Genomic DNA, 110,326 nt, shown 5'->3' with positions numbered 1-110,326 from the left:
CGCCGGCACCACGGTGGGTCTGCGCGAAGTGTCGAACTATCCCTGGAGCGGGGATATCGCCATCCATGTCGACCCGGCAGCGCCCACCGCCTTTGACGTCAAGCTGCGCATTCCTGGCTGGTGCCAGGGTGCCAGCGTGACGGTCAATGGCCAGGCTGTGGCGCTCGACGCCGTAGCCAATGGCTATCTCACCATCCACCGCACCTGGCAGGCGGGCGATGTTATCGCCCTCACCTTGCCCATGCCGCCGGTGCGCCTCTATGCGCATCCGGGCGTGATCATGGATTCCGGTCGCATTGCGCTGAAGCGTGGCCCGCTGGTGTATTGCGTGGAAGAGATCGACAATCCGGGCGGTCGCGTGCAGCGGCTCAAGCTGCCGCGCAATGCCGAGCTCAAGGCCGAGACCCGCGCCGACCTCTTCGATGGCGTGGTGACGCTCAAGGCGCAGGCCCTGTCGATCAATGAAGGCGACTGGACCTCGCTCTATCGCACCGCCCCGCCGGCAGACGATGTGGCGACGCTGACCGCGGTGCCCTATTACCTGTGGGCCAATCGCGGCCAGGGCTCGATGATGGTCTGGGTGCCCGAGGTGCAGTAAGCACCGGCCCGTTGATCAACAGCATCATCTGAAGACGTCGAGGGCGCAGCAACTATGCTGTGCCCTCGGATTTTCTTTGACGATCCCATTGCATGTCTCGCACTTGGTCGCGGCGACAACGCCGCCCCCACTGGCGTCCGCAGTTCATCCCAGTTGAAAACGAGCCTGAGCGCGCCAATCACTGTCGCCATGATCTGCTTACTCAGCATTCATCCCTGCCAAGTCTTTTCCGCCTTGGCCGTTTTATGGCCACTACTGCGGCCCAGTATGGCAATACAGGAAAACCGAGGAGGTCTGATCATGGCAACTGCACCCGACAAGCCGGGCCGTACCGAAGCCAGCGTTGATGCGCTCATCGACGAGAATGGCTCGCGCATTGAAGTCCCACCCCAGTCCGAGCTCAAGGTGGCCGGTGAACATGAAGCGAGTGTCGGCGCCACCGGCCCGACCAATTGGTGGCTCTATGGGGTCATTGCCCTGGCGATCATCATCGCCATCCTGCTGTTGATGCAGCTGCTCTAGCCGTCTTCACACCGGCTGTGAGCGCGCAACCAGGCTGCAAAGAAAAACGCGGCCCGATGGGCCGCGTTCTGTTGCTCGTCACGCGCGATACGATCAGCCGCGGCTGATCGGGGCGATCTGGATCTCCACGCGGCGGTTCTGGGCGCGGCCGTCTTCGGTGGCATTGGAGGCGATGGGGGACGTCTCGCCCTTGCCTTCGATGTAGAAGCGGCGCTGATCGATGCCCTGGTTGGCCAGGGTGGTGGCCACGGACACGGCGCGGCGCTGGCTGAGCGCCAGATTGTAGGCGTCGTCGCCCTGGCTGTCGGTGTGGCCATAGACGTCGATGATCGACTTGTCGAACTTCTTGAGCACCAGGGCAACCGACACCAGGGTCGAGTTGAACTGCGGCTGCACCGTCGACTGGTCGGTGGCGAAGGTGATGTTGGAGGGCATGTTGAGGATAATGTTCTGGCCCACGCGGGTCACGGACACGCCGGTGCCCTGCAGCTGCGCGCGCAGCTCGGCTTCCTGCTGGTCCATATAGGCGCCGATGCCGGCGCCGGTCAGGCCGCCAACGCCCGCGCCCACCAGGGCGCCCACGCGCGGATCGCCACCGACAGCCGCACCCACCAGCGCGCCGGCAATGGCGCCGCCGCCCGTACCGATCAGTGCGCCGCCAGCGGTGTTGGAGAGGCGGCTTTCACCGGTATAGGGATCGGTGGTGGTGCACGCGGACAGTGCGAGCGTTGCCGCGAGCGCGACCAAGATCTTCGACTTCATAATCTATCCCCCTGAAGGATTCGGTTGGTGGCCTTGTAGTTGACTACTGAATACGGCAGGACCGTGATCAGGGAAAGGGCCTGAACGCCCGATGAACGGCGCCTGGATGTCCGATCCGGCGATCAGCCGTGCGCCCAGCCGGCATCGACCAGGAAATGCTGGCCGGTGATTTTGGCGCTGTCTTCGGCCGCCAGGAACAGCGCCATGCGCGCGACATCATCGGGATAGACATGCTGGGGCAGCGCCTGGTTGGCGAGGATGCCGCGCATGGATTCCTCGTCCAGCCACAGCTTGAGCTGTCGCTCGGTGATGACCGCGCCGGGGATCAGCGAATTGACACGGATGCCCGAGCTGCCCAGCTCGCCCGCCATGGCGCGCGTCAGGCCATGCACGGCGGCCTTGGCCGTCTCATAGACCGGCAGGGAGGGCGTGCGGATCATCCAGCTGATCGAGCCGGTGTTGATGATGGCGCCACGCCTGGCCTTGATCATGCCCGGAGCAACCGCCTGGATGGCAAAGAAGGCATGCTTGAGGTTGACCGCCATGCGGTCGTCCCAATCCTGGGGCGTCACCTTGGCCCAGTCGTGGCGCTGGTCATGGGCGGCGTTGTTGACCAGCACCAAGGCGTCGCCATGCACCGCCGCCAGATCGGCAATCGCCGCCTGATAGGCGGTGGTATCGGTCAGGTCGCAGGCGATGAAGTGTACCCGATGACCCGCAGCACCGAGATCGCTGGCCAGCGCCGTGCCGGCGGGTGCATCGATATCGACGAAGCCAACCCGCGCGCCCTGTTCGGCAAAATTGCGCACCAGCGCCGCGCCAATGCCCGACGCGCCGCCGGAGATGACTACCGGCACATCATTCAGGCTCGGGTAGCGCGCGTAGTGGCTCATGAAGGTCTCCTGCTGGGGTCGGGATGGGCGGTCAAAAGGACGGGCGGGCAAAGGTGTAGCGCTTCGCCGCTGCGTCCAGCAAGGGCCACCGGCGTCATCGGCAGTTCACGCGCGGACGCTATGGCGAGCGCCGCCCGCCCCTTCCCCGCACTGGAATCGCCATGTCCTTCGACGCTGTCAAACCCGCCCAGCCCACGCTGCTCATTGCCCCCTCGCTCGAGGACCGCGAGGCCCTGCGCGCGCTCGAGCGCACCGAGGCCAATCATCTGGCGGCCATGGCTGGGCTCGCCTGCATGCAGCGCGTCGAAGCGCCGCCGATGGCGCCGCGTGCGCCGCTGGCGTTTCCGCTGACCATTGCGGCCTGGAACCTTGAGCGCTGCTATGCGGTGAGCCCGTCGGCAGCGCTGCTGGCCAGCCAGGGTGTGGATGTGGTGCTGCTTTCGGAAGTGGACAACGGCATGGCGCGCACCGGTCAGCGCCACACCTCGGCCGAGATCGCCACCCAATTGGACATGGGCCATGCCTATGGCGTCGAATTCCTCGAGCTCGACCTGGGCGCGCCCACTGAGCTCGAGTACTGCATCGACGATTTCAACGCCCTGGGCTTTCACGGCAATGCGCTGCTGAGCCGCAGCAATCTGTTCACCCCGGTGCTGATCCGCCTGCCGGACCAGTTGTTCTGGTTCAACACTGAAGTGCAGACCGCCCGGGTCGGCACGCGCTGCGCCATTGCCGCCACGCTGATGACCGAACAGGGTCCGCTGTTCGCCGTCTCGGTGCATCTGGAAAGCCGTGGCGATGGCGCCCATCGCGGTCGGCAGATGGCCATGCTGTTCGATTGCGTCGCGCAGTTGGCCGGCGATATGCCGGTGGTGATCGGCGGCGATCTCAATACGGGTCTCGCTGATGGCGGCAATTTCGACGCCGAGCCGCTGTTTGCCGATGCCGCGCAGCGCGGGTACCGCCGCCACAGCGGGCCGATCGAACAGATGACCACCCGGCCCAGCCGGCTGAGTCGGGGGGCCAAGGGCGCCTATAAGCTCGACTGGCTGCTGACGCGCGGGCTGGAGGTGACCGAAAGCCGCATCGTGGCGGCATTGGCACCCGATGGCGAAGTGTTGTCTGACCATGAGATGGTGGTGGCGCAGATCGCCGGATTTACGGCGCTCTGAAGCAACACAAACGCCGCCCAGGCGCGCGCCTCTCACGCATTTGCGATGGCGCAAAGCGGGTCAGGTGCGCGTTTGCCGCATTGTCTGGTTAACCGCTGCAGTTTAGAATGCCTCTTAACTTGAAGGCCTTGATTGGGGCCGCATTTGGGGTCTGGCGCGGATTGGACGCGGCACGTTGACCTAGGTCAAAGCGCTGCGCTCGGCATTGGGCGAGGCTGGTGTCGAGGGCAGTGTTTTCTGTCCCGGGGACAGACAGAAGGACAGGTCGATGGACTATCGTGGCATTTTCGAAGATGCGGTCGACACGCTGCGTGCCGAGAAGCGCTATCGGGTCTTTGCCGACCTTGAGCGGGTCGCCGGGCAGTTTCCCCGGGCCATCTATCGCGATGACGCCGATAATCAGCGCGAAATCACCATCTGGTGTTCCAATGACTATCTGGGCATGGGCCAGCACCCCAAGGTGATCGGCGCCATGCAGGAGACCGCGGGCAAGCTGGGCGTCGGCTCGGGCGGCACGCGCAATATCTCGGGCACCAACCGTCCGCTGGTGGAGCTCGAACGCTCGTTGGCCGATCTGCACCGCAAGGAAGCGGCGCTGGTGTTTACCTCGGGCTTTGTGTCCAACGAAGCGGCCATTGCCACCATTGCCCGTCTGCTGCCGAACTGCATGATCTTTTCGGACCAGCTCAACCATGCCTCGATGATCCAGGGCGTGCGCCAGTCGGGCATGGAAAAGAAGATCTTCCGTCACAATGACGTGGCGCATCTGCGCGAGCTGCTCGCCCAAGTCGATCGCAAGCGCCCCAAGCTGATCTGCTTTGAGTCGGTCTATTCGATGGATGGCGACGTCGCCCCCATTGCCGAGATCGTGGCCCTCGCCGAGGAATTCGGCGCCCTGACCTATATCGATGAAGTCCATGCCGTGGGCATGTATGGTCCGCGCGGCGGCGGCATTGCCGAGCGCGACGGGCTGATGGACCGCATCGACATCATCGAAGGCACGCTGGCCAAGGGCTTTGGCGTGATGGGCGGCTATATCGCGGCCAACCGCGCCATTGTCGACGCCGTGCGCTCCTATGCCCCCGAGTTCATCTTCACCACCTCTCTGCCGCCGGCGCTGTGCGCTGCCGCCCGGGCCTCGATCGAGCACCTCAAGGGCAATGGCCATGAGCGCATGATGCACCAGCGTCAGGCCCGGCTGACCAAGGCGATCCTGGCCGATGCCGGCCTGCCGGTGATGGAGACCTCGACCCATATCGTGCCGCTGATCGTGGGCGATGCCCGGGCCGTCAAGGCCGCCAGCGACATGCTGCTGGACAAGCACAATATCTATATCCAGCCCATCAACTACCCCACCGTGCCCAAGGGCACCGAGCGGCTGCGCATTACACCGACGCCGCTGCACACCGACGAGATGATCTTTGCCCTGCGCCATGCGCTGGTGAGCGTGTGGACCAGCCTGGAGCTGCCGCGCGAAGCGGCCGAGGCCGCCATCACCGCCAGCAAGCTCACCTCGGGCGATCTGACCCTCCCCAGCCTGGGCGGTTGATCGACATCAAGGCGGACCCGCCCCGGCGGGTCCATGCTCTTCCTGCCAACACAGGAGGGCATCATGTCAGTCTTGATCGTGCACGACAGCATCTATGGCAACACGGCCAGCATCGCCAAGGCCATGGCCGAGGCTCTGCGGCCGGACCATGATGTGCGGCTTGAGGCCGTCAACCCAGGACACATTCCCGACCTTGCCGGCGTTGAGCTGCTGATCGTTGGTTCGCCGACGCGCGGCTTCCGCCCCACCCCGGCCATTCAGGAAATGCTGGAAGCGCTGCCTGACGCCCCCCTGGCGGGCCTGCGCGCGGCCGCCTTTGACACACGGCTTGATCTCGACACCATTCACCCGGCACCGCTGCGCTGGGTGGTGGAAGTGGGCGGCTATGCCGGCCAGACCATCGAGCGCAGGCTGGTGGACCGCGGCTGCACTATCGCCGGTGCCGCAACGGGCTTTCTGGTACTGGGCACCGAAGGGCCGCTCAAGGCCGGCGAGCAGGAACGAGCCGCGGCTTGGGCACAGGGCCTGGTTGCGACGCAAGACGCTATCAAAGGAGCAGCATGATGAACCCGGACGGCAAGCGCAGTTTCACCGAAGAGATCGAGATCGCCGGCCACCAATTGGTGGAGCAGATCAAGTCCCTGATGGCCGAGGGCAATGTGCGCAAATTGCGCATCCATGTGGGCACGGGCGACACGGTGCTGGAAATTCCGCTGACCGCAGGCGCCATTGCTGGCGGCGTGGTGGCTCTCACCGCGCCCTGGCTGGCCGCCATTGCGGCGCTGGCCGCCTTGGCCACCAAGGTGCGCCTCGAAGTCGTGCGCGATGACGACACGCCGGACGATCCGTCCAAGTAAGGCGAGCGACCAGCTTCGTCCCACTGCGCCTGTGCTGACACACAGGCGCTGTTGCTAGACCGATCCAATCACCGCCTGCAGCAGCGCCACCGTATCGGCGGCGCGCGCCTGCGGATCACCATAGGTGCTGGCACCTGCCCCGGTGCCGCGCAGGCGAAGGGCTTCGGCAATGATCGCGCCATGCGCGGGAAACGCCGTCTGACCATAGATGCCGCCTGCGCTTTTGGAGGGCACATGGCCCGTAGTCATGGTGGCATGCACCCGCAGGGCGCCGAGCACGCTCCAATGGATGGCCTCATCGAGCTGACCTTGGTCCAGTTGCGCCTGCTCAAAGCGCAGCAGCCAATTGTGCCAATAGCTCAGGAGGTTCTGGCGGCTATGGGCCATGGCCGCAGTGCGGTCGGCCGCCACCCGTGTGTGGTCCGGCGCCGGCCCGCGCAGCGCGATGCCGCTATCGGCAAGCAGCAGCCAGCTTACCGGATGGCGCTCATCGCCTGATGCCAGCGTAACCCGTCCGTCCCGCGCTGCCGGCCCTGTGCCGCCGGGTGGTTGCGCCAATTCGCCGGGGCGGAGATAGATGCCGTCACAATCGATATGGGGGAAGCGCGCGGCCAGATCGGCGTGCACGCCCATAAGCGCAGCGCTGTCGGCCGCGTCAGAGAGCACGGCAATGAAATCGAGGTCGCTCTGGCCGATGCGATAGTCGCCCAGCGCCACCGAGCCGGTGACATAGAAGGCCTCAAGCTGCCCCGGCAAGGCCTGGTCCAGCGCCGCCATCAGGCTCTGGCAGAGGCTCGCAACCGGATCTGGCAGGCTTTGCATGATCTTGTCCCTCGATCTGCGGCCAAATCGCCCGCCCATCATGGCCTTTGCATGGCCGGCGCCGGCTCAGCCGGTCAGCACGATGCGCATGAGGTCGGCGGTGTTACGCGCCCCCAGCTTTTCCATCACCCGGGCGCGGTGCACCTCGACGGTGCGCGGCGAGATGCCCAGGGCGCGGCCGGCCTCCTTATTGGACTGGCCATTGGTGATCAGCTGCAGCACTTCGCGTTCGCGCGGGGTGAGCTGGGCAAAGCCATAGACCTCGACGCCGCGCCTAGGCGCACCGGTAAAATAGGTCAGCGGATCGGCGCGCAGCGCTTCGAAGATGCCGGCGAGGAAGCTCTCGGTGTCGATGGGCTTGCTGACTACGTCGCTCGCCCCCAGCTTGATGGCCATCACGGCCGCCTCGACCTGCGGATAATCGGCCAGCATGAACACCGGCATGGTGTTGCGCATGGCCTTGATGCGCCGCAGCAGCGCCAGGCCGCTTTCCGCCCCCACCCGCAGGTTGAGCACAATCACATCGGGACGCCGCTGTTCGAGCGCCGCAAGAAACTGTCCGGCATCGAGCGAATAGGCTGTCTGGAAGCCCTCGAGCCGGAACAGGATGCTCAGCGCCTCGCAGGTGGCCAGATCCCCATCCACCACATGGATGCGCCGGTCCCGCAGCAGACTGGATTGGTGGTACATCTCATCGCTCATTTTGCCCCCTGCCCTGGCAATTGCGGTAAATGCTTGCGGCTGAACCAATCTGGAGCAGCCCCGGTAGTTTGCACTAAGTGTTCCTGCCCGCCGATACGGACACTACGTAGGTGTTCACCCCAGCATGGTCGGGTATATTTACTTATTGTGCGCCGTTTATCGGCTTTTATTCCTAGCACATAGGAAAAGAAAAGACCAGCCTGTTGGGCTGGCCTTTCCCTGGATCAGTTGCGGGCCCGCAGGGCGTCACGGATTTCAGTGAGCAGCACCTCTTCCTTGCTCGGCGCCGGCGTGGCGGCCACCGGCTCGGCGGCGGCCTGGCGCTTCATGGAATTGATGCCCTTGACCACCATGAACAGCACGAAGGCGATGATCAGGAACTTGACCACGGCATTGATGAACAGGCCGATGTTGAGCGTGGCGATACCGGCATCCTTGGCGGCGGCCAGCGAGGCCACCGGCAGGTTGTCCGGGTTGGACAGCACGATGAACAGGTTGGAAAAGTCGATGCCGCCGATGATCAGGCCGATGATGGGCATGAAGATGTCGTCCACCACGGACGAGACAATGGCGCCGAAGGCCGCGCCGATGATCACACCGATGGCGAGATCAATCATATTGCCCTTGATGGCGAAGTCCCGGAATTCTTTGAACATTTTTGCCCCTTCTTGGTTGTCTCCGCCTGTGGCGGCTCCACATGCTTCCCAGTGGAAGTTAATCATCGACCAGGGTTCGAGCGAAATCAATGGCCGAATGGCTGACTTGCTTCGCCCTGGCGGCAGGCCGATATTGAGGCGGCCAGCCCGAAAAGGTGCCTCTCCGCCCATGCCGCCGCAACCATCCCATAGCGATGACCTGACCAGCCTGCGCCAGGCGCTGGACCATATTCCGCAAGGCATTGCCGTGTTCGATGCGGGCTTGCGCCTGGTCACTGCCAACCAGCGCTATGCCAGCCTGCTCGAACTGCCGGAGGGCATGGGTGCGCCGGGCACGCCGCTGTTTGACATTGCGCTGCATCTCGGCCAGCGCGGCGATCTGGGTGCTGGCGACCCTGCGCGGCTGGCGCTGGAGCGAATCAGTCAGCTGACCGGTGCCCCGCTGACGGTGACCCAACGCCCACGCCATGGCGGGCAGACACTGGAGTTCCATTCAAGCCGCCTGCCCGATGGCGGGCTGGTGGTGAGCCTTAGCGACGTCACTGCACGGGTAGAGGCGGAACGGGCGCTGGAGCTGGCCAACCATTCGCTCGAAGGCCGGGTGGCGCAGCGCACGGCCGACCTCACCCGGGTCAATACCGAGCTCGAAAGCGCGCGCGCCAAGGCCGATGCAGCCAACCATGACAAGACGCGGTTCCTCGCCGCAGCCAGCCACGATCTGTTGCAGCCGCTCAACGCGGCGCGGCTCTACACGTCCACGCTCATCGAGCGGGCCAAGCTCACGGGCCTTGCGGACCTCGCCAATTCCATCGAGGCCTCGCTCACCGCCGTTGAGGACATCATGAGCGCCCTGCTCGACATCTCGCGCATCGACAGCGGGGCCCTCAAGGCGGCGCCGGCCCCGGTCGCGGCGCGGGACTTGCTCAAGAAAATCGAGGTGGAGTTCGGCCCACTGGCGCGCGAACGCAATATCTCGCTGCGCATTGTGGCCACCAAGGCGACCGTGCAGGTCGATCGGAGCCTGGTCGGTCGCATCGTGCAGAACCTGGTCTCCAATGCGATCAAATACACCACTCCGGGCGGCAAGGTGCTGGTCGGGCTACGGCGGCGCGGCAACCGCATGCGGCTCGACGTCATCGACACGGGCATTGGCTTCAACAAGGATCAGCATCGCCTGCTGTTCGCTGAATTCTCTCGCCTCGAGCGCGGGGCGCGCATGGCCCAGGGCCTGGGCCTGGGCCTCTCGATCGTGCAGCGTCTCGTCACCGCGCTGGGCCTGACGCTGGAGCTGGACAGTATGGAAGGCCGCGGATCGCGGTTTTCGCTGTTCCTGCCCGCCACGCGAACATTGGCCGCGCCCAGCGCCGGCATTGCCCCGGTGGACGTCAATTTCGGCACCATGGGCCTCAAGATCTTGTGCGTCGACAATGAGCGCAGCATCACCGAAGCCATGGAGGGCCTGTTGACCCATTGGGGATGCGACGTGCGCAGCGCCCTTTCCCTCAAGCAGATCGACCGCGAGCGCCTATTGGAGGGCTGGTATCCCGATCTGGTGCTGATGGATTATCACCTCGACCAGACCTCGGGGCTGGATGCCATCGAGTGGCTGCGGCACAATCTGGGCGGGCATCTGCCGGCGGCGCTGGTGACGGCCGACCGCAGCCCCGCCGTCCGCGCGCTGGCTGAAGAGCGCGGCATTGCTGTGGTGACCAAGCCGGTGAAGCCCGCGGCCCTGCGCGCTGCGATCAGTGGCCTCGCCAATCAGGGCCGCAGCCCCATCAAGCGCGTGGTCTAGTCCGCGGGATTTTTTCGTCACCGCGTTTGGAATAGTCGAATCCGCTCCGCGTCGTTCGACCAGTTGCGCAATCCCTGCACCTGGAAGGACCCAAGCCATGAGATTTCTCTGCCTCGTCTGTTTTGACGGCGCCATCATCGACACGCTGCCGCCCGGCGAATGGGCGCAACTGGGCAGGGATTCCGCCGCCTATGACGTTGAGCTGCAACGCCGGGGCAATTATATCGCCGCCGAGGCGCTGTTGTCGACCGACACCGCCCGCACCGTGCAGATGCGCAATGGGGTGGTGAGCGTGGCCGACGGCCCCGTCGCCGCGCTCAGCGAACCCATTGCCGGCTTCATCCTGATCGAAGCGGCCGACATGGCCGAAGCGCTTGAGATCGGCGCGCATATTCCGCTGGCCCGGATCGGCAGCGTCGAGGTGCGGCCGGTGATGACCTTCTAGACGCCGGCTTGCGCCGGGGCCGGGCCGAACAGCCCGGCCTTGCGCCGCTCCAGCGCCCAGAAATAGATGCCGCCTCGGGCGATGAACCAGCTGTGCATGGCCAGCCACAGGCCCCAATTGCCCAGGAGCGGCTGCAGTGCCAGGGCCACCGCCAGGAACACCAGCAGCGAGGCCACCATGCCATTGCGCATGGTGGTGTTGAGCGTGGTGCCGATCAGAATGCCGTCATAGATAAAGGCCGGCATGAAGGTGACCGTGCAGAGCGCGGCGACCGGGAGATAGGTCAGCGCATAGGCCTGCACCTCGGCATTGGTGGTCAAGAGCCCGATCAGCAGCGGGCCACTCAGATACCAGGCGAGGCCCAGCGAGAGGGTGAGGATCAGCCCCCAGACAAAACTCAACCGATAGGCCTGATCGAAAGCCGGCCGCCAATTGGCCCCCACCGCCTTGCCGGTGAGTTGTTCGGCCGCCTGGGCAATGCCATCGAGAAAGAAGGCCACCAGCATGAGCAGGTTGAGCAGCACGGCATTGGCCGAGAGGGCCACTTCGCCCATGCGCGCGCCCTGGGCGGCAAACCAGGCATAAGCGCCCATCAGCGCCATGGAGCGGATCATCAGATCGCGGCTGAGGCCGAACATGCGCTTGAGCGCCAGCGGATCGGCCAGTTCGCCCGGCGCGATGCGGCGGACAATGGCGCCGACCCCGCCATAGTGGCGCGCCAGCAGCGCGAGACCCGCCGTTGCCGCAATGATCTGCCCGAGCACGGTGCCCGCTGCGGCGCCGGCAACGCCCCAGCCCAGGCCATAGACGAAGCCAATGCTGGCCACGATGTTGACGCCATGCAGCAGCAGTTGCAGCAGCATGCCGGTGCGGGCAGAGGCGCGGCCATAGAACCAGCCGAGCAGCGCATAATTGATCAGCGAAAACGGCGCGGCCCAGATGCGCATGTGGAAGTAATCGGCCAACGCCGCGCCGGCGCCGCCCTGTGGCGCCAGCAGCAGTGTCGCCAGCGCCAGCATGGGGCCGCCCAGCGCAATCATGACGAGGCCAATGGCCACGCCCAGCACAATGGCGCGCGCCACATGCAGCAGGCCATCGCGCGGGTCACGGGCGCCCACGGATTGCGCCACCAGCCCCGCCGTGCCGATGCGCAGGAAATAGGCCATGGAAAAGATGATGTCGAAGACCAGCGCGCCCAGCACCAGCCCGCCGAGCAGGCCGGCATCGCCCAGGCGCCCGACCACGGTGATATCGACCATGCCCACCATGGGCTCGGTGATGAAAGCGACCGAGGCGGGCAGCGCTATTTTCCACACATCGGCATGGCGCACGTCAAAGGGGTGCTGGGGACGCGCGGGAGATGTCATGGATCGGCCTGGGTGGGAATCAGTGGTCAGTGATGAGCGAGATCACCACATCTGCACGATCCTGTGACAGGCAGACCAGATCATAATTGGGCAGGTCATTGCGCGCGACATGGGCGCGGTTACGTTCCTCGGTGAAGAGGCCCTCTTCGGCGTGCCGCTTGAGCAGGCGCTGTTCCACCAGATCGCGCGGCACATCGAGGAACACGGCATAGTCGAGCAGCGGGCGCACGCCGGCCCAGGGGCCCTCGGTCAGCAGCAGGTAATTGCCCTCGACCACCAGCACGCGCACATCGGCGGGCACGGTAAAGGCATTGTCGACGACGTCCTCGATCTTGCGCGAGTAGCCCGGGCCGCTCACCGCCGTGGTGGCAGTCTTGAGGTGATGGAGGAAGTTGACGAATTCGGCGCCCTCAAAAGTATGCGGCGCGCCTTTGTAGTCCACCTGCCCCATGGCCTCGAGCTTGGCGTGGCGGATGTGAAAGCCATCCATGGGCACCAGTTGCGCACTGCCCGGATGGGTGGCGTTGAGCAGGGTCACCAGTTCGGCGGCAAGGGTGGATTTGCCCGTGCCGGGGCCACCGGCGAGGCCGATGACGATGCGGCCATTGCCCACCTCATGTCCCCGCCCTGCGGCATGGGCCTGGCTTTCCATCTCGAGGATATGCGGCACCAGCCGCGACAGGGCCTGTTGCGGCGTGAGCCGAAGATGCAGGGGCGGCGACAGCGGAGGGCGCTGCGCGGCCGACAGCGGAAGACGCTGCGGCGACATTATCGGGCCTTCGCCAGTCGGATGACCAGCCAGATGGGCACCACCAGCACGGCGCCGGTGACGATATAGGCGCCCAGGCTGCGGAACACGCCGAAGCCATCGCGCATGGCGTCGCGCACCAGATCGACCGCGCCACGGATAATGTCCTGCGGATCAACGCCAAACAGGCTCATCAGAAAGCCCACCACCAGCGAGAGCAGCACCAGGCGGACGACAACGCCCCCGGGGCTGCCGCCAAAGAAGCGCTCCAGCGCCGAGCGGCGCGGCGGGGTCTGACTGGGATAGGGATCGCTCATGGATATGGTCCGCCGCCCTGTTGTGAGGTGTGACCATCATATAGAGTCAAATGTGATTTCATGAAGGTGTGTGTTGGCAAGTTTGTGGACGTTCCCCCACTCCCGTCCGGCCGCCCCCGCAAAGGGGAAGCGGTGACGCCGTGACCACGACCCTGCCTCCCGTCATCACCGACTGGTTTGCGCGCAAGGGCTGGTTCCCGCGGCAGCATCAGCTTGATGTGCTGGCCAGTTGGCAGGCGGGCGCCTCGGCGCTGCTGATCGCCCCCACCGGTGCCGGCAAGACGCTGGCGGGGTTCCTGCCCACGCTGGTCGATTTGGCCGACGGCAGCCATGAAGGGCTGCACACGCTCTATATTTCCCCGCTCAAGGCGCTGGCGGTGGACGTGCAGCGCAATCTCAATACGCCCATCCTGGAGATGGGCCTCAAGATCAGTGCCGAGACGCGCACCGGCGATACGCCGGCCAGCAAGCGCGCCCGGCAGCGTGCCAAGCCGCCGCATATTCTGCTGACCACGCCGGAACAGTTGTGCCTGCTGATCAGCCATCCGCATGCCGAGCTGTTCTTTGGTTCGCTCAAGCGCATCGTGCTGGACGAGTTGCATGCGCTGGTCACCTCCAAGCGCGGCGAGCTGCTGTCGCTGGCCATTGCGCGCATTGCCCGGCTGGCGCCCAATCTGCAGATCACGGCGCTCAGCGCCACGGTGGCTCGGCCGGACCTGTTGGCTGAGTGGATCGCTGCGCCTTTGCCGCAGCGCGCAACGCAGCTTCTGACCGCTTCGGGCGGCGCGCCGCCGGTGCTGAGCATTCTTGACAGCAGCGAGCGCGTGCCCTGGGCCGGCCATTCGGCCAATTATGCGCATCGTGACCTCTACGAGGCCATCAAGCAGCACCGCACGACGCTGCTGTTCGTCAACACGCGCAGCCAGGCCGAAATGCTGTTCCAGGGCCTGTGGTCCATCAATGACGACATGCTGCCCATCGCGCTGCACCACGGTTCGCTCTCGGTCGAGCAGCGCCGCAAGGTGGAGAGCGCCATGGTGGCGGGCGCGCTCAAGGCCGTGGTCTGTACCTCGACGCTCGACCTGGGCATCGACTGGGGCGATGTGGACCTCGTGGTGCAGGTCGGCGCGCCCAAGGGCAGTTCGCGCATGCTGCAACGCATCGGCCGTGCCAATCACCGGCTCGATGAACCCTCGAAAGCCATGCTGGTGCCCTCCAACCGTTTCGAGGTGCTCGAATGCGAGGCGGCGCTGGAGGCCGTCGCCGAGAACCATCAGGACAGCGAAGATCCGGTCAGCGGCGGCTATGACGTTTTGGCCCAGCATGTGCTCGGCATGGCCTGTGCTGCGCCCTTTGCTGCCGACGATCTCTATGACGAAATCCGCCATGCCTGGCCCTATCGCGATCTGCCGCGCAGCCAGTTCGACCGCGTGCTTGAGTTCGTCGCCACCGGCGGCTATGCCCTTAAGGCCTATGAGCGCTATGCCAAGCTCAAGCGCACCGAGGACGGGCTGTGGCGGGTGACCAATCCGCAGGTGGTGCAACAATACCGGCTCAACATCGGCACCATTATCGAAGAGCCCATGGTCCGCGTGCGGCTGATCCGCCCGCGCGGGCTCAACAAGGGCCAGTCGCAAAGCCCGGTCGGCGCCGGTGGTCGCGTGCTGGGCGAAATGGAGGAATATTTCTTCGGCACGCTCTTGCTGGGCGACACCTTCATGTTCGGCGGCGAGATCGTCGCCTTCGAGGGCATGCGCGACAACGAGGCCTTCGTGAGCCGCGCGCAGTCCAACAATCCCAAGATCCCCAGCTACATGGGCGGCAAGTTCCCGCTCTCGACCTATCTGGCCGAGCGGGTGCGCCGCATCATGGACACGCCCGAGGACTGGCATAAGCTGCCCGATCAGGTCAGCGACTGGCTGCGGCTGCAAGCCGAGGTGTCGCTGGTGCCGCAGCGCGAAAGCCTCCTCGTCGAGACCTTTCCGCGCGGCACGCTGAATTATCTGGTCTGCTATCCCTTTGAGGGCCGGCTGGCGCATCAGACCCTGGGCATGCTGCTCACCCGCAGGCTGGAGCGCGCCCGCGCCCGGCCGCTGGGCTTTGTCGCCACCGAATATGCCCTGGCCATCTGGGGGCTGGGCGATCTCTCGGCGCTGATCAAGACCGGCCGGCTGTCGCTCGACGAGCTGTTTTCCCAGGACATGCTGGGCGATGACCTCGAAGCCTGGCTCGATGAATCGGCGCTGATGAAGCGCACCTTCCGCAACTGCGCCATCATTGCGGGCCTGATCGAACGTCGCCATCCCGGCAGGGAGAAATCGGGCCGCCAGATCACCATGAGCAGCGACCTCATCTATGACGTGCTCTACCAGCACGAGCCCGACCACATCCTGATCCAGGCGACGCGCCGCGACGCCGCACGCGGGTTGCTCGACATCGCCCGGCTCGGCGACATGCTGGCGCGCATCCGCAACCACATCGTGCACCGGCCCCTGGCCCGCATCTCGCCGCTCGCGGTGCCGCTGATGCTCGACATCGGCAAGGTGCCCATTTTCGGCGAAGCCCGCGAATCGGCTATGGCTGAGGCAGCAGACGAGATGATGCGGGAAGCTTTGGGCGGGTGAGCCAGGTTCAGGTACAGGCCAGCGAGACGGAGACGCCGATCGTGCGCTTTGCCGGACAGATCTTTGAGCCGCTGCCCTCGGGCGGGCTCTATTGGCATGCGCAGGACACGCTGCTGGTCGCCGATCTGCATTTCGAGAAAATGGCCAGCTTTGCCCGGCGCGGCCAGATGCTGCCGCCCTATGATACCGCCATGACGCTGTCGCGGCTGGAGGGCGATCTGCGCCGCACCGGGGCGCGCCGCCTGATTGCGCTGGGCGACAGTTTCCACCGCGCCGATTCCAGCCGGCTGGTCACCCCAGCCGACCGCGCGCGGCTCGATACCATTACCGCGATGGTCGACTGCGTCTGGCTCACCGGCAATCACGATCCGGCGCCGCATGACATGGGCGGCACCAGCCAGCCCGAGCTCACGATCGGCGATATCACCCTGACTCACGAGCCGCGCCGCGGCGCCAAGGGGCTGATCTGCGGGCATCTGCACCCGGCCGCCCATATCGAGATGGATGGCCGCTCGGTGCGCCGGCCGTGCTTTGTGCATGACAATCGGCTGATGATCCTGCCGGCCTATGGCGCCTCAACCGGTTCAATCAACATCCTGTCGCCGGCCTTCGCCGGGCTGTTGCACCTGCCGTCGCTGGAAGTGACCATGCTGGGCAAGGACCGCACCTATCCGGTCAGCCCCCGGCGGCTTGTGCTGTCGTAAAGGTCGCCCCTAGCGGCGGAAGACCACGCCGCCCAGCCAGCCGGTAAACAGCGCCAGCAGCACGCAGACCAGGCCATAGAGCAGCGGCTGCTGCACGGCCGAGAGCGCCAGAAAGCGCTCAAAGCCGATCTTGCGCACCGAGAAGCCCTCGGACTTGCGGGCAATGATGGCACCATCCTTGAAGACATAGGTCTGGGCCAGATAGGCGCCCGGCGGAGCGTTGCTGGGCAGGGTCAGCCGCGCGGAGTAGAAATTGTCCGAGAGGAAATTGACGCCGTTTTCCTGCACGCCGAACAGGCCTTCCTCGGTCATCAGGCGCACCAATTCGCGGCCGAACACGGCAGACTTCCACAAGTCGACCGTATTGGCGGCCAGGGTATGGGCCTCGGGCAGGATGGCATTGGTGGTGAGCGTGGTAATGTCGCTGATGTCGGTCAGCCGGGCGCTCGAGAGTACATGGAAGTAGCTCGGGAAATTCTGGAACTGCACCTGATCGGTGTTGAGCCAGACGCCGAAATTATGGGTCTTCTCACGCGCCACGCGGACCTGGGTCGGGCCGATGATGGTGATCACCACCTGGAAAGGGCCGGTGACGAATTTCTCGGTAGCGCCAGCGTCGGGGGCGATGGAGCCGAAAAAGGTCATGCGCTCGCCGTCAAAGCTCGAGGTGATTTCCACCGAGTCATTGGACAGCTGCGACACGAGCCGTTCGGCCTGGGCGGGCAGTACCAGGGCCAGGAGAGCCAGCGCAAGGACCCAGAGCCGCATCATTGCCGGATCCCCTGCACCGCCATGGAGAACACGTCCGATGGCGTGATAATCAGCGAGAGGCCGAAGCGGATGGCGACGGCCAGCACCAGCAGGGCCAATAGGCCGCGCAGCTGTTCGCCGCGCAGATATTTGCCAGCCGAGGCCCCGAACTGGGCGCCGACGGTGCCTCCCACCATCAGACAGAAGGCAAGCAGAATGTCCACGCTCTGACTCTGCACGGCATGCAGCATTGTGGTCACCGCCATCATGGCCACGACCTGGGCCAGCGAGGTACCGATGACCATGCTGCCGGGCACGCGCAGCAGATAGACCAGCGCCGGCACCATGATGAAACCACCACCGATGCCCAGGAGCGACCCGACAAAGCCGATGAACAGACCGATGACCAGGACGGGCAGCACGCTGATATAGAGGCGCGATTTCTTGAAACGCACCCGCATCGGCAGGCCGTGGATCCAGTTGTGCTGGTTGGGCAGGCGCTCGCGCACCACCACGCCCTTGCGGGCCTTGAGCATGGCCCGCGAGGATTCGATGAGCATCAAGACGCCCACCGAGCCGAGCAGCACCAAAAAGCCCACGGAAATGACGAGATCGAGCTGGCCGGCCTCGCGCAGCACGGCAAAGACCGCAACGCCGGCGACCGCTCCCAGAATGCCCGAGAGCACCAGATACATGGCCAGATGCAGATCCACGCCGCCGCGTCGATAGTGACTGAGCGCGCCGGAGGTCGAGGCGGCCACGACCTGGCCGGTGACCGAAGCAACGGCCACGGAAGCCGGCACGCCAGAAAAGATCAGCAGGGGAGTCAGCAGAAAGCCGCCGCCGACGCCGAACAGGCCCGACAGGAATCCGACTGCCCCTCCGATTCCCACGAGAAAGAAGAGGTTCACGGAAAGCTCGGCGATCGGCAGATAGATCTGCAAGACCAGAAATCCGTTCGAAACTAAGACGACGGCCAGCCTACAGGAGTGACCGTCAACAAGAGGTCAAAGGCCCCCACCTTTTCAGGCAGGGACCAGAGTTTAGTCTGGGATTAGGCATGCGCCCTGTGGGTGTCAAACCAAGATTGTGTGTCAAACCGATCTGACGTTGGTCAGACTGATCTGACGGCGGTCAGACGGGCTGGCTGCCCAGCACAGCCAGCAGGCGCGGATTGATCTTGCCCGTCTCGCTCATGCCCGTGCCGCGCTCGAAGGCCTTGACGGCCTCGGTGGTCTTGGGGCCGGCTACGCCATCGGGCGTGCCGACATCAAAGCCGAGCTTGGACAGCGCCTGCTGCACCTTGGCGATGGTCTCGCGCTGGGTGATCGGCGCGCCGGGGGAGAAATCAGCAGACCAGGTGCCGATGGGGGCGAAATTGGCAGCCAGATCGATCGGCTCAGCCTTCCAGGCGGCGACTTCGGCGCCCATCTTGCTGACGGCATCGGCACTAAGCGACTTAGCAATGTCGTCGCGCGCCTTGCCAGCATCAACGTCGCCACCGCGAGCGGCCAGGGCAAACCATTTGTAGGACTGCTCGAAATCCTGATCGACGCCCAGGCCGCGGGCATAGAGCATGCCCAGGTTGAACTGGCTGTCGGTCATGCCGCGGGCCGCGGCGCGATTGAACCATTCGGCAGCCGTCTCAAAGGCCTGTTCGCCCAACTGGCCACCGGCATAGAGCGCGGCCAGATTGTGCATGGCCATGCGATTGCCGGCGTCGGCCGCGCGCTGGTACCAGAGCTTGGCGACTTCGATGTCCCTTTCGACGCCGGTGCCGGTCTCATAGAGATTGCCGAGGCGGTATTGCGCCGGCACGAAGCCCTGCGCTGCAGACCGCTCGTACCACACGGCGGCCTGGGCATAATCCTGCGCGATGGCCTGGCCTTCGGCATAGATGGCGGCCACTTCGAACTGGGCGCGCGAGTCGCCATCGGCGGCGGCCTGACGCAGCGGCTCGGGGCCAATGGCCTCGGGGGGCAGATCGAAGGTCGTGGGCGTTGCCGCCACGGTGTCGGGAATGCTGCCGGTGGTTTCCGGCGCAATCACAGGCGCGCTGCCATTGGACCGGGTCATGGCCAGGTTGGGCGCCGTATCGGCCAGCAGCGAGGGCGGCATGGCCGTGGTTTCAATATTGGCGCGCGAGAAGCTCGATGCATTCGGGTTGATCGAGGCGGTGGCGGTATCGTCGATCATGTCGATGACGCGCGGCTGCGGCCGCACGAGCGAGACATCATCGGTGGCCGTGGGCTCGCCGGAAGACAGCGGCGGCGCTGTGTTTTCAGTCGGCACCGGGGCCGGCGCTGCGGGTGCGTCGGTCGACATGCGCTGCATGACGAGGTTGAGCGCGAGCATGGACACCGCAACCAGCGCGGCGGCCAGCAGCAGCGGGCGGCGATAGCGGGTGAGGAAGCTGGGTTCGTTGCCCGACAGTTCCAGCGGACCGCTGCCGATGCTCGGCGCCGCTACGGCCGGCGCGGGCTTGGCCGCCCTGGCGGGCTTGGCCGGCTTTTCGGCGCGCGGTGCCTTGGCGGGCTTTGCCGGCTTCGCCGGGGCTTCGGGCATGGCGTCGGGATCGCTGGGGGCGGCGCTCTTGTCCGGCATGAAGCGCGACAGGGCGCGACTGATGGCCGAACCGCCGGTCACGGCCTCGCTGACGGTCTCGGTGCGGGCGCGCTGGGCGCGACGGGCCGCCGCGACAAAGGTGCTGGTGCTGTTCTGGGCCACAGGTGCCTCGGGCGCGGCAACAGGTGCTGGTTGCGGCGCCGCAAAGCTGGCAGCGGGTTCGGCAAAGCTCGACTGCGGGCGTGGCGGCCGCTGCACGGCAGCCGGGTCGAAGCTGGGCCGGGCCGGCGCGGCCTCGGGCTCGCTTGCAACGGGTGCCATGATGCCGGTCTTGGCAGCCAGGGCCGAGCGGACCGGACCGTCTTCCTTGAAGCCGGGATCGATCAGCGGCGCATCATCGGCCGGGTTCTTGGGCATGGCGTCGCTGTGCGCGTCGTCCTTGGGCCGCGACAGGGCGGCCAGCATGGCATCCAGACGGTCGGAGCGATTGCCCGACGGCGTCGCGGCCGAGGCCGGCTTGGACGGCGCAGCTGCGGCAGGCGCCACAGCTTCCACCGGTGCCTTGGGGGCGACAGGTTCAGGCCGGGCCGCCAATGCGGTGGGCAGCGTATCACTGCGGCTGGTGAGGGCGGCCTCAAGGCGCGCGAGCCGCTCGGCGGTGTCGCGGCCCGCCGTGTTGAGCAGGGCCGTCACGCGTTCTTCAAACGCATCCATGTCCTGGCCGGACCGCTCGGCTGGGGCGGCGGGCAGCGCCGACTTGGCCACGGCCCGCGACGTGCGCTCGGCGACAAGGTCTGCCAGCGTCTCATAGTCGGGCGTCTTGCCGGCCGTCTTGATCAGGCCGGTCAGGCGATCTTCAATGCTCTTGAGGCTATCGGGGCCGAACATGGCCACCGGCGCCGGGGCCTTGCGGGTCAGCGCGTCGCTGGTGCGTTCGGCGACCAGGGTCGCCATGGCTTCGAGGTCGGCGCTGTCACCGGACTTGGAATAGAGCTTGGCCAGGCCGTTGAGCTGGGCGCTGGTCTCGTCCATGCGAGCCATCAGCTGCTTGAGCTGGCTCTCGACCTGGACACTGTCGCCGGCCGGGACCATGCGCTCGGACAGGGCGTCAATCTGGGTCTCGATGCGGTTGAAGCGCGGCTCCATGCCGGACATGACGGCGTCGCGCAGGTCTTCGATGTCCTGCTTGAGGCCGGCGACATGGCCATTGGCCGCCTCAAAGCCGCCGATGCGATCGGCCAGCGCTTCGACCTTGTAGATCAGGCCTTCGGGCGCCGTCTGCCCATTCTTCATGGCCTGGGTGAAGGCGGCCATCTCGCTGGTCAGGCGTTCGAAATCGCTGGAGGACAGCGCCACATTCCGCTCGATGGAATCGATACGGTCATAGACGTTGCGCACGCTGTGCTCGATGGCCTCCATGGCCGGCAGCAGAGGGGCGGCGGCGTCGTTCCGCGGCTGGGCGGCAATGCGCTCCTCGCGGATGATCTCGCGCTCCATCTGCTGGGCTTGCAGTTCGGCCAGCTTGCTGACGGTGGTAGAGACATCGTCCAGTCGCCGGTTGATGGTGGTGAGGTCGACCTTGGGCCCCTGCTCGATCAGGGCGGCAAGGGCGCCGATCTGGGCTTCCAGGCGCTTGACCTGGCCAGTCTCGCCCACCGCGCCGGCCAAAAGCTCCACCACATGGGTCAACTGTTCGACCTGGCTGGCCACTTCCTGCACGCTGCTGCTGCCGGTGCGCTGGTGCTTGAGCTCGCCTTCGAGCCGTTCGAGGCGCCCGGAGAGCCCCCCCACCAGCGCGTTGAGCTCGCGGAACTCGGGCATGTCGGTGGCGCGGCGCCCGAGCGCTGCTGCCGAGCTCGACATCTGACGACCGCGGATTTCGGCAATGGCGCTGGTCAGCGCGTCGGGTTCATCGTCATGGCGGGCCAGTTCGTCGCGGTCGCTGAAGCGATCGACGGCGCGCTTGACGGTCCTCAGGGCCTCGCGGCGGCGGATGGACGGCTCGGGACCAACGACCTGATCGCGCAGGTTGCGGACCCGTGCACTCAGCCCGGAAAGCGCCGGATCGGGCTCTTCCACGCGCGCATATCGTCCCTCGACCTGATCGAGCAGCGCAACAAGTTCGCCACGCAGGGCCTGCCAATCGCCCGGCAAGGGATCGCTGACATGCTCGGACGGATCCTGAACTGAATAGGCGCGGGCCATGGAGTCTACCTGTCATCAAGAGACGGTCCCCCCGCGAGTCAACACGAAGGTCTAAAGGTTACTCTTGGGAAAACATGGTAAACATCCCGTTAAGCATTGCCCCATTATGCAAGGGGAGAGGTCCTGGAATTCCGCTTTTCCAGGTGCTTATGGCGGTATGGTGACATCAGTTGATCCGCCGCCCGACTGGAAGGCCTGACGCAAACATGACCCGTCGTCGCATCATTATCGTGGATGATCACCCGTTGTTCCGCGCCGCGCTGCGGCAGACCCTGTCCGGGGGAGACGCAACCATCAGTGTCGAGGAAGCCGGGGACCTGACGGGCCTCAGCAGTGCGCTGGATGCTGATCGCGACTGTGATCTGGTGCTGCTCGATCTCAACATGCCCGGCGTGCGCGGCTTTTCGGGCCTGTTGCTGCTACGCGCGCAATATCCCGACATTCCGGTGATGATCATTTCGGCCGTCGAAGACAGCACGGTGGTGCGGCGCGCCTTCGAGCTGGGCGCCGCCGGCTATCTGCACAAATCTGTCGGCCCCACCGAGATCCGCCGCGCCATCGAAACGGTGCTCAATGGCGATGTCTTTGTGCCCGAGGGGACGACGCTGAGCGGGGAAGACGCCCATAGCGCGCTGATGCGGCGGCTGTCGACGCTAACGCCGCAGCAGGTGCGCGTGCTCATGATGCTCAGCGACGGGCTGATGAACAAGCAGATCGCCTATGAGCTCTCGATCTCGGAGGCCACCGTCAAGGCGCATGTCTCGGCGATCCTGCAGAAGCTGGACGTCGATAGCCGCACCCAGGCGGTGATCGCCGCCGCGCGCATCGAGGACGGGCAGTTCGAGGCGCTGTTCTCGACCGGGGCCGAAAAGGCCTAGGCGGAGGCCCGGCCTTCGGCCCAATCGGTGGTCTTGCTGCCGACAAGCGCCACGATATTGGTCTGGCCCTGGGCGCGCACGCCGGCCACCAGGCCGCGCTTGATGGTGTCGAGCAGGTCGAAGCCGCCAAACACCATGGCCGAATAGAGCTGGATGGCATTGGCGCCGGCCTCAAACTTGGCCAGGGCCGAGGCCGCCGAATGAATGCCACCAACGCCGATGATGGGCAGGTCGCCGACGCGCTGGCGCATCTGGGCCAGTTTGCGGGTCGACAGGTCAAACAGCGGCTTGCCGGAGAGGCCGCCGGTTTCCTCGGCATTCTCAAGACCCGCCACGGTGTCGCGACTGACGGTGGTGTTGGAGACGATCAGGCCATCGAGATCGGTGGCCAGCACGACGCGGGCGATGGCATCGAGCGCCGCTTCATCGAGATCGGGCGCAATCTTGAGGAACACCGGCACGCGGGTGCGCGCCTTGGCGCGGGCGGCGAGCACTTCACCCAACAGGCGCTTGAGCGCCTCGTCGGCCTGCAGATTGCGCAGGCCGGGCGTATTGGGCGAGGAAATATTGGCGGTGAGATAATCAGCGATGTCGGCAAAGGTGTTCACCCCGGCGACATAGTCGGCGACGAAATCCTCGCTGTCCTTGTTGGCGCCGATGTTGACGCCAAGCGCCGCGGGCACGCGCAGGCCCTTGAGCCGTTCGAAGGCAGCGGCATGGCCCTCATTGTTGAAGCCCATGCGGTTGACGACGCCTTGGGCCTCGGTAATCCGGAACAGGCGCGGCTTGGCATTGCCCATCTGCGGACGCGGGGTCACCGTGCCGATTTCAACCATGCCAAAGCCGAGGCGCGCCAGCTGGCGCGGCACTTCGGCATTCTTGTCGAAGCCTGCGGCCATGCCGACCGGATTGGACAATTCGAGACCGCACAGCGTGGTCCTGAGTTCGGCCGCGTCCGGTTGCTGCGCCTCGGGCGACAGGCCCATGCGCAGCGCGGCAATTGTCGCCGCATGCGCCGTCTCGGTATCCATCTTGAGCAGGCTCTGCTGGGCGAGACCGGAAACGGCGGGCAGGCGGAGCAAGTGCGAAAGAGCAGACAGGATCATCGAACGGCCTCGGGCAAAGCACAGGACCCATCGCTGGCGACGCTGATGGCGCTTTCCCAGGCAATGGCAGCGGTGGGCAAGGGACCACCGTAGAAATGCGGGAACAGCGCGCCACCGCGCGAGGCTTCCCACACCAGGCCAGCGCCCAGATCGGCGCTGCGCACCGCCAGCAGCACCAGGTCGGACTGGCCGGCAAAATGCAGGCGCAGCGTCTCGGCCAATTGCTCGGCGCTGGAGAAATGGATGTAGCCATCGTTGGCATCGATCGGCATGCCGGCAAAGGCCGCTGTGTCACGGGCAGGCGCCCAGGCAGCCAGGGTGGCGATCTTGTAGACGAATTCAGGGGTGCTCATGGTGGCGAACCTAATGGCGGGCTGGCCCGGCGGCAAGCGCCTCCCCCCACTCTTTACACCGCCTCCGCCCCCTGCTAGAACCTAGGACTTAATTCCACACCTAAGACACAGTTCCTGCAAACGGGCCTCACGCATGCTGTCACACCGCGCCATATGGGATGGGATCGACGCGCTGGCGCGGCGCCATGGTCATTCCGTATCGGCGCTGGCCAAGCTGGCGGGGCTTGATGCCACCGCCTTCAATGTATCCAAGCGCGTCAGCAAGGACGGGCGGGAGCGCTGGCCGTCCACCGAGAGCATTTCCAAGATCCTGGACGCCACCGGGGAGAGTTTTGACACCTTCCTCTCCGGCACGGGCGCCTTTCTGCAGTTCGGCGGCGCGGCGGCCAATACGCCCACCGTCCCCCTGCTCGGCCTGGCCCAGGCGGGCAGTGGCGGCTTTTTCGACAGCGCCGGCTTTCCCGCCGGCCAGGGCTGGGATGAGGTCGCCCTGCCCTCGCCGGGCGACAATGGCATCTATGCCCTCGAAGTCACCGGCGATTCCATGGAACCGCTCTATCGGGAGGGCGACCGCATCGTCGTTTCGCCCACCGAGCAGGTGCGGCGCGGCGATCGTGTCGTGGTCAAGACCCGCGATGGCGAGGTGATGGCCAAGATCCTGGCGCGCCAGTCGGCCCGGCAGATCGAGCTGCATTCGCTCAACCCGGCCTATGAGCCGCGCATCCTTGATCTCGGCCAGGTCGAGTGGATCGCCCGCATCATCTGGGCCAGCCAATGATCGTCACGCTGGCGACTCAGGCCGACATCGCCGACTGGCTCGCCCTGCGCGAGGCGCTCTGGCCCAAGCATGGGACAGACGCGCATCTGTCCGACATCGCCGGCTTGCTCGCATCGGCGGACGAGACGGCCAATTTCATCGCGCGCTCCGACACCGGCGCGGCCATTGGCCTGGCGGAAGCCGCCCTGCGGCATGACTTTGTCAATGGCTGCAAGACGTCGCCAGCGGCGTTTCTGGAAGGCATCTATGTTGACCCGGCGCATCGCCGCCACGGCGTGGCGCGCCAGCTGGTCGCCGCCGTCGAAGGCTGGGCCGTGGCGCGGGGCATCAGCGAGTTCGCGTCTGATGCTGCGCTCGATAATCTGGACAGCCACAGCATGCACACCGCGCTCGGTTTCCAAGAGACCCAGCGCGTGGTGTACTTCCGCAAGCTGTTGCAGCCATGACCGACGCCATCGACCCCAAAAAGATCGACCGGGTGGCGCGGTGCTTTGACGCCAGTGGGCGCTTGCTGCGCTGGCCGAGCAAGCGGGCTGACCAATTGCTGGCGCTCTGGGTGGTGTGGTCCTATCTGCCGGAAGACCGGCAGATGAGCGAGCCGGAAGTCAGCGCCATGCTGCGCGACTGGCACGAGTATGACGACTATGCGCTGCTGCGCCGCGAGCTGGTCGACCTCGACCTGCTGCGGCGGACACCCAATGGGCGGGTGTACCGTCGCATCAGCCATGACATGCCGCCCGAAGCGCGTGCCCTGTTGGCGCGGGTGTCGCCCAGCGGCAGCTAGAGCCACCGCCAGGCAACGCCTTTGCGCGAATGGACCCGCCTCAGTGGCACCCTGCCCGCTTGAACAGATCAGCGACGACAATGGGCGTGGCCGGTGTTTCGGCCCAACCCGCCTGATCGGGCACAGCGGCGGTCAGCGCGCTGGCCACAACGGTTTCATCGAGGTTGAAGCTCTTGCTGCAGGACATGGGCGTGGCGCCACGCTGCTGGGCTTCCGACAGCAGGATCCCCGCCGTCTCGCCGACGCCGGCGAGATAGGCGATCACGGTCATGCGGGCGGCAGGATCGGACTTGGCGAGATCCACCATTTCGAGCACCTGGGCCACCGAGATCTGGCCCTTGCTGGTGGTGGGGGTGGCATGGCCCGCAGTGGCCCCAAGCAGCACGAGGGACAGAGCCAGCGCGGGGCCGGCGAAAACAGAACGACGCATATCAACTCCTTATTGCAAAACAATGCGTCCATATTCTTTTGCAGCATTTTCTTATTGTCAAACGATAATTTCTGGACTAGAGAAGGCCTATCAAGGAGACCCAGTGATGATCGACATCAAAGCCACGCCCCTGCATGCCAGCACCTATCCTGGCTTCAGCGTTCCTATTGCCGCGCGCACGGCGCTGCTGTTCAACACCGCCGGCACAGGCGCAGCTGCCCTTGCGGCGCTGTTGCCGCTGGGTGTCGCGCTCTATTGGGGCCTCGCCGATCAGGACGATATCCTGCGCCAGGTGACCCTGGCGCCCGAACTGCTGGGGGAGTTTGGCCCGATGCAGCGCCTGATCGCCGCTGTGGTAACCCTATTGGCCGTGCTGCCGCTGTCCTGGGGGCTGATCCGGCTTGGGGTCTGCTTTCGTGCGTTCGCCAAGGGCCATCCCTTCGCCCCCCGGGGCATCGCGGGTCTGCGCGACTTCGCCCTTGGTATGGGCGTGGCGGCCCTGGCCAAGCCGGTCGGCTATACGCTGATGGTGCTGTTGCTGACCTGGAACGCCGGGCCGGGCAAGCGCCAGCTGGCTATTGCCCTTAACAGCGACATGCTGCTGATGGCGCTGTTTGCCGCCACCATTGCTGCCTTGGCCTGGGCCATGGAAAAGGCCGCCATCGTCGCTGAAGAAAACAGTCAGTTCGTGTGACCGGCATGGCCATCAGGATCAATCTGGCCGTCGTGCTGGCGCAAACCGGCGTCAAGTCCAAGGACCTGGCCGAATATATCGGCATCACCGAAGCCAATCTGAGCCTGCTCAAGGGTGGCAAGGTCAAGGGCATCCGCTTCGACACCCTCGACGCCATCTGCCGCTATCTGGCGTGCCAGCCGGGCGACATTCTCGAGCATATCGCCGACACAGCGGCGGAGTAATTACCGGCCGCGACAGCGGCGGGTAGACTGGCGTGGTGCATGTTTCCGTAGTCCATGCGCCACGCCCGTTTTTACTGGGCCAGCATCTTGCCTGCGAGGGCGTCGGCGATCAACCGGCGGCTGTTGTCGATGCCGTAGAGCGCCGCGAAAGAGCCGAAGCGGGGGCCGCGCTCCTGCCCGATCAGCACCTGATAGAGCATCTGGAAGAACTCGCCGGACACGCCCGGACCGCCATTGGGGCCGGTGCGGGAGTGATCCTGATAGCGCTCGATGCCGCGCGCCACGTCGAGCGCCGCATTCTGGATGGCTTCGCTGTCCGCATCGGCCGGCAGTGTACCGAAGGCAGCCGACAGGGCCTCGAGGGCAACGCGCTCGACATCGTCGGGGGCGCGATAGGACTTCTGCACAAAGTCGCGGAAATAGCGCATGGCGTAGCCGACGAGCGCATCGAGATGTGGATGGGTCTGCGGCGTCACGCCCGGCGCATAGGCCGAGATATAGCCCCACATGACTTCGGGCGTTTCCGGGTTCGAGGCCGTGGCCAGGTTCAGCAGCAGCGCAAAGGTAACCGGCATATGCGTGGTCGGGACGGCACCGTAGTGCACATGGAACACCGGGTTCTCCAGGCGCGTGGCGATATCCTGCTTCTGGTAGCCATCGATGAAGCTGTAATACTCGTCCACGGCGCGCGGGATGACGTCGAAATGCAGCCGCTTGGCCGTGCGCGGCTTCTGGAACATGTAGAGCCCCAGGCTTTCGTTGCTGGCATAGGTCAGCCACTCGTCAATGGTCAGGCCATTGCCCTTGGACTTGGAGATCTTCTGACCTTCCGAATCCAGGAACAGCTCATAGACATAGTGCTCGGGGGCCTTGCCACCGAGGATTTCGCAGATCTTGTCATAGATCGGCGCATTGGTCTGATGGTCCTTGCCGAACATCTCGAAATCGACGCCCAGCGCGGCCCAGCGCATGCCGAAGTCGGGCTTCCACTGCATCTTCACATGGCCGCCGGTCACCGGCACGGTGGTGTCGCGGCCGTCTTCGTCGGTGAAGGTCACCATGCCGTTCTTGGCGTCGACGTCCTTCATAGGGACATAGAGCACCCGGCCCGAGATCGGCGAGATGGGCAGGAAGGGGCTATAGGTGGCCTGGCGCTCGGCGCCCAGGGTGGGCAGCATCACCTTCATGATGTCATCATAGCGCTCGGCAGCGCGCATCAGCACGGCGTCAAACTTGCCAGACTTGTAGTAGTCGGTGGCGCTGGCGAATTCGTAGTCGAAGCCGAAGGTGTCCAGGAACCGGCGCAGCATGGCGTTGTTGTGCTCGCCAAAGCTAGGATATTCATTGGTCCACGGGTCGGGCACTGCGGTCAGCGGCTTTTGCAGATGCGGCTCCATCGCCTCCTTGGAGGGGACGGTGTCGGGAATCTTGCGCATGCCATCCATGTCGTCGGAAAAGCACAGCAGGCGCGTCGGCACCTGGTCGCGGGTCAGCAGGCGGAAGGCCGTGCGCACCATGGTGGTGCGGGCCACTTCGCCGAAGGTGCCGATATGGGGCAGGCCTGAGGGGCCATAGCCGGTCTCGAACAGGGCTTCGCCCTTGCCGGACTTTTCCAGCCGCTTGACCAGTTTGCGCGCTTCCTCGAACGGCCAGGCGCGGGCAGTCTGGGCGGCGTCAAAGAACGCGGGATCGAGAGCGGGCAAAACAGCGGGCGACAAAGGGCGAGCCTTTCAAGATGAGGAAACGCCGCGTTGTGTTGCATCCCCAACCCGGCGCGTCAACGTTTTCGCGCCGTCCTGTGCTTGCCAAGCGGGGCGCGGACGCCTAGCTATCGCAATCAGAAGTCAAATGCGGAAGTTTTCATGCCCAATCGCGCGCACGACGCCCTGATCCACCTGATGATTGTCGCGGCGTCTTCGGACAGCCAGATGACCCATGAAGAGCTGGCACGCATCCAGGCGCTGATCGGTCGCCTGCCGGTCTTTGAGGGCTTTGACACGACCCGCCTGGCTCAGGTGGCCAATGCCTGCGCCGATACGCTCAATGGCCCCGGCGGGCTCGACCAGGTGATCGACGACGCCATCGAGGCCCTGCCCTTCAAACTACAGGACACGGCCTATGCGCTGGCTGTGGAAGTGACGGCGGTCGATCTGCATCTTGAGCAGGAAGAGCTGCGCTTCCTCGAAATGCTGCGCGACAAGCTCGAGCTGGATCGCCTCACCACCGCCGCCATCGAAGTGGCCGCACGCGCCCGCCACCGCCGCCTGCCCAGCTAGGCCTTCAGCTCCAGCTTGTCGAGCAGCGACAGCAGCGCTGGCAGGTTCCTGCTGAACTCTTCCCGCGCATATTTGTTGGCGAGCGCCAGGCAGGCATAGCCATGGATAAGCGACCACACCTGGAACTGGGTGGTCTGCGCGGCCTGCCCGTCCTGCACAAAGGGCGCGCAGGCCTGCGCCAGCACACCATAGGCCGCGTCACTGGCCTGCATCAGCTCAGCATCATCCAGGGTCACGGGTTCCGCACACATCTGCCTGAACATCAGATCGAACAGGGCTGGATGCTCAAAGGCAAAGCGGTAGTAGCCGGTGCAGATAGCGTAGAGCCGCGCGCGCGGAGTGTCGGGCGCTGCTGCTGCATCTTCCAGCATGGTCTGGGCGAAGATGCGAAAACCGCGCGTGGCGATGGCGGTCAACAGGCCCGGCAGCCCGGCAAAATGATGCGCCGGCGCAGCATGTGAAACGCCGGCCAGCGCCGCACATTTCCGCAGGGTCAAGCCAGACGTGCCCTCGCTGGCCAGCAAGGTCAGCCCGGCGTCAATGAGCGCCTCCCGCAGATTGGGGTGACTATGGGCCGGTTTCGGGCTGGCGGGGCGTGCGGGCATGCCGTACCTCAATACGTCAGCTTGACAGTGTCAAGCCAAGCTGCTTTACAGTGTCAAGCTGCAATCAGATCGGGTGAACTCTCGTGTTGGTATCGAGCTTGGGCGCTGTGCGCAATGTGGTGTTCTGGGTGCTGTGCATGGGCGTCGCCCTGGTGTCGTGGCGTTTTCTCATCGCCGGCGTGGAGCTGACCATGCCCACGGTGGCCTATCACGCCACTTTGCGCCCATTGGCCTTTTTCACCCATGTGGGCCTCGCCCCGGTGGCGCTTGCCCTGGTGCCGTTTCAGCTCTGGCGCGGCCTGCGCGACAGGCATCGCGCCATCCATCGCCTGCTGGGGCGGGTCTATGGCGTGGCGGTGCTGCTGAGCGGCTTGGGCGGGCTCTGGCTTGCTCTGACCACCACTGCTGGCCCGGTTGCCGCAGCCGGCTTTGCCCTTCTGGCCGTGCTCTGGGTGGCCACCACCGCCGCCGGCATCCGCTCGGCCATGGCCGGCAATCTTGCCGGACATCGCGTGTGGATGATCCGCTCGATTGCCCTGACGCTGGCCGCGGTGACGCTGCGGCTCTACCTGCCAGTGTCGATGGTCGCCGGTCTGGAGTTCGCCGGGGCCTATTCGGCCATCGCCTGGCTGTGCTGGGTGCCCAATCTGCTCATCGCAGAATTTCTGATCGGCCGGCGATCACGGCTGGCTGCGGTTCAGTAGAAGCCCACCGGGAACCAGCGCAGATAGAGCTCGTCGAGCACGCCATTGTCTTTGAGGCGCACCAGCGCCCAGTCGATGACATGGCGCATGGCCTCGCTGCCGGCGGGCACGGCGATCGACAGGCCCTCGCCGAACTGGCGCGGCCGGAAATAGGCGTCGCCGGCAAAGCTGCAGCAATCAAGATGCTCATTGAGCCAGAACGAGGCGCGCATGGCATCGCCGAAGAAGGCATCGGCCTGATTGGTCTCGACAGCGGCCAGGGCATCGAGTTCGGTGTCAAAATTCGCCAGCTTCACATCCGGCAGATAGCGCGCCATGAAAGCGGCATGGGCGGTGCCGCGCCGCACGGCCACCGTCTTGCCGGCGAGCTTGTCGGCACTGAAATTTGTGGCATCAGCCAGCCGCGTCACAAAGCGCCCCGGCAAGGCGATATAGACCGCCGAAAAATCAAACAGCGCACCATTGGCCGGTGACATGTCGAGCCCAGCGATCAGCGCATCGCCCTGATTGTCTGACAGTGCGTCGGCAACCATTTCCCAGGGCCAGGCCTGGATGGTGCAGGCCGCCTTGGCCTCTTCGCAGATGGCCTTGGCCAGATCGATGTTGAAGCCGATCAGCGCGCCGGTCGCATCGCGGAAGTTGAACGGCGGAAAGTCTGCGGTGGTCAGAAAGCGAATGGCGGGCACGGCAGATGCCGATGGCACGATATCGCGGGCGGAAGGGTCGGCGTGATAGGGCAGCGCCTGGCCCAGGGCCGGCGCCGCGGCGAGGCCTGCGACCAGCGCCAATCCCGATAGCCAAACCGTCAGCCGCAAGCGCGTCTCCTCCTAGATCTGGTCCAGACCATAGAGCAGATCCGCTACCAGATCGTCACTGGCCTCGAGCCCCACCGACAGGCGCAGCAGGCCCGAGGTCACCCCGACCTCGAGGCGCGCCGCCTCGGTCAGGCGCGCATGGGTGGTGGTGGCCGGATGGGTGATGAGCGATTTGGCGTCGCCCAGATTGTTGGAGATCAGGATCACGGCCAGGGAATCCGACAGGGCGAACGCTGCCTCCTGCCCGCCCTTGATTTCCATGGCCACCAGGGTCGAGCCGGCGGTCATCTGACGCTTGGCCAGGTCATATTGCGGATGGCTGGGGTGATGCGGATAGATCACCCGCTCCACCTTGGGGTGGCCGGCCAAGGCTTCGGCCACCGCGGTGGCGCTGGCCGTCATCTGCCGCACGCGCAGCGGCAGGGTTTCCAGCCCCTTGAGCAGCACCCAGGCATTGAAAGGGCTCAGTGACGCACCGGTCTGGCGCAGGAAGGTATGCAGATCACCCTCGATGAGCTTTTTGGAGCCCAGTACGATGCCGCCCAGCACGCGGCCCTGGCCGTCAATATGCTTGGTGGCCGAATAGGTGACCAGGTCCGCGCCCAGCGCGAGGGGCTTCTGGTAGAGCGCGGTGGCAAAGACATTGTCGACGATCAGCACGGCGCCATGGGCATGGGCGATATCGGCCACGGCCCGGATATCGACCAGTTCCAGCGTCGGATTGGTCGGCGTCTCGATGAAGACAACCTTGGTATTGGGCTGCATGGCGGCGGCAAAATTGGCGGGGTCGCGCCCGTCGACCAGTGTCGAGCTGACGCCATAGCGGGGCATGAAGTCCTCGACCACGAAGCGACAGCCGCCAAACAGCGCCCGGCTGGCCACAATGTGATCGCCGGCGCGCACCTGGCTCATCACCGCATTGGTGACAGCGGCCATGCCGGTGGCAAAACCGCGCGCCGCCTCGGCGCCTTCGAGCAGGGCCATGCGGTTCTGGAAAATGTCGACAGTGGGATTGGCAAAGCGCGAGTAGTTATGCGCGCCCGGGATCTCGCCCTTGAACAGCCGCTCGGCATGATCGGAGCTGGGATAGCTATAGCCGGAGTTGAGAAACAGCGCTTCGCTGGTTTCGTTGAAAGCGGTGCGGGTCGCGCCGTCATGGACCAACTGCGTATCGGGCGCCCGGCGGGCAGGATCGTTCAAAGGGTTGTTGGCCTTGGACATGATCGCACTTTCATAACAAAAAACCGGCGCGCAACAGGCGGCCGGTTCCCAAACGGTCTTTAGCAATTTGTTTAAAGTGGCTGCAAGCGACCGGCCAAATCACCACTGGCTGTGATCTAAGGCCAATTGCCGGTTGGCGTCAATTGCAGGGATTGATAGGAACACACAAGGCATCGGGAAACGCGTGAGCATGGACAAGCAAGAGAGCTGGCCGCAGGGCGTCTTCACCGCCCGGCTGATCGAGCTGCTGCACAAGCGGGGCGCCATCGCGGCTGCCCGCCCCTTTGATGCCGATCAGGTGCAACCGGCCAGTCTCGACCTGCGCCTGGGCGACGTGGCCTACCGCGTGCGGTCGAGCTTCCTGCCCGGCCCCAGCCATTCGGTGGCCGAGCGCATCGAGGCCCTCAAGCTACATGAGATCGATCTGACGCGCGGCGCGGTGCTTGAACGCGGCTGCGTCTATCTCGTCCCCCTGCAGGAAGCGCTCAACCTGCCCGACGAGGTCAGCGCCTCGGCCAATCCCAAGAGCTCGACCGGGCGGCTGGACGTGTTCACCCGCGTCATCGGCGACCGCGCCCGTGGTTTTGACCAGATGCCGGCCGGCTATAGCGGTCCGCTTTACCTCGAAGTCAGCCCGCGTACCTTCCCCGTTCTGGTGCGCACCGGCTCGCGGCTGAGCCAGATGCGCTTCCGGCGCGGCGACAACCGGCTGACCGTGGCCGAACACATCGCGCTGCATGCCAGCGATACGCTGGTCTATGACAATGCGGTGCCGGTGGGCGAGGGCGTCGCCCTCTCGATCGATCTCAAGGGCGCCGGCCGCAAGGGCCTCGTCGGCTTCCGCTCCAAGCGCCACACGGCCGTAGTGGATGTCGACAAGAAGAACGCGCTCGATGTGCATGAGTTCTGGGAGCCGCTGTTCAACCGCGGGCGCGAGGAGTTGATCCTCGACCCCGACGAATTCTACATTCTGGTGAGCGATGAGGCGGTGCATGTGCCGCCAACTCATGCGGCTGAAATGCTGCCGTTTGATCCGCTGGTGGGCGAGTTCCGCGTGCATTACGCGGGCTTTTTTGACCCCGGCTTTGGCCATTCCTCGGCCGGCGGCACGGGCAGCCGCGCGGTGCTCGAAGTGCGCAGCCGCGAAGTGCCGTTCCTGCTCGGCCACGGCCAGACCATTGGCCGGCTGATCTATGAACGGCTCGCCGAAGCGCCCGACCGGCTCTATGGCTCGGCCCTGGGCTCAAACTACCAGGCGCAGACGCTCAAGCTCTCCAAGCATTTCCGGCCCTATGTCGAATAGGCCGGCCTAGCCCGCTTTGCCGACCCTGTGCTGATCGGCGCGCGAGAGCCTTGACGCCCTGCCCGATTTCCAGCATCTATCGGCGCGTTGCGGGTGTATCTCAATGGTAGAGAAGCAGCTTCCCAAGCTGATGACGAGGGTTCGATTCCCTTCACCCGCTCCATTTTCAACGTCACCCAAACGACTGAAAACGCTGGTTTTTTTGCGCCAGCGGCTAGCATCCGGCTCTATTTTCGTCGAATCTGTGCTACAAAATGCGCCACAAACCGTGATACGCATGACGACGGTTCGCGAGAACCGATGGGCGAATTCGACCACCTGGATCGGGACCTGAAGCGTCGTGGCCATAGCTGGGTTTACTACCGGCGCATTCCAACTTCCCTAGTCTCGCTTGACCTGCGGGCACCATTTGTTCGCGACGCCCTTGGAACGCGTGACCTTGCTGTTGCTCGTCGTGCCCGCGATCTTCTTGCAGCAGCCGATGGCGAACTCTGGGTATCACTGACAATTGACGAGAACGTTGATCGATCAAGGAGCCGGTATGCGACTGTCTCAAATCCAGGGGCGCGTATAGTTGCAAGTTGGTGGCGCTCGTCGTGCTCTGCCAGTCCCGCGTTCCAGCCCACCGCGATTGTCGGTATGGATGGCCTTCCCGCAGGCGGCAGCGCTGGCAGGCTCGTCCCGTCGACCAGGCGCAGGCCCAGGGCCGGCAGCGCGATTGCACCCAGCAGCGGCTCGCGTCCATCCATCAATCCGATGGAAACGCCCCAGATCGGCAGGCCGTTGAGAAAATTGGAGGTGCCGTCGATGGGGTCGATCACCCAGGTCAGACCAGCAATTTCTCCACCCAGCTCCTCGCCCAGGACGGCATCGCCGGGAAACCATTGGTCAATGCTGGCGCGGATCAGCCGCTAGACGGAGTGGTCCGCCTCAGTGGCGAATTGCCGTCCCGGCTTTTCGTCCACCGTCAGGCTGGCCCGGCGCGCAAACCAATGCAACGCCGGGGAGGCAGCCTCGTCGAGGATCGTGCCAATGCGGACGGCCCGCGTCACGTGTTGGCCGTCATGACGTCGATGCGGTCAGTCATAATCCCGTGTATGCCGCGCGCCAGCAGCCTGGCGGCCAGGTCGGCGTCATTGACGGTGGCTACAGCGACCTGCGCGCCGGTTGCCAGTAGGCGATCTACCCCCTGGTCGAGGGCGAACTGATAGTTGAGGTGAAAGGCGGAGACACCCAGCATGTCGATATAGTCGCGCGGGTTGGCGACCACCACGTCGGCTGCAAGCGCCAGCGACGCCCAGGGAGTAACCCGCCGGAAGGACAGCAGACAGGAGGCTGAAAAGCTCGACACGACGAGCTTGTCATTGTCGCGCGGCCACATAGCCTCGACGATGGCGGCGACGGCGCGGCCGTGCTCGATATCGCTGCCCCAGATCGGCTTGATCTCCAGCACCAGCCCCAGGTCGCGATCGAGCACGCAGGCAATGGTCTCTTCGAGGGTCGGTATCTGCTGGCGTGCCTGGCCGGGCAGAACACGTGCGGCATCAAGGTCGCGCAGCGCGGCAAGATCGAGTGCGCAGACATGACCGTGGCCGTCGGTAGTACGGTCGACGGTGGGGTCGTGCATCATCACCGCCCTGCCGTCGCTGCTGAGCTGGGTATCGACCTCGATCCATCCGAAGCCGGCATCAGCAGCGAGATGGTAGGCGGCAAGGGTGTTTTCGGGGGCGTGGGCGGAAGCGCCGCGATGGGCAATGAAGGCCCCGGGGGCTTTGGTGGGCAGGATAAGCGCCATTATTTTTCAGACCTATGGAGGGAGGCGCCTGGAGGCAAACTTGCCTCCAGGCCTGTGATGGGCGACGTGATCAGTCCTGCACGACGTTCTCGATGAAGGCAGGCACCACGTCGTTGCTGTTGATGGGCATGGTCCAGAGGCGCGTATTGGCGCGCTCAGCGGCCGAGACCAGGGCCTTGCTGCTGTCGGCATTGCTATTGGCCGGGGCGGTGCCAAAGCGCTGGTTGAAGGCAGTCTGGGTATCGGCCGAAGTCAGCCAGGAGACGAAGAGCAGCGCGGCGGCCTTGTTGGGCGCATTGGCCGGAATGGCAACGATATTGCCGCCACCGTTCATACCCCAATCGGGGACGTAGAGCTTGATCTGGCTGCCCACTTCATTCTTGGTTTGGAGCGAGAACAGCATGTCCTCCCAAGCCGGGACCATGAGGAACTCGCCGCTGTTGAGGCGCGTCAGGCTGTCGGCATTGGAACCGGTGATGACGAACTTGTCTTCCCGCGCATTGAACCAGTCCCAGACCGGGGCCAAGTCAGGGACGGCGTCGATCACGGCGTCGGGGGCAATGCCCAAGATATTGCGGGCAATATTGTGGATGAAGGACGGACCCGAGCCACCCTTTTCATAGTTGAAGCCGAGCTGGCCAGGATTGGCATCGATCCAGGCGGCCAGTTCATCAAGGGTCTGGGGCAGGGTCGCGACATCGACACGGTTGCTGTCATAGGCCATGCCGGTCTGGTTGCCCCAATAGGCGACCGCGTAGCCCTGGCCGTCGCCGCCATTGATCTTGTCGGTGAGCGCACCTGCCTCTGGCAATACGGGCAGGATCGGACCGTAGAAGACCTTGGTCACGTCGATCGTATTGGCGGCGTCACCGCCAAGCGCGATGACGTCAATATCGCCCACCTCGCGGCCAGCCTCGGCCAGCAGCTTGTTCTTGACATCGTCGCCACTGGTGACGTCGGGCACATTGACCTTGATGCCATAGAGGTCTTCGAAGACCCTGACCTGTTCGCGGAACTCGGGCTGGAAATACCAGACATACCAGTTGAGTTCGCCCTCCTGCTTGGCTTGGGCGATGACGTCGTCCCAGCTGGCGGTGAGCAGGTCGTCGGCGGCCATGACGGGGCCGATCGAAAGCAGCGCGGTGGTCGCCGCGAGCATGATTTTGCGTAGCATGACGTCTCTCCTTGAGATGGGGTGTCAGCCTTTTCCAGATACCGAGGCCGGATTGGCCGATTGCAGCAATCGTTCCAGCCCGAGCATCAGCAGGACATTGGGAACGACCAGGATCAGGGCCACAACTGCCGCATTGGGGCGGATGAAGTTGTAGCCAAGATAGGAATAGAGAATGGTCGGGATGGTGGTGAAATCGGGCGAGCCGACCACGAAGGCCAAAGCAAATTCCTCGAGCGAGAGAATGAACACCACGAGGAAGGCGGCAAAAATGCCCGGTCGCAGCACCGGCAGGTAGGCAACGCGAAACACCTGCCAGGGCGATGCACCCAGATCGCGCGCGGCATTGACCACGTCGGTGCGCACCTGGCCGAACGAGACGCTGAGGATGCGCACCGCATAGGGCAGGTAAAGGATGACATGGCCGAACAGGATGGCCGGGTAGCGCGCGAAAAAGCCCATCTGCAGCAGGATGGAGGCAAAGAAAATCGCCACCACGAAGCCGGGCATGACCAGCGGCACGAGGATCAGGATCTGCGCCAACCCCTTGCCGGGAAAATCGAGCCGCCCGAAGGCAAAGGCAGTCGGCGCCGCCAGCAGGGCGGTGAGGAGGGCGGCGATCGGCGCCAGGGAATAGGAATTGAGGATGGCGGTGGGCAGCGACGTGGTCTGCCACATGATCCACCAGCGCTCAAAGGACAGCTTGGGTGGCAGCAGATCGGGATAGGTCCAGGCCGTCGATGGATCGACCATCGACCACAGGATGGCCATGGCAAAGGGCACGATCAGCCAGACCAGCATGACGGCGACCAGCACGGCGACGAGCAGGCGCTGCAGGATTTTGGCGGACATGGCTATCCCCTCGCCAGGCGGGTGGCGCCACGCACCAGAATGGCCAGCGCGGCAGAGCCAAACAGGGAGAGCGCCATCAGCGTGACCGCAACCACGGCCGCGCCGTTCCAGTCGCCCTGGGTGCTTTGCACGCTAGTCATCAGGGTCGCCAGGGAGTCGACGCTGGGCGGACCGGCCACGGCCTGGAAGCTGAAATCGCCCGCCGCGCCGATAAAGATCAGTACGAGGGCCGCCTGCATGGCGCCCGCGGTCAGCGGCAGCACGACCTTGCGGAACCGGTCGAGCGGGCCGGCCCCCAGATCGCGCGCCGCCAGCAGTACGGCATCGGGCAAGGCCTGCACTGCGGCGGACAGCAGCAGAAAGGCGAAGGGCAGTTGTTTCCAGACCTGGAGGAGAATGACGCCATAGCCATTCTTGTCGTTCTGCAGGCGCACCGGTGCATCCCACAAGCCGAGCGACAGCATCAGCTGGTTGACGATGCCATGGTAGGAAATGACGTTGACGAAGAGGAAGGCAGCGACCAGTCCGGGCACCAGCAGCGGCGCCTTGATCAGCGCCGACAGCGTCAGCGAACCGCGGAACGGCTTGCGCAGCAGCAGAGCCACCGGATAGGCGAGGGCGACCGCCAGCAGCGACGCGGTGACGGCGATATAGGCGGAATATTGCAGGGCCCGCCAATAGCGCCGCTCGCCCAGCATGGCCTGCCAGTGCGCCAGCGAAAAGACGCTGTCGCCGCCCAGATTATAGAGCCCGAAGGATTGTGATACGGCCACATAGAGGACGAGGCTCACGAAGGCGAGCACCAGACCCAGTCCGGGCGCCAACAGCAGCAGGACGAAGAGGGTGCGCCGCATGTCAGGACGCCGTATCAGCGACGGTGGTGATGGCGCTGGGCGGCACGTGAAAGCTGAGCGCTTCACCCGGGGCAAAGTGCGCCGCACCCGGCAGTTGCAGACGGACCGTCTGGCCCGCCGCGTCGACAAATACATCGGTATAGGCGCCCTGAAAGGCCGACGACGACACGATGCCGGCCAGGCTGTTGACGCCGGCGGGTCCAAGCCGGGCCATTTCCGGGCGCCAGCATATGGTCACGGCCCCGGTGGCCACCCCTGCTCCCGTCAGCGGGCCAAATGGCGTGGCCAACGCGCCAGCTTCAGCAATACCGGCATGCAGGTTGGCGGCACCGATGAAGTCGGCGACAAAGCGGGTGCGCGGCTTGAAATAGATGTCGCGGGGTGCGCCTTCCTGCTCGATGACGCCGTTATTGAGCAGCAGGATGCGGTCGGACAGCGCTAGGGCCTCGGCCTGGTCATGGGTAACATAGAGCGCGGTGAAGCCGACCCGACGCTGCAGGGCACGGATCTCGGTGCGCACCTGGTCGCGCAGCTTGGCGTCAAGATTGGACAGCGGCTCGTCAAACAGCACCAGGCCCGGGCCGACTGCCAGGGCACGCGCTAGAGCCACGCGCTGCTGTTGGCCGCCTGAAAGCGCATTGGGCAGCTTGCCGGCATGAGCGTCGAGCGCCATCTGGGCCAGCAGATCATTGACCCGTTTGGCGACCTCGGTCGCGGTCAGCCCCTTCTGCCGCGGTCCGAAGGCGATGTTGTCGCGCACACTGAGATGGGGAAACAGCGCATAGGACTGAAAGCACATGGCCGAGTCGCGCCGTTCCGGGGGAATTGGCAGCAGGTCGGCGCCGTCCAGCGTCAGTGCGCCCCGCGTCGGTTTGAGAAACCCGGCCACGATATTGAGCAGCGTGGTCTTGCCGCAGCCGGACGGACCGAGCAGGGTGATGAACTCGCCGCGTTCGGCGGTAAAGCTCACGCCTTTGAGGGCTTCGAAAGTGTCGAAGCGCATTCCAATATCGGTCGCCGCAAGGTATGCCACAAAGGTGCCTTTGGTTTCCATCGTGAACTTAATAAGTTTTCAATAGAAACTTATCGTAACGCTTTTATGACGAGTGCTTATGGTGACGCCCCTGGACCGATCGATCGGCAATTTGCGATCCCTCAATCTGAGCGAGATGGAGCGCGCTATTTTCGTCGCCATCCGCAATCGGGCTGGCCTGTCGCGGATCGAAATTGCCCGTAGCCTGGGCCTTTCCAAGGGTGCCGTCAGCAAGGCGCTGGCCAAGCTGGGCGATGCCGGCCTGGTGCATGAGGCGCGCGAAACCCCTGCCAATGGCCGCAGCGGACAGCCGGCAATCCGCATCGGGCTGCAGGCCGACAGCGTGCGGTTTGTCGGTTTGAACCTGTCGACACGCGGCGCCTATGCGGCGGTCTCCAATCTTAGCCTGGACGCCGTCTGGACCTCGCCGCATGAACCCCTGGCCGAGAGTGGCGAGGCCATCGTGGTGCAGTCGCTGGCATTGGTTGAGGCAGCGCAGCGCCATGCCGGCCCGGCCAGCGATATCGGCATGTTCGTACCAGCCATCTTCTCGGCCAGCGAAGATATCCTTGAGGTCACCCCGCGCCAGGCCATGGTGCCCTATGAACAGGTCCGTCTTGCCTTGCGCGCGCGCTTTCCCGATTCAGAAGTTGTCGCTTCGTCGCGCGCCGACGTGATGCAGTCGGCCTTGCTCCCAAGCCTTTTCGGCCAGGTGCTGTTTCATTTGGCCTGTGCCGACGGCGTCGGCGGGCAGATCTTTGATCGCAGCCGGATCGTGCGCGGCGGCTTCAACCAGGCGGGCAATATTGGCGGCATGGTGCCAGAACCCGGTCCCCGTCCCAGCGTCACCGATCTGGCCATTACGCTGGGCTGCTCCCCGGCCGAACTCGATCTCCAACGACTTGAAAGCCTCTTTGCCGACCGCAACCCCGTGCTGCTCGACTGGATCGACAGCCGGGCCGAGGTGGTATCCTGGCCGCTGAGCGCCGTGGTGCAGTTGGTCAATCCACAAAAGATCATCTTGGGCGGCAATCTGCCCCAGTCGATCCTTGGGGCACTGCGCGACAAGATCGATCTCGACAAATATGACGTTCCCGGTCGCATGCCGCTGACCAAGCCCGACATGCTGATCTCCGACGTTATCGGCGAAGCCCGCCGCGCCGTTGCCGCCTCGACGCTGCCGCTGGCCAGTTTTCTGCGCTACCTGGCTTGAACTGCGGCTGATGGTACGGTGGTGGCGCGTTCAGCAGGGTCCTTGATGTTCGCGGACGCTCCAAGCATTGGCAAGGGCTGCGAGCCCTGGGGCAAAGACGCCGGCTTGCAGGAAGCTTGGTGGCAAGCGCTATACCAGCAAGCTGATTGCGCTTTATGAAAGACGACGCGGTAACGAGATGCGCCGTGCAGGCCCGGTTTCGATGCCGACATCGTCGCGTCCGCTAGTCGTGCGTGTTCGCAGCAAAGCCGTCATTCCGCTGCCGGCCCCCTTTCAGCCATTCAGCAGGGCCCGTACAACGGCAAGAATGGGGCCGTTAGCAGAGTGGCAGGTTTCGGCAACGCATACGCGATAGCGGACGCCTGGATTGCCGGTGCCGACGGCTGAAATGGGGCCGATTGCGGCCGGTTCGTTTTCGGGGCCGCATGTCGGAAAGCAGCCATTCGGTCGGCGCCTGCAACTACCTGCTCTCTCCAACGAGAGTACAATCGGCGAGATGAGACGTGGCCACGATATATGTGAGCGCTACCCTACTTCGCGTCGCCTAGTGTCGATCATGAGCTTGATGAAGACGCCACCAACCACCGAGCGTGCCCAGAACCCATGGCCATTGGGTTGTTTGCCGGTGTCTGTTTGGAACCAATCGGACAATGGAACGCGTTGCGGTGCAGCATCCAGCCAATCCGCCAAGGGGGCGAGGATGGCATTGAAGTCGTCCTGCTTGCCGGTGAGACAGGCCGACCAGACCAGCCAGTCCAGCTTGGTATAGGCTTTACGGCTGTCCAGCGGCAGACCATAGGCGTTGAGCTTGCCGCGATAGAGCGCCATCTCCGTGTCGGCGATGCGCCCGTCAAATAGGTCGAGCCCGAGGATGCGGTCCCAAACCAGGTTATATTTCTGGCTCCACGTGCCAGGCTGGTCAAAGGCCAGGCGATACCCGGCCCCGTCATCGGCCAATTCCCGCCACTGGGTGGCCCACGCCTTGGCCGTTGCCAGATAGTGGCGGGCCTCGTCCATCTTGCCCAGCTTTTCGCAGAGCTGCCCAAAGGCGCCGATGCCCAGGATAGCCTTGATCGCAAGGTTGGCATTGTGCGGCATATGGCCAGCGAAGTCGTCGGTGCAGAGCTGGTTTTCGGGGTCGAGCCCACTGTCCAGCAGGTATTGCGCCCAGGTGGCAATTTCGCTCCAGAATTCCTCCGCTAGGGCAGTGCTGCCGGTCCGCTGTGCCAGCGCCCCAGCCAGGATCAACATATTCCCACTTTCCTCCAGCAGCGTGGTGGAGTCACCGAAGGCACTGGCCACGACAAAGTCGGGCTGTGACGAGACAAACAGATAGCCCCATTCGATCTGCACCTCGTCGCCTGACCGCTTCAAGGGCCGCTGTTCGGCAGCGCCCACGAACAGGGCCTCGACCGGGCCGGCGCGATGCCGACCCCAACTCAATTCGGTCTCGGCCTCGCCGACAGACCAGTTGGCCGACCAGTCGTAATAGACGCTGACGGCATGGTCGCGCCCGTCGGTCGAGCGAACGTCGATGTCCACATAGCTGGTCGGGCGGCAGGTCGTTGATGCGCTGGTCGTTGAGGATCAGGTCGCAACCGTCGATGGCCTCGAGCCCGGCGATCATGCGCAGCAAGGTGGACTTGCTGCAGCCGGACGGGCCGACGAAGACGCAGAACTCCCGAACCAGCCTTGTTCATTCGCCCATTCCATAGACTTCTTTCCAAAAGCGACTGGAAAGTACGTCAACTCGTTTGCGGCTGTGCCTGCGGCTCACTGGCGGCAAGAGCGAACTGACCGTTTCTTGCGTGCAATCGAACAACGCCATAGCTCTGCAACAACTCGTCATCGCGCAGACCCTTCAGGGGCCGGTTTGTCGCACTGGGTTCGGCGTGCTGGCCTGCGTTCAGCGCGTTACCGCATCTGGTTGATCCAGGACCACCATTGATCGCCGTTCTGCCGCCCAAGAGGCACGGTGTCGCGCTGGCCTGCAGCGGCGCGAACTTCGCGGGCAGTCATGCCCATCTTGCGGCTGAAGGCGCGGCTGAAGCTCTTGGGGTGCAGGAACCCCATCGATTCCGCGATCTCGGCGATGCTCAGCCGATGCAGATCGGGGTCGATCAGCGCCTCGTAGCAGCGTTGCAGCCGCCGGTCCTGAACATAGGTGGCAAAGCCCCCAAAGGGCTCGAAGAGATAATAGAGCTTGCGCTCGGACATGCCGAACAACTGGGCCACGGCGCTGGCCGACAGTGCGGGATTGGCCAGGTGGTGTTCGATATGGCGGCGGATACTGCCCATGATCGCCGATGCGACCGGCGCGGCGCCAGCCTCATCGACCACCCCGTTGAGCGCAGCGGCCGCCAGAGCAATGGTGGGGCTCAGGACCGATACCGCGTCGTCCTCGCGCATTTCGGGCGCCGTTGAGATCAGGGCCAGCATATGGCTGCGCAACAGCTTGACCAGCGGGTCCTGCCCGGGGAGCACACGCATGTGGTGCGACTGCGGCTGGCTCAGCAGCGGCGCAATGATCCTGCGCGGGAGGACGATGTTGAGGTTGGAGAAAGCCGTTGTGCCGGATGCCAGCGGCTGGGCGAGGTCCGTGACCCAAAGATCGCCCGGACGGGTCACCTCGTCCGAACTGCCATCGCGCCGACCGCAGCTGCCCTCAAGATAGAACTGCAGCATGATGTGGTCGAGATTGTCGCGCTCGATCTTGCGGCGCGAACGGTCGAACCATTGCGCGGGTGCACTGCAGCGCCCGAGCGCTAGATCGCCGAGCAGGAAACCGTCGACCTCAGCCCGAAACGACGGGTCGACGCCAGCATTGAGCCGCGTGTCGAACATCACGCCGATGCTCTCCTGCCAGGCAGAGACAGCGTCGGCATCGGGCAGTCCAAGTGTATCCAGCGTCGAATGCGGCAGGCCCAAGATCAAACTCTCCCCTGCACCTCGGGTGGCTAAATCAATGCCGTGCCTTGATAATACGAAGGTCGGGGGCTTGCAATCTCTGCTAGAAACCCAAGCCCAGCCTCACCTGAGCAGAGACGGAGGTCATGCCGTTGTTGGCGGTGTAGAGTTTGCTGGACAGGCCAATTGTCCAGTTGCCACCGCCCCTCAGATCCACACCGCCGCCAAACGTGACGGATTGAGTGACCTTGCCGGCCGACAGCGCCGTGCCCAGGTCAATCTCGACAAAGGGCTGGATGGTCAGGCCCGTGTCGGTCAACAGCCGATAGCGCAGCGTGGCCCCGGCATTGGCGCGCAATTGTTCGAGCAACATGGGCTGGATGGTGACCTGGGTGCCGCCAGCATTGGTGGCCACATAGCCCTGGGGATCTTCGCGCAGGTAGAAAAGCGCGACCTTGGGCAGCAGGGTCAGATCATCGGTGAGCGCAACGCTGCCGCTGAGTCCGGCCCTGGCCAGCCAGCGGGTGCTGCCAAACGTGCCGGCGAAAAAGCCGTCGGTAAGCGTGTTCCAGCTTTGCCCATAGATCAGGCCGGCATCGAGATAGAGGTTTTCCGACAGTTCGGCGGACAGATAGGGCCCGGCCGCAAGGCCATTGCCCTTGCTGCGCGCGCTCCCCATCTGGTCGTCCATCCAGTCGGCATGAACAGAAACGCCCAGCAGCAGGTTCTTGGCGGCCAGCATGTCGGCGCCCAGCGAGAGCGCGGCGGCACTGCCCCAGCGCTCGCCGGCATTGCCGGTCCGCACGTGGATGGTGTTGCTGCCATCAATCCAGAACCGCAGGCCGCCATCATCGACCGGTGTGTTGGCGAGGCTCTCGGCGGCACCCACTGCCGCGTTCTGCGTGCTGGCGGCATAGGCCAGGGTGAGCGAATTGCCCGCAGTGGGCGACAGCGACACCGTGCCGGGCTGGCTCGCGGTGAGCGCGCTCATGCGATCCTGCAGGTTTGGCACGGAGATGCCCGAAACCCATAGATTGGACCGCGTGGTGAGGAACTGGTCGCGCATCTGGGTGAGTTCTGCGGTGACCTTGGCCACGTCAGCGGACAGGGAATAGGTGACGGTGAACAGCGTAGATGTGCCGAGAGCACTGGTCAGCGTGTAGCGGACGATGGCGTCGCCGGTGTATTTTGGATTGGGCGTGAACTGCAGCACGGAGGGCGCGGCGATGATCGCGGCCGTGCCGGAAAAATCTGGCTCGACAGAGACAATCTGGGCGCTGGAGAAGGGGCCGCCCGTTGCCCCGGCAGCGAGGTCAAGGCGCGGTGGGGTGCTTCCGCTCGGTACGGCAATGCTGCGCGCCGGCGCGGCGATCTCGCGCGGTGTGACGAGAATGGAAAAGCTGGCGCTGGTCCCCCCGCCACCGGTTTGGTCGGTGACAGCGACCTCAAAACTCTGCGTTCCGAGCGCCGAGGGGAGCGGCGTGCCGCTGATCAGGCCCGTGGTCGCGCTGAGCGTGAGACCGTCGGGCAAGCGCCCCGAGCGCAGCGACCAGACGAGCGCCCCCGACTGCCCGCTCGCGGTCAGTTGCACGCTATAGGCATTGCCGATCATCGCCGTCGCCAGGGCCCCGCCGGTCGGCCCCAGCGTGAGTTGGGTTGCCGACACCTGGAACGTCTGGTTGACCGTGACTGCCGGCAGGTTGGCGGCGTCGCCGGGCTGCGCGGCGTCGATCACGCAAGAGCCGGCGGCCAGCAGGGTGACCGCCCCGCCCACGGTGGTGGTGCACACAGCCGGCGAGCGGGATGTAAAACTGATGGGCAGGCCGGCATTGCTATTGGCCGTCAGAGTCAGCGGCGCGCCAATGATCTGCGGGCCGGGATTGGTGAAGTTGATCACCTGGCTGGCCTGCGGGGTGACTGCAGCGCTGGCCAGCGAGGCCCGCCCGGTGCCCACCCCATTGATGGCGGTGACGGTGACGCTATAGGCGACGCCATTGCTGAGGCCCGCCAAGATGATGGGGCTGGTCGCGTTGGACGCCGTGGCCCCGCCAGGCTGGGCTGTCACCGTATAGCGCGAGACCGGGCTGCCGCCAGTAAAGGCGGGTGCGACAAAGCTCACTTCAACCTGGCGATCGCCGGCCCGAACGCTCACCTGGGTCGGCGCGTCCGCCACGACGGCCTGCGCCTGAAAGCTGACCGAGACTTGCGGCGCGGGCAGGAATGCCCGGTCGCCAGGCTGGTCGGCCGTGATGGTGCAGAGGCCCGGGCTGACCAGGCTGACAACGCCCGATGCATTGACCGTGCAGATCGCTGGCGTGGTGGTGGCAAAGGCCAGGGCCAGGCGGGAGCTGGCGCTGGCGACCAGCGTGACGGCCGGGCCGAAGGGAACCCCGCCGGGATCGGACAGGCTTATGGTCTGCGGGCTCTTGGGCGTGATCGTGCCGCTGGGATCGGACGCCGCGCCGGTGCCGACGCGGTTGGCCGCGGTGACCACAAAGCTGTAGTCGGTGCCATCGGTCAGCCCCAACACGGTAATGGGGCTGGTGGTTCCGGTTGCGCGGGCGCCACCCGGACTGGCCGTGACGGTATAGCTGTCGATGTCGACGCCGCCGGTAAAGGCGGGTGCGGTGAAGCTGACTGTGGCCTGGCCTTGTGTGGCGACGGCAGTCACCTGAGTTGGCGCCCCTGGCAGCGTGGCGAGCACGGTGAAGTCGCGATTGACCTGCGCGGCGGGCTCAACGCTCTGGTCACCGGCCTGCTGTCCGGCGATGCTACAGGTCCCCGCCCGTAGCAGTGTGACGACGCCGGTCGGCGCAATCGTACAGATGGTTGGGCTGAGCGTGCTGAGCGCCACTGTCATGCCCGAACTGGCAGTGGCGGTGATGGTGACACTATCGGAGACACGCACCGTCCCGGGGTCGGACAGGGTGATGGTTTGCGTCGCCTTGGGCGTCATCTCGCCGCTTTGATTGGACGGGCCGCTGGTCCCGGCGGCATTGGAGGCGGTCACGCTGAACCGGTAGGCGATGCCATTGGTCAAGCCGGACACGGTGATCGGGCTCGATGCGCCATCCATAATGGCGCCGCCCGGCGTAGCGGTGACGCGATAGGCGCCAAGCGCGACGCCGCCGGTGAAGCTGGGGGCTGTGAACGCGACGGTGGCAGAGCCATTGCCGGGCGTGACGCCCGTCAGCACCGGCGCCTGCGGCACCACCGCCGTGATCACAAGGGTCTGTGTCACACGGGGCGCAGGCGCGGTCGTGCTGTCGCCGGCTTGGTCCGCGTGGATGACACAGTCGCCGGCCAGAACCGGAGTGACGACCCCGCGGGTATCGACCTGGCAGATCGCGGGCGTGCTGGTCGAGAAACTGACATCGAGGCCAGAACTGGCATTGGCTGTCACAGTGCTAGTGGTGCCAAAGGCGATGGCGGCCGGCGGCGCAAAGGTAATCGATTGCTGTGTCTTGATCAGCACGGAGCCGCTCGCGACTGAGGCCGCACTGCTGCCGATAACGTTTCGCGCTGTCACCGCAAAAGTATAGCTGGTGCCGGTATCGAGGCCTGCGATGCTCAGCGGGCTGGCGGTGCCGGTCACGGAGCGGTTTCCGGGCGTGGCGACCACAGTGTAGTCCAGGATCGCTGCGCCATTGCTGGACGGGGTGCTGAAGGCGACCTCGGCTGTGGTGCCTGTCGCGGTGGCACTGCTGATGGTCGGTGCGTTTGGCACCAGGGCGAAGGAGACCTTGGTCGCGGCTGACGAAACACTGTAGCCCTGCGATGACTGCGCGACCACATCAACCGTGCCAACGGCCTGTGCCGGCAGGAGCACCTCGAGCTGCTCGGGGCTCCACAAGCGGATATAGGGGGAGCCGTCGAAGGTGCCAAACTTCACGCCGGTCGTATCGGACAGGTTCTTGCCGCGGATGACCAGCAATTCGGGAGCGGCAGCGTTCGTGGTCGACGGGGTAATGGACGTGATCTGGGGCTCTCGCCCTTCGCAAGACACCTTGGCGTAAATGCTGGTGTCGGGATTGGAGAACATGGTGATCTCAACCTCAGCGCCATTGTACTGCGCGGAGCGCACGCCACTGACCTCCTGGACCTGGCTCGTGCTGGCGTCGAGTATGACCGTGTTCCCCCCAGGGGTCTGGAGCTGGAACGTATTGCCGCCAGCTACGGGCGCAACCTGCGAGCGGACGAAATAGGTCACGATCTCACCTTGGTTGAGTTGGTACTTATAGTCCATGAGCTCGACCAACCGAGTGGGCAGCGTGACGCCAGGGCCCCAAGCCTGATTGATCGCAGCACAGCCATTCGACATCGCCCAGGCCGCCGGCATGCCCACCATCATGCTCGCAAGCACGAGCAGCGTGGCTGTCAGAGCCCGACGGAATGCGCAAAAAAACGACGCCACACTGGCCCCCCATGTGGGCAGGCGTGCTCAGGCGTCAGCGCATCGGGCAGAAGAGTTGTCACCGACAGATGCAGCCGGGACAAAAGCCGCTAGCCTCATGGGATCAGCCGATAGCAGCGGCAACAGGCGAAATCATCTTCTGCGCCAGTCGTTTGCGAAAATGTAGCCGCAGCTGCACGCGAGGTAACGATTCCTGCAAACCTGCAGCAGAGATCCAGCACGCCCCCGAGCGCCCCCCATACCGCGACCGCGGCAGTTCGGCCGAAGAGGGTAGTCCGCAGGAGGAAGAACCGGGCGGGGGAGAGACAGATTGAAGACGTGCTGAGACTGGATGACCTGGGGTAGCGCGCCCGCCATGCTATGCCTTCAGGCCGTCAGTCAATCGGGTCAATTTCATCTGCGTGCGCCTGGTTCCAAAGCCACACCGCACCCCGTCATTACCGCTCTTTCTTGCCTCCCCGCCCCGACGCCCCGCAGTCGACCTCCGAAAACTGGTTGCTCTCCCGGTTGGAGGCGATCCGCCCGTTGGATGCGAGTGGGACCGCGGGGCCAATCCGCAATGTGCAGATCAAAGTGGGCGGCTCTCATGCCAATGCGATCAATACCAACCAGCCCACAAAGTTCGACCAGAAGACCTGGGTTGTTAGTTTGGGCGTTTCGCCGATCTGGGCGACATCCTGTTTGCTGGTGTCACCGGCAGCTATTCGCGCGCGGACAAAGCCTCGACCACCCTGGCTTTTGCCATGTCCATGGCAGGCCCAGCCAATATGCAGGACTTCGATGGGGGGCGGCATCCGCCCGTTGCTGGGCAGCCCACTACGCCCACAAGGCGTTGGTGTCTTTGAAAGAGGGGCTGATCCGGCCTTGCGAATTGCGGCGCCGGGGCGCGTAGACTGACCTGATTCAATACGACCAGCCGCTGGCGTGTGTCTGCTCTTGTGAGCCGGTCTGGCGCTGCTGAACAGCCGAAATGGGGGCGCGCTGCTGCCCGTCGGTTTGCTACCCCATTTCGGTCATAAGCACTCTATGCTGGAGATGTCCGCTGCTGGCCCAAAGCCGCGATCATCCTGCCAGGTCGAACTCTATCCGGAGGCGCCCAGCACTGTGGGATATTGTTGCCTGCACCCCATAGGCCTGGCGGATGCGCTCCGCAGTCAGCACGTCGGCTGGCGCACCACTCGCCAGCAAACGACCGGCGTGGATCAGCAACAGGCGATCACAGTATCGGGCAGCCAGACTTAGGTCGTGCAGGGCGGCCAGAGTCGTCGTCTTGAGCCGCCGGATCAGTGCGAGCAGTTCGAGCTGATGGCGAATGTCGAGATGATTGGTGGGCTCGTCGAGGACGAGGAAGAGCGCCTGCTGGGCCAGCGCCCGCGCCACCAATACGCGCTGTTTCTCACCGCCCGACAGCGTCAAGAAGGAACGGGTGGCGCAGTGGCTCATTCCGACCTCGGCGAGGCAACGCTCGACGATTGCGTGATCGGCAGGGCTGTCGCCATCGAGCAGGCGCTTGTGCGGCGTGCGTCCCATCTGCACCAGTTCACGTACGCTGAAGTCGAACTCACCCATGCGCTCCTGCGCCACCACGGCAGTGCGCCGGGCCGCGTCACGCGCAGAGAGTTTCCAGACATCGTCGCCAAGATGCACCACGCGTCCAGCATCGGGTTTCAGCACCCGGTAGATGGCGCGTAGCAGTGAGGATTTTCCCGACCCATTCGGACCGACGAGCCCGATGAACTCGCCGGGTTGAACATCGAACAGAACCTGATCGACGAGGCGCTTACCCTCGATATCGATGGTGAGGTCTTCAACGGAAAGCTGAGTCATGCGGAGCCTCGCGTCTTTAAGCGCTGGCTGGCCAGCATCCATACGAAGAAGGGGCCGCCCAGCAGCGCGGTGATGACGCCGACCGGCAGCTCGATCGGCGCAAATGCCATGCGGGCGACCACATCGACCCAGACCAGGAAGATCGCCCCGACCAGAACCGAAACCGGCAGCACGCGGCGATGATCGGTGCCGACCAACATGCGCACCACATGGGGGATGACAAGGCCGACAAAGCCGATGGCGCCCGACACCGCTACCATCACGCCGGTGAGCAGCGACAGGACGATGAACAGTGTGACTCGCAAACGTCCAACATCGACCCCGAGCGTCCGCGCCGTCTCGTCACCAGCCAACAGCGCATTGAGGGCGCGGCCGTTGAGCGTGAGCCATAGCGTGCCGACAAGCAAAACGGCGGCGGGCAGGCCAAGGTCGGACCACGCCGCGCCTCCCAAACTGCCGAGCAGCCACTCCATGGCGGTCCGCGCCAACTCGCGGTTCTCGGAGGTGAGCACGATCAGGCTGGTCAGACCTGAGAGGGAGTAGCCACAGGCCATGCCGGCAAGTACCAGGCGCAACGGCGAGAGCTGCCCACCAGCCGTGGCCACCAGGAACACCACCGTGAACGAAGCGACCGCGCCGGCGAAGGCGCCGGCCGAGACCGCGTAGATGCCCAGAAAGCCGAGCGCCCCGGTGCCCAGCACCAGCACCGCACCGACAGAGGCGCCCGACGAGATGCCCAGCACATAAGGGTCGGCCAACGGATTGCGGACCACCGCCTGCATGGCAACGCCGACGGCGGCCAGCCCGCCGCCCACCACCGCCGCCAGCAGCACGCGCGGAGAGCGTAGCAGCACAACAATGTTCTCCTGTGCCGGCGTCCAGTCGCCGCTGGTGCCGGTGAGCTTTGCCAATGCGATCTGCCAGACAGTCAGCATCGACAGGTCGACCGGGCCAATGGTTACCGCCAGTGTCAGCGACAGGATCAGTATGGCCCCCAGAAGCGAGGCGACAATCAGCAGCGGCAGGTGGCGCAGCTGCTCCCGCCAGGTGGCGGGAGCGTTGGGGGCGAAAGTGGTCACTGGAACAGCTCCGGGTAGAACCCGGCTGCCAAGGTGCGGACTGCGGCAGGGTTGCGCACGCCCTCGAAAGCCGAGGGCAGCGGCAGGACGACGAAACGATCGTTCTGGATCGCCGGCATGCTGGCCAGTGCCGGATTGCCCTTGAGCAGCGCGATCTTGGCGTCCGCGCTGGTCTGGCCGTAATCGTTGATGACGATGACTTCGGGCGCGCGCGCCACGGCCTCTTCCCAGCTCACATTCGACCAGGTCTCGTCGATGTCGGCAAAGACATTTTCTCCGCCGGCCAGTTCGATCAGGTGCGTCTGCAACGCCTTGCCGGTGGTGTAGATCGCGTCCTCGCCGCTGTCATAGACCAGCACCTTGACCTTGGGCTTACCGGCCGCTGCCACCTTGTCGGTGACTTCGGCGATCTCGCTCTTGAGCCTGTCGATCAGTGCGCTCGCAGCGGGCTGGATATCGAAGATGAGGCCAAGATTGCCGATGTCCTCGTAGACATCGGCCATGGTCGCGCCCTTGATCAGCGTGCCCTTGACCACATAGGCGTTGATGCCGAGTTCCTTGAGCTTTTCAACCGGCGCCACAGCGGTGTCGCGGAAGGCGCTCAGGCGACCGAACGCAAAGTCGGGACTGGTCCCCAGCACCACTTCGAGCGCGGGCGAGCCGGTGCCGTCCGAAAGGATCGGGATCTGGTCATAGTCGGCCTTGAGCTCAGGCAGGATCGGGTGGTTGAGATAGGCCGTCCCTACCATCTTGGGGGCCAGGCCAAGCGCCAGCGCCAATTCGGTGACGTGGCCGTTCAGGGTTACGGCGCGCTCGGGCGCCTTCTCGAAGACCAGCGTTGTGTCGCCGTTCTGGATCGTGAGCGGGTAGGTTGTCGACTGCGCAATCGCCAGCGCGGGCAGCGCGGCAAACACTGCCGCGACCAAGAGGGATTTGAGCTTCATTGGTTTTCTCCTTTTGAGGACATGACATCGCTCCGGGTGGCTCCGAGAGGCGCGACGCGATGAACGATGAGTTCGGGGATGGGCTTGCCCCGACCGATGACGGTTTCGACAAAGCGGGCGACGGCCTCGCGGTCGAGCAGCCGGTACCACTCGCCGCGCGGATAGGCGGCGAGCAGCGGGCCCTGGTTGCACGGATAGAGGCAGCCAGACGTGGCCACGAGGCATTCGCCGCCGAGGCCGGAGCGGGCCAGTTCTTCATTGAGGGCGAGCTTGAGGTTCGGCGCCCCGCGGAAGTGGCAGCGTGGGCCGGTGCAGACGATCAGGTGGTGACGGAACGGCGGCGGCTGGTTCCAACCCGGCTTGCCCAGGCTGGGTTTCTGCTCTGCTGTGATGGGTGCGGCGGCCTCGGCCGTCACCGCCGCGCGGACAATGTCGCGGATCGTGTGGTCGGCAATGGCCTGATCGGGCCCCAGCAGCAGCGTCACATCCGGCCGCTGCCGATCCTGCTGCCAGTGCGCCAAAACGCCCGGCAGCCAGGCCGCAAGGCTCTGCGAAAACGGCAGCCCGAGCGGCTGCACCAGGATAGTCCGGTGGCCCTCGGCCACCAATTGGTCGAGCGCATCGCCCAGGTGCGGGCCGGTGCCTTCAAGGCGCACCAGCCTGGCCGCAACCGGCGACGCTTCAGCCACCAAGGCGGCCAGTTCGCGCTGCCGCGCTGCACTCAGATGCTGCTGGCTAATGCAGACGATAACGGCGTCAGGTCGAACCATCTGACCTTCTCCCAACAGGAGAAGGCCCATATGTCGCCTGTGCCACGGAATCCGTGTCAGGTCTCAATCGCGCCCCCTGCCGGGACACCTCGCCCGGCTACATGGTTTTGCGCTCCTGGCAGGTCTCCTGGCTCGCGGCTCAATCGTTTCTGGCAGCCTTCCCAACCCTTTCGGATCAGTGGCGATGTGCCGGTCACTTGCCGCTTACAGTTGCGAGGGCAGCCACGGTTTTGGCCCCTGATGGGTAATCCGCACCGTGTTCCCTTTTAATCCGCGCATCTGGCGGAACCGAAAGCGTGGCAAAACTCCGCGATTCGACCGCAGAAATCAAGTTGCTGGGAGAGCGCTTCTGGCCCCAGGCTGCGGTCACTGGCTCGCGACAGGAAAGACCGCTTTCTAGCCCCATCTGGTCGTGCCCGGGGCCCGGCGGCGATGTCCGCTTTCAGGAAAATGCACTGAACGGCCTAGCTGGGGCGCGTTGCTGCCCGGCGGTTTCCGACCCCAGTTCGGCCAGTTGCGTGGCCCATCGCAATGCCCCACAGCCGTCATGGGTTCACTTCGCTTTGAGTCTGGGCTCAACACCCGGATGGGCGGCCACTGCGCGAGCCGAGGGCAACCGGGCTGTTCCGCTGGCACGGCATATGGCGAATAGTGCAACGACCTCGGATTGCGCTCTCGGCATGCCCTGTTCCACATGGCACAGGCTTGTCCGGCGCAAAGCACTACTATCCCCTGGCCGCGCTGATGCCGGAATGATCACTGCGGCGGGTTCAGCCACCCCACAACGCGTTGGTGATGCACAGCAGGTCGGCGCGGACGTCACCGATATGAACGCCCAGTTCGCCGCCGATGCAGCTGGACTCGTGCTCGAACACCGCCGCCAACAGCGCCGCTTTGAGCTGAAGCGTCGCAACAGGGTGGTCTCGTTGACGCCCGCGGTGGTCGCGACGCGCTTCGTGGTCTAGGCGCTAAACCCAGTTTGTTCGGCCACCGCCAGCACAGCCTTGAGAATGCGTTCTTCCGTCTCGTCTAAAGTCATTTTCCGAAAGGCATGTCAGTACTTGCATGCACGTCACGGCGGCCGGACGTCTGCAGTTGGGTCGATCTCGGGTCGGCGGGTTCTGTCATACCAGGGTCGTTGCCCGGCAACGACCCTGGAAACCGCCACGCAATACTTGGAGTGAGCGGAGTCTGGTCAGCCCGCCGTGGCCGATGCGTCAAACGCCGCCTGGCAGAGCGGCGAGAGTTGCTCATAGTGGTCGGCGAAGCACTGCTTAACGCGGCCGCCACCGGGCATGGTGCCTGGGCACAGGCGACGGAAATCCTGCATGCAGGCCTCCTTCTGCTCGGGACTGGGCGGCTGCGTCTGCGACTGCGACTGCTGCGCCAGCGCAGCCGGCGCGCTGGCGAGCAATGCAAATAAGGCGAAGCCATAGGCGCGACACGCACCTGTGAAGAAACGCTTGTTCATGGGCACAGTCATCCACAACTCCTCGGGATTGAATTCCCCGATGATACGGCCGTGAGGACACTTTCCTTCGTCACTGCTGAGCGAGAAATCGTTCGACCAGCCGGCGGCGGGTTTCCAGCGGCAGGGTGGCAGCAGTTTGGGCAAACGCCTGGGTCAGTTGGTCCCCGATGGCAGCACGTTCCTTGCGGGCAGCAGTGATCGTTTCAGTCAGAGCATCGACATCGACCGTTTCCGTCCCCAGTACCAACGCCACGTCAACGAGCACCTGTCGATAGCGAGCACGGTGGTCGGCTATGACCCCCTCCATCGCGGTCAGCCGGGCACGCAGCTCGTCCGCGGCAGGGGCTGGCAGCATCGCGGCCACACGCTCGGCCAGTTCAGCCGGTACCGGCTCGATCAGACGGATGACAGCGGGTGTCCGACTGCTCAGCGTTAGCCCGAGGCCAATGGCAAAGGCGTTACCCACCAGTGACAGCATGAGCACGATGGCCAGGATGCGAATGCGCGACATGGTCAGCCTCCCAGGCCTTGCAACAATGCCGAGTCGCTGTAAGACATAGCGGCGGCGAAGAGCTGGCCGACGGCGACAAGTTCGGGCTGCGGTTGCGGCGTGATAGCGACGCCCACCACAACACCCAGCACTCCGGCGGTGATAAAGCCGGTCACCGGCGCCAGCCACTGCTGCCATGTGATGCGCCATGCCGGCCGTGCTGCAATACGTCCTGTCACACCCCCTATTGCTCTGCCGACACGTGCTGGATCAACCTGGCCGGGGCCGCTCAGCAGGAGATCAAGCCCCGCGGCCTCCGCCAACATTTGTTGCGCCCAGGGCTCGCCGGCTACCGTCAGGGCCGCCTGGTGCCGCTGTTCGGGCCAGCGATGCAGCTGCGCTCCATAGGCCGCGACATTGGCTTCAAACTCTTCCCTGGTCATTTATCTTCTCCATTTTTGCGCGCCTGTTCAGCGACGAACTGTCGGCAGGCGGCGCGGCCGCGCGACAGCAGCGATTCAAAGCTCTTTTCCGAAACGTCCAGCACCGCCGCCCCCTCCCGCCCGCTCAGGCCTTCATAGTAGAACAGCGCGATCGCCGCGCGCTGTCGCTCCGGCAATGTCGCCAGCGCCGCCGCCGCCAGCTGATCGCGCTCGTTCCGCAGCAGCCTATCCTCGCCCGATTCCTCTGCCGAGGCGACGTGCTGGGCATATTCGAGCGGCGCATGCTGGCGGCGGCGGCGCCGGTCCAGGGCGAGATTGACCACGATCTGGTACAGCCAGGTGCTAAACCGCGCGCGGCCGGGGTCGAAGCGGCGAGCATGGTGCCACACCCGCACGAAAGCCTCCTGGCCGATCTCGTCACCATGGCTGGTGTTGCCGGACATCCGATCCGCCAGCCGGATGGCGCGTGCCATGTGCCGATCCATCAGCAGGCGCAGGGCGCGCTGACTGCCGCCTGCCACCTCGGCGACAAGCGCCTCATCGCTCGTGCTGACGTCGTCCATGACGAGCCCCGCTGTCCTTCTCCTCCCCTGTACGCCGGGATGGCCGCTTTCCTTCGAAGGAAAATGGCAGTCGCAACGTATCTCAGCGAACAGGAATGCAGACAGTGACCAATATCACCAAACTGGACGACCATGAGCGCTTCCTCAATCCGCCTGCACCTGGCCCGCGCCGCGATATTCAGCCGCCCCAGCCCAATGCCAGGCCGCGACGCCGTGGCATCGGGCTTGCTCTGGCGACGCTGGCTATTGCCGCTGGCGCCGCAGGTCTCTGGTGGTGGGCCATGGAGCGGCCTTTGGTGGTACAGGCGGTTCCGGTGGCCGCGGCGCCATTCTCGAGCATTGTCACCGCGCCGGGCTACCTGGTCTCCCGCCAACAGGCCGAGATCGGGCCGGAAATGTCTGGGCGCATCACCGGCATCAGCGTCGAGGTTGGCCAGTCGGTCCAGCCGGGCGAGCTCATCGCTGAGCTGGACGACACCAGTGCCCGTGCCGCTATCCAGTCGGCGCATGCCCGCCAGACCAGCGCCGCTGCACGGCTGGTCCTGGCGGAGAACACCTTCAAGGCGGCCCAGGACAGTATGAGCCGGGCCAGCGTCACCTTCGCACGTCGCCGGGCACTGCATGAGGCCGGCACTATCAGCGACAGCGATCTGGCCATGGCACAGGATGCGCTGGCCGGGGCCGAAGCAAATTTCTCGTCGGCGCAAAGCGGTCTTGTCACGGCCGAGGCCGACATAACGGTAGCCGTCGCCGGCGTCAGCGACGCCGAGGCCGCCTATGGGCGCACCCAGCTCACTGCCCCCTTTGCCGGCGTGGTGACGGCGGTCCATGTCAGCGTCGGGGATGTGCTGGCGGCCGGCACGCCAGTGATAAGCCTGGCCGATCCCGGCCAACTGGCAATTGAGGTGCGGCTCGACGAGCAGGCCCTGGCTAGTCTGCAAATAGGCCAGCCGGCTTCGGTGACCTTCCGCGCCGCTGCCGGGCACATCGAGCAGGCCCGCGTCGCCTCCATCGAGCGCCGCCTCGTTCCGGACACGCGGCAGGCCAAGGCCCTTCTGACCCTGCAATCGATTCCCTCCGCCTGGGCCATCGGTCAGCGGGCCGACGTGACCATCAAGACCGGAAGCAGCATAGCGATCGCCGTCCCAACCAGCATGGTGCAATGGGATGGCGAGGATGCCTTCGTCTTTGTTTCCACCGCGGACCGCGCCGAGCGCCGGGCCATCCGCCTGGGCGAGGTCGGCGGTGACGCCGTTGCTGTCACGGCAGGCCTGGAGCCGGGCGACGTCGTGATCGACGGAGACGGCCTGCGGCGCTGGCGCCGCGTCGAGGTCAGCGGCCCATGATGCTGGCGATCAAGGATATCCTGCACTCAGGCATCAAGTTCCTGCTGACGGGGCTGGGCATCGGCCTGCTGACCGCCGGGACCCTGACTATCAACGGCATCTATAACGGCGTTGTCGCCGACTCGCTGAACCTGGTCGACCGGGTCGAAGCAGACCTCTGGGTCTTCGAGGAGGGCACCGAAGGGCCGCTGGTCGATGCCTCCCAGGTCGGCGCCGAAACCGTCGAAATGGTGCGCGCCGTAGAGGGCGTGGCCGATGCGCGCCGCTTCGACCTGCTGTCCCAGCAGCTCACCGTCGATGGCAAGAGTGTCAATGTGGCCGTGCTGGCCATGGACTATCCCAGCGAGGGGCATTCCTGGTTGCCGCTGATCAAGGGGCGGTCGTTGGCAGCGCTGCGCGGAGAGGCGTTGGTCGACCGCTCCAGCGGCATTCCCTTGGGGAGCAGCATTGAACTGGGCACCGAGACGGTGCAGGTTGTCGGCTGGACACAGGGCCTGGTCGAAACAAATGGCGAGCCGATCATCGTCGTCTCCAGCCAGGATTTCGACGCCATTCGGGCGCAGCCCTCCAGCGGTCGCCAAGCTGCCGGGGTAAGCGACCCCGAACTGCTCTGGCCAACGGCACGCACGATTTCCGCCGTCCTTGTCGACCGCCACCTCTGGGCCAGCCCCGTCGCAACGGCCGAACGGATCCGGAGCCTGGGCGACTTTGAGGCCCTCACATCCGAACAGCACAAGCAGGTCATCATCGACGGCCGCCTGTCGCGCATGCGCTTGCAGATCCTGATCTTTTCCGGCCTGTTGACGGTCATCACCGCTGTGGTGGTTACCCTGACCATCTACACCATGACGCTGGATAAGCAGCACACCATTGCCCTGCTCAAGCTGGTCGGCGCCTCGCCCGGCATGGTTGCCGGCCTCATCGTGTCGCAGGCGGCGCTGCTAGCGGTGCTGGGCATTCTTGCCGGACTGGCGCTGCAGCAACTGCTGGTCCCGCTGTTCCCGCGCCGGGTGCTGCTGCAGCCGCTCGATCTGGTTCTGGTTGGCGGCGCCGTGCTGCTGACCGGGTTGGCCGGCAGCGCCATCGGCATCTGGAAGGCTTCGCGCGTCCGGGCGCAGGAGATCCTCTCATGAGTGCATTTGCTCTGCGCCTCTCCGGTATCGAAAAGACCTTCCGCAGTGGCGACACGCTGGTGCCGGTGCTCAAGGGCGTCGATCTCGACCTTGCCGAGGGAGAGTTCTCGGCGCTGATGGGTCCAAGCGGCTGCGGCAAATCCACTCTGCTGATGATCGCTGGCATGTTGGAGCCACCCAGTACAGGCGCTATAGAACTGGGCGGGCTGCCGCTGTCGCTGGCCGACCTTTCGGCGGCAGAGCTGCGGGCCATCAGGCGGCGCGGCGTCGGCTTCGTGTTCCAAAAGCCGAACCTCATCCCCTTCCTCACCGCCAGCGAGAACATCGAGGTCGTGCTCGAGATCAACGACATGGCGCCGCGCAAGCGGCGGACCCTCTCCCGATCTGTGCTGGCGGAACTGGACTTGGCGCATCGGGCTGATCAACTGCCCAGGCGCCTGTCAGGTGGCGAACAACAGCGCGTCGCCATCGGCCGGGCCCTCGCGACGAGGCCGGCCCTGATCCTGGCGGACGAACCAACCGCGGCGCTGGACAGTGTCCGCGGCCGTCAGGCGCTGGAATTGCTACGGGATGCGGCTCGCAGGAATGGCGCGGCTGCGCTGGTTGTCACGCATGACCAGCGTAGCCTCGACCTGTTCGACCGCGTCATCCAGATGGAGGATGGCCGCATAAAGGGGTGAGGGCCGGCGCGCCGGCCCCACTTGGCCTAGAAGTGGAAGTTGAGACCGACCTTGACGGCGTGCATGTTGGAGCGCACCCGGCTCGAGCCGACCACGCCGGTATCGACGCCGGAGGCATCGAGCAGCGTACCGGTGGCGTCCGCCCGCAATTGCACGAACTGGTATTCGCTCTTGATCGAAATCTGGTCGGTAATCGCATACTCGGCGCCAGCGCCCACTGCATAGCCCCAGGCCAGCTCATCGAGCGTTGCGATCGTGCCGTTGTAGCCCAGGATGCCGGTGGCATCGATGGTGGCATCAAGACCGCCAAAGGCCAGGCCGCCCGTCGCATAGATCAGGGCGTCGCCCATGGCATAGCCTATGCGTGGCCGCACAGTGCCGAACCAGCCTACTTCGGTGGTCGCGTTGGCGGTGACGCCGTCCACCGTTGCCACCCCCGAGCCGCCGTAATCGGTGCCCTGCACATCGGCCTCAAGACCGAACACCAGATTGCCGGACTGGACGTTGTAGCCAGCCTGAACCCCGCCGAGCCAGCCTTCCGCGGTGACGCCGCCAACCGTCAGCGGATCGCGGTCCGGAAAGGCCTGCAGATCCACGGGGTCCTCGTGGCCGAAGCCATAGCCGGCATTGAACCCAGCATAGAAGCCGGACCAGTCCATCCGCGTATCGGCGGCATAGATCTCGGCGGCATTGAACTGGGGAATGGCGGGCATGTTCAGGTCGGCGGCTCGTGCTGCGCCAGGGGCGAGCGCAAGCGTGGCCAGAAGGCTGGAGACAAGGAATTTACGCATCGGAACCTCGTGTCTGGAGCAGCGGTCACCTGCCGCCTGCTCGATGCCGGTTCTACGCAGCCGTCGACGCTTTCCTTCTCCTCTCCGCCGACAAAAAGCCCCGAAGGAAATGGCTGAAGCCCTCCGTATCAGTCTGGCAACCCCAAAGGAGGTCTCCATGCAAAAGGCCGCACTCGTCCCTCTTTTCGCCCTTTCTTGCCTGCTGGTGGTACCGGCCCAGGCCGGTGACGTGGTCGTCGATGTTCACCGCTCCCAGGACCGCGTGATCATTATCGATCCATACCTGCCGCCGCCTTCGGCGCAGCGCCGCGTCGTTGTCATCGAGGGTAATAGCAATGATTGCTGGCTGCGCACCGTCACCGTGCGGGTCGGTGACAACTACGTCAAACGCCGCGTCTGGTCCTGCGCGTAAGGGTGCGGGCCCAACCGGGGCCCGCACCAACCAGCCCGTGGTACGCCGGAGGTTATCGAGCTGGGCCGATGCCCGCTGTTGGCCCCTGTCAACGCAAAGCTGTCGGCCCGAGTTCAGCCCCGAAACCCGCAGGGATCGTTTCCCATCCGATGTCTGCCTTTCTTAGCTCACCGCCAAGAATGGACAGGCCGGATACGGCCCCCTTCTTGCCGTTGCCCGGGTCCTGCTGAATGACTGAAATGGGCCCCGAGCGGCCTGGCCGATTTTGGCGAGGGGAAGAGCAAAGCAGACTTGGGTGCGTCCTCGGCGCCCTGGCTCAAGAGATTTCGGAACCGAACTGCTCCGCCCAAGGATCACTCATGGTGCGATTTCGTTTCGGCCTGACGGCGCTTGGGCCTGTCGCAGCCTAGATGCAAAGAGGGCATCGACCGAAAGTAGTCCACCCCCGCTGGCCATCAGGGCGAGGGCCATGGCGGCCCAGGGCAGGTGGAAGTTGATCAGGCCATCAGGGATGGTGAGCTGGATCACCAGCGTCATCAGCACAATGCCCAGAGCCGCAAAGCGCGTGCCCAGCCCCAGGACCAGCAGCACCGGCAGGATGACCTCGCCCAGCCCGGCCAGAACGGCGGCGGTGAGCGGAAAGGGATAGGCAATGGCCTGACCGAAAACATGCAGCTTGAACTCCTGCTCGAACAGGTAGCGCGCGCCGCTCGACAGCTTGAGGAACCCCTCCCATTTGGTCATGCCCGACCGCCAGAAGGGGATGGCCAGCGCAAAGCGCAGCGCCAGCAGGCCCAGGGAAGCGGGGATGGCGGCAATCAGCCGATCGCCGAGTTGATAGAGGCGTCCGATAGTGTGCAGCATGATCGTCCCGCGTCCTAAGGCAAAACTGCCTGGGAAAAAGCGCCCAGCGAACAGAGCCCCGCTATCGCGCGTCCAAAATCAAATCCGGAATGGTGTGCCAGCGTGCGCTCCACGGCCTCGCCGATGGGCAAGCCCTGCAACAGGTCCTGCGCGAAGGCGGCGTCCGCAACCGGGATAGCCGTCACCTTGACATCCAGGGTGGGGCGCGTGATCAGCACCGCCTCAGCGCCCGGGCGCACAGGGACGCCCGGCGCCTGATGGGCAGACCAGATCGAGCCAATCGGATGGGCAGAGCGGAGCAGACCGGTGGCCGGGTGGCGCGTCAGGGTGAGGTCTGGCAAGACCTCGGGGTCGAAAGCGGCGATCTCGGCCAGGGCAAGCGGGCTGTCATCGGCTGCATGGTAGGCGACGCTCCAGGCCTCTTCGAGCGCGGCCATGTCCCCGAGATAGGGCACGGACTGCGCCGGCGCAAAACCGCCAATGAAGTCGCAGAAATCGGCGCCATACAGCATCATGATCGGGGAGAAAGGCTTGTGGTCAGCAACATAGAGGCGCGCCATGGCGGTGAAGAACGCCTCTCCTACCAATTGGCGACACACCGGATATTTGGCGGCCAGCACGCCAACCAGTCCGACATGGACATTGTTGCGATAGACCGCAAAGCGCTTGGCGTCGCTGTCGCCGCGATGGGAGATGATGCCGGGGGGCACCGCTTTTGCGGGATCGACGAGGGCAGCAACAAAATCGGACTGGCCGACGGGCGGATTGGTCATGCCACGCGCTCCCGCCGGTCGCCGGGCGCTCTGGCTTCGGCAATGGCCAGGTCGACAATGCGGGCCTCATCGGCCAGCACGGCGAAGGCGGGGACATTGTTGTCCCATTCGACCAGCGTGGGCACCGGACCTGTTCGGCCCAGCGCGTGCCGAAACAGTGCAAAGACATCCGGACTGACCCGCGACCCATGCGCGTCGATCAGCAGTCGTTCGCCCGCGGCGTCCGTGGTCTCGTCATAGCCGGCCAGATGGATTTCCCCCACCGCCTGGACCGGGAACCGGTCGATATAGGTGTAGGGGTCGAGGCCATGATTGACCGAGGACACCATGACATTGTTAACGTCCAGCAACAGCCCGCAGCCGGTTCTCTGCGCAATAGCGGCAAGAAAGTCGATCTCGTCGATCGTGCTTTCGGCAAACAGGACATAGGTGGACGGATTTTCCAGCAGCATGGACCGTCCCAGCGCCTGCTGGACGGTGTCGACATGGGCGACGACCCGGTCCAGCGTCGCCTCGGTATAGGGCAGCGGCAGCAGGTCGTTCAGGCTCGTCTCTCCATGCGAAGACCAGGCCAGATGTTCGGAGAAGGATTGCGGCTGGTAGCGGTCAATCAGCCCCCGCAGCCGGTGGAGATGGTCGCCATTGAGCGCGCCCTCGCCGCCGATGGACAGGCCAACGCCATGCAGTGACAGTGGATAGCGTTCGACAATGGCGGCAAGATAGCGATGTGGCGGCCCACCGGCGCCCATGTAGTTCTCGGCGTGGACCTCAAAAAAGCCGATGTCGGGTTTGCCGTCGAGAATGTCGGCATAGTGCTGCGGCTTGAGTCCAAGACCGGCGCGGCAAGGCAAACGCTGGGCGTCCATAGGCGTTCTCCCTTTGGCACAGGACCGGAGACCCGAGGGCACGGATCTCCGGCGCTGTGGACGTGATGAGGATCAGGCCTTGGGCAGGTCGCGATCGAGGGCTTCCAGCGAACCGGTGCGGCCGCCATCAAACGACATGGTCAGGCAGGTACCGGCCGGAACGGCCTTCCAGGCATTGCCCTGATAGTCGATCACCGACGTGCCGGCACAGGTGGTGCCGGGGCCGGCGGCGCAGTCATTCTGCCCGGCAAGGGCGACGCCATAGCATTTTTCGGTGGCGTCCTGGGCGGTGGCGCCCTGAACAGACAGGCCAGCGACGGCGGTGAGCAGCGAGGCAGCAAGAGCGAGCGAGGTGCAACGATTCATGAGAGTTCTCCCTTGTAGAGGCGGAACCAGCATGGCTCCGTACCCCTCAGTTCGTGGTGACGAGCGCTATCGTTACATTGCACTCTGTTCACAGGATAGTGAACAGGCAGGCGTCGTCCCGTCAGTGCCGAGTGCCCCCCCCCCCGAGTCCAGCATGCATATCCATCATGGGGCACTCGCTTCCAACCACTGCCCGCTCGGCAGCCGTGCCACTTAACGGATTGAAAGTGGTCATGGACTATAAATTGCCCCTTAAATGTGGGGGTCGTCGTGGCAGTCACGGTAGCGGATAGAGGTCATCGTGCTGTTCTGAGCACGCTCATCGTTGCGACGTCGGCATTGGGGTTTTCCTGGGCAGGTTGGGCCGGGCTGGAAAACTTGCAGACCCAGCGCAATTTGTCCCAACTCGACGAGCTTAGCGGGCAATTGCTGCAACGTGCAGAACTCGCAGTGGACTATGCGGTCATCACCCTGGGTGACTATGCGGCCCCCAGCAACGACTTGTGCAATGCCGATGCACTCCGGGCCTTGCGGCAGGCGACATTTGCCCGCGGCGCGATCAAGGAGATCGCCGTGCTGGCCGCGGACGGACAGCTGCTTTGCTCCACCACGCCCGGTCATTTCGACACGCAGTCGTCGAGCGCACAGGTGGCAGAGTTTGAATCGCGAAACCCCTCCATAGTCCTACAGCCGAGCCACGCCGAAGGTAGCGGCCTCTTCCGCGTTCTCTGGCGTGTCGGCGACAGTCATTCGATTGCGGCAACGCTCAACATAGACATGCTGATGTTTGACACTTTCCCGGCTCCGCTACGGGATGAGGCGCTTGCCGAAATTCGCGTTGGACCCGCTGATGTGATAGCCCGTTTTGGCGATGTCGCGAGCACTGGTCCTGTGGAAACCACGCGAGTGTTTGCGTCAGCATCGGGTCGTTACCCTGTGAATGTGGCGCTGGCGGTAAGTGACAGAAGCTTTCGCAATTGGAACCCTTGGCCACAGGTCCCGGTGCTTGCCATTGGTGCCATGGCCGGCGCCCTTATTGGTCTGCTCGCTGCGCAGAGCCTCATGCGTCCGCCAGGGCCTGTGGATGCATTGCGGCTAGCCATACGCCGGGGAGAACTCGTTCCCTACTATCAGCCGATTTTTGAACTGGCGACGTCTCAAATCATCGGTTGTGAGGTGCTGGTGCGCTGGTTGAAGAGAGATGGAGAGGTGGTATTTCCCGACCGATTCATTTCAACCGCAGAAGCGAGCGGTCTCATTGCACCGATGACCGAGCGGCTTGTCGAACGGGCATTGATCGAGATGAAGCCAATGCTTGCCGACAGGCCGGAATTCAAGATTGCTTTCAACATCGATCCTGCCCACTTCGTGACGCCAGGCTTCCTCGACACGCTTGATCATATTGTAGCCAATGCGGGTTCATCTGCAGGTCATGTTGTACTCGAACTGACGGAGCGCAACGCCTATCCCGACATGAAACTGGCGGTCGCTGTGAGTGATGAGGCTCGCAAGCGTGGATATCGCGTGTCGCTGGACGACACCGGCGCCGGCCACAACGGCTTGGGACACATTCAGGACCTCAACCCGGACATCATCAAGATCGACAAGAAGTTTGTTGATGTGTTCGGCGTGGTCGCGACGGCAGATGCGATAGTCGAGGTGCTGGTCAGTCTCGGAAATCGAATTGGAGCGGTGCTGGTCGCCGAAGGCATCGAAACCGAGGGGCAAAGGGCGGCACTGGCGGACGCTGGCGTCGCACAGGGCCAGGGTTATCTGGTGTCCAAACCGGTTCCTGTTGCTGCCTTCCTGACCATGCTGCAGGAGCGCGAGGTCAGTGCGCTTCCACCAGCACATCGCTACGCGGAAGTGGCCTAAGGCGACCAACTCTAGGGCTCGTCAAGGCTTCCCGCCATAGAACTGCATTCCCTCACTCAACCGTTGAGCAACCTGCAATCAAATCCTAGTGGCGTAGGAAATCGGGCTCGCGACTTCCATCGCCAACCGGCCAAGATGGCGCCGGTATCCGACGGTCGGCAGCGTGCCAACTCGGAGGTGGTTGCAGATGCATCACAGTATCAAAAACCAGATACCGTGACGGTGGTCGGTGTCATCGCTGGATGGGCGCCTCGGACAACAGGATATGTCTGACCCATAACCCAGGTGCGTCAGCTCCGGGCTGGAATTCGGTTGCCAGAATCGCAGTCAAAGACGTGCGCGCGTGCGGTGTCGGGACGAACGCGGAATCGGGCGCCGGCGGCAATAGCGGGGCGGTCGCGGAACACGCCCGTCAGGGTCTGCCCGCCAACGCGCATCTGCACATGGGTCTCCGCGCCGGTGGGCTCGACGAGGATGGCTTCGGCCTCAACGCCCGCCGTATCGAGCAGGACATGTTCGGGGCGGATGCCGAGCTGGATCTTCGCCCCTGCCAGCACTGTGGCATTGGCCGGCAGCGGCCAGGTGGTGCCATGGGGCGTGTCGAGCACCAGGCCCTGGTCAGTGGATCTGACGACGCCGTCGATCAGGTTCATCGAGGGCGAGCCGATGAAGCCGGCGACAAAGCTGTTGGCGGGGTGGTCGTAGATGTCGAGCGGGGTGCCCACCTGTTCGATGCGTCCAGCCCGCATCACCACGATGCGGTCGGCCATGGTCATGGCCTCCATCTGATCATGCGTCACATAGATCATGGTGGCGCCCAGGCGCTGGTGCAGCGCCTTGATCTCGCCGCGCATCTGCACGCGCAATTTGGCATCGAGATTGCTGAGCGGTTCATCGAACAGGAACACCGCCGGATTGCGCACAATGGCGCGGCCCATGGCGACGCGCTGGCGCTGGCCGCCCGACAATTGGCGCGGAAAGCGATCGAGCAGTTGCGACAGATCGAGGATGTCGGCCGCCCGGTTGACCTCGCGCTCGATGTCCTCGCGGCTGCGCCGCGCCAGCTTGAGGGCAAAGGCCATGTTGTCGCGCACGGTCATATGCGGATAGAGCGCATAGGACTGGAACACCATGGCGATATCGCGCTCCTTGGGCTCGAGTTCGTTGACCACCCGCCCGCCGATCTCGATTTCCCCATCGGTTATGCTCTCAAGCCCGGCGATCATGCGCAGCAGGGTGGACTTGCCGCAGCCCGATGGCCCGACCAGGACCATGAACTCGCCGTCACGGGCATCGACGGAGACGCCATGGAGCACCTCAAGGGGGCCATAGGCTTTGACGGCGCTGCGAATGCTGATGTTGGCCATGGCGATGGCTCCCTAAATCCGATGAAACACTAACGCCCGCCCATGCCGGCATTCAGGGCGATGCTGTTGTAGATGAGCTTTTGCAGGATGATCGCCAGGACGATGCCGGGCAGCATGGAGAGCGTCGCGCCCGCCATGATGTAGTTCCAGGCCGTGCCCTGCTGGGTCTGAAACTGCGTCAGCCCGACGGGCAGCGTGGCATTGTCGGCCCCGGTCATGACGATGAGCGGCCAGAGGAAGTTGTTCCACTGCCCGATAAAGGTGAACAGCGACAGCAGGCCAATGGCCGGCATGGACAGCGGCACGATGATGCTGACCAGGATGCGCAGGCGCGAGGCGCCATCGATGCGGGCCGCTTCCTCGAGCTCCATGGGGATGGAGAGGAAGAACTGCCGCAGCAGGAACGACCCGAAGGTGCCAAAGGCCACCGGCAGGATGACGCCCTGGAAGGTGTTGACCATGCCCAGGCTGTTCACGATCAGGAACAGGGGAATGATCAGCATGATGGCCGGCACCATCAGCGTGCCCAGATAGGCCATCAGCAAAGCGTCGCGGCCGGGAAATTTGAGCCGGGCAAAGGCGTAGCCCGACAGGCAGGACACAAAGACCGTGATCACCGTGACGCTGCCCGAGACGACCAGACTATTGAGAAAGAAGCGCCCGAAGGGCAGCTGCGTCCAGGTGACGGCAAAGTTGTCCCATTGAAACACGCTGGGCAGGATGCGCACCGGAATGGCCAGCACTTCGGCATTGCTGCGCAGGGCGTTCGAGACCATCCAGAAGAACGGGAACAGGAACAGCAGGGCGACCAGGCCCAGCGCGACATGGTTGAGGATCTGCAGCGCCAGCGCGCCGCCGGCGGATTTGGACCTAGTTGTCATAATGCACCCATTTGCGCTGCATCCAGAACTGGAAGGCGGTGAGCGCCATGATCAGCGCGAACATCACCCAGGCGATGGCGGAGGCGTAGCCCATCTGGAAGTTCTGGAAGCCCTTCTGGTAGATGGCGTAGCCCAACGTGGCCGTGGCGGACCCCGGCCCGCCGCGGGTCAGCACATAGATCTGGTCAAACACCTGCAATGAGGTGATGGCCGTCATCACGGTGCCAAAGAACAGTGTAGGCGAGATCAGCGGCAGGCGGATCTTCCAGAACCGGTCCCAGGCGGTGGCCCCATCGATGCGCGCCGCCTCGAGATAGTTGGCCGGGACCATGTCGAGCGCGGCGTTGAACAGAACGGTGTTGTAGCCAACACCCGCCCAAAGCGAGACCACCACCACGGCCTGCATGGCCAGGTTCTGGTCGGTGAGCACGCTGGGCATGTGAATGGACAGGGCCCCCATGAGGAAATCGAAAAAACCGCCCGGCGCAAAGATCAGCATCCAGACGATGGCGACCGCTATGCCGGGCGTGAAGGTGGGGAGGAAGAAGATAACCCGAAACCACTTCTGGCCGACCTTGAGGCTGGATATCCAGACAGCAAGGCCAAGCGAAATCACCAGGTTGAGCACCAGATATTCGGCGGTGAAGAACAGGGTGTTGCGCAGCACCGGCCAGAATTGCGGATCGACGGTAAACAGGCGGACATAGTTGGCGAAGCCGACAAAGGCCGGCTGGCCGAGCAGTTTCCAGTTGGTGAAGCTCAGGACCACCGAGGCGATGATCGGCAGCACCAGGAACAGGATTACCCCGATCAGGCTGGGCAACAGGAAGAAGAACGCCGTGCGGCCTTCCCTGATGTCGAGCCGGTTGCGGCGCCGCGCCGCCGACCGGCTGGGCACCTTGGCCGTTTCCTGGGCAATGGTCATGCGTTTCTCCTCAACTGGACCCATCTGGCCCCTCCCGCTCGCGGGAGAGTCGACCCTTTGCAGGGCCAAGTGTGGCGCCCCGACCGCGTTGCCCCAAAGGGAATGGGCCGGTCGGGGCGCCGCCATGCCGCTTTACATCGGCAATTGGCTCTGGATATCGGACAGAACTTCTTCGGTGCTCTTGTCGCCATTCAGGGCCAGCGGCATGTACTGGGTGAGGAGGTTCTCGAAGTCGTTCCAGTATTCGTTGAGGCGGAACGGGGTGGAATGCTCGAACATGTATTTGAGCGTTTCGCGGGTGCCCGTGACATCCTTGGCCGCAACGTCATACCAGAAGTCCTGTTGGGCCAGACGGCCAGGCAGGGCGCGGCCGGCGGAGGCAAGGATTTCGGCGGCCTTGGGACCGGTCAGCACCTTGAGCGCCTTGAAGGCCTCTTCCTTGTGCTGGCTGGCTGCGGCAACGCCCCAGCCCGAGCCGGCGGTGATAAAGCGCGAGTCACCCGCGCCGCGCGGCAGCGGGGCGACGCCGATCTTGAAATCGACGCTGTCCTTGGTGTTCAGCAACACCCATGGGCCATCGATATACATGGCCGCGCTGCCGGCCGCGAAGCGACCGCTCCCACTGATGGCGCCGGCGCCCGAGGCAAAGACCGGGGAGGCCTTGTCGGCCACGGTGAGGTCGGCATATTTCTTGACCGCATCGACATAGCCGGCATTGGTCACGTCGAACTGGTTGGCGTCGTTGAAATAATCGGCGCCCAGGGCGATGGGGCCGGCCACATAGTCGAAGGCCTGCGTGGCATAGCCGAAGGTCTCGCCCTGAGTCAGGGCAATGGCGTCGGCCTTGAAATCGTCGAAGGTCCAGTCCAGCGCCGGCTCGGCAAGCCCGGCAGCGGCAAACTTGTCGCGGTTGTAGTAGACCAGCCACGGACCCACGTCATAGGGCAGTGCATATTGCACGCCGTCGTGGGAGAGGCCGTTCATGATAGAGGTCTCGAACTCAGCCTTGTCCATGCCGTCGGCGGCGATATAGGAATCGAGCGGTTCGAGTACAGAATAGAAGCTGGGCATGCGCATGGACTGCATGGCGACCAGGTCGGCGATCTGGCCGGACGAGGCCAGCACCGGCAGGCGCGTCCAGTAGTCGGTCCAGCCCGAGAACTGCGGCGTCACCTTGATATTGGGATATTCGGCGGTGACCAGGTCTGCCAGGCTGGTGAACAGGGCGGTGTCGCTTTCGTCGCCCCACATCTGCCAGGTCAGATTGACCGTTTCCTGAGCGGAGGCGGTCGTTGCGAGCAGGGAACTGCCGGCGAGAAGCGCAGCAGCCAGAACATAGGTTATTTTCACGTCAGTCTCTCCTCATTCGATTGTCGTGTGTCGTGCCGTTTGCGGGCCGGAGTTCTTGGGCTCCGGTATGGTCCGAGGCCGGGTCAGCTCGCGATCAGGGCCTCAATGTCTGTGATCATCGCGATGATTTGGGCGCGCTGCTGCCGCCAGGCGTCTTCGCCCGGAGCCGGCTCCAGAATGGCGGTCATGCGCGCGACGAAGTCGGGCGGCAGTTGGTCGAGCTCGGCTGCCATGGGCAGGTTCCAGCCGTCGCCGGGGTAGTATTGCCGGTTGTGGGCAAACAGCACCTGGATCATGGCATTGGTCAGCTTGCCCGCCAGCCCCACCAGGAACACCAGGTCGCGCCGCGCTACCTTGCTTTCATAGTGGTAGTCGCCCGCCCAATAGCGCAGCACCTGCCCATAGTGCTGCAGCGTGGCAAGCCGCAGCGGCTCGGGATAGACAGCCAGTTCGCGCTTCCAGCCCGCCAGCAGACCATCGGGATCGAGCACGATCTGCTGGTTGGCCAGGTCGGTGGGCAGGTGATAGCCCCAGATGGTCCAGTCAAAGGTCTTGGGAACCGCCGTGCCGACCAGCCAGGCATCGAGATCGCGCCGGACGCCGGCATAGCTGCGCATCCACACGCCATCCATGCGGAAGCCTGCCGCCTGCCAGCGCGTCATGGCCGCCTCAAACCGCGCCCATTGCGGGGTCTGCCGGGTATCCTCGCCACGATAGCCATCGGCATAGACGCGGAAATCATAATCCGACTGCTGATCGGAGCGTCCCTTGCCGCGCGAGCCGGCCAGGGCCACCGCGCCACGCCCACCATCGGCCAGATCGGCAATGATGGGCGCGACGTCGGCGATCAGGTCGACCTCGTTGAGCAAAGTGGCACCGCCCGGGGCCCTGGTCACTGGCTTAGTCCTTCAGGATCAGTTCAACGACCGGCACCACCACATCGGGCTTGAGGACTGGCAGCTCGAGGGTGAGGATATTGTGGCCCACCGCGACGCCGATGTTGGAATCCACCTCCGCCTCGGGGTCCAGCCAGTGGATCTCGCTGGCGTCATGCAGCAACTGGGCATATTTGACCTTGCCGCCCAGCCCCTCGATATGAATGTGCCGGAACGGCCAGTTCTGGACATGTACATAGAGGCGATTACCGCGCTGGGTGAAGCGAGTGCCACTGGGCGCGACAAAGCTCGATGGCCCTGCCCCGTAGATTGCGCGGCCGTTCAGGCGCAGCCATTCGCCATAGGTTTCGAGCGCGGTGATGGCGCGCTTGTCAAAGGCGCCGCGCGCGGTTGGACCGACATTCATCAGCAGATTGCCGCCGAGCGACACAGCGTCGATGAGAATGTTGATCAGCTGGGGCGCATCTTTCCAGCTCTGCTCGTCGCGGTGATAGCCCCAGGAGCCCGAGAAGGTGTGGCAGACCTCCCAGCGCACAGGCTTGCCATTCGCCGTGGGGGCAATGCGCGGCGTATATTGCTCGGGCGTTGCCAGATCCTTGGGGAAATTGCCGTCGGTGGGCAGGTCGAGCCGGTCACCCACGATGATGTCGGGCTGCAGCTTGCGCACCAGGCCGATCAGCTCCTCGCTTTCCCAGTCGAGACGCCCCTTGCCGGGCATGCCGCGGTATTCGCGCTTGGGATAGCTGAAGTCGAACCAGATCACCGAAATATCACCGAACTCGGTGAGCAGTTCCGTGACCTGATCGCGCATGTACTGGGCGTAATGGCGCACGTCGCGGCTCTTGTTCATCTCCAGCGCATCGGGGTGGTTGCGCAGTGGATGGATGCCATCAATGGGGAACTGCGGGTGGTGCCAGTCAATCAGCGAGTAATAGAAGCCGACCTTGAGACCTTCGGCGCGAAACGCTTCGACATAGGGCTTGAGCAGGTCCTTGCCATAGGGGGTATTGGTGGCCTTGTAGTCGGTGAACTTGCTGTCCCACAGGCAGAAGCCCTCGTGGTGCTTGGCCGTCAGAACGACATATTTCATGCCCGCCTCCCGCGCCCGGCGCGCCCATTCGCGTGGATCGTAGAGGTCGGGATCGAAGTTCTCGAAGTACTTGGCATAGAGGTCCGGCGCGATTTCCTCGCGGTGCTGCAGCCATTCGTGGCGCGCGCCCAGGGAGTAGAGCCCGAAATGAATGAACATGCCGAAACGGTCATTCTCAAACCAGGCTTTGCCCGGCGTGACGGCCTGACCACCCGCAAGACTGCGTGCGCTATCCAAGATCAATCCTCCCATTCCGGCCTATCGAACCGGTTCGACGATCATCCTCATTCGAGTGTGGTTTGGAGTCAAGTCCGTTTCTGAGTTCAGGTGAGTTTCAATATTTTCGTTGCGGAAAGCTTCCAGACTGGTAGGTATTCCGCCATTGCGCGCAGCAATGATGTTGAGCCAGGGCGATCGCCAATGGTCTAGAAGCGGTTCGAGAAAGCCTCATGGCCACTATCCGAGATGTTGCAAGGCTGGCCGAAGTCTCTGTCTCAACAGTATCTTTGGCGCTGAGCAATCCCAGCCGGGTCAGTCAGAAGACGCTGGAGCGGATCCGCCAGGCGGTTGCGGCGGTGGGCTATGTTGCGGACCCGCTGGCGCAAAGCCTGGCGCGCGGGCGCAGCCGCATGATCGGCTTTGTGGTGGGCAATGTCGGCAATCCTTTCTTCGGCGACATCCGGCGCGAGCTGGAAAACTATGCGCTCGAACACGAACATTTCGTGCTGATCACCGACTCATCGGGTCAGCCCGAGCGCGAACGCGCCTTGGTCGAGCATCTGATCGGACTCAAGATCGCCGGCTTGGCCCTAGCCCCGTCGAGCTTCGGTCCGGACTATGTCGACTTCATCCGGTCCATCAAAGTGCCCATGGTGTGCTTTGACCAGAAGGTGGCCGGCATCGAGCGCGATTTCGTCGGCTCGGACAATTTCCTGGCCGGCGCCATGCTGACCGAGCATCTGCTGCAGCTGGGTCATCGGCGCATCGCCTTTATCGCCGGCCCCAAGCACATGCACACCGCCTCCGAGCGCTATCGCGGCTTTGCCGAAACCATGGCGCGTGCTGGTGTCGAGGTTGACCCCAGGCAGGTGGTGGATGGCCAGTTCACCCGCTCGGGCGGCTATGAAGCGGCCATGCGCCTGCTGATCGAGCCCGAACGCCCCACCGCCATCATCGGCGCCAACAACGCCGTAGCCCTGGCAGCGCTGCAGGCCATGCAGGAGCTGGGCTTTTCCTGCCCGGACGACATCTCGCTGGCCATGATCGACAATATCCAGTGGAGCAGCGTGATGACCCCGCGCATCACCATGGTGGTGCAGGACACCCAGAAACTGGGCGGCATCATCGCGCGCCGCCTGCTGCACCGGATCGTCAGCGCCGACGCCGTGGACGAACCTCCCCAGGATTTTGTGCTGTCGCCGAGATTTGTACCCGGCACATCGTGCAAGCGGATTTGACGCCGCGCCACAGCCGATGCCCCTCTCCAAGGGAAGGCGATATGCGCGTGGGGCTGGAGGACAGTCTGTTCATCTCGCGTGGCGAACCGGCGGACAGCAATGCCCGACAGGCCGCCAAGATCCGGCGCATCGTCGAGGACCTCGGCTGCGAAGTCGCCACACCCGACGAGCCGCGTGAAATGTTGCAGCTCAAGGGCACCGACAAGGTCGCCTTCTAGGCTGACGACACGGTGTTCCGGATGGGCAAGTCAAACAAGCGGCGCGGTTTTCGCCGATGCTGGCGGCTCCTGCGCCGGATCGACCGGGAGTGTCGCCGGGAAATATCGCAAGCACGGGCAACCAGCGCCGGCTTCCACTACGCAAAGCTTGGGCGTCCCGGCCTCTACTCAAGCCTGAAGAACTGGCGTTGGAGAGACTTGGCCGGCATCCCTCCCGGCTAGGCCTGCCAAATCTCGAGGCCCTCTGCCCTTTCGGCCCATTGGCTGGTCGGCACATTGCCAAGTGCTCGACCGCGGTCGGAGAACATGACAGTGGCGAGCGCCCGAGTGGGTCCGTGTGGCCGCCCATTTCTTGGGCGAACAATGTCGCAAGCTGATCAATTCGTTTGCAGAGATCACCAGCTGATGGGCGTTTGCGGCCGGATCTCTAGGCGTTGCGTGCTGGCACGCCGTTTGCATCGTCATTTGGGAGTTGGCGGCTAGGGTTCCGGCGGAAACGCGTCTGGTCCGAGAGCTACCGCTGGTCGGGGGAGACATCCCGCCAGGTGCACGGCGGGATAAAAGCCCGGGAGACCTCGTAAGCCAGGGATTGGCGAGCGCAGCGTTTCGTCATCCCTCAACGTGAGGGATAAATGACTCCACCAGCGACGTTTGATCAGCCGGATACTTCCATCCTCTCCATCCGCGGCCTGCATGTTCGGCTGAGCCGCGATGGTCGACCCAGCACCGTGCTCGACGGTATCGACTTCGACCTGGATGCAGGCGAAGTGGTCGCGCTGGTTGGCGAAAGCGGCTCAGGCAAGTCCACGATCGGCCTTGCCTTGCAGGGCCTTCTGCCAGCCGAGGCGCAGCCTGAGATTTCCGGCAGCATCCGCCTTGCCGGTCGCGAGATCGTCGGCGCCAAGCCACATGATCTGCGCGCCATCCGGCGCAGCCTCGTGCGCGCCGTACCGCAGGATCCGATGGGGGCGCTTAATCCAACCATGAGCATCGGCAAGCAGTTGCGCGAAGGCGGGCTCAGTGCCGACGAGGTGGTCGAGTGGCTTGCCCGCACCGGCCTGCCAGCCCCCCAACGCATCGCCGCCGAGATGCCGCACCGGCTCTCCGGCGGCCAACGCCAGCGCGTGCTGATTGCCATGAGCATGGCGGCCAGGCCCCGGGTGCTGATTGCCGATGAGCCGACGACGGCGCTCGACGTCACCGTGCAGGCCCAGATCCTGACGCTGCTGAAGGACCTTGCCCGCGAACACAACACGGCGATCCTGTTCATCACGCATGACCTGGCGGTCGCTGCGGAGCTGGCCGACCGGGTGATGGTGCTCTATGGCGGCCGCGTCGCCGAAGTCGGCAACACAACGACACTTATTGGGGCGCCGCTCCACCCCTATTCGGCCGGCCTTCTGTCTGCCCGGTTCGACCTCGATTCCGACCGCAGCCGCCAGCTTGGAACGCTGTCGAGCGAGCAGCGTCGCGCGCGTCCGAACGGGGCGCACTGCAACTATGTCACCCGCTGTCCGCTTGCCGGAACCGATTGCGCCGAACGCCGGCCCGATCTTGTCCGGCAGCCCGATGGACGCCAGGTGGCCTGCTTCCACGCCGACCGCGTGCCGGACCTGCTAGCCCAGTCCCGAGAGGCGCCAGCTTGGCCGGAGGCAGCGGCCGGCGATGCCAATGCGCTTGAGCTCTATCGCATCACCAAGAGCTTTGGTTCGGGGGGCGGGCTGTTTCAGCGGCCGCGGCAGACGCAGGTGCTGGCCGGAATCGATCTGCGCATCCAGCAGGGCGAGTGTGTCGCGCTCGTCGGGGAAAGCGGTTCGGGCAAGTCTACGCTCCTGCGCATTGCCGCCGGCCTGCTGCCCCCCGACGAAGGCGATGTGTCCTGGTTTGGCGGCGTCCAGCCGCAGGTGGTGTTTCAGGATGCCGTCGCCGCGCTCACACCCTGGCTGACAGTGGACGAGCAAATCCGCGACCGCCTGCGACCGCTCGGCCTCAGCCGCGCCGAACAGAACAGCCGCATTGCGGCCGCGCTAGAGCTGGTCGGCGTCGATCCGGCACTGAGGAACGCCCTGCCGAGCGAACTCTCGGGCGGCCAATGTCAGCGTATCACCGTGGCGCGAGCGGTCATCGTTCCGCCCAGGCTGCTGCTGTGCGACGAGCCGATCAGCGCCATGGATGTGTCACTGGCCGCACAGACCCTCAACCTGCTGGGTAGCCTGCGCCGGAGCCTCGGCATGGCCATGCTGTTCGTCACGCACGACCTGGCGGCAGCCCGGCTGATAGCCGACCGCATTGCCGTGCTGGAAAAGGGGCATCTCGTCGAGATCGGCGAGCCCGACCAGGTCATATCCGCCCCCCAGGCCCCCTACACCAAAACGCTGGTCGGCGCCGTGCCGCGCCTGGCTAGTTGACGAGACCGCCCATGGCCCACCCAACCGAACTCGCCCCATCCACAAGCTCAAACTTCGACTGGCTTCGCCGCGTCGGCTGGCTCGAACGCATCGGCCTTGCCGGCGTGCTGGCCATCACGCTGATCGCCCTCATCGGCCCGCTGCTGCTGCCCTATGATCCGATGCTGCGTGTCGGCGCGGCCTATCTGCCCCCCGGCGGCAGCTTCTGGTTCGGCACCGACGAGATCGGTCGCGACCTGTTCTCGCGCGTCCTGCTCGGTGTTCGCTACACCTGGTTGCCGGGCCTGGCCGTGATCGGGGTTTCCCTGCTCATCGGCACGTCCGTCGGGGTCTTCGCCGGCATGGTGGGCGGCTGGGTGGATACACTGCTGCAACGCGTGGTCGAGCTGTTCCTTGTCCTGCCCTCCACCCTCATCGCCCTTGCGGTGGTGGCGGCGCTCGGACCGGGCCTCCTCAACACCATGATCGCCATTACCATTTTCTGGTGGCCCTGGTATGCCCGCATGTCGCGTGACGAGGTCCGCCGTATCCGTGCCCGTCCCCATGTCGAGGCGGCCCGCATCGCAGGGGTGAAGGGGCCGCGGCTGATGCTCCGCTATCTGCTCCCTGGTGCGGCTCCCGCGCTGGCCGTGGCGGCCACGCTCGATGTCGCCAACATCATCCTGACGCTGTCGGTGATTTCCTTCCTCGGCCTGGGCCTGCCGGCCCCGGCGCCCGAATTGGGCGCGATGACGTCGCGGTCGGTCGACAGCCTCACGACCTATTGGTGGCTGCCCATCATTCCGGCGCTGGTGATCTTCCTGATGTCCATGCTCGCCAATCTTGCGGGCGATGGCATCCGCTCAGCCCTGCGAGGTGCGTGACATGGCTGCCTATCTCTTCAAGCGCCTTGGTGGACTGGTCCTGGTGCTGGTGGTGATGAGTTTTATCGTCTTCTGCCTGCAGGCGATCATTCCCGCCGACCCGGCAAGGGCCCTCGCTGGACCCTCTGCGCCCCCGGAGACCATCGCGCAGATCCGCACCGAACTTGGTCTGGATCAGCCCCTGCTGGCGCAATATGGCACGTTCGTGCGCCATCTTGCCGAGGGCAATTTGGGCACCTCGATCCGCACGCGGCAGCCCGTGGCTGCCGATGTGCTGAAGTATGGCCCGGCCTCGCTCGAGCTGATCATCGCCGCCATGCTGCTGGGGACCAGCCTGGCCTTCATCCTCGCCTTCGCCCAGACCACGATGCGGCGGTCTGGAGCGGTGCGGCTTGGCATGCTGGCCGCGGGATCGTTTCCGATTTTTCTCACCGCGCTCCTGTTGGCCTATTTCCTCTGGTTCAAGCTCGGCTGGTTCCCCGGCAGCGGCAGGCTGGATATTCGCCGGTTCACCGGGCCCACGGGCTTGTTTGTCCTGGACGGTCTGTTGCTGGGTCGCCCCGACATTGCCCTCAATGCGCTGTGGCATCTTGCCCTGCCCGCGCTGACCCTGTCGGTACCGATTGCCATCTCGGTCGGGCGCTCGCTGAATTCGGCCTTGGTGGACGTCTTGCGACAGCCCTATATCCGCACGGCCCATGGAAAGGGCCTCAGCGGCGGCAGGATTTTCCTCCGCCATGGCCTGCGCAACGCTGCGTCGGCGCCGCTGGCCATGCTGGGCCTGCAGGTCGGTCTGCTCTATGGCAATCTTCTGATCGTGGAGCGGATCTTCTCCTGGCCTGGACTGGGCCTTTACACCGTGCAGTCCTTCGCCAGTTCCGACCTGCCGGCCATTCTCGGCGTCGCCATGGTGTTTGGCGCGTTCTACATCCTCATGACAATGCTGGTGGAGATCCTGCAATCGGTGGCTGACCCGCGGATCGCGCTGCGATGAGATTGTCGACATTGCATGCTATGGAGAACCTCTGCCCATTGATTCAGCAATGCCGACGGCGCGTCAGGTCTTCGACGAAAGTAAATGCTATTCTTTTCAAGAACTTAGAGCTTTCAAGACTCTGGCACAGCCTTTGCATTGTCTTGCCTGAGACTGGTGGCTAGGGTTCCGGCGCTGTTCAGCGTGTCTGGTCCGAGAGCTGCCACCGGCGGACAATTCAGTCCGCTGGGCGCACGGCGGGACAAAAGCCCGGGAGACCTCGTAAGCCAAGGGATTGGCGACGATGGTCCGTCAATCCCTGTTCAAGGGAGCGACGTCATGTCGTCAAATATGAAGCCATTTACCCGCATCACCCGCAGGCTGCTGATCGGCGCCGCGCTGCTTACGTTGGCTGTGTCGGCCAGCGCGGTCCAGGCGCAGGAGACGCTGCGCCTGCCCATCGCCACTGATTTCGATTCCTTCGACCCGGACAATGCCTTCGAGATGGACGGGCTCTCCGCCATCAACAATGTCTATGAGGGCCTTGTCGAATACGTACCGGGCAGTTCCGAGATTCGCGGCCTTTTGGCCAAGGACTGGTCTGTTTCGGACGACGGCCTGACCTACACGTTCAACCTGGTGGAGGGCGCCACCTTCCACGATGGCACGCCGTTCAACGCCGCTGCAGTCAAGACGTCCTTTGAGCGCCGCCGCGATAGCGAGCTGGTTCTGAGCTACTTCCTGTGGAACGTCACCGATATCGCGGCCCCCGACGACAAGACTGTGGTCATCACCCTGGGCATGCCGCAACCCTCCCTGCTCGATAGCCTGGCTAGCCCCTGGGGCCCCAAGGTCATCAGCCCCAAGGCATTGGCCGACAATGGCGGCGGCAAGGCCGCAAGCGCATGGCTGGACACCCATGCGGCTGGCACCGGGCCATTCAAGCTCGCGAGCTTCGAGCGCGGCCAGGGATACAGCTTCGAGCGTTTCGATGGCTATTATGGCAAGGCCCCCTACTTCTCGACCATCGAACTGCCGCTCGTGCCCGACGTCGGTCAGCAAGTCCTGCAGTTGCAGTCGCAGGAGACCGATGCCGTGCCGTCCAACTATCCCTGGGCCCAACTGGCCGCCCTTCCGGGGGACCTCGTGGCAACGGCTGCGCCCAGCACATCGGAGATCATCGGCTTCGTGAAGCCGACTGGCCCGCTGGTCGATGACGAGATCCGCACCGCCTTCCTGACCGCCATCGCGCCGGCCACCTGGGTAGCCGATGCTTTCGGCGCCTATGGCCACCCCGCCAAGTCGGTCTATCCCGAAGCCATGCTGGACCCCGTGACACCTGTGGTCTTCCCGACCGATCTGGACGCGGCCAAGGCCACGGTGACGGCGAAGGGCCCGATCTCGCTCACGATCGGCATCAGCACCGAGGAGTCCAATGCCCTCGGTCGCGTCGGGGACCTGCTCGTCGCCCAACTGGCCAGTATCGGCATTACCGCCACCGTCACCATCCTGCCGCAAAGCGCCGCGTTCGGACTCAAGGACAATCCGGACGGCCCCGATTTCTACATCGGCAAGCTGACCCCGGACGCGCTGCACCCGGAAAACCAGTCCGGCATCTTCTTTGCGTCGGGCGCGCCCATCAATTTCTACGGTCGGAGCCTGCCTGAAGCCGATGCCTTGCTGCAGGAGGCCGGCACGCTGACCGATGTGGCGGCGCGCAACGCCCTCTACGAGAAGGCGGGTCACCTCTACTTCGACAAGGGCCTGTTCATTCCATTGGTTGGCGTTGACGACGTTGTCGTCAGCCCCAAGGGCCTGGTCGATCTCGACCTGCGCGCCGCCTATGCCCCGGGCAATATCGACTATGGCTCGGTCCGCTGGGCCGAATGATCATTCGGGGCGGCCAACGGCCGCCCTTCACCTCCCGCCCGACGGAGCCATCATTTCAATGACTGATACCCCCGCTCGCGCGCCCTTCGTCCCGAAGCTGCGCATCTCCCATCTCAATGACTACCTGATCTGCTTCTACGATGGTCGCGATATCGCCGACTATCCGGCCTGGATTCAGGGCAATATCGATATGAAGTTGGGCGTCTGCAACTACGTGCTGCATCGCGGCGACCATGCGATCATCTTCGACACCATGCTCTACAAAGAGCACATTCTTTTCATTGACCGCTATATCCGCGACATGGGCATCAAGCATGTCTCAGTGATCAACTCACATTGGGACTGCGACCATATAGCCGGCAATTTCCTCTACAAGAACAGCGATATCATCTCGACCAACAAGACGCGCTGGAAGCTGCAGTCGCATGCCCAGGAGATCATCACCGGCGCGATCTGGGGCGCGGGCGATCCGGAATATCCGGGCGTGGACGAGTTGGTGCTGCCCAACCGGACGTTCGATGGTCGCATGACGGTGTGGCTGGGAGACCTGCAGATCGAACTGATCGAGACCTTTGTGCACCAATTGGGACACCTGGTGGCCTATTTGCCCAAGGACAAGATCCTGCTCGCCGCGGATGCGGTGGAGGACACCGTGCCGTTCAACACGCCGGCCATGACCGCCGAAATGCCCATCCAGCTGATGACCTACAAGTCGCTACTGGCCATGGATGTGAGCAGGATCTACCCGTGCCACGGGCGCCCGGAGGTGATCGAGGGCGGTGGTTATACCCAGGACTTCACCGCCGCCATGCTCGACTACAATGTGCAGTTGCTGTTGCGAAAGGACGAGACCGACTATCTGACGGCGCCGCTCGAGAGCTTCATCCAGCCCTGGCTGGATCGCGGCGTCCTGGCCATGCATGAGCCCTATCGGCGGCTGCATGCCAACAACGTCACCCTCACCGACCGCGCCTATGGCGGCAAGCCCACCCCAGAAGTCCCGATGTAGGCGAGGCGCTGCAGCGCAATCCCAGGCGAAAGCTGGCTGCCAGCCAGGGAAGCGGAGCGGGACGATCCGTCTGCAGTTGGACGCCCTGCCCCGACCGGTTGCTAGAACACCGCCGCCGTCATTGCTGGCGTGCTGCGCAGTCTGATCGCATCCTTGCTGGGCGGCGCGCCGAACTGGCGGCGATATTCGCGGCTGAACTGGGACGGGCTGTCATAGCCGACCTGATAGCCGATCTCTGCGACATCGCCGTGCTGGGCGGCCAGCATGAGCCGGGCTTCCTGCAGCCGGATCTGTTTTTGAAACTGGATCGGGCTCATCGCGGTTGCGGCCTGGAAGTTGCGATAGAAGGCCGAGACGCTCATGCCGCAGATCGCCGCCACGTCTTCGACGCGAAAGGCGCGGGCATAGTGGTCGCGAATCCAGCGCACGGCCCGGGCAATATGGCTGAGGTTGCTGTCGGCCAGGCCAAGCTGGCGCACAGCTGCCCCCTGCTCACCAACGATCAATAGCCAGAGGATTTCGCGCTTTATCAGCGGCGCAAGCACGGGAATATCGCGTGGAGAATCGAGCAAGCGAAGCAGACGTGTCACAGCGTCCAGCAGCGCTGCAGGCGCGGTGCTCACTGTCATGCCACTGGGCGGACTGCCCCTGCCATCGCGCAGATCGGATGCGCCCGCCTGTAGCAGGAGTTCGGCAATGCTGGCGGGGTGCAGCATCATGCCAAAGCCCAGTGCCGGACAGTCTGGACTGGCATCGATGAACTGCCCGGTCACTGGCAGGTCCAGCGAAGAGACCAGATATTCTCCTGGGCCGTATTCATAGACGCAGTCGCCGAGGGCCAGGCGCTTCATGCCTTGGGCTATCAGCGCCATGACTGAACTGGTCATCGAGGATTCCAGCTCAGAGACATCGTGACGCGCGATAAGCACCCCGTCGATCGGGGTGCTCATGTCTGCCCGCGCATGGCGGTCGATCAGGCTGCGCAGTTCGTCCAGCGGCATGACGCGCTCTCCATATTGGCAGATTCATTGCTAGCACAACCCAGCGACGACGTCGTGCATAATTCTACGTAATGATAGGATTGTGCAAGATCGAGAGAGGATACGCCTAACGCCGGAGCAGCCATCGGTGGTTCAGTGCAGTCATCGGCGGACGACAGGGCCCGCCAGACCTGAACCAACGGAGACCATCATGTCTGAACACAACAAGCAGATCGCCCGCTACTACTTCGAAGGCCTTGATGCCCAGAAGTCCCCGCCTGCGGAGTGGGTGACGCCGGACTTCGTGCTGCATATTGCCGGCTCGCCGGACATGGACATCAACGCGGCGCGTGAATTCTCCGTCGGGCTCGTCACCGCCGTGCCGAACCTCACCCACCCGATCGTCGAGCTGATCGCCGAAGGCGACAAGGTCTCCTATCGGGGCCGCTATGAGGGGACGCAGTCGGCACCCTATCTCGGTGCCATGGGGCCCAGCGGCGTGTTGTCCGCAACGGGTGCCGGGGTCTTCCGCATTGCCGATGGCAAGGTCGCCGAGCTCTGGATCTGGCCCGACACGATGACGGTCCTGCAGCAGTTGGGCGTCCTGCCACAGCAGGGCTGACCACAAGCAAATGCAGCATGGGATCCGTGCTGCCCAATTTACCCACTCCACCAAGGAAAAGACCCATGACGATCCAACACGGCTTTCACGCCGCCATTCCCGCTCACCCTGGCCAGGGCGACGCCCTTGTCGCGCTTCTTCTGGCCGCCCCGTCGCTGGGCAATGACGACTGCCTGGTGTTCCTGGTCAGCCGCTCGGCCAGCAATCCCGACCTGGTCAGCGTCGCAGAAGGCTGGAGCAGCCAGGACGCGCACGCCAAATTCTTCGCCAGCCCGGCGGCGCAGGCCTTCGTCGCCCAGCTGGCCCCGTTGATTGCCGGGGAGTCCATCTACTCCGACGCTATCCCCGTGGGCGGCAAGGCCATCCTCGCCTAGCTGCCGACCTCCCCTCGCCCACTCAACTCACGCCCGGTCGATGTCCGGGCGCGCATACCCACACCCTCAAAACGGAGCCTTCCATGTCCATTCCCCGTCCCCCCCTCGACCCTGAACTGAGCACCAAGCTTGCCGACTTCCCGCTCGGCGTTGATCTCAATCCCGAACTGCTGGCGCAGATGCGCGAGTATGCGGTGCCCGCCGAAACCTATCTCAATGGCCGGGCGCTCGAGCGCCGCGAGATCGCGGTGACTGCCGCCGATGGCGCCAGCCTGCCCGTTACCGTGCTCCGGCCGTCGGCGCCCACGCAGAATGCCCCCTGCATCTATTGGCTGCACGGTGGCGGCATGGTGATGGGCGATCGCTTCGCCAATCTTGATATCCCGCTCGATTGGCTCGACCAGCATGGCGCGGTGGTGGTCACCATAGACTATCGCCTGGCCCCCGAAGTGTCGGGCACCACGCTGGTGGAGGACTGCTACCAGGGCCTGCTGTGGCTCGCCGCCCATGCCGGGGACCTCGGCATTGATCCCGACCGGATCGTGGTGGCTGGCGCCAGCGCCGGTGGCGGCCTTGTGGCGGGCACGGTGCTGATGGCGCGCGATCGCAACGGCCCGCCTATTGCTGCGCAGATCCTGATCTGCCCGATGCTGGACCATCGCAATGCGACGCCGTCCAGCCAACAATATGCCGGCGAGCCCGGCGTCTGGACGCGCGAGAAGAACCTCTTCGCCTGGCAGGCGGTGCTTGCCGGCCAGAGGGACGAGATCTCCAGCTACATCTCGCCGGCGCTCGAAACCAATCTGGCGGATCTGCCGACCACCTATATCGACGCCGGCACGGCCGAAGTCTTCCGCGATGAAGACGTCGCCTATGCCAGCAGGATCTGGGCGGCGGGCGGACAGGCCGAGCTGCACATCTGGGCCGGTGGCTTCCACGGCTTTGATGCCATGTTCCCCGATGCGGGTGTGTCCATGGCAGCCCGCGCTGCCCGCAGCGCCTGGCTAAGCCGCATCCTCAAAACCCTTGCCTGAATCCCGGGTCGAATCCGGCCCCAAACTCATCCCAACCAAAGGAAATTTCTCATGAAAACCGTTCTCATCACTGGCACCTCCTCCGGCTATGGCCTGGAAACGGCCCGCTACTTCCACGAGCAGGGCTGGAAGGTCATTGCCACCATGCGCCGGCCGCAGCCGGACCTGTTGCCCCAGTCCGACCGCATGAGCGTACTGCCGCTCGATGTCACCAATGCCGACAGTATCGCGGCCTGCCTGGCGGCTGCCGGCCCCATCGATGTGCTGGTCAACAACGCCGGCATCGGCATGGTGGGCGCCTTTGAGGCCTCCCCCATGGCGCAGGTGCGCCGTCTGTTCGAAACCAATACATTCGGGGTCATGGCCATGATCCAGGCCATCCTCCCCATGATGCGGCAACAGGGCGGCGGCGTCATCGTCAACGTCACCTCAAGCGTTGTGCTGTCGCCTTCGCCCTTTGCGGCCGCCTATACCGCGACCAAGACCGCCATCGAGGGCTTTTCCCGGTCGCTGGCCAAAGAGCTGGTTACCTTCGACATTGGCGTCAAGCTGGTTGAGCCTGGCTATGCGCCCACCACGCAGTTCGGCGCCAATGTCGAACTGCCGATCGCCGACCTGATCCCGGCGGCCTATGCCGATTTTGCGCGGCCCATCTTTGAGGCCTTTGCTGTTCCCAGTGTCACGACGCGGGAAATCGATGTGGCCGAGGCCGTGTGGCGGGCCGCCAATGACACCACCGGCCAGCAGCGTTTTCCCGCCGGTCCCGACGCCGTGGCGCAGTGGGAAGCCTCGCGATGAGCACGCGCGCGATCCTGGCCACCACCCTGCGCTGGCATCTGCGCAAGGCGCGGCGGAGCTTTCAGCTGCTTGGTCGCTGGCTGGCCCAGCCGGCGCCCTCGCCGACCCGCACCGGCGTGCGCTGGGGGTGACCAAGGCCGTCTCGCATCGTGCTCGAAGACCAGAGGAGCTCGAGGCCAAGTCCGGGCGCGCAGAACGCGCGTCCGGACCGTCCAGCGTCGCATGCGGGTCGCTCAACGTCGCAACAGCTTGCTGCGTATTGGCCCGGGTGCCCCGCCGGAGCGGGTTGATCGGCGTCCGATGCGGCTCCCCCGCAAGGGCACTGGACCCATTGCCGCTCAAGCAAATCGTGCCAGACCGACAATATGGGCGGACATGAGCTGTGACAGTTCGCTTGCCGCTGGCGACAGCCTTCGGCCCTTGCGCACGAGCAATTTGGCTTCGGCGCTCTCAAACACTTCATGCGCAATGGGCAGCAAAGCCACCTTGGCTGCTTCGAGCTCGGCATGGACCGCAATGGTGGGCAACACAGTCGAGCCCAGGCCGGCGACGACGAAGGATCGCAGGCTTGCAATGGAATTGGTCTCCATCACGGGATGAGCCTTGGTTCTCTCGATGAATTCGACAACCTCGATTGCGCGCCGCAAGCCGAACCCAGGAAGGGTCAGTGCCAATCGTTCGGTCAGCAGTTCGGTGAGCGATACCGGCCCGCCGCGCTGCACCAGGTGATGTGTCGGTGCGGTCACCAGTCGGATCGGCATGGGGGCCGAGGCAATGCTGACCACGCCATCGCGGGGCACCGGATTGTGGGCCACGCCCAACTCGACACCTTCGTTGATGATCGAGGAGGCGATCTCGTCCACCGACATGGTGCGCAGCTCGATGAAGACCTTGGGATAGCGCGACTGAAACGCGCGCAGCGGTCCGCAAACCAGACCATCGACAAAGCCTTCGCCGGCAACCACCCTTACGGTTCCAGAGCGCAGGCCCCGGATGTCATCCAGCGCGGTCTGAAGGTCGGCCTGATGCAGCGTCTGCTGCTGGTGATACTCGAACAACGTATAGGCCGCTGCCGTCGGCAAAAGGGTCTTGCCCTGCCGTTCGAAAATGGCAATCCCGAGTAACCGTTCGGCCTGAGCCACGGTCCGGCTCACAACAGATGGATCGACGTTGAGGTGCTCCGACGCCGCCCGCACGCCGCCATGTCGGATCACCGCGTGGATCGTTCGCAGATGGCGCTCATCAACAATCATTGAAATGTCATAGCTGCTGTTGCACGCCATGCAACAAAAATCAGAAAAACTGCCATCGAACATAAAGTGCGCAAAACCGTAACCTGCGTAAAAGTTGAGCAGGAGAGGGGTTGGCATTGTCCGTTCGGGTCTTCATCGCGGCACTTGGTACCGAGACGAACACATTCTCCGCGATTCCGACGGGCTGGAATGCGTTTCTCGAAAGCCACTTCCGCCGCGATGGCGCTGCGGGTGACAGCCACTATTTTGGCGGGCCCAATCGCCTCTGGCGCGAGCGGTGCGACAGCCTCGGCTATGCCGTTGTCGAAAGCATTTCCACATTTGCGCAGCCATCGGGACCGACAAAGCACTCCGTCTGGGCAGAGCTGCGGGACATGGTGCTCGATGACCTTCGTGCCGCCGGTGCGATCGACATGGTGTTGCTACATCTGCATGGGGCCATGGTATCGACCGCATCGCCGGATTGCGAAGGCGAGTTGCTGGTTGCCGTGCGGGAGATCGTTGGCCCCGAAGTGGTTGTGGGAGTCGAACTTGACCTGCACTGCCACCTGACCGAGCGCATGATCGCAGCGTCCGACGTGGTCGTTCTCTACAAGGAATACCCCCACACGGACGTCTTGCCGCGCGCTGACGACCTGTTCAGCATTTGCGAGCGCACGCGCAAGGGTGATATCACGCCCAAGATGGCGTTGGTTGATTGCCGGATGCTGGCCGTCTGGCGCACCAGCCTTGAGCCCATGCGCGGCCTCGTCCAGGAAATGCTGGCGTCAGAAGGCAGCGACAAGATCATCTCGCTGAGCTTTGCCCATGGCTTCCCCTGGGCCGATGTTCCCGATGTCGGCGCAAAATTCCTTGCCATTGCCGATGGCGACCTGGCGGTCGCCGAGGATGCCGCCCGGCGCTTTGCGGCAAAGATCTGGGATCTGCGCTACGACACGGCCAGCACGCTCTTGACGCCCGCTGCAGCGGTGGAAGCGGCGCGCTCCTGCCGACAGGCGACAGTCTTTGCCGATGTCTCGGACAATGCAGGAGCTGGCGCGGGCAGCGACTCCACTTTTCTGCTCCGCGCTCTGATCGATGATGATGCCCAAAAGGTGATCCTGGGTCTGATCTGGGACCCTGTCGCCGTGCGCTTCTGCTTTGATGCGGGGATTGGCGCAACCATCGGCTTGCGGCTGGGCGGCAAGACTTCGCCCTATTCGGGCGCACCGCTCGACACGGTGGTGACCGTCAAGGGACTGGTCGAGCATGGCCGGCAGCCCTTTGCTGGCGGCGACCAGCCCATGGGTGATGCGGTCCTGGTTGGCATCGGCGGCATTGATGTCGTCATCAACAGCATCCGCACGCAGGTCTTTCACCCCGAGGCCTTCACGCAATTCGGCTGCGACCTGAGCAGCTACAGGTCGATATTCGTCAAGTCAGCCCAGCATTTCTATGCCGCATTCGAGCCGGTCGTCGACGCCATCCACTTCGTGGCCGCCCCCGGCGTCGCCTCTCCCGAGTTCACCACACTTGTGCTCAACAATGCAGGCCGCCCGTTGTGGCCGCAGGTTGACGATCCGTTTGTGGAGGTCTCGTCGTGAGTTCATCGTCCAGCACACCTTCCCTTCTGTCCCTGAAGGGTATCGGCAAGACATATGGTTTTACGACGGTTCTTGAGGGTGTCGATCTTGAGCTGGCGCGCGGCGAAACCATCGCGCTGCTCGGCGAGAACGGCGCTGGCAAGTCCACCCTGTCCAAGATCATCACGGGGGTTATTCGGCCCGATCCCGATGGCAGCATGGCGCTCGAAGGCGTGGCGACCAGCCTGCAATCGCCGCGCGACGCATTGGCCCAGGGCATCGCCCTGATCCCGCAGGAGCTGGCCTATGTACCGGCCATGAGCGTGGCCGACAACATCATGCTCAACCGGTGGAGGTCCAGCTATGGGCTGGTGACCAAGTCCGCCACCGTTGCCGCCGCCATGGCCGCGGCCAAGCGCTTCGATATTGCCCTGGGCGATCTCAGGCGCCCCATGTCGATGCTGAAGCTGGCCGAACGGCAGATCGTTGAGATCGTCAAGGCTCTGAGCCGCAATGCCCGGATCATCGTGCTCGACGAACCGACCGCCGCGCTGAGCCAGGACGAGAGCCGAGCGCTGTTCGACATCGTCGGCCGCCTCAATCGTGACGGCGTCGGCGTGCTCTATGTTTCGCACCGAATGGACGAAGTGTCGGCGTTCAGCCACCGGGTTGTGGTCCTGCGCAACGGCCACAAGGTTGCCGATCTGGTGACGGCCAACACCACCCACGACGAACTCGTTACTCATATGCTGGGTCGACAGGACAGCAAGGCCGACGCCAATAGTGACGCGCCGTCGGCGCAAACTCCCACTGCACTGGAATTGGGCAACTGGCACTGCCGGGGCATTCCGTCTCTGGCCGGTGTCAGCCTCTCGGTGCGGCGCGGCGAGATCGTGGGCGTTTACGGGCTGCGCGGCTCCGGGGCCGAGCTTATCGCCGAAGGCCTGGGTGGCGCCGGCAAGGAGATCTCCGGCAATCTCCTCATCGAAGGCAAGTCGGCGACCATTCCGCGATCGCCCCTGGCAGCAAAGTCCCTGGGAATTGCCTATGTACCGGCCGAACGGAAGCGGGATGGTTTGGTTCTCAAGCTCAGCGTGGGCGCCAATCTGGTCTCGCTGATCCTTGCGAGCCTCTCCCGGTTTGGCATTGTCCGCGTGCTGGCCGAGCGCAAGAAAGCCGACAGCCTCGCCAAGAGGTTCGACGTCCGGTTCCGCCGTCTTGACCAGACCGTCGGGCAATTGAGCGGCGGCAATCAGCAAAAGATCCTGCTGGCATCACGCATGGCGATGTCACCGCAGTATCTGGTGCTGCAGGAGCCCACCCGGGGCGTCGATATCGGCGCCCGCGGCCAGATCCATCGGTTCCTGCGGGAGATCGCGAGGGCAGATTGCCCCACCCTGCTGGTCACGGCCGATATCGAGGAAGCGGTGGACTTGAGCGACCGGCTTCTGGTGATGCGCGAGGGCAGGATCGTTGGCGAATTGAGTGGGCCTGGAAAGACACAAGCAGCAGCAGCCTCACTGGCCGCAGGGGAAACACGATGACCATGAGCAGCACTGAACAACACGTCGCCCCGGCAACCTCCGCTACGGTGGCGATGAAGCAGCAGAAGCTGCGACGGATCATGCTGCAGGTGTTCGGGATAGGCTTTTTCTATCTCCTGGTGCTCGTGTTCTTTGCGTTCGCCAGCCCCTATTTCTTCACCTATAGCAACGCAACAAACATCCTGACCAATGTGGCCGTGATCGGCATCGTCGCGCTGGGCCAGTCGATGGTGATCATCTCGGGCGGCTTTGATCTGTCGGTTGGTGGAGCGGTGCCGCTGGGTGCTGTCCTCTTCGCCATCCTGGCAAACGCTGGCCTTGGTGTTGCAGGTGCAACCGCGGTTGTCGTACTCTGCGGGGCGGCCATTGGCCTGATCAATGGGCTCATCATCACCAAGATCAAGATCAGCCCACTGATCGCCACCCTCGGGACCCTCTCGATTGCCGGAGGCCTCGCCTACACAGTGACCAACGGCGTGACCGTGCCCCTGGCCAATCTGGCCGACGGGGTGCTGGCCGATTTCGCCGTACAGGGCGTGTCCTGGTACGTCATTGCTTTCGGCATTTTGGCCCTGGCGACAGCGTTTCTGCTGCGCTTCACGGTCTTCGGTCGCATGGTCTATGCCGTGGGCGGCAATCCCGAAGCGAGCCGCCTGGCCGGTATCCGCGTCGATCTGGTGATCGTGTCGGTCTATGTGCTGTGCGCGGCGCTGGCGGCCTTTGCTGGCGTGGTCGTCTCCAGCCAGCTGCTTGCCGGTTCCGCCACGGTCGGGTCGGACGCCGCACTCTCCTCGATCGCGGCTGTGGTCCTGGGCGGAGCCTCGCTGTCGGGCGGCATCGGCGGCATTGGCGGCACCATGATTGGCGTGCTGATCCTTGGCACGGTCGCCAACGGCATGGCCCTGCTGCAGGTGCCATCATTTTATCAGCAGATTGCAACGGGCGGCATTCTCCTTCTGGGAGTTGGCTTTGCCCGATTGCGGGAAGTTCTCACGCGCGAAAACGGTTGAGCGTGTGCGAAGCAGGGGAAAGGGAACGACAATGAGCTTTAACGAAACAACGATGACGAAACGCCGCACATTTCTGACGGGCCTGGCGCTTTTGGGGGGCACCGCAATCTCGGGCGTATTGCCGAGCCTGGCCTTTGGGCAGGACGCACAATACAAGTTCGCCTTTGCCAACATCCAGGAGAACGGCGAGCTGTTCAAGCAACTGGGGGATGGCTTCGAGGCAGCGGCAAAGACGGTCAATATCAGCCTGTCGCGCTACAACAACAATGGCGACGGCGTCACCACAACCAGCAACGCCCGCCTGATGGTTCAGGAACAGCCTGACGTCATCTTCGAATACAACAGCGTCGAAGGCATCGGCGCGGCGCTGCAGCGGACGTTCAACCAGGCCAATATTCCGTTCGTGGCGGTGAACATTCCCGTTCCCGGCGGCTACTGGTTCAACCTGGTCAACAAGGATCTCGGCATCGACGCCGCCAAGGTGGTGGTCGCGGCGGCGCAGGAACGGGGCTGGACCAAGGATGACACGACGGTGCTGATCGTCCAGGCGTCGTTCGCCGGCGTGGAGGTCAATGACTGCGTGCGCTACTTCTATATCCAGGCCGCGGAAATGCTGGGCATGGAGCAGGTCGCGCCCGAGGCCATCACGGCGACCACCACAACGATCTCGACCACGGGCGTTCAGGTCGATGGCAAGGCGACGCTTGAAGACAGCTACCAGGCCGTCAAGAACGTGCTGCAGACCATTCCGCAGGACCGCCATGTCCTGCTGTTCGCGGTCAACGACGACTCGGCCATCGGCGCCTGGCGCGCGATCACTGAATCGGGCCGAACAGACAATGCCCTGATCGCCGGCCTGGGTGGTTCGGTCGCGGCTCTCAAAGAGCTTCGCACCAATCCGCAATGGGTTGGCGAAGGCTCGATCTTCATGACCCATTGGGGCCAGTATTTGCTGGCCATGGGCGTGGCGATCAAGAATGGGGTGACCCCGCCGCCGCTGACCAAGTCTCCGCAGGCCGTCATCACCAAGGAGAATGTGGACCAGTATTACGACGCTGAGGGCAAGGTCATGCTGCTGCCCCCGCTGGTGCCGGAAAACCAGTATCTGGCCGATACCGGTATCCTGCAGCAGTTCGGTAATGTCGACGGTCTCTAGATTGATCGGGCCAGCTCCGGCTGGCCCGCATTCCAAGGCAGGTGAGCAATGGACGGCGAATTTAACCCAGTGACCACCGAGCTGCTGCTCGAGAGCTATCCAGGAACGCTATCCTTCTGCGCCGAAAACCTGGCCAGCGGTGCACGCATCAGCTGGCGCGAGGACCAGATCAGCGCCACAGCAAGCTGCATCAAGCTGTTCCTGCTGGTGGCGCTGTTCGCCCAGGCGGAGCGTGGTCAAGTCAGTCTTGACGAACGCACCGTCGTTGCGCCCGGCGACCATGTCGGCGGGTCTGGTGTGCTCAAGCATCTGTCGCCCGGAGTGGGGCTGTCATGGCGCGATGTCGCGACCCTGATGATCGTTCTGAGCGACAACATCGCCACCAACATGGTCATCGACCAAATCGGCTTGGAGGTCGTCAACCAGACGATCCACGCGCTCGGATTCCGGCAGACCCATCTTGTCAATCGCATCGACTTTGACGCGATAGGCGGCGACATCGCAAAACTCGCAGTGAGCACCGCCGCAGACAGCGTCGCCTGCCTGAAGGGACTGGCCATGGGCACTGTGGTGAGCCCGGAGGCGTCCCGCGCCATGCTGGATATCCTGTCGCGCCAGCACTATGTCGACCTGCTCCCACGCTATTTGCCCTACGATCCCTACGCCCGAGATCTGGGCCGTCAGTCGGCGGTATCGGTCGCCGGCAAGACCGGCTTTTTTCCTGGTTTTCGTGGCGACATCGTTCTGCTTGGCAAGGGCGACGAGCAGGTTGTCATGGCAGCATTTGCCAGCGGAGCCGATCTCTCGTTCGCCCCTGAGAACGCAATAGCCAGGGCGCTGGGCGAAATCGGCCGCTCGGCCTTCATCCGACTAACCCGGCCTTAGCTCCGCCCGTTGAGTGCATGGCTTGTCCGTGGACATTGATCCACACGCATCATGCAGGCATGCATGGGCAATGCCAGGTTTCCTCGGGGCTCGGTCCGGACGTCGGCCAAGACACCTATCACCTTGCGAAGCTCCCTTCGGAAGCCGACCATTGCAATGTAAGGCTCGACTGCCAAGGGCTCCATAGCCGAGCCGATGGCTCCTGCAGAGATGCGCGCCATGCCAGGTAAGCTGGAAACGGCCTTGCCTAGACCTGGCCGATCTGTCGGCTAGCCTGCTTTGTGCTCGGCGGTCTGCGGCGCTGCCAGATGCGGCGGGCGATCCGCAAAGAGTTGCAGGTGTCGATCCGCTATCGCGATGCCGAGGGAGCAGCAGCGCTGAATCGATCAATGACCAATTGAGGGACAGCCAGGTGTCGGCCTTCTGCGCCAACCAACCTGTCGGCGCAGACATCGCTGCGGCTGCGACCATTGCTGGCGGCACGTTCGTTTCCGGGACCGCACACTGTGAAACCTCGCGCGTGGCAGCGGCATCGATGAACAGTCCCCGGCCGCCGGGCCAAGCGGCTACACCAGCGACAGCGACGATGACCATGGTGGCGGTAGAGAAGCGGCTTGAATCGATCTCGCCGCACCGCACAGGCCTGCCCCGGAACGCGAAACTGCCGGAGCGCTGTTTGTGGCGCTCCGGCAGGTCTAGAAGTGGAGTGCCCGCCCGGCAAAGCACAGACGGGCAGAACAGCGCTAGTTTACGACTGCATTGTCCGGACCACCGAGCGTGGCTGGATCGTTTTCGTCATAGACCTGCAGGGCTTCGATCTGCTCGCGCGACCAGGGCAGATAGACCCGCGTCTCGCTGTCGTTGGAATAGACCGTCAGATCGGCGACCGGCACGGCAACGCGGTGCTGGCCCATGCCCAGAAAGCCACCCACATCGAGCACGGCATGGCTGATGGCGTCAGCCTTGACTGGCGCGGCGTCGGCCACCGGAGCGGCGTCCGAGGGGGCAACCACAGCAGCGTCGCCCGTGGCATCGGCGGGTGCCATTGCATCGGCCGGCACAGCGGCGTCCGGCTGTGCCGGAACGCTATCGGTCGCGGCCGCAGCAGGCGCCGCGCCAGCGGCTGCATCAGTGGTGCTGGCATCGATGACGAGATCCTGCACGTCGCCGATCGACTCGCCGGTCACGTCATAAATGGTGGCGCCCAGCAGATCATCGGCGGTCAGAACAGTGTCCTGGCGCACGAAGCCTTCGGGGACAGTCACCTCCGTCATGGTGCTGGCAGAGCTGTCCATGCCGGCCGCCGGTGCGGCGGGCGCAGCAGGCGGCGGGGTTTCAGCAGCCGGTGCCGGCGCAGGGGCCGGTGCGGGCGCAGGGGCAGTCTCGGTCTGGGCCATGACCGGCCCGGCCGCGAGGACCAGGGTCAGTGCAGGGCCGGACGAGAGGGCCAGAGCCAGCATGGAGGTCGTGAGAAGGGTCTTCATGGGATTCTCCTTTAGGTGCCGCCGGGCCGCGGCGGCGCGGGGTTGATGGTGAAACGGCGTCGGTGGCGCGGATGTCCGGCTCGCCCAGCTGCAATGGGGGACGTATCCCTTGCTGCACAAGCGGCCGCCGAGCCCGCCATACGCCGGGTCTGACCGGTTCAACGCGCAGCACGCCAAAATGTTCCCGACATGGGGGCGTTTCTTGCCGAGGACGGCGTCGGAGACCCGCGCAGCCCGCCGTATGCGCCCAGGTCAGGGCCGGCGACCGGTCGGAACATCCGGGCGGATTGCCGGTTGTGGTGGTATCAACATCAGCAAAGGCAGTGACATGACCCCGTCCACCGACAAGGACTCCAGCAACCAGGCCAGTGCCGGACCGGCCTATCCCAAGCCGCCGTTTCCCGAGCAGACCCAGGACCTGCCGGGCAGTTTCAAGCAGATGAGCCCGAGGCCCGATCACGGCGAGGACAGCTGGCGCGGCACCGGGCGGCTCGCGGGAAAAGTGGCGCTGATCACCGGCGGCGACAGCGGCATCGGCCGCGCGGTCGCCATTGCCTATGCCCGCGAAGGCGCAGATATCGTTTTGTCCTATCTCAGTGAAACGGACGATGCTGCCGACACAAAGCGGCTGGTCGAGGACAGCGGCCGCCGCTGCCTGACACTGGCGGGCGACATCGGGCAGGCCGATGCCTGCCGGTACATCATCGCCAGGGCCGTCGATGCCTTCGGCCGCATTGATATCCTGGTGAACAACGCGGCCCACCAGAACACCTTCGAGTCCTTGGATGCGATTTCTGACGCGGAGTGGGAGCGCACTTTTGCGGTGAACATTCATGCCATGTTCTGGCTCAGTCGCGCCGCGGTGCCGCACATGGCCCCGGGGAGCGCCATCATCAACACCGCCTCGATCAACGCCGACAGCCCCAATCCGACACTGCTGGCCTATGCCACGACCAAGGGCGCCATCCAGAATTTCTCGGCGGGCCTGGCGCAGCTGCTGGCCGACAAAGGCATCCGGGTTAATTGCGTGGCGCCGGGCCCCGTCTGGACGCCGCTGATTCCGGCCAGCATGGCGGGCAGCAAGGTGGCAAAATTCGGCGCAGACACACCCATGAAACGGCCCGCGCAGCCCGTCGAGCTGGCCTCGGCCTATGTGATGCTGGCCGAGCCAATGTCGAGCTACACCACCGGCGCCACTATTGCGGTCACCGGGGGGCGGCCGATGCTCTGACTCGGCCACCCTGCCCCCGCACTACGGCGCAAAAAATCCGGCGTCGCTCAGGGCGACGCCGGTTCCTTGCGCTGACCGCAATCAGGCGGCTTGCAACGCCGCCTTGTTCACCGAGCCCTTGGCAAGCTTGGTCAGGGCGCTGTCAGTCGCCTCTTCTTCGTTCAGGGTGTCCTGGAAGATGCCGGCGATGTCGCTGTGGCCGAGCAGCTCAGCCCAGTTGCGCAGCGTGCCATAGCGGGCGATCTCATAGTGCTCGACCGCCTGGGCGGTGGCGAGCAGGCCCGCGTCGAGGGCGGGCGAGCCCTTGAAGGCCTCCATCACCTCTTCGCCCTCTTCCACAATGCCATCGATGGCCGGGCAGGTCTTGCCACGCGCCGGCTTGCCCAGCACCTCGAACACCTGCTGCAGGCGCTCGACATGCGTCTGGGTTTCGTCCAGGTGCTTCTCAAAAGCGGCAGTCAACTCCGGCGAGACGGCGCCGCGCGCCATTTTCGGCAGAGCTTTGAGGATCTTGCGCTCGGCGTAGTAGACGTCCTTCAGCATATCCACGAACAAGTCATCAAGGGTCTTGGTCTTCATCGGTTTCTCCTTTTCCAGCCAACTGGTCCGGCTGGCTCACATGCAGAACCGATAGTTCGCCCGATTGTTCCCGCGCGTCTCGTTGCAGACCTAGTCGAGGCAAGGTCCTGACACTGCCTTAAAATGGACTTGCATGCTGACTACACCATTCTGTGAGAACGCTTTGACGCTTTGAAGATTTTTAGCACCTGACCCTATTGAAAACGCCGCGCCCGACCAGTGTTCACCCCGCTGGTTGCGCCACTTGAACAGGGAGACCATCATGATCGACCGCATGGCAATGGCCCGCACGGATAGCCCCTATCGCAGCGCTTGGGGCGGCATGACACCGTCCTCACCCGCGAGCGAACCCGAGCTCGGCGACCTGCTGTCGAGCGATCCCGATGGCCCCTCGGCCACCGCTGGAGAACGCACTGGCGAGGAGATCGTAAGCTATATTCCGGCGCTGCGGGTGTTCGCCCGCTCCTTGTGCCGCAATGTGGTGGAGGCCGATGATCTGGTGCAGGAGACGCTGCTGCGCGCCATCGAACGGGCGCGGCAGTTTGAACCGGGCACCAATCTGCGTGCGTGGCTATTCACCATCATGCGCAACCGCTTCTACACAAATTGGAGCAAGCGGGCGCGCGAGAGGACCGGCGACAAGGATTGCGTCTCGGGCGAGCCCGTCGCGATGGCCGAAACCCAGGTGTGGCACCTCCGCCTGCGCGAGATGGAAGCGGCCCTGGCGCGCCTGCCGGTCCACTACCGCGAGACCATCATGCTGGTCGCTGTGCTGGGCGAGAGCTACATCGACGCGGCGGCCATTCTGGAGTGCGATATCGGCACCGTCAAAAGCCGGATGAACCGGGCCCGGGCGGCCCTGCGGGATATCCTCGACGACGAATAGGCCGAGGCCCGCACAGATGTAATCAATGCGTGGAGCGCTTGCGCTTGCGCAGCAGGGGCGCGCTGCCATGGGCGGCTTCGAGCGCCCGCCCCAGGGCCATGCCCAGATCCTGCAGCCGGTCTGGCACGACCTCGGCCTCTGCGGCCTCGATAATCTGCGGGGCCTGCTGATCAAAAGCCTCGCCCTCGCCGTTCTCGGGGGGAGAGGATTCCAGCGGCTCACTCTGCCGGGTCTTCCCATTGTTGATCATAGCGATAACACGACCTTCCCTTGGTGTGCGCCGTAAGCATATACGCTTTTTGTCAGCGAGGCGAACTGGCTCCGTCACGGGGTCGAGCGTCGTTGAATATTATGCGTCCGGACGGCCCCTCCTGGCGCGGCGTGCGGTCCTCTGCCACATCGCGGCAGCCCCGTGCAATTCCGACCTGCCATAGCCTGTCTTTCAGGGGCCCCGCGGACGGCATCTGCGTTCCAGATCAACTCCGGTGGGGCGGGAATGTTCCGGCATTTTGCTGCCGAAACAAAGAGGGCGGCGCGATCGGATCGCGCCGCCCTCGATGCTGTCCGGCCCCGTCAGAAGACGGGGCGGTCAACCAATCAGTGCTTGTGCTCAGGCATGTCCTCAAGCTGCTCTTTGGTCCAGCTGGTGGTGCCATGCACCTCGCCCTTCTCGTCGCGCATCAGATTGATCTGATCGGCGCCGATCAGCACCGGCTTGGCCCCAAGGCCCAGAAAACCGCCGACATCGACGACGATCTGGGTCTGGGCGCCTGCGCCATGCACGTGGGAAATGGTGCCCACCTTGTGGTCGTCCGCACCATAGACAGGGGCATTGACCAGGACGGCCTCATTGAGGTCCTGGCTCGTCAGGGGGATGTGTCGGCTGTGGTCCATGAGGGGCTCCTAAAAGTTGTCGATAATGGTCCCCGGCAAGGGGATCGGAATGAAAGTGCCCGGGCGCGGTGCCGGCAAAGGCCGATAGCCTGCGCCGGCAGCGTGATGGACAATGCAGAGCGGATTGCTCCGGCTCTGTCCGCCCATCCTGCGCAGCGGCATCTTCATGGCATCAACCGCCGGGGAGCCAGATTGTTCCCGACTTTCTTGCAAGCCCCGGAACCACGGCCATCGCCTCGAGAGTAATGGCGGGTTGGAACATAAGCGCGCCCGGCGGGTTGTCCGCCCACACCTGATTGGGAGAACGCCGTGTTCGATAGTTCGATGGCTCTGGTTGCCGATGAGTTCCGCGACCCCTTTGCGGCCGTACGCTTCGAGATTGCCCTGTTGCGGCTGCTGTTTGCGGCAGGGCTGGGCGCGGCGATCGGCTTCGAGCGGGAGGTCCACGCCAATTCGGCCGGGCTGCGGACCCATATGATGGTCTCGATAGCGGCGTGCCTGTTCACCCTGATCGCCGCCGAAATCATGGCCGGCGACTTCAACGACGCCGCCCGCGTACAGACCGATCCGCTGCGCCTGATCGAGGCAGTGACCGCGGGCGTGGCTTTCCTCGCCGCCGGCTCGATCATCACCTCGGGCGGCAGGATCACAGGGCTGACCACCGGGGCCGGCATGTGGATGGCGGGTGCCATTGGCCTTGCCTGTGGCAGCGGGCTCTTGTTGCTCGCCCTATTGGCCACCGGGCTGGCTATCGTCGTGCTGTGGCTGCTTCGGCATGTGTCGCGGCGCGTGGGCAGTCAATCTGGCGTGCGCCAACACCCGGACAGCACTACCGCAGACCCTTCGGATCCCCCGAACCGCTAAGCACAAGGAGAACGCCATGCCAGCCCGATCGAAAGCCCAGCAGCAGGCCGCCGGCGCGGCCCTGTCCGCCAAGCGCGGTGAAACCGCCCGCCAGGAGCTGTTCGGCGCCTCCAAGGCCATGTTCGACAGCATGACCGAAGCCGAGTTGGAAGACCTCGCTGCCACGCCGCACCATGACCTGCCCGACCGGGTGGAGGATGATGACGACAGTTAGGTGGCAGGCGCCCCGTGCAATGGACTCTGTCCCCGGTACGCGCCGCCTGCCTGGATCTCCTCAACGGCAACCGGACGCCTTGTTCGCTGCCTGCTGGTTGAGGCACTTCCCGACGGCAGCGGTCGTGCCGTCAGTCCTGGCGCAGGATGCGGACGCGTTTGGCGGTCTGGCCTTCTTGAATGTCCAGCCATTGCGCGACGTCCGACGGTGCGGCCACATCGAGCAGGGCGTCGATGTCCAGTCCACGGCGCCGCAAGTGCTGGCGGGCCTGGTCGGGCAAGAGCCCGGTGAGGAACTGCAGCGGCGCGACGGGCAGTTTCATCGCGTCCACGCAGATGCCATCGACATATTTCTCGATCACTATGGTGCTCATGGCAGGTCCTTTCCAGGTTGAGCGGCGATGGCCGGATTGCGGCCGGCTGAACCAGGCCGCGATCATCCAGGCCGACCAGGGCCCGATGGTCGCCAGCGCGAAAAAGCTCCAGGGGCGATTGAACCGCCCGATTGTGTCGGCTTCGCGCGACATTATGGCGTGTCTCCCAGGCTGGCGAGGCGGGTCATCAGCGCGCCCTTGGCTGTGCCCAGGGCCCGTTCGATGATGATCAGCGTGGCGCGCAGCCGCGCGGCGTGCTCCTCGGGCGACCAGTTGAAGCGACCGCCGCCGAGCAGCGCCGCCTGACCGGCAAGCAGGAATTCGAGCGTCGCCTGGGCATCGTCGACGTCAAAGTCGCCCTCCCCCTTGCCCCCTTCGACAATCGCGGCCAGCACGGGCGCCAGCTGGCGCACCAGGGCGATATTGGTCAGATCGTGCAGCACGCTGTTCTCAGGATGGTTGAGCGCATCGGCCAGATAGGGCTGGCTGCGGTCGATGCGCTGCATGGCGAGCACGGCATGGGCGAAGCGGTCGAGCGCAGTGTCGCCGTTTCTGCCGGCCTCTGCGGCGGCCTGGGCCATCTGGGCCACCAGCGCATCGGCCAGCCTGGCCAGCAGGTCGTCCTTGGTCTTGAAATAGAGGTAGAACGTACCCTTGGCGATGCCGGCGCCCCGGACGATGTCGTCGATGGAAACCGCCCGCACCCCTTTTTCCTGAAACAGCTTTGCGGCGCTGGCGAGGATCTCGTTGGCGCGCTCCGGACCGCCTGACCGTCGTGGTGACATCGATGCCTCGCATAACTGACTGACGGTCAGTCAGTTATGCGAGGCTGGCACGGCTGTCAAACCATTTGCGATGGCGCGGCTGTGCGATGCGCGGGGCTAAGGCATGTGCTGGGCAGACAAGGGCGCCGCCTAGCCTCAGGCCGGCGTGGCGGCAAGGGTGCTCTCACGCACGATCAGGTCGGGATCGATCAGGGAAATACACGGCTCGGGCAGCTGGTCGCTGGCCGCGATCAGGCTCAGCAGGCGGTCGACCGCCAATGCGGTGACTTCGGCCACGGCATAATTGATGCTCGACAGCGGCGTGGCCGCATGTTCGGCAAATTCGATATTGTCAAAGCCGATGATGGCGACATCCTGCGGCACGCGCAGGCCCTGCTTTTGCGTCCAGCGCAGTGCCCCGATGGCCAGCGTGTCATTGGCGGCAAACACGGCCGTGGCGCGTTTTGGGGCAGCCATCAGCTGGTCCATGGCCTGATAGCCACTGACCACCGAATGGCCCGCCGGATCGACCAGCCAGGCTGGATCAAAGGCAATGCCGGCTTCGTCCAGCGCCTGGCGATAGCCATCCTGCTTTTCGCGATTGCCCAGCCGGTGGGCGCCATCGATGATGCCGATGCGGCGATGCCCCAGGTCGATCAGGTGCCGAACGGCACGGTAGGCGCCGCGGCGCTCGTCGACGCAGACCGCATCAATGCCAGCGTCGGGGTCGGCCACCAGCAGCACCACGGGGTAGTTGGCCTTGCGCAGGCGCCGGATATGGTCGAGCTCGCGATGGCTGCGCGGATAGATCAGCATGCCGTCCACCTGGCGGGAGCGGAACATCTCGATGACGCGTTTTTCTTCGGCCTCGTCATTGTTGGAGGTGGCAAACAGGGTCGAGTAGCCGCGCTCGGCCAGGGCCAGTTCGATGGCCTGGGCGACATGGGTCAGGGTGGGATTGGTAATATCGGTGAGCACCAGGCCAATTGTCTTGGTCTCGCGGCTCACCAGCGATTTGGCGACATGGTTGGGCAGGTAGTTGAGCGCCTCGGCTGCCTCACGAATGAGCTGGGCGGTTTCGGCGGGAATGCGCGGGCTCTGGCGCAAGGCAAGCGAGACCGTATTGACCGAGAACCCGGTCCGGTCGGCGATGTCCTTCAGTCGAACAATGGCTTTGCCCATGGCCTGATCTAGCCCCGGCGGTGCTCCCGCGCAATTGATCTCTTGTGGGTTTGCACCCCTGCCCCAGGCCGTTTCGCCCAAAGGAAACGGGGCGCGCCGCTCTGGCACGCCCCGTAACAGTGGCCGGTTGTGGTCGGATTACTTCTGGATGCAGGTGTCCACGGTGTCCTTGGTGCATTCATCCAGGCCGGTGAACACCGGATCGGCGACTTCCTTACCTTCGATCAGGTCGATCATCACGCCGGGTGCCAGATAGCCCATTTCGAACGGACGCTGGCCGACCAGGGCGGTCACCAGGCCTTCGCGCGCCAGGGCGACTTCTTCGCCGATGGTATCGGCGGCGCCGATGGCGAAGTCATTGCTGGCGATCCGGTCCTTCATGGGCCCGAACAGGTCACGATAGGGCTGCGGCGCGCCAAACAGCGGCCAGCCGCCCATGATGCCAAAGGCATCCAGGTCCGGATTGGCGGCCAGGATATCGCTCATGGCCTGAACGCCCTTGGCGCCATCGTCATTGGTGAACACCGGGCAGCCGGCGACTTCGGTCCAACCACCTTCGCCGGCCAGGGCGGCAAGGCCTTCCTGGCCGCTCAGCGCGTCGCGCATGCCCTGCGCACGGCGCAGGATATTGTCGGCAGCGGCATTGCCCTGGATCGAGCAGATGGTGCCGCCTTCGGGCTTGGCTGCCTTGATATAGTCGCCGATACGCTTGCCCATCAGGTAGTTGTCGGTGCCCAGATAGGTAGCGCGCAGGCCGGCGTCTTCCTTGGTCAGGTCAGCGTCGACGGTCATGATCGGAATGGTCGGTGCAGCGCTGCGCAGGGTATTGGCGATCAGCGGCGCATTGGACGGCGAAATGGCGACAGCCGCGGTGTCGGGCTTGCTCAGCACGTCCTGCAGGATCTGGGCCTCGCCGGCTTCGTCCGAAGTGGATGCCGGGCCAGTGTAGAAGCACTCGTATTCGGAGTCAGCGTTTTCCGAATTCCACTTCAGGCAACCCTGATGAATGGCTTCGAAGAAGGGATTGTCCAGACCCTTGACGACGATCACCAGTTGTTTCTTGGCTGCGAAGGCCGGCGATGCTCCCAGTGACAGCGCGGCAACTGCAGCGAGTAAGGCGACTTTTTTCATTGCTCTCTCCCGATTGTTGGCCGTCCTTACAATGTGCTGGTATTCCAGCTCCACTGTCCTCCATGGACTGCCGAGGGGAGGCTAATCCTGCCTCCGGTCTGCCGTCAAATCATTTAATAGTACAATTGTGATTTCACCGCGTTGACGCGGTCGAAACGATTTGCATAACTGAAATGAGGTTTCGTCCTGGGGAGGAGAAGCCCTGTATCGTCAGCGCATGACACCCAGCCGCGAGGTCTGGGGACAATAAGTCACGCGCAGAGGGAAGCAACGTGGCTGTTCTAGAATTATCCAATATTTCCAAGCACTTTGGTGCTATTCAGGCGGTGAACGACGTATCGTTCTCGCTGGAGGCCGGCGAAGTCATTGGCCTGATGGGCGACAATGGCGCCGGCAAGTCGACGCTGGTCAAGATGATCGCCGGCAACTTCGCGCCCAGCGAAGGCACCATGCGCATGGATGGCGAACCGTTGGTGATGCACCATCCGGTCGATGCCCGCCGGCATGGCATCGAAATCGTGCATCAGGACCTGGCGCTGTGCAACAATCTGACAGCGGCGGCCAATGTGTTCCTGGGTCGCGAGCTCTATCGCTGGATCGGCCCGATCCGGGTGCTGGACTATGCCACCATGTACCGACGCTCGGGCGAGATCTTTGCCGAGCTCAAGTCCGAGACGCGGCCGCGCGACCTGATCCGCAATATGTCGGGCGGGCAGCGCCAGGCCGTGGCCATCGGGCGGACGCGGCTGTCCAACCCCAAGGTTGTGCTGATGGACGAGCCGACGGCCGCCATCTCAGTGCGCCAGGTGGCCGAGGTGCTTAGCCTCATCAAGCGCCTGCGCGACCAGGGCATCACCGTGGTGCTGATCAGCCATCGCATGCCCGACGTGTTCGGCGTCGCCGACCGGGTGATCGTGCTGCGGCGCGGCACCAAGGTGGCCGACAAACGCATCGACCAGAGCTCACCCGAAGAGGTGACGGGTCTGATCACCGGCGCGATCGAGGGAGTATAGGGCCATGAGCGTCACACTCGACCAGACCATAGCCCAGCGCCAGCACACCTGGCTGACCAGCCTGCTCAAGAGCCAGGCCTTCTGGGTTTTCGTGGCCATTATCGTGGCCTGCCTGTTCCTGACGGTGGCCACCGATTCCTTTGCCACCTCCAAGAACATCTTCAACATCACCCGCAATGTCACCTTCACCGCCATCATCGCCCTGGGCATGACCATGGTGATCATCATCGGCGGTATCGATCTGTCGGTGGGCTCGGTGTTGTGCCTGTCCAGCATGGTGCTGGCGGTGACCATGCACGCCGGCTTTGGGCTCGAGGTCGGCATTCTGGTGGCGGTGGTCACTTCGCTGGCGATCGGCGCCTTCAATGGCGTGCTGATTGCCTATCTGGGCTTTCCGCCCTTTGTGGTGACCCTGGGCATGCTGTCGATTGCACGCAGCCTGGCCATGGTGGCCTCCAACAATACGGTGGTGTTCGAATTCGGCCCCGATCATGCGCGCTTGCTCGATCTGGGCGGCGGCGCCTGGCTGCTCGGCATTGCCAATCCAGTGCTCTACATGGTGGCCCTGGCGCTGATCGTCGGCTTTGTCCTCAAATGGACCAAGTTCGGCCGGCACCTTTATGCCATCGGCGGCAATGAACATGCGGCCACGCTCACCGGCGTGCCGGTGCGGCCGATCAAGGTGGTGGTCTATATGCTCTCGGCCCTGTCGGCCGGCATTGCCGGCATCGTGCAGACCGGCTGGCTGGGCGCGGTCACCACCAATCTGGGCACAGGCATGGAGCTGCAGGTGATTGCCGCAGCGGTGATCGGCGGCGCCAGCCTGATCGGCGGCATCGGCGGCGCCACCGGGGCCTTGGTGGGCGCGGCGCTGATCGAGGTGATCCGCAACAGCCTTGGCCTTCTGGGTATCAACGCCTTCTGGCAGGGCACGTTCATTGGCGCCTGCATCATCATCGCCGTGGCCTTCGAGCGGGTCCGACAAATGCGCTCCTCAGACTGAGCGGCACGCCGCCGGTCAAAGCAAAGGCCCCGCCTCGGCGGGGCCTTCGTCATCTAGAGGGCTGGTCAGTCGCCCTTGCCACCATTGAGCCGGTCGATATAGGCGGGCAGCATGGGCACATAATCCTCAGCCCCGCCGGCGGCGATGGCGGTGCCATAGGCATTCTTGACCGCATTGCCCACCGGGTTCACCAGCCCGGCCGCATTGGCCATGGATTCGAGATAGCGCAGGTCCTTGAAGGCATTGGCGAGGCTGAACTTGTGCGCCTCGCGGTCCCCCTCCAGGGTGAAGCGCATGAAGGTCTGGTAGAAGCCGCAGTCCATGCGGCCGCCGCGGATCACCTGATCGACCCGGTCGGCGGAAATGCCGACGCGGTCGGCCAGGGCCAGGGCTTCGGCATAGATTGCGCCATAGCCCAGCGAGATGAAATTGTTGAGCAGCTTCATGCGGTGGCCGTCGCCGACGCCGCCGATGTGGACGATCTTGCCGGCCCAGGTGGCAAGGATCGGCTGCAGCCGCGCGAACACTGCGTCATCAGCCCCCACCATGGTGTCGAGCGTGCCGGCCCAGGCTTCCTTGGGCGTGCGGCTGAGCGGCGCATCGGCAAAGTCGATGCCCCTGGCCTTGAGTTCAGCGGCAATGCGTACGGTCGAACTGGGGTCCGAGCTCGAGCAATCGACCACCACTGAACCCGGCTTGAGCCGGGCCAACAGGCCCTCGGGCCCGCGCACCGCTGCCTCGACCTCGGGCGAGCCGGTGACGCAGAGGAACACCACGCTCGACCGCTCGGCCAGTTCGCCGATCGAGGCGGCTTCCACGGCGCCGCGCCCGACCAGATCGGTCACCGGCTCGCGGTTGCGATGGGCCACCACGGTCAGGCCATAGCCCTTTTCGACAATGTTCTTGGCCATGCCATGGCCCATATGGCCCAGGCCGATGAAGCCGACGGTCTCGGGCGCCGTGCTGGAGTCTGACATGGAATGTCCTTTCGCGGCCCTGCCGCTATTTGAGATCGAAACGCTGCCGCAGTTCGGCAACCTGTTGCGGGGTGAGCGGGCGGATCGGCAGGCCGCGCAGCAGCAGGAACAGCCGCGCGGTCTCCTCCAGCTCCTCGGTGGCAAATTGGGCATTGGCGAGACTGGTGCCGGCCACCACCGGGCCATGGTTGGCCAGCAGCACGGCATGGTGCTCGCCCGCCAGACGGCCCACGGCCTTGGCCAGTTCGCTGTCGCCCGGCGGCAGATAGGGCACCAGCGGCAGCCGCCCGACCCGCATGATGTAATAGGCGGTGAGCGGCGGCAGCACATCGAGGGGGTCAACCCCGTCGATCAGGCTGACGGCCACCGAATGGGTGGAATGCAGATGCACCACGGCCCTGGCATCGGCGCGCTGGCCATACATGGCCATATGCAGCATGGCCTCCTTGGTCGGCGCATCGCCATCGATATGGCGGCCCGCCGCATCAAAGCGCGACAGCTGCGCCGGGTCGAGCTCGCCCATCGACACATTGGTCGGCGTCATCAACCAGCCGCCATCCTCAAGCCGCAGGCTGATATTGCCGGTCGAGCCAAAGGTCAGGCCGCGGTCGAACAGCGATTTGCCGACGCGGGTGATCTCGCTGCGCGCCAGGTTCTCGGCATGGGTCTGCGCGTCAGTCATCGAGCATGTCCCAAGCGGTGAGGAAGAAGTCCGGCGCGCCGAAATTGCCCGATTTCAGCGCCAGGGCCAGGTCCGGTTCGCCGCGACTGCGCGTCCAGGGCACGCCGGGGGCAATCTCGGGCCCGATCTCGAGCGCGGTGATGCCGAGCGCCGCAACCACGGCCCCGGAAGTCTCCCCGCCCGCCACGATGAAGCGGGCAAAGCCATTGTCACGCAGGATCACCGCCAGATTGCCCAGCATCTGCTCGATGAGCTGGCCAGCGGCGGCGGCGCCCAGTTTCTGCTGGATCTGGCGCACCGCCTCGGGCTCGTCGCTGGAATAGACCAGGGACGGCCCTTTGCCGCTATTGGCCAGCACCCAATTGGCGATATCGGCGATCGACTGCTTGCCCGATACGATATCGGCCGGCACCAGCCGCAGCGCCGGCAGTCCGGCCCCGATGGCAGCGGCCACCTGGCCGCGCGTCGCCACCGAGCAACTGCCCGCCAGGATCACCGCCTTGCCCTTTGGCGCCGTCATGCGCCCCGCCACCTCGAGCGTACCGATCTTGCCGGCAGCGCGGAAATTGTCCGGCAGGCCCATGGCAATGCCCGAGCCGCCGGTGATCAGCCGCGCCCCGGCCAGGGCCGCGCCGAGCTGGCGCAGATCGGCGTCGCGCACGGCATCGGCGATCATCAGGCGGAAGCCGGCCTGGCGTGCCTTGATCAGCAGCGCGCGGATGGCATCAGGCCCGGCCTCGACAATATCGAGCGGGATCAGCCCAACCCGGCTCGCGGTCTGTTTCTGCAACACCCGCACCAGATTGGCGTCGCGCATCGGCGTCAGCGGATGATCGCGCATGGGACTATCGGACAAAAGGCTCGCGCCAACGAAGAGGTGCCCCTGATAGACCGAGCGCCCCGCCGCCGGAAAGGCCGGACAGGCCACGGCGATGGGCGCCTCCAGCAGGTCCATCAGCGCCTCGGCCACCGGGCCGATATTGCCCTTGTCGGTGGAATCAAAGGTCGAGCAATATTTGAACAGGATCTGCTCGGCGCCCGCCGCCCGCAGCGCCAGGGCCGAGGCCAGCGCCATGGCCACGGCGTCGTCGGCGGCAATGGTGCGTGATTTGAGCGCCACCACCACGGCCTCGGCGTCGCCGAAATCGCTGCCCTCGGCCGGCACGCCGATATGCTGGATGGTCTTCATGCCATTGCGCGCCAGCATCAGCGCCAGATCGGTGGCGCCGGTCAGGTCGTCGGCGATGGCGCCAAGCAGGATGGGGGAGCTCATGGTGTCCTCACGCTGTTGCGCCGGGCAGGATTTCATAGCCGGTGTCGACCACCTGCGGCTGGCTCGGCCGCACGCGCTGGGCCAGCAGCAGTTCGATGGCCGTCTTGCCGGTCAGGAAGCGGTTCGAGCGCATGGTCGACAGCGGCGTCGGCAGCGCCTGGCCGATATCAAGCCCGTTAAAGCCAAAAAGGGCAAGGTCCTGCGGCGGCACGAGCCCAGTGGCCATGCAGTGAAACACCCCGCCGGTGGCCATGTCGTCGTTGGAGAACACCACCACATCGAGCTTTGGCCCCTGCGCCAGCAGCGCCGCGAGCTGCTCGCGCCCGGCGGCCACCGAACTCGGACCCTCAATCCGCTGCGATGCCAGAAGGCTCAGCCCCGCCTGGGCCAGGGCGGCCACCAAGCCATCATGGCGCAGCCTGGCGCGGCGGTCGGCGATCCAGTCGTGCCCGACATAGCCGAAGCGCCGATAGCCGCGTCCCAACAGATATTGCCCGGTGTCAAAGCCGGCCTGGAAATGCGAATGCCCGACCGCTAGATCGATCGGCGTGCTGTCGATTTCCATGATCTCGGCGATGCGCACGCCGCTGCCTTCGAGCATGGCCCGGGCCGCTGGCGTGTGGTCGAAGCCGGCGATGACCATGGCCTCGGGCCGCCAGGCGAGGAGCGAGGCCACCAGTTCCTCTTCCGTCACCAGATCATAGTCGCTGACGCCGATCACCGCCTGAAAGCCCGAGCCATCGAGCGCCGCGCGGATGCCGCCCAGCACTTCGGGAAAAACGATATTGGTCAGCGAGGGCACGATGACGCCCACCAGTTGCGAGCCGGACGAGGCGAGCCCACCCGCCAGGCGATTGGGCACATAGCCCGTCTCGCGCACCGCTGCCAGCACGCGGTCGCGCGTTGCCGGCGCAGCCGGTCCATGGTTGCGCAGGATGCGCGACACGGTGATCTCGCTGACCTCGGCGAGGCGCGCCACATCGGCCAGCGTCACGCCCTGGCGCCGGTCGGGCAGGCGCGTGCCGCTGCGCGTCCCTACCCGTTCCGGCTTCAGCTTGGTTGACTTGGTGACCGGCAATGGTCATGATCCCCGCGTTATGACAGCGCTAACATAGAAGCGATTACGCGCTTCGGCAACAGCGGATCGCGCCACCGGTGGGAGACAAGCATGGCCCTTTCAAATGCGCGCAACATCGCCCTGATCGGCCTGGGCTCGATGGGCCTGGGCATGGCGCGGGCGTGCCTCGCCGCCGGCCACAGTGTGAGGGGCTATGATGTCACCCCCGCTTCGGTTGCCGCGCTCACCGCAGCCGGCGGTCACGGCGCCAACAGTCCCGCCGATGCGGCAAAGGGCGCCGATATCGCCGTTGTCGTGGTGGTCAATGCCGCCCAGACCGAGACCGTGCTGTTCGGCTCCGACGGGCTGGCCAGCGTGCTGACCTCCGGCAGCGTTGTCGTCTCCTGCGCCACCATGGCGCCCGACGCCGCACGGGCGCTGGCCGCGCGCTGCGCCCAGCAGGGCATACTCTATCTCGATGCGCCCATGAGCGGCGGCGCCGTCCGCGCCGGCACGGGCGAGCTCACCTTCATGGCCTCGGGTGCCCCCGAAGCCTTCGAGGCCGCCCGCCCGGCGCTCGATGCCATGGCCGGCAAGGTCTATGAGCTGGGTGATGAGGCTGGCATTGGCGCCTCGTTCAAGATCGTCAATCAACTGCTGGCCGGCGTTCATATCGCCGCGGCCTGCGAGGCCATCACCTTTGCCAGCAAGCTCGGGCTCGATATCGCCAAGGTCTATGAGGTGATCACCGCTTCGGCCGGCAATAGCTGGATGTTCGAGAACCGCGTGCCGCATATTCTGGAGGGCGACTATTCCCCCCGCAGCGCGGTCAATATCTTCACCAAGGATCTGGGCATCGTCAGCGACATTGGTCGCGCCGAAACCTTCCCGCTGCCCATTGCCGCCTCGGCACTGCAACTGTTCCTGATGACCGCCGCCGCCGGCATGGGCAGGGACGATGATGCCTCCCCGGCCCGCATGATTGCGCAGATGACCGGGCTGACCCTGCCCACCGGACAGGACGGCTGAACCATGGCGCGCCTGGCTGCCAATCTCACCATGATGTTCACCGAGCATGGCTTTCTCGACCGCTTTGCGGCCGCCGCCGATGCCGGCTTTGATGCGGTGGAGTTCCTGTTTCCCTATGAGCATGCGCCCGAGGCGATCGCCGAGCGGCTACAGCGCCATGGGTTGACCCTGGCCCTCTTCAACCTGCCACCCGGCGACTGGGCAGCGGGCGACCGGGGCCTCGCTGCCCTGCCGCAGCGGCGCGCCGAATTCGATGCCGGCGTCGCCACAGCGCTCGAATACGCCCGGCTTCTGCGGCCACACCGCCTCCATATGATGGCGGGCCTGGCTGATCGCCGCGATCCCTTGGCCATAGCGGCCTATCAATCAGCGCTGCGCCATGCTGCTGCAGCGCTGGACGCGGAAGGGCTGGCCCTGGTGATCGAACCGATCAACCCGCGCGATATGCCGGGCTATTTCCTCAGTGATTTCAACTGGGCCGTGGCCTGCATCGACGAGCTGGCCATGCCCAATGTGCAGCTGCAATATGACATCTATCACCGCCAGATCATCCATGGCGATGTGCTGGCCAGCCTGGAGGCCATGATCTCAAGGATCGGCCATGTCCAGATCGCGGCGGTGCCGGAGCGGCATGAACCGGGCAGCGGCGAGCTCGACGATGGCCGCATTCTCAAGGCGCTCGACAGGCTGGGCTATGCCGGCTTTGTCGGGCTCGAATATCGCCCGCGGACAACGACCCTGGAGGGCCTGGCCTGGCGCCGGGCCCTGGGCGTCTAGTCCCCTTCATCCCCTTCACACAAGGATTTCCAGCATGAGCAAGCGCATCATTTTCACCGGCGGCAGCGGCAAGGCAGGGCGGCATGTGGTGCCCTATCTGCTCGACAAGGGCCACACCGTGCTCAATGTCGATCTCGTGCCGCTCAAGCATCCCGGCGTCAACACGCTGGTGGCCGATCTCACCGACAGCGGCCAGGTGTTCAACGCGCTGTCGATGCATTTCGACATGGGTGAATATGCCAGCGGTACCGGCCCGGCGCCTATCGATGCGGTGGTGCATTTCGCGGCCGTGCCGCGCGTGCTGCTGCGCCCCGATAACACCACCTTCGAGGCCAATGTCGTTTCGACCTACAATGTCATCGAAGCTGCGGTTAAACTGGGCATTCCCAAGGTCATCATCGCTTCGAGCGAGACCACCTATGGCGTGTGCTTTGCCGAAGGTGACAAGGATTTTCACAGCTTCCCGCTCGACGAGGACTATGACAGCGACCCCATGGACAGCTATGGCCTCTCCAAAGTGGTCAATGAGAAGACGGCGCGGGCCTTTGCCATGCGCAGCGGCATCGACATCTATGCCCTGCGCATCGGCAATGTCATCGAGCCGCATGAATATCCAATGTTCACCGGGTTCCTCGACAATCCCGCTTCGCGCAAGCGCAATGCCTGGAGCTATATCGATGCGCGCGATCTCGGCCAGATCGTCCATCTGTGCCTGGGCAAGGACGGGCTGGGCTATCAGGTGTTCAATGCGGTCAATGACACGATCACGGCCCGCGAGCCCACGCCGGAATTCCTCAACCGCTGGGCACCCAAGACGCCCATCACCCGCCCCATGGCACCCCAGGAGGCGCCGATCTCCAATCGCAAGATCCGCGAGGTGCTGGGCTTTGTCGAAGAGCACAACTGGCGCAAATACGTGCCGGCTTAAGCCCCGCGGCCGCTAAGCGGCTGAGAAACCACACAACCCGCGTCCGGGCAGCCTGGCCTGGCGCGGGTTTTTCTGTGCCGTGCGAGCTTTGCCGTCCAGCCACCGACCCGATGACGGGCGTTGTTGTGGCGGCGCGCTCATCCCCGTATTTGCCTTTGAGTTTGTGCCTTAGAAACGCAAAACCCCCGGTGCTTTTGCACCGGGGGTTTGTGTATTCGAGATCGTTTTGAGACCATATGTTTTTGGCAGACCTTGCAGTGACCTACTCTCCCAAGCCTTGAGAC

At 64.4% G+C, this 110,326-nt stretch carries 112 protein-coding genes, 1 tRNA gene, 2 pseudogenes and 4 riboswitches (1 of these 119 cut by a window edge); of the genes and pseudogenes, 53 read left to right on the top strand and 62 right to left on the bottom strand.

The window, feature by feature from the left end; genetic code table 11:
- Both E8M79_RS05675 and E8M79_RS05670 read left to right on the top strand, forming a co-directional pair.
- A protein-coding gene (locus tag E8M79_RS05675; RefSeq protein ID WP_137150986.1) for a beta-L-arabinofuranosidase domain-containing protein crosses the window boundary here: on the top strand, positions 1 to 598 show its 3' portion. 1,310 nt of this gene lie to the left of the window's left edge; only the last 598 of its 1,908 coding nucleotides appear in the window; its start codon lies beyond the left edge, outside the window; it ends in the stop codon at positions 596 to 598.
- Positions 599 to 898: 300 nt separating this feature from the next.
- Positions 899 to 1,120, top strand: a complete 222-nt coding sequence (locus tag E8M79_RS05670) for a hypothetical protein (protein ID WP_137150985.1) — start codon at positions 899 to 901, stop codon at positions 1,118 to 1,120.
- A gap of 93 nt (positions 1,121 to 1,213) precedes the next feature.
- On the opposite strand, the gene E8M79_RS05665 is transcribed toward E8M79_RS05670, so the two are convergent.
- Both E8M79_RS05665 and E8M79_RS05660 read right to left on the bottom strand, forming a co-directional pair.
- Positions 1,214 to 1,885: an OmpA family protein gene (locus tag E8M79_RS05665; protein WP_248305038.1), complete on the bottom strand. Its 672-nt coding sequence runs from the start codon at positions 1,883 to 1,885 to the stop codon at positions 1,214 to 1,216.
- Between the two features lie 119 nt (positions 1,886 to 2,004).
- Positions 2,005 to 2,775 carry an SDR family oxidoreductase gene (locus E8M79_RS05660; protein ID WP_137150983.1) on the bottom strand — a complete coding sequence of 257 codons (771 nt, stop codon included), beginning with the start codon at positions 2,773 to 2,775 and terminating at the stop codon, positions 2,005 to 2,007.
- Positions 2,776 to 2,936: 161 nt separating this feature from the next.
- On the opposite strand from E8M79_RS05660, the gene E8M79_RS05655 reads away from it, so the two are divergent.
- The 4 genes from E8M79_RS05655 to E8M79_RS05640 all read left to right on the top strand — a co-directional run bounded on the left by E8M79_RS05655 (position 2,937) and on the right by E8M79_RS05640 (position 6,353).
- Positions 2,937 to 3,947: an endonuclease/exonuclease/phosphatase family protein gene (locus E8M79_RS05655; RefSeq protein ID WP_137150982.1), complete on the top strand. Its 1,011-nt coding sequence runs from the start codon at positions 2,937 to 2,939 to the stop codon at positions 3,945 to 3,947.
- 268 nt (positions 3,948 to 4,215) lie between these two features.
- The gene (gene hemA / locus E8M79_RS05650; RefSeq protein WP_137150981.1) at positions 4,216 to 5,496 is read left to right on the top strand and encodes a 5-aminolevulinate synthase; all 1,281 of its coding nucleotides are present in this window, start codon (positions 4,216 to 4,218) and stop codon (positions 5,494 to 5,496) included.
- Between the two features lie 63 nt (positions 5,497 to 5,559).
- Complete coding sequence (locus tag E8M79_RS05645) at positions 5,560 to 6,060, top strand: flavodoxin family protein (RefSeq protein ID WP_137150980.1); 501 nt, start codon at positions 5,560 to 5,562, stop codon at positions 6,058 to 6,060.
- Complete coding sequence (locus E8M79_RS05640) at positions 6,060 to 6,353, top strand: DUF4342 domain-containing protein (protein WP_248304910.1); 294 nt, start codon at positions 6,060 to 6,062, stop codon at positions 6,351 to 6,353. Before E8M79_RS05645 ends, E8M79_RS05640 begins: the two co-directional genes overlap by 1 nt.
- A 54-nt stretch (positions 6,354 to 6,407) precedes the next feature.
- On the opposite strand, the gene E8M79_RS05635 is transcribed toward E8M79_RS05640, so the two are convergent.
- The 3 genes from E8M79_RS05635 to mscL form a co-directional block, all read right to left on the bottom strand.
- Positions 6,408 to 7,175, bottom strand: coding sequence for a hypothetical protein (locus tag E8M79_RS05635; RefSeq protein ID WP_137150978.1), 768 nt, complete (start codon positions 7,173 to 7,175; stop codon positions 6,408 to 6,410).
- A 66-nt stretch (positions 7,176 to 7,241) separates the two neighbouring features.
- Positions 7,242 to 7,877 (bottom strand): LuxR C-terminal-related transcriptional regulator, encoded by a 636-nt coding sequence (locus E8M79_RS05630; protein ID WP_137150977.1) that lies wholly within the window; start codon positions 7,875 to 7,877, stop codon positions 7,242 to 7,244.
- Between the two features lie 224 nt (positions 7,878 to 8,101).
- Positions 8,102 to 8,533 (bottom strand): large conductance mechanosensitive channel protein MscL, encoded by a 432-nt coding sequence (gene mscL, locus E8M79_RS05625; protein WP_137150976.1) that lies wholly within the window; start codon positions 8,531 to 8,533, stop codon positions 8,102 to 8,104.
- 169 nt (positions 8,534 to 8,702) lie between these two features.
- On the opposite strand from mscL, the gene E8M79_RS05620 reads away from it, so the two are divergent.
- Together E8M79_RS05620 and E8M79_RS05615 are read left to right on the top strand one after the other, a co-directional pair.
- Positions 8,703 to 10,328 carry a PAS-domain containing protein gene (locus E8M79_RS05620; protein WP_171015737.1) on the top strand — a complete coding sequence of 542 codons (1,626 nt, stop codon included), beginning with the start codon at positions 8,703 to 8,705 and terminating at the stop codon, positions 10,326 to 10,328.
- 97 nt (positions 10,329 to 10,425) lie between these two features.
- Entirely contained in the window at positions 10,426 to 10,773 is a 348-nt protein-coding gene (locus E8M79_RS05615) for a YciI family protein (RefSeq protein WP_137150974.1), read from the top strand.
- Here E8M79_RS05615 and E8M79_RS05610 read toward each other — a convergent pair.
- The 3 genes from E8M79_RS05610 to E8M79_RS05600 are packed head-to-tail and all read right to left on the bottom strand — an operon-like array spanning position 10,770 to position 13,205.
- Positions 10,770 to 12,140 (bottom strand): MATE family efflux transporter, encoded by a 1,371-nt coding sequence (locus E8M79_RS05610; protein WP_137150973.1) that lies wholly within the window; start codon positions 12,138 to 12,140, stop codon positions 10,770 to 10,772. The genes E8M79_RS05615 and E8M79_RS05610 overlap by 4 nt on opposite strands.
- Before the next feature lie 19 nt (positions 12,141 to 12,159).
- Positions 12,160 to 12,909: a nucleoside/nucleotide kinase family protein gene (locus tag E8M79_RS05605; RefSeq protein WP_137150972.1), complete on the bottom strand. Its 750-nt coding sequence runs from the start codon at positions 12,907 to 12,909 to the stop codon at positions 12,160 to 12,162.
- The gene (locus tag E8M79_RS05600; protein ID WP_137150971.1) at positions 12,909 to 13,205 is read right to left on the bottom strand and encodes a DUF6460 domain-containing protein; all 297 of its coding nucleotides are present in this window, start codon (positions 13,203 to 13,205) and stop codon (positions 12,909 to 12,911) included. The genes E8M79_RS05605 and E8M79_RS05600 overlap by 1 nt, the downstream gene beginning before the upstream one ends.
- A gap of 140 nt (positions 13,206 to 13,345) precedes the next feature.
- On the opposite strand from E8M79_RS05600, the gene E8M79_RS05595 reads away from it, so the two are divergent.
- Entirely contained in the window at positions 13,346 to 15,829 is a 2,484-nt protein-coding gene (locus E8M79_RS05595; protein WP_137150970.1) for a ligase-associated DNA damage response DEXH box helicase, read from the top strand.
- The gene (gene pdeM / locus E8M79_RS05590) at positions 15,826 to 16,533 is read left to right on the top strand and encodes a ligase-associated DNA damage response endonuclease PdeM (RefSeq protein WP_137150969.1); all 708 of its coding nucleotides are present in this window, start codon (positions 15,826 to 15,828) and stop codon (positions 16,531 to 16,533) included. The genes E8M79_RS05595 and pdeM overlap by 4 nt, the downstream gene beginning before the upstream one ends.
- Positions 16,534 to 16,542: 9 nt before the next feature.
- On the opposite strand, the gene E8M79_RS05585 is transcribed toward pdeM, so the two are convergent.
- The 3 genes from E8M79_RS05585 to E8M79_RS05575 all read right to left on the bottom strand — a co-directional run bounded on the left by E8M79_RS05585 (position 16,543) and on the right by E8M79_RS05575 (position 22,053).
- Positions 16,543 to 17,304 carry a TIGR02186 family protein gene (locus tag E8M79_RS05585; protein ID WP_137150968.1) on the bottom strand — a complete coding sequence of 254 codons (762 nt, stop codon included), beginning with the start codon at positions 17,302 to 17,304 and terminating at the stop codon, positions 16,543 to 16,545.
- Entirely contained in the window at positions 17,301 to 18,227 is a 927-nt protein-coding gene (locus tag E8M79_RS05580; RefSeq protein ID WP_137150967.1) for a sulfite exporter TauE/SafE family protein, read from the bottom strand. The genes E8M79_RS05585 and E8M79_RS05580 overlap by 4 nt, the downstream gene beginning before the upstream one ends.
- Before the next feature lie 190 nt (positions 18,228 to 18,417).
- The gene (locus E8M79_RS05575) at positions 18,418 to 22,053 is read right to left on the bottom strand and encodes a peptidoglycan-binding protein (protein ID WP_137150966.1); all 3,636 of its coding nucleotides are present in this window, start codon (positions 22,051 to 22,053) and stop codon (positions 18,418 to 18,420) included.
- A 206-nt stretch (positions 22,054 to 22,259) separates the two neighbouring features.
- Between E8M79_RS05575 and E8M79_RS05570 the strand changes: the two genes are divergently transcribed.
- Positions 22,260 to 22,931, top strand: coding sequence for a response regulator transcription factor (locus E8M79_RS05570; protein WP_137150965.1), 672 nt, complete (start codon positions 22,260 to 22,262; stop codon positions 22,929 to 22,931).
- On the opposite strand, the gene E8M79_RS05565 is transcribed toward E8M79_RS05570, so the two are convergent.
- The gene (locus E8M79_RS05565) at positions 22,928 to 24,037 is read right to left on the bottom strand and encodes a quinone-dependent dihydroorotate dehydrogenase (RefSeq protein WP_137150964.1); all 1,110 of its coding nucleotides are present in this window, start codon (positions 24,035 to 24,037) and stop codon (positions 22,928 to 22,930) included. The genes E8M79_RS05570 and E8M79_RS05565 overlap by 4 nt on opposite strands.
- Positions 24,034 to 24,390 (bottom strand): DUF952 domain-containing protein, encoded by a 357-nt coding sequence (locus E8M79_RS05560; protein ID WP_137150963.1) that lies wholly within the window; start codon positions 24,388 to 24,390, stop codon positions 24,034 to 24,036. The genes E8M79_RS05565 and E8M79_RS05560 overlap by 4 nt, the downstream gene beginning before the upstream one ends.
- Positions 24,391 to 24,523: 133 nt before the next feature.
- On the opposite strand from E8M79_RS05560, the gene E8M79_RS05555 reads away from it, so the two are divergent.
- From E8M79_RS05555 to E8M79_RS05545, 3 genes are read left to right on the top strand one after another with little or no spacing between them, the layout of a single operon-like run.
- Positions 24,524 to 25,168 (top strand): helix-turn-helix transcriptional regulator, encoded by a 645-nt coding sequence (locus tag E8M79_RS05555; RefSeq protein WP_137150962.1) that lies wholly within the window; start codon positions 24,524 to 24,526, stop codon positions 25,166 to 25,168.
- Complete coding sequence (gene aac(6') / locus E8M79_RS05550) at positions 25,165 to 25,614, top strand: aminoglycoside 6'-N-acetyltransferase (protein WP_137150961.1); 450 nt, start codon at positions 25,165 to 25,167, stop codon at positions 25,612 to 25,614. Before E8M79_RS05555 ends, aac(6') begins: the two co-directional genes overlap by 4 nt.
- On the top strand, positions 25,611 to 25,952 hold the full coding sequence (locus E8M79_RS05545; protein WP_137150960.1) for a DUF2087 domain-containing protein: 342 nt from the start codon (positions 25,611 to 25,613) through the stop codon (positions 25,950 to 25,952). Before aac(6') ends, E8M79_RS05545 begins: the two co-directional genes overlap by 4 nt.
- Before the next feature lie 40 nt (positions 25,953 to 25,992).
- Here the strand turns inward: E8M79_RS05545 and E8M79_RS05540 are convergent, their stop codons facing one another.
- Positions 25,993 to 26,382, bottom strand: a complete 390-nt coding sequence (locus E8M79_RS05540; protein ID WP_137150959.1) for a chlorophyllide reductase — start codon at positions 26,380 to 26,382, stop codon at positions 25,993 to 25,995.
- A gap of 106 nt (positions 26,383 to 26,488) precedes the next feature.
- Here E8M79_RS05540 and E8M79_RS05535 point away from each other — a divergent pair, with 106 nt between their 5' ends.
- Together E8M79_RS05535 and E8M79_RS05530 are read left to right on the top strand one after the other, a co-directional pair.
- On the top strand, positions 26,489 to 27,076 hold the full coding sequence (locus E8M79_RS05535) for a hypothetical protein (RefSeq protein ID WP_137150958.1): 588 nt from the start codon (positions 26,489 to 26,491) through the stop codon (positions 27,074 to 27,076).
- 5 nt (positions 27,077 to 27,081) lie between these two features.
- A complete protein-coding gene (locus E8M79_RS05530; protein ID WP_137150957.1) occupies positions 27,082 to 27,300 on the top strand; it encodes a helix-turn-helix transcriptional regulator in 219 nt (72 codons plus the stop codon).
- A 71-nt stretch (positions 27,301 to 27,371) separates the two neighbouring features.
- Here the strand turns inward: E8M79_RS05530 and E8M79_RS05525 are convergent, their stop codons facing one another.
- Positions 27,372 to 29,018: a lysine--tRNA ligase gene (locus tag E8M79_RS05525; protein ID WP_137150956.1), complete on the bottom strand. Its 1,647-nt coding sequence runs from the start codon at positions 29,016 to 29,018 to the stop codon at positions 27,372 to 27,374.
- Between the two features lie 144 nt (positions 29,019 to 29,162).
- Between E8M79_RS05525 and E8M79_RS05520 the strand changes: the two genes are divergently transcribed.
- Positions 29,163 to 29,576 carry a tellurite resistance TerB family protein gene (locus E8M79_RS05520; RefSeq protein WP_137150955.1) on the top strand — a complete coding sequence of 138 codons (414 nt, stop codon included), beginning with the start codon at positions 29,163 to 29,165 and terminating at the stop codon, positions 29,574 to 29,576.
- Here the strand turns inward: E8M79_RS05520 and E8M79_RS05515 are convergent.
- Positions 29,573 to 30,181 carry a TetR/AcrR family transcriptional regulator gene (locus tag E8M79_RS05515; protein WP_137150954.1) on the bottom strand — a complete coding sequence of 203 codons (609 nt, stop codon included), beginning with the start codon at positions 30,179 to 30,181 and terminating at the stop codon, positions 29,573 to 29,575. The genes E8M79_RS05520 and E8M79_RS05515 overlap by 4 nt on opposite strands.
- Before the next feature lie 83 nt (positions 30,182 to 30,264).
- Here E8M79_RS05515 and E8M79_RS05510 point away from each other — a divergent pair, with 83 nt between their 5' ends.
- Positions 30,265 to 30,885, top strand: a complete 621-nt coding sequence (locus tag E8M79_RS05510; RefSeq protein WP_205747883.1) for a DUF2306 domain-containing protein — start codon at positions 30,265 to 30,267, stop codon at positions 30,883 to 30,885.
- On the opposite strand, the gene E8M79_RS05505 is transcribed toward E8M79_RS05510, so the two are convergent.
- Both E8M79_RS05505 and metZ read right to left on the bottom strand, forming a co-directional pair.
- On the bottom strand, positions 30,879 to 31,700 hold the full coding sequence (locus E8M79_RS05505; RefSeq protein WP_137150953.1) for a transporter substrate-binding domain-containing protein: 822 nt from the start codon (positions 31,698 to 31,700) through the stop codon (positions 30,879 to 30,881). The genes E8M79_RS05510 and E8M79_RS05505 overlap by 7 nt on opposite strands.
- A 12-nt stretch (positions 31,701 to 31,712) precedes the next feature.
- The gene (gene metZ / locus E8M79_RS05500; RefSeq protein WP_137150952.1) at positions 31,713 to 32,921 is read right to left on the bottom strand and encodes an O-succinylhomoserine sulfhydrylase; all 1,209 of its coding nucleotides are present in this window, start codon (positions 32,919 to 32,921) and stop codon (positions 31,713 to 31,715) included.
- A gap of 40 nt (positions 32,922 to 32,961) precedes the next feature.
- A riboswitch (SAM riboswitch) is annotated at positions 32,962 to 33,037 on the bottom strand.
- Between the two features lie 74 nt (positions 33,038 to 33,111).
- Between metZ and E8M79_RS05495 the strand changes: the two genes are divergently transcribed.
- Positions 33,112 to 34,224, top strand: coding sequence for a 2'-deoxycytidine 5'-triphosphate deaminase (locus E8M79_RS05495; RefSeq protein ID WP_137150951.1), 1,113 nt, complete (start codon positions 33,112 to 33,114; stop codon positions 34,222 to 34,224).
- Positions 34,225 to 34,313: 89 nt separating this feature from the next.
- Positions 34,314 to 34,387: transfer RNA gene (locus tag E8M79_RS05490), tRNA-Gly, on the top strand.
- Between the two features lie 196 nt (positions 34,388 to 34,583).
- On the opposite strand, the gene E8M79_RS05485 is transcribed toward E8M79_RS05490, so the two are convergent.
- The 6 genes from E8M79_RS05485 to E8M79_RS05460 form a co-directional block, all read right to left on the bottom strand.
- Positions 34,584 to 35,129 carry an inositol monophosphatase family protein gene (locus tag E8M79_RS05485; RefSeq protein WP_349236046.1) on the bottom strand — a complete coding sequence of 182 codons (546 nt, stop codon included), beginning with the start codon at positions 35,127 to 35,129 and terminating at the stop codon, positions 34,584 to 34,586.
- Between the two features lie 143 nt (positions 35,130 to 35,272).
- Positions 35,273 to 36,019 carry a glycerophosphodiester phosphodiesterase family protein gene (locus E8M79_RS05480; protein WP_137150950.1) on the bottom strand — a complete coding sequence of 249 codons (747 nt, stop codon included), beginning with the start codon at positions 36,017 to 36,019 and terminating at the stop codon, positions 35,273 to 35,275.
- A gap of 70 nt (positions 36,020 to 36,089) precedes the next feature.
- Entirely contained in the window at positions 36,090 to 37,193 is a 1,104-nt protein-coding gene (locus E8M79_RS05475) for an extracellular solute-binding protein (RefSeq protein ID WP_137150949.1), read from the bottom strand.
- A 24-nt stretch (positions 37,194 to 37,217) separates the two neighbouring features.
- Positions 37,218 to 38,042 carry an ABC transporter permease subunit gene (locus tag E8M79_RS05470; protein ID WP_137150948.1) on the bottom strand — a complete coding sequence of 275 codons (825 nt, stop codon included), beginning with the start codon at positions 38,040 to 38,042 and terminating at the stop codon, positions 37,218 to 37,220.
- Between the two features lie 2 nt (positions 38,043 to 38,044).
- The gene (locus E8M79_RS05465; protein ID WP_137150947.1) at positions 38,045 to 38,896 is read right to left on the bottom strand and encodes an ABC transporter permease; all 852 of its coding nucleotides are present in this window, start codon (positions 38,894 to 38,896) and stop codon (positions 38,045 to 38,047) included.
- 1 nt (position 38,897) lies between these two features.
- Positions 38,898 to 39,899 (bottom strand): ABC transporter ATP-binding protein, encoded by a 1,002-nt coding sequence (locus E8M79_RS05460; protein WP_137150946.1) that lies wholly within the window; start codon positions 39,897 to 39,899, stop codon positions 38,898 to 38,900.
- 109 nt (positions 39,900 to 40,008) lie between these two features.
- Here E8M79_RS05460 and E8M79_RS05455 point away from each other — a divergent pair, with 109 nt between their 5' ends.
- Positions 40,009 to 41,142, top strand: a complete 1,134-nt coding sequence (locus E8M79_RS05455; RefSeq protein WP_137150945.1) for an ROK family transcriptional regulator — start codon at positions 40,009 to 40,011, stop codon at positions 41,140 to 41,142.
- A gap of 525 nt (positions 41,143 to 41,667) precedes the next feature.
- On the opposite strand, the gene E8M79_RS05450 is transcribed toward E8M79_RS05455, so the two are convergent.
- The 9 genes and pseudogenes from E8M79_RS05450 to E8M79_RS18335 all read right to left on the bottom strand — a co-directional run bounded on the left by E8M79_RS05450 (position 41,668) and on the right by E8M79_RS18335 (position 53,083).
- Positions 41,668 to 42,684, bottom strand: coding sequence for a DUF1793 domain-containing protein (locus tag E8M79_RS05450; RefSeq protein WP_137150944.1), 1,017 nt, complete (start codon positions 42,682 to 42,684; stop codon positions 41,668 to 41,670).
- Between the two features lie 4 nt (positions 42,685 to 42,688).
- A pseudogene (locus E8M79_RS18550) lies at positions 42,689 to 42,823 on the bottom strand (ATP-binding cassette domain-containing protein); the annotation flags it as partial.
- Between the two features lie 233 nt (positions 42,824 to 43,056).
- Positions 43,057 to 44,070, bottom strand: a complete 1,014-nt coding sequence (locus E8M79_RS05440) for a helix-turn-helix domain-containing protein (RefSeq protein WP_137150943.1) — start codon at positions 44,068 to 44,070, stop codon at positions 43,057 to 43,059.
- A gap of 82 nt (positions 44,071 to 44,152) precedes the next feature.
- Positions 44,153 to 48,295, bottom strand: a complete 4,143-nt coding sequence (locus tag E8M79_RS05435; RefSeq protein ID WP_171015736.1) for a fibronectin type III domain-containing protein — start codon at positions 48,293 to 48,295, stop codon at positions 44,153 to 44,155.
- A 752-nt stretch (positions 48,296 to 49,047) separates the two neighbouring features.
- Positions 49,048 to 49,257, bottom strand: coding sequence for a hypothetical protein (locus E8M79_RS05430; RefSeq protein ID WP_137150941.1), 210 nt, complete (start codon positions 49,255 to 49,257; stop codon positions 49,048 to 49,050).
- A 268-nt stretch (positions 49,258 to 49,525) separates the two neighbouring features.
- Positions 49,526 to 50,290, bottom strand: coding sequence for an ABC transporter ATP-binding protein (locus E8M79_RS05425; RefSeq protein ID WP_137150940.1), 765 nt, complete (start codon positions 50,288 to 50,290; stop codon positions 49,526 to 49,528).
- On the bottom strand, positions 50,287 to 51,369 hold the full coding sequence (locus E8M79_RS05420; protein ID WP_205747882.1) for an iron ABC transporter permease: 1,083 nt from the start codon (positions 51,367 to 51,369) through the stop codon (positions 50,287 to 50,289). The genes E8M79_RS05425 and E8M79_RS05420 overlap by 4 nt, the downstream gene beginning before the upstream one ends.
- On the bottom strand, positions 51,366 to 52,313 hold the full coding sequence (locus E8M79_RS05415) for an ABC transporter substrate-binding protein (protein WP_171015735.1): 948 nt from the start codon (positions 52,311 to 52,313) through the stop codon (positions 51,366 to 51,368). Before E8M79_RS05415 ends, E8M79_RS05420 begins: the two co-directional genes overlap by 4 nt.
- On the bottom strand, positions 52,310 to 53,083 hold the full coding sequence (locus tag E8M79_RS18335) for a (2Fe-2S) ferredoxin domain-containing protein (RefSeq protein WP_171015734.1): 774 nt from the start codon (positions 53,081 to 53,083) through the stop codon (positions 52,310 to 52,312). Before E8M79_RS18335 ends, E8M79_RS05415 begins: the two co-directional genes overlap by 4 nt.
- Before the next feature lie 99 nt (positions 53,084 to 53,182).
- A riboswitch (cobalamin riboswitch) is annotated at positions 53,183 to 53,391 on the bottom strand.
- 444 nt (positions 53,392 to 53,835) lie between these two features.
- On the opposite strand from E8M79_RS18335, the gene E8M79_RS05410 reads away from it, so the two are divergent.
- Positions 53,836 to 54,048: a hypothetical protein gene (locus tag E8M79_RS05410; RefSeq protein ID WP_137150938.1), complete on the top strand. Its 213-nt coding sequence runs from the start codon at positions 53,836 to 53,838 to the stop codon at positions 54,046 to 54,048.
- 230 nt (positions 54,049 to 54,278) lie between these two features.
- On the opposite strand, the gene E8M79_RS05405 is transcribed toward E8M79_RS05410, so the two are convergent.
- From E8M79_RS05405 to E8M79_RS05395, 4 genes are all read right to left on the bottom strand, one after another.
- The gene (locus tag E8M79_RS05405; RefSeq protein ID WP_248304909.1) at positions 54,279 to 54,554 is read right to left on the bottom strand and encodes a hypothetical protein; all 276 of its coding nucleotides are present in this window, start codon (positions 54,552 to 54,554) and stop codon (positions 54,279 to 54,281) included.
- 70 nt (positions 54,555 to 54,624) lie between these two features.
- Positions 54,625 to 55,065 (bottom strand): periplasmic heavy metal sensor, encoded by a 441-nt coding sequence (locus E8M79_RS05400; RefSeq protein ID WP_171015733.1) that lies wholly within the window; start codon positions 55,063 to 55,065, stop codon positions 54,625 to 54,627.
- A 2-nt stretch (positions 55,066 to 55,067) separates the two neighbouring features.
- Positions 55,068 to 55,487: a hypothetical protein gene (locus tag E8M79_RS18330; protein ID WP_171015732.1), complete on the bottom strand. Its 420-nt coding sequence runs from the start codon at positions 55,485 to 55,487 to the stop codon at positions 55,068 to 55,070.
- On the bottom strand, positions 55,484 to 56,050 hold the full coding sequence (locus tag E8M79_RS05395; protein WP_137150935.1) for an RNA polymerase sigma factor: 567 nt from the start codon (positions 56,048 to 56,050) through the stop codon (positions 55,484 to 55,486). The genes E8M79_RS18330 and E8M79_RS05395 overlap by 4 nt, the downstream gene beginning before the upstream one ends.
- A 104-nt stretch (positions 56,051 to 56,154) precedes the next feature.
- On the opposite strand from E8M79_RS05395, the gene E8M79_RS05390 reads away from it, so the two are divergent.
- Genes E8M79_RS05390 through E8M79_RS05380 form a run of 3 tightly spaced genes read left to right on the top strand, consistent with a single transcriptional unit; the run spans position 56,155 to position 59,209 of the window.
- The gene (locus tag E8M79_RS05390; RefSeq protein WP_171015731.1) at positions 56,155 to 57,396 is read left to right on the top strand and encodes an efflux RND transporter periplasmic adaptor subunit; all 1,242 of its coding nucleotides are present in this window, start codon (positions 56,155 to 56,157) and stop codon (positions 57,394 to 57,396) included.
- Entirely contained in the window at positions 57,393 to 58,529 is a 1,137-nt protein-coding gene (locus E8M79_RS05385) for an FtsX-like permease family protein (protein ID WP_137150933.1), read from the top strand. Before E8M79_RS05390 ends, E8M79_RS05385 begins: the two co-directional genes overlap by 4 nt.
- Positions 58,526 to 59,209 (top strand): ABC transporter ATP-binding protein, encoded by a 684-nt coding sequence (locus tag E8M79_RS05380; RefSeq protein ID WP_137150932.1) that lies wholly within the window; start codon positions 58,526 to 58,528, stop codon positions 59,207 to 59,209. Before E8M79_RS05385 ends, E8M79_RS05380 begins: the two co-directional genes overlap by 4 nt.
- A 26-nt stretch (positions 59,210 to 59,235) precedes the next feature.
- On the opposite strand, the gene E8M79_RS05375 is transcribed toward E8M79_RS05380, so the two are convergent.
- Positions 59,236 to 60,000: an outer membrane protein gene (locus E8M79_RS05375; RefSeq protein ID WP_171015730.1), complete on the bottom strand. Its 765-nt coding sequence runs from the start codon at positions 59,998 to 60,000 to the stop codon at positions 59,236 to 59,238.
- Positions 60,001 to 60,157: 157 nt separating this feature from the next.
- On the opposite strand from E8M79_RS05375, the gene E8M79_RS05370 reads away from it, so the two are divergent.
- On the top strand, positions 60,158 to 60,412 hold the full coding sequence (locus E8M79_RS05370) for a hypothetical protein (RefSeq protein WP_137150930.1): 255 nt from the start codon (positions 60,158 to 60,160) through the stop codon (positions 60,410 to 60,412).
- Between the two features lie 357 nt (positions 60,413 to 60,769).
- Here the strand turns inward: E8M79_RS05370 and E8M79_RS05365 are convergent, their stop codons facing one another.
- The 4 genes from E8M79_RS05365 to E8M79_RS05350 all read right to left on the bottom strand — a co-directional run bounded on the left by E8M79_RS05365 (position 60,770) and on the right by E8M79_RS05350 (position 63,281).
- The gene (locus tag E8M79_RS05365; RefSeq protein ID WP_137150929.1) at positions 60,770 to 61,276 is read right to left on the bottom strand and encodes a DoxX family protein; all 507 of its coding nucleotides are present in this window, start codon (positions 61,274 to 61,276) and stop codon (positions 60,770 to 60,772) included.
- 14 nt (positions 61,277 to 61,290) lie between these two features.
- Entirely contained in the window at positions 61,291 to 62,049 is a 759-nt protein-coding gene (locus tag E8M79_RS05360) for a DNA-binding domain-containing protein (RefSeq protein WP_137150928.1), read from the bottom strand.
- Positions 62,046 to 62,915 (bottom strand): DUF692 domain-containing protein, encoded by an 870-nt coding sequence (locus tag E8M79_RS05355; RefSeq protein ID WP_137150927.1) that lies wholly within the window; start codon positions 62,913 to 62,915, stop codon positions 62,046 to 62,048. Before E8M79_RS05355 ends, E8M79_RS05360 begins: the two co-directional genes overlap by 4 nt.
- Before the next feature lie 72 nt (positions 62,916 to 62,987).
- A complete protein-coding gene (locus E8M79_RS05350) occupies positions 62,988 to 63,281 on the bottom strand; it encodes a DUF2282 domain-containing protein (RefSeq protein ID WP_137150926.1) in 294 nt (97 codons plus the stop codon).
- A gap of 270 nt (positions 63,282 to 63,551) precedes the next feature.
- On the opposite strand from E8M79_RS05350, the gene E8M79_RS05345 reads away from it, so the two are divergent.
- A complete protein-coding gene (locus E8M79_RS05345; RefSeq protein ID WP_137150925.1) occupies positions 63,552 to 65,156 on the top strand; it encodes an EAL domain-containing protein in 1,605 nt (534 codons plus the stop codon).
- 290 nt (positions 65,157 to 65,446) lie between these two features.
- On the opposite strand, the gene ugpC is transcribed toward E8M79_RS05345, so the two are convergent.
- The 6 genes from ugpC to E8M79_RS05315 all read right to left on the bottom strand — a co-directional run bounded on the left by ugpC (position 65,447) and on the right by E8M79_RS05315 (position 71,902).
- Positions 65,447 to 66,523, bottom strand: a complete 1,077-nt coding sequence (gene ugpC, locus E8M79_RS05340; RefSeq protein WP_137150924.1) for a sn-glycerol-3-phosphate ABC transporter ATP-binding protein UgpC — start codon at positions 66,521 to 66,523, stop codon at positions 65,447 to 65,449.
- Positions 66,524 to 66,552: 29 nt separating this feature from the next.
- Positions 66,553 to 67,404 carry a carbohydrate ABC transporter permease gene (locus tag E8M79_RS05335; protein WP_137150923.1) on the bottom strand — a complete coding sequence of 284 codons (852 nt, stop codon included), beginning with the start codon at positions 67,402 to 67,404 and terminating at the stop codon, positions 66,553 to 66,555.
- Positions 67,394 to 68,329, bottom strand: coding sequence for a sugar ABC transporter permease (locus E8M79_RS05330; protein ID WP_137150922.1), 936 nt, complete (start codon positions 68,327 to 68,329; stop codon positions 67,394 to 67,396). Before E8M79_RS05330 ends, E8M79_RS05335 begins: the two co-directional genes overlap by 11 nt.
- A gap of 132 nt (positions 68,330 to 68,461) precedes the next feature.
- Positions 68,462 to 69,679 carry a sugar ABC transporter substrate-binding protein gene (locus E8M79_RS05325; protein ID WP_137150921.1) on the bottom strand — a complete coding sequence of 406 codons (1,218 nt, stop codon included), beginning with the start codon at positions 69,677 to 69,679 and terminating at the stop codon, positions 68,462 to 68,464.
- A gap of 83 nt (positions 69,680 to 69,762) precedes the next feature.
- Positions 69,763 to 70,575, bottom strand: a complete 813-nt coding sequence (locus E8M79_RS05320; RefSeq protein WP_248304908.1) for a DUF4037 domain-containing protein — start codon at positions 70,573 to 70,575, stop codon at positions 69,763 to 69,765.
- Between the two features lie 4 nt (positions 70,576 to 70,579).
- Positions 70,580 to 71,902 (bottom strand): alpha-L-fucosidase, encoded by a 1,323-nt coding sequence (locus E8M79_RS05315; protein ID WP_137150920.1) that lies wholly within the window; start codon positions 71,900 to 71,902, stop codon positions 70,580 to 70,582.
- A gap of 212 nt (positions 71,903 to 72,114) precedes the next feature.
- On the opposite strand from E8M79_RS05315, the gene E8M79_RS05310 reads away from it, so the two are divergent.
- The 7 genes and pseudogenes from E8M79_RS05310 to E8M79_RS05280 all read left to right on the top strand — a co-directional run bounded on the left by E8M79_RS05310 (position 72,115) and on the right by E8M79_RS05280 (position 80,483).
- A complete protein-coding gene (locus E8M79_RS05310; protein WP_137150919.1) occupies positions 72,115 to 73,122 on the top strand; it encodes a LacI family DNA-binding transcriptional regulator in 1,008 nt (335 codons plus the stop codon).
- A gap of 35 nt (positions 73,123 to 73,157) precedes the next feature.
- A pseudogene (locus E8M79_RS05305) lies at positions 73,158 to 73,340 on the top strand (3-keto-5-aminohexanoate cleavage protein); the annotation flags it as partial.
- A 468-nt stretch (positions 73,341 to 73,808) separates the two neighbouring features.
- Positions 73,809 to 73,914: riboswitch (guanidine-I (ykkC/yxkD leader) on the top strand.
- A 154-nt stretch (positions 73,915 to 74,068) separates the two neighbouring features.
- Positions 74,069 to 75,748, top strand: coding sequence for an ABC transporter ATP-binding protein (locus E8M79_RS05300; RefSeq protein WP_248304907.1), 1,680 nt, complete (start codon positions 74,069 to 74,071; stop codon positions 75,746 to 75,748).
- Between the two features lie 11 nt (positions 75,749 to 75,759).
- Positions 75,760 to 76,611, top strand: coding sequence for an ABC transporter permease (locus tag E8M79_RS05295; protein ID WP_137150916.1), 852 nt, complete (start codon positions 75,760 to 75,762; stop codon positions 76,609 to 76,611).
- A 1-nt stretch (position 76,612) separates the two neighbouring features.
- Positions 76,613 to 77,605 (top strand): ABC transporter permease, encoded by a 993-nt coding sequence (locus E8M79_RS05290; RefSeq protein WP_137150915.1) that lies wholly within the window; start codon positions 76,613 to 76,615, stop codon positions 77,603 to 77,605.
- Positions 77,606 to 77,754: 149 nt separating this feature from the next.
- A riboswitch (guanidine-I (ykkC/yxkD leader) is annotated at positions 77,755 to 77,863 on the top strand.
- Between the two features lie 60 nt (positions 77,864 to 77,923).
- Positions 77,924 to 79,474 (top strand): ABC transporter substrate-binding protein, encoded by a 1,551-nt coding sequence (locus E8M79_RS05285; protein WP_137150914.1) that lies wholly within the window; start codon positions 77,924 to 77,926, stop codon positions 79,472 to 79,474.
- Positions 79,475 to 79,532: 58 nt separating this feature from the next.
- Complete coding sequence (locus E8M79_RS05280) at positions 79,533 to 80,483, top strand: MBL fold metallo-hydrolase (RefSeq protein WP_171015728.1); 951 nt, start codon at positions 79,533 to 79,535, stop codon at positions 80,481 to 80,483.
- Positions 80,484 to 80,584: 101 nt separating this feature from the next.
- On the opposite strand, the gene E8M79_RS05275 is transcribed toward E8M79_RS05280, so the two are convergent.
- Entirely contained in the window at positions 80,585 to 81,484 is a 900-nt protein-coding gene (locus E8M79_RS05275; RefSeq protein ID WP_137150912.1) for an AraC family transcriptional regulator, read from the bottom strand.
- Between the two features lie 190 nt (positions 81,485 to 81,674).
- On the opposite strand from E8M79_RS05275, the gene E8M79_RS05270 reads away from it, so the two are divergent.
- The 5 genes from E8M79_RS05270 to E8M79_RS18650 all read left to right on the top strand — a co-directional run bounded on the left by E8M79_RS05270 (position 81,675) and on the right by E8M79_RS18650 (position 84,422).
- A complete protein-coding gene (locus E8M79_RS05270) occupies positions 81,675 to 82,085 on the top strand; it encodes an ester cyclase (protein WP_137150911.1) in 411 nt (136 codons plus the stop codon).
- A 65-nt stretch (positions 82,086 to 82,150) separates the two neighbouring features.
- Complete coding sequence (locus tag E8M79_RS05265; RefSeq protein WP_137150910.1) at positions 82,151 to 82,459, top strand: antibiotic biosynthesis monooxygenase; 309 nt, start codon at positions 82,151 to 82,153, stop codon at positions 82,457 to 82,459.
- 83 nt (positions 82,460 to 82,542) lie between these two features.
- Positions 82,543 to 83,493: an alpha/beta hydrolase gene (locus tag E8M79_RS05260; RefSeq protein ID WP_137150909.1), complete on the top strand. Its 951-nt coding sequence runs from the start codon at positions 82,543 to 82,545 to the stop codon at positions 83,491 to 83,493.
- Between the two features lie 51 nt (positions 83,494 to 83,544).
- Positions 83,545 to 84,291 carry an SDR family oxidoreductase gene (locus E8M79_RS05255; RefSeq protein ID WP_137150908.1) on the top strand — a complete coding sequence of 249 codons (747 nt, stop codon included), beginning with the start codon at positions 83,545 to 83,547 and terminating at the stop codon, positions 84,289 to 84,291.
- Positions 84,288 to 84,422, top strand: a complete 135-nt coding sequence (locus E8M79_RS18650) for a hypothetical protein (protein ID WP_282568098.1) — start codon at positions 84,288 to 84,290, stop codon at positions 84,420 to 84,422. Before E8M79_RS05255 ends, E8M79_RS18650 begins: the two co-directional genes overlap by 4 nt.
- A gap of 207 nt (positions 84,423 to 84,629) precedes the next feature.
- Here the strand turns inward: E8M79_RS18650 and E8M79_RS05250 are convergent, their stop codons facing one another.
- Positions 84,630 to 85,661: a LysR family transcriptional regulator gene (locus E8M79_RS05250; RefSeq protein ID WP_137150907.1), complete on the bottom strand. Its 1,032-nt coding sequence runs from the start codon at positions 85,659 to 85,661 to the stop codon at positions 84,630 to 84,632.
- Between E8M79_RS05250 and E8M79_RS05245 the strand changes: the two genes are divergently transcribed.
- The 5 genes from E8M79_RS05245 to E8M79_RS05225 are packed head-to-tail and all read left to right on the top strand — an operon-like array spanning position 85,661 to position 91,701.
- The gene (locus E8M79_RS05245) at positions 85,661 to 87,127 is read left to right on the top strand and encodes a M81 family metallopeptidase (protein ID WP_171015727.1); all 1,467 of its coding nucleotides are present in this window, start codon (positions 85,661 to 85,663) and stop codon (positions 87,125 to 87,127) included. The two genes, E8M79_RS05250 and E8M79_RS05245, sit on opposite strands and share 1 nt — an antisense overlap.
- Entirely contained in the window at positions 87,124 to 88,650 is a 1,527-nt protein-coding gene (locus E8M79_RS05240; protein ID WP_137150905.1) for a sugar ABC transporter ATP-binding protein, read from the top strand. Before E8M79_RS05245 ends, E8M79_RS05240 begins: the two co-directional genes overlap by 4 nt.
- Positions 88,651 to 88,652: 2 nt before the next feature.
- Positions 88,653 to 89,660: an ABC transporter permease gene (locus tag E8M79_RS05235; RefSeq protein WP_171015726.1), complete on the top strand. Its 1,008-nt coding sequence runs from the start codon at positions 88,653 to 88,655 to the stop codon at positions 89,658 to 89,660.
- Between the two features lie 52 nt (positions 89,661 to 89,712).
- Positions 89,713 to 90,816 carry a sugar ABC transporter substrate-binding protein gene (locus tag E8M79_RS05230; protein WP_171015725.1) on the top strand — a complete coding sequence of 368 codons (1,104 nt, stop codon included), beginning with the start codon at positions 89,713 to 89,715 and terminating at the stop codon, positions 90,814 to 90,816.
- Positions 90,817 to 90,864: 48 nt separating this feature from the next.
- Complete coding sequence (locus E8M79_RS05225) at positions 90,865 to 91,701, top strand: serine hydrolase (protein WP_137150902.1); 837 nt, start codon at positions 90,865 to 90,867, stop codon at positions 91,699 to 91,701.
- 743 nt (positions 91,702 to 92,444) lie between these two features.
- Here E8M79_RS05225 and E8M79_RS05220 read toward each other — a convergent pair.
- Positions 92,445 to 93,185 (bottom strand): PRC-barrel domain-containing protein, encoded by a 741-nt coding sequence (locus tag E8M79_RS05220; RefSeq protein ID WP_205747881.1) that lies wholly within the window; start codon positions 93,183 to 93,185, stop codon positions 92,445 to 92,447.
- Between the two features lie 328 nt (positions 93,186 to 93,513).
- Here E8M79_RS05220 and E8M79_RS05215 point away from each other — a divergent pair, with 328 nt between their 5' ends.
- Positions 93,514 to 94,416, top strand: a complete 903-nt coding sequence (locus tag E8M79_RS05215) for an SDR family oxidoreductase (protein ID WP_137153265.1) — start codon at positions 93,514 to 93,516, stop codon at positions 94,414 to 94,416.
- Positions 94,417 to 94,497: 81 nt separating this feature from the next.
- On the opposite strand, the gene E8M79_RS05210 is transcribed toward E8M79_RS05215, so the two are convergent.
- Positions 94,498 to 94,995: a ferritin-like domain-containing protein gene (locus E8M79_RS05210; protein WP_137150901.1), complete on the bottom strand. Its 498-nt coding sequence runs from the start codon at positions 94,993 to 94,995 to the stop codon at positions 94,498 to 94,500.
- Between the two features lie 262 nt (positions 94,996 to 95,257).
- On the opposite strand from E8M79_RS05210, the gene E8M79_RS05205 reads away from it, so the two are divergent.
- The gene (locus tag E8M79_RS05205) at positions 95,258 to 95,881 is read left to right on the top strand and encodes a sigma-70 family RNA polymerase sigma factor (RefSeq protein WP_248304906.1); all 624 of its coding nucleotides are present in this window, start codon (positions 95,258 to 95,260) and stop codon (positions 95,879 to 95,881) included.
- 22 nt (positions 95,882 to 95,903) lie between these two features.
- Here E8M79_RS05205 and E8M79_RS05200 read toward each other — a convergent pair whose 3' ends face one another.
- Together E8M79_RS05200 and E8M79_RS05195 are read right to left on the bottom strand one after the other, a co-directional pair.
- The gene (locus E8M79_RS05200; RefSeq protein WP_137150900.1) at positions 95,904 to 96,131 is read right to left on the bottom strand and encodes a hypothetical protein; all 228 of its coding nucleotides are present in this window, start codon (positions 96,129 to 96,131) and stop codon (positions 95,904 to 95,906) included.
- A 347-nt stretch (positions 96,132 to 96,478) separates the two neighbouring features.
- A complete protein-coding gene (locus tag E8M79_RS05195) occupies positions 96,479 to 96,775 on the bottom strand; it encodes a PRC-barrel domain-containing protein (protein ID WP_137150899.1) in 297 nt (98 codons plus the stop codon).
- A 309-nt stretch (positions 96,776 to 97,084) separates the two neighbouring features.
- Here E8M79_RS05195 and E8M79_RS05190 point away from each other — a divergent pair, with 309 nt between their 5' ends.
- Both E8M79_RS05190 and E8M79_RS05185 read left to right on the top strand, forming a co-directional pair.
- Positions 97,085 to 97,639, top strand: coding sequence for an MgtC/SapB family protein (locus E8M79_RS05190; protein ID WP_248304905.1), 555 nt, complete (start codon positions 97,085 to 97,087; stop codon positions 97,637 to 97,639).
- A gap of 16 nt (positions 97,640 to 97,655) precedes the next feature.
- Positions 97,656 to 97,853, top strand: coding sequence for a DUF3008 family protein (locus tag E8M79_RS05185; RefSeq protein WP_137150898.1), 198 nt, complete (start codon positions 97,656 to 97,658; stop codon positions 97,851 to 97,853).
- A 130-nt stretch (positions 97,854 to 97,983) separates the two neighbouring features.
- On the opposite strand, the gene E8M79_RS05180 is transcribed toward E8M79_RS05185, so the two are convergent.
- The 4 genes from E8M79_RS05180 to E8M79_RS05165 all read right to left on the bottom strand — a co-directional run bounded on the left by E8M79_RS05180 (position 97,984) and on the right by E8M79_RS05165 (position 101,303).
- Complete coding sequence (locus E8M79_RS05180) at positions 97,984 to 98,379, bottom strand: hypothetical protein (RefSeq protein WP_137150897.1); 396 nt, start codon at positions 98,377 to 98,379, stop codon at positions 97,984 to 97,986.
- On the bottom strand, positions 98,379 to 99,011 hold the full coding sequence (locus E8M79_RS05175) for a TetR/AcrR family transcriptional regulator (RefSeq protein ID WP_137150896.1): 633 nt from the start codon (positions 99,009 to 99,011) through the stop codon (positions 98,379 to 98,381). The genes E8M79_RS05180 and E8M79_RS05175 overlap by 1 nt, the downstream gene beginning before the upstream one ends.
- A 135-nt stretch (positions 99,012 to 99,146) precedes the next feature.
- On the bottom strand, positions 99,147 to 100,172 hold the full coding sequence (locus E8M79_RS05170; RefSeq protein WP_137150895.1) for a LacI family DNA-binding transcriptional regulator: 1,026 nt from the start codon (positions 100,170 to 100,172) through the stop codon (positions 99,147 to 99,149).
- A gap of 138 nt (positions 100,173 to 100,310) precedes the next feature.
- A complete protein-coding gene (locus E8M79_RS05165; RefSeq protein ID WP_137150894.1) occupies positions 100,311 to 101,303 on the bottom strand; it encodes a substrate-binding domain-containing protein in 993 nt (330 codons plus the stop codon).
- A 272-nt stretch (positions 101,304 to 101,575) separates the two neighbouring features.
- Between E8M79_RS05165 and E8M79_RS05160 the strand changes: the two genes are divergently transcribed.
- Complete coding sequence (locus tag E8M79_RS05160; RefSeq protein WP_137150893.1) at positions 101,576 to 102,316, top strand: ATP-binding cassette domain-containing protein; 741 nt, start codon at positions 101,576 to 101,578, stop codon at positions 102,314 to 102,316.
- A 4-nt stretch (positions 102,317 to 102,320) separates the two neighbouring features.
- The gene (locus tag E8M79_RS05155; RefSeq protein ID WP_137150892.1) at positions 102,321 to 103,319 is read left to right on the top strand and encodes an ABC transporter permease; all 999 of its coding nucleotides are present in this window, start codon (positions 102,321 to 102,323) and stop codon (positions 103,317 to 103,319) included.
- Positions 103,320 to 103,384: 65 nt separating this feature from the next.
- Here the strand turns inward: E8M79_RS05155 and E8M79_RS05150 are convergent, their stop codons facing one another.
- Genes E8M79_RS05150 through E8M79_RS05135 form a run of 4 tightly spaced genes read right to left on the bottom strand, consistent with a single transcriptional unit; the run spans position 103,385 to position 107,266 of the window.
- Complete coding sequence (locus E8M79_RS05150; RefSeq protein WP_137150891.1) at positions 103,385 to 104,296, bottom strand: NAD(P)-dependent oxidoreductase; 912 nt, start codon at positions 104,294 to 104,296, stop codon at positions 103,385 to 103,387.
- A gap of 25 nt (positions 104,297 to 104,321) precedes the next feature.
- Positions 104,322 to 104,978 carry a 3-oxo-tetronate 4-phosphate decarboxylase gene (otnC, locus tag E8M79_RS05145; protein ID WP_137150890.1) on the bottom strand — a complete coding sequence of 219 codons (657 nt, stop codon included), beginning with the start codon at positions 104,976 to 104,978 and terminating at the stop codon, positions 104,322 to 104,324.
- Positions 104,971 to 106,251: a 3-oxo-tetronate kinase gene (gene otnK, locus E8M79_RS05140; RefSeq protein ID WP_137150889.1), complete on the bottom strand. Its 1,281-nt coding sequence runs from the start codon at positions 106,249 to 106,251 to the stop codon at positions 104,971 to 104,973. Before otnK ends, otnC begins: the two co-directional genes overlap by 8 nt.
- Positions 106,252 to 106,258: 7 nt before the next feature.
- A complete protein-coding gene (locus E8M79_RS05135; protein WP_137153262.1) occupies positions 106,259 to 107,266 on the bottom strand; it encodes a LacI family DNA-binding transcriptional regulator in 1,008 nt (335 codons plus the stop codon).
- A gap of 153 nt (positions 107,267 to 107,419) precedes the next feature.
- Between E8M79_RS05135 and ltnD the strand changes: the two genes are divergently transcribed.
- From ltnD to E8M79_RS05120, 3 genes are read left to right on the top strand one after another with little or no spacing between them, the layout of a single operon-like run.
- On the top strand, positions 107,420 to 108,337 hold the full coding sequence (gene ltnD / locus E8M79_RS05130; RefSeq protein ID WP_137150888.1) for an L-threonate dehydrogenase: 918 nt from the start codon (positions 107,420 to 107,422) through the stop codon (positions 108,335 to 108,337).
- A gap of 3 nt (positions 108,338 to 108,340) precedes the next feature.
- Entirely contained in the window at positions 108,341 to 109,114 is a 774-nt protein-coding gene (gene otnI / locus E8M79_RS05125) for a 2-oxo-tetronate isomerase (RefSeq protein WP_137150887.1), read from the top strand.
- Positions 109,115 to 109,148: 34 nt separating this feature from the next.
- Positions 109,149 to 110,042 carry an NAD(P)-dependent oxidoreductase gene (locus E8M79_RS05120; protein WP_137150886.1) on the top strand — a complete coding sequence of 298 codons (894 nt, stop codon included), beginning with the start codon at positions 109,149 to 109,151 and terminating at the stop codon, positions 110,040 to 110,042.
- The last annotated feature ends 284 nt before the right edge of the window (positions 110,043 to 110,326 follow it).

It is taken from the genome of Devosia sp. FKR38 (assembly GCF_005222805.1).
In the GTDB taxonomy this organism is placed as follows: Bacteria; Pseudomonadota; Alphaproteobacteria; order Rhizobiales; family Devosiaceae; genus Devosia.
This window is presented reverse-complemented; position numbering and strand designations above follow the sequence as displayed.

Bases quoted from the DNA above. Each gene is read 5' to 3' on its own strand.
- E8M79_RS05670 (WP_137150985.1), top strand. From the start codon at position 899: ATGGCAACTGCACCCGACAAGCCGGGCCGTACCGAAGCCAGCGTTGAT.
- E8M79_RS05660 (WP_137150983.1), bottom strand. From the start codon at position 2,775: ATGAGCCACTACGCGCGCTACCCGAGCCTGAATGATGTGCCGGTAGTC.
- E8M79_RS05655 (WP_137150982.1), top strand. From the start codon at position 2,937: ATGTCCTTCGACGCTGTCAAACCCGCCCAGCCCACGCTGCTCATTGCC.
- hemA (WP_137150981.1), top strand. From the start codon at position 4,216: ATGGACTATCGTGGCATTTTCGAAGATGCGGTCGACACGCTGCGTGCC.
- E8M79_RS05645 (WP_137150980.1), top strand. From the start codon at position 5,560: ATGTCAGTCTTGATCGTGCACGACAGCATCTATGGCAACACGGCCAGC.
- E8M79_RS05640 (WP_248304910.1), top strand. From the start codon at position 6,060: ATGAACCCGGACGGCAAGCGCAGTTTCACCGAAGAGATCGAGATCGCC.
- E8M79_RS05635 (WP_137150978.1), bottom strand. From the start codon at position 7,175: ATGCAAAGCCTGCCAGATCCGGTTGCGAGCCTCTGCCAGAGCCTGATG.
- E8M79_RS05630 (WP_137150977.1), bottom strand. From the start codon at position 7,877: ATGAGCGATGAGATGTACCACCAATCCAGTCTGCTGCGGGACCGGCGC.
- mscL (WP_137150976.1), bottom strand. From the start codon at position 8,533: ATGTTCAAAGAATTCCGGGACTTCGCCATCAAGGGCAATATGATTGAT.
- E8M79_RS05620 (WP_171015737.1), top strand. From the start codon at position 8,703: ATGCCGCCGCAACCATCCCATAGCGATGACCTGACCAGCCTGCGCCAG.
- E8M79_RS05615 (WP_137150974.1), top strand. From the start codon at position 10,426: ATGAGATTTCTCTGCCTCGTCTGTTTTGACGGCGCCATCATCGACACG.
- E8M79_RS05610 (WP_137150973.1), bottom strand. From the start codon at position 12,140: ATGACATCTCCCGCGCGTCCCCAGCACCCCTTTGACGTGCGCCATGCC.
- E8M79_RS05605 (WP_137150972.1), bottom strand. From the start codon at position 12,909: ATGTCGCCGCAGCGTCTTCCGCTGTCGGCCGCGCAGCGCCCTCCGCTG.
- E8M79_RS05600 (WP_137150971.1), bottom strand. From the start codon at position 13,205: ATGAGCGATCCCTATCCCAGTCAGACCCCGCCGCGCCGCTCGGCGCTG.
- E8M79_RS05585 (WP_137150968.1), bottom strand. From the start codon at position 17,304: ATGATGCGGCTCTGGGTCCTTGCGCTGGCTCTCCTGGCCCTGGTACTG.
- E8M79_RS05575 (WP_137150966.1), bottom strand. From the start codon at position 22,053: ATGGCCCGCGCCTATTCAGTTCAGGATCCGTCCGAGCATGTCAGCGAT.
- E8M79_RS05570 (WP_137150965.1), top strand. From the start codon at position 22,260: ATGACCCGTCGTCGCATCATTATCGTGGATGATCACCCGTTGTTCCGC.
- E8M79_RS05565 (WP_137150964.1), bottom strand. From the start codon at position 24,037: ATGATCCTGTCTGCTCTTTCGCACTTGCTCCGCCTGCCCGCCGTTTCC.
- E8M79_RS05560 (WP_137150963.1), bottom strand. From the start codon at position 24,390: ATGAGCACCCCTGAATTCGTCTACAAGATCGCCACCCTGGCTGCCTGG.
- E8M79_RS05555 (WP_137150962.1), top strand. From the start codon at position 24,524: ATGCTGTCACACCGCGCCATATGGGATGGGATCGACGCGCTGGCGCGG.
- E8M79_RS05545 (WP_137150960.1), top strand. From the start codon at position 25,611: ATGACCGACGCCATCGACCCCAAAAAGATCGACCGGGTGGCGCGGTGC.
- E8M79_RS05540 (WP_137150959.1), bottom strand. From the start codon at position 26,382: ATGCGTCGTTCTGTTTTCGCCGGCCCCGCGCTGGCTCTGTCCCTCGTG.
- E8M79_RS05535 (WP_137150958.1), top strand. From the start codon at position 26,489: ATGATCGACATCAAAGCCACGCCCCTGCATGCCAGCACCTATCCTGGC.
- E8M79_RS05530 (WP_137150957.1), top strand. From the start codon at position 27,082: ATGGCCATCAGGATCAATCTGGCCGTCGTGCTGGCGCAAACCGGCGTC.
- E8M79_RS05520 (WP_137150955.1), top strand. From the start codon at position 29,163: ATGCCCAATCGCGCGCACGACGCCCTGATCCACCTGATGATTGTCGCG.
- E8M79_RS05515 (WP_137150954.1), bottom strand. From the start codon at position 30,181: ATGCCCGCACGCCCCGCCAGCCCGAAACCGGCCCATAGTCACCCCAAT.
- metZ (WP_137150952.1), bottom strand. From the start codon at position 32,921: ATGTCCAAGGCCAACAACCCTTTGAACGATCCTGCCCGCCGGGCGCCC.
- E8M79_RS05495 (WP_137150951.1), top strand. From the start codon at position 33,112: ATGGACAAGCAAGAGAGCTGGCCGCAGGGCGTCTTCACCGCCCGGCTG.
- E8M79_RS05480 (WP_137150950.1), bottom strand. From the start codon at position 36,019: ATGGCGCTTATCCTGCCCACCAAAGCCCCCGGGGCCTTCATTGCCCAT.
- E8M79_RS05475 (WP_137150949.1), bottom strand. From the start codon at position 37,193: ATGCTACGCAAAATCATGCTCGCGGCGACCACCGCGCTGCTTTCGATC.
- E8M79_RS05470 (WP_137150948.1), bottom strand. From the start codon at position 38,042: ATGTCCGCCAAAATCCTGCAGCGCCTGCTCGTCGCCGTGCTGGTCGCC.
- E8M79_RS05465 (WP_137150947.1), bottom strand. From the start codon at position 38,896: ATGCGGCGCACCCTCTTCGTCCTGCTGCTGTTGGCGCCCGGACTGGGT.
- E8M79_RS05460 (WP_137150946.1), bottom strand. From the start codon at position 39,899: ATGCGCTTCGACACTTTCGAAGCCCTCAAAGGCGTGAGCTTTACCGCC.
- E8M79_RS05455 (WP_137150945.1), top strand. From the start codon at position 40,009: ATGGTGACGCCCCTGGACCGATCGATCGGCAATTTGCGATCCCTCAAT.
- E8M79_RS05435 (WP_171015736.1), bottom strand. From the start codon at position 48,295: ATGGACTATAAGTACCAACTCAACCAAGGTGAGATCGTGACCTATTTC.
- E8M79_RS05430 (WP_137150941.1), bottom strand. From the start codon at position 49,257: ATGCCGCCCCCCATCGAAGTCCTGCATATTGGCTGGGCCTGCCATGGA.
- E8M79_RS05425 (WP_137150940.1), bottom strand. From the start codon at position 50,290: ATGACTCAGCTTTCCGTTGAAGACCTCACCATCGATATCGAGGGTAAG.
- E8M79_RS05415 (WP_171015735.1), bottom strand. From the start codon at position 52,313: ATGAAGCTCAAATCCCTCTTGGTCGCGGCAGTGTTTGCCGCGCTGCCC.
- E8M79_RS18335 (WP_171015734.1), bottom strand. From the start codon at position 53,083: ATGGTTCGACCTGACGCCGTTATCGTCTGCATTAGCCAGCAGCATCTG.
- E8M79_RS05410 (WP_137150938.1), top strand. From the start codon at position 53,836: ATGATCACTGCGGCGGGTTCAGCCACCCCACAACGCGTTGGTGATGCA.
- E8M79_RS05405 (WP_248304909.1), bottom strand. From the start codon at position 54,554: ATGAACAAGCGTTTCTTCACAGGTGCGTGTCGCGCCTATGGCTTCGCC.
- E8M79_RS05400 (WP_171015733.1), bottom strand. From the start codon at position 55,065: ATGTCGCGCATTCGCATCCTGGCCATCGTGCTCATGCTGTCACTGGTG.
- E8M79_RS18330 (WP_171015732.1), bottom strand. From the start codon at position 55,487: ATGACCAGGGAAGAGTTTGAAGCCAATGTCGCGGCCTATGGAGCGCAG.
- E8M79_RS05395 (WP_137150935.1), bottom strand. From the start codon at position 56,050: ATGGACGACGTCAGCACGAGCGATGAGGCGCTTGTCGCCGAGGTGGCA.
- E8M79_RS05385 (WP_137150933.1), top strand. From the start codon at position 57,393: ATGATGCTGGCGATCAAGGATATCCTGCACTCAGGCATCAAGTTCCTG.
- E8M79_RS05380 (WP_137150932.1), top strand. From the start codon at position 58,526: ATGAGTGCATTTGCTCTGCGCCTCTCCGGTATCGAAAAGACCTTCCGC.
- E8M79_RS05375 (WP_171015730.1), bottom strand. From the start codon at position 60,000: ATGCGTAAATTCCTTGTCTCCAGCCTTCTGGCCACGCTTGCGCTCGCC.
- E8M79_RS05370 (WP_137150930.1), top strand. From the start codon at position 60,158: ATGCAAAAGGCCGCACTCGTCCCTCTTTTCGCCCTTTCTTGCCTGCTG.
- E8M79_RS05365 (WP_137150929.1), bottom strand. From the start codon at position 61,276: ATGCTGCACACTATCGGACGCCTCTATCAACTCGGCGATCGGCTGATT.
- E8M79_RS05360 (WP_137150928.1), bottom strand. From the start codon at position 62,049: ATGACCAATCCGCCCGTCGGCCAGTCCGATTTTGTTGCTGCCCTCGTC.
- E8M79_RS05355 (WP_137150927.1), bottom strand. From the start codon at position 62,915: ATGGACGCCCAGCGTTTGCCTTGCCGCGCCGGTCTTGGACTCAAGCCG.
- E8M79_RS05350 (WP_137150926.1), bottom strand. From the start codon at position 63,281: ATGAATCGTTGCACCTCGCTCGCTCTTGCTGCCTCGCTGCTCACCGCC.
- ugpC (WP_137150924.1), bottom strand. From the start codon at position 66,523: ATGGCCAACATCAGCATTCGCAGCGCCGTCAAAGCCTATGGCCCCCTT.
- E8M79_RS05335 (WP_137150923.1), bottom strand. From the start codon at position 67,404: ATGACAACTAGGTCCAAATCCGCCGGCGGCGCGCTGGCGCTGCAGATC.
- E8M79_RS05330 (WP_137150922.1), bottom strand. From the start codon at position 68,329: ATGACCATTGCCCAGGAAACGGCCAAGGTGCCCAGCCGGTCGGCGGCG.
- E8M79_RS05310 (WP_137150919.1), top strand. From the start codon at position 72,115: ATGGCCACTATCCGAGATGTTGCAAGGCTGGCCGAAGTCTCTGTCTCA.
- E8M79_RS05295 (WP_137150916.1), top strand. From the start codon at position 75,760: ATGGCCCACCCAACCGAACTCGCCCCATCCACAAGCTCAAACTTCGAC.
- E8M79_RS05290 (WP_137150915.1), top strand. From the start codon at position 76,613: ATGGCTGCCTATCTCTTCAAGCGCCTTGGTGGACTGGTCCTGGTGCTG.
- E8M79_RS05285 (WP_137150914.1), top strand. From the start codon at position 77,924: ATGTCGTCAAATATGAAGCCATTTACCCGCATCACCCGCAGGCTGCTG.
- E8M79_RS05280 (WP_171015728.1), top strand. From the start codon at position 79,533: ATGACTGATACCCCCGCTCGCGCGCCCTTCGTCCCGAAGCTGCGCATC.
- E8M79_RS05275 (WP_137150912.1), bottom strand. From the start codon at position 81,484: ATGCCGCTGGACGAACTGCGCAGCCTGATCGACCGCCATGCGCGGGCA.
- E8M79_RS05270 (WP_137150911.1), top strand. From the start codon at position 81,675: ATGTCTGAACACAACAAGCAGATCGCCCGCTACTACTTCGAAGGCCTT.
- E8M79_RS05265 (WP_137150910.1), top strand. From the start codon at position 82,151: ATGACGATCCAACACGGCTTTCACGCCGCCATTCCCGCTCACCCTGGC.
- E8M79_RS05260 (WP_137150909.1), top strand. From the start codon at position 82,543: ATGTCCATTCCCCGTCCCCCCCTCGACCCTGAACTGAGCACCAAGCTT.
- E8M79_RS05255 (WP_137150908.1), top strand. From the start codon at position 83,545: ATGAAAACCGTTCTCATCACTGGCACCTCCTCCGGCTATGGCCTGGAA.
- E8M79_RS18650 (WP_282568098.1), top strand. From the start codon at position 84,288: ATGAGCACGCGCGCGATCCTGGCCACCACCCTGCGCTGGCATCTGCGC.
- E8M79_RS05250 (WP_137150907.1), bottom strand. From the start codon at position 85,661: ATGCCAACCCCTCTCCTGCTCAACTTTTACGCAGGTTACGGTTTTGCG.
- E8M79_RS05235 (WP_171015726.1), top strand. From the start codon at position 88,653: ATGAGCAGCACTGAACAACACGTCGCCCCGGCAACCTCCGCTACGGTG.
- E8M79_RS05230 (WP_171015725.1), top strand. From the start codon at position 89,713: ATGACGAAACGCCGCACATTTCTGACGGGCCTGGCGCTTTTGGGGGGC.
- E8M79_RS05225 (WP_137150902.1), top strand. From the start codon at position 90,865: ATGGACGGCGAATTTAACCCAGTGACCACCGAGCTGCTGCTCGAGAGC.
- E8M79_RS05220 (WP_205747881.1), bottom strand. From the start codon at position 93,185: ATGAAGACCCTTCTCACGACCTCCATGCTGGCTCTGGCCCTCTCGTCC.
- E8M79_RS05215 (WP_137153265.1), top strand. From the start codon at position 93,514: ATGACCCCGTCCACCGACAAGGACTCCAGCAACCAGGCCAGTGCCGGA.
- E8M79_RS05210 (WP_137150901.1), bottom strand. From the start codon at position 94,995: ATGAAGACCAAGACCCTTGATGACTTGTTCGTGGATATGCTGAAGGAC.
- E8M79_RS05205 (WP_248304906.1), top strand. From the start codon at position 95,258: ATGATCGACCGCATGGCAATGGCCCGCACGGATAGCCCCTATCGCAGC.
- E8M79_RS05200 (WP_137150900.1), bottom strand. From the start codon at position 96,131: ATGATCAACAATGGGAAGACCCGGCAGAGTGAGCCGCTGGAATCCTCT.
- E8M79_RS05195 (WP_137150899.1), bottom strand. From the start codon at position 96,775: ATGGACCACAGCCGACACATCCCCCTGACGAGCCAGGACCTCAATGAG.
- E8M79_RS05185 (WP_137150898.1), top strand. From the start codon at position 97,656: ATGCCAGCCCGATCGAAAGCCCAGCAGCAGGCCGCCGGCGCGGCCCTG.
- E8M79_RS05180 (WP_137150897.1), bottom strand. From the start codon at position 98,379: ATGTCGCGCGAAGCCGACACAATCGGGCGGTTCAATCGCCCCTGGAGC.
- E8M79_RS05175 (WP_137150896.1), bottom strand. From the start codon at position 99,011: ATGTCACCACGACGGTCAGGCGGTCCGGAGCGCGCCAACGAGATCCTC.
- E8M79_RS05170 (WP_137150895.1), bottom strand. From the start codon at position 100,172: ATGGGCAAAGCCATTGTTCGACTGAAGGACATCGCCGACCGGACCGGG.
- E8M79_RS05165 (WP_137150894.1), bottom strand. From the start codon at position 101,303: ATGAAAAAAGTCGCCTTACTCGCTGCAGTTGCCGCGCTGTCACTGGGA.
- E8M79_RS05155 (WP_137150892.1), top strand. From the start codon at position 102,321: ATGAGCGTCACACTCGACCAGACCATAGCCCAGCGCCAGCACACCTGG.
- E8M79_RS05150 (WP_137150891.1), bottom strand. From the start codon at position 104,296: ATGTCAGACTCCAGCACGGCGCCCGAGACCGTCGGCTTCATCGGCCTG.
- otnC (WP_137150890.1), bottom strand. From the start codon at position 104,978: ATGACTGACGCGCAGACCCATGCCGAGAACCTGGCGCGCAGCGAGATC.
- otnK (WP_137150889.1), bottom strand. From the start codon at position 106,251: ATGAGCTCCCCCATCCTGCTTGGCGCCATCGCCGACGACCTGACCGGC.
- ltnD (WP_137150888.1), top strand. From the start codon at position 107,420: ATGGCCCTTTCAAATGCGCGCAACATCGCCCTGATCGGCCTGGGCTCG.
- otnI (WP_137150887.1), top strand. From the start codon at position 108,341: ATGGCGCGCCTGGCTGCCAATCTCACCATGATGTTCACCGAGCATGGC.
- E8M79_RS05120 (WP_137150886.1), top strand. From the start codon at position 109,149: ATGAGCAAGCGCATCATTTTCACCGGCGGCAGCGGCAAGGCAGGGCGG.